The 112457-nt window shown below is 51.9% G+C and carries 124 protein-coding genes and 1 riboswitch (1 of these 125 running past the window's edge); of the genes, 32 read left to right on the forward strand and 92 right to left on the reverse strand.

Translation table 11 applies throughout. The features are described 5' to 3' along the window. Nucleotides 1–519 precede the first annotated feature (519 nt). The 15 genes from ACTHPM_RS18600 to ACTHPM_RS18670 form a co-directional block, all read right to left on the reverse strand. Entirely contained in the window at nt 520–1737 is a 1218-nt protein-coding gene (locus ACTHPM_RS18600; protein WP_440397283.1) for a TraB/GumN family protein, read from the reverse strand. Between the two features lie 146 nt (nt 1738–1883). Then, nucleotides 1884–3176, reverse strand: a complete 1293-nt coding sequence (locus ACTHPM_RS18605; protein ID WP_440397282.1) for an ABC transporter permease — start codon at nt 3174–3176, stop codon at nt 1884–1886. Continuing rightward, entirely contained in the window at nt 3169–4071 is a 903-nt protein-coding gene (locus ACTHPM_RS18610; protein WP_440397281.1) for an ABC transporter ATP-binding protein, read from the reverse strand. The genes ACTHPM_RS18605 and ACTHPM_RS18610 overlap by 8 nt, the downstream gene beginning before the upstream one ends. Nucleotides 4072–4073: 2 nt before the next feature. Further along, complete coding sequence (locus tag ACTHPM_RS18615) at nt 4074–4988, reverse strand: ABC transporter ATP-binding protein (protein ID WP_440397280.1); 915 nt, start codon at nt 4986–4988, stop codon at nt 4074–4076. Continuing rightward, nucleotides 4989–5399, reverse strand: a complete 411-nt coding sequence (locus tag ACTHPM_RS18620; protein WP_440421630.1) for a GntR family transcriptional regulator — start codon at nt 5397–5399, stop codon at nt 4989–4991. It lies immediately after the preceding gene. An 83-nt stretch (nt 5400–5482) separates the two neighbouring features. Next, nucleotides 5483–6202 (reverse strand): hypothetical protein, encoded by a 720-nt coding sequence (locus ACTHPM_RS18625; protein WP_440397278.1) that lies wholly within the window; start codon nt 6200–6202, stop codon nt 5483–5485. 233 nt (nt 6203–6435) lie between these two features. Beyond that, nucleotides 6436–7272: a DUF4850 domain-containing protein gene (locus tag ACTHPM_RS18630; protein WP_440397277.1), complete on the reverse strand. Its 837-nt coding sequence runs from the start codon at nt 7270–7272 to the stop codon at nt 6436–6438. Nucleotides 7273–7640: 368 nt separating this feature from the next. Then, complete coding sequence (locus ACTHPM_RS18635) at nt 7641–8105, reverse strand: DUF420 domain-containing protein (protein WP_440397276.1); 465 nt, start codon at nt 8103–8105, stop codon at nt 7641–7643. 30 nt (nt 8106–8135) lie between these two features. Continuing rightward, nucleotides 8136–9047, reverse strand: a complete 912-nt coding sequence (gene ctaG, locus ACTHPM_RS18640) for a cytochrome c oxidase assembly factor CtaG (RefSeq protein ID WP_440397275.1) — start codon at nt 9045–9047, stop codon at nt 8136–8138. 99 nt (nt 9048–9146) lie between these two features. Next, nucleotides 9147–9470 carry a cytochrome C oxidase subunit IV family protein gene (locus ACTHPM_RS18645; RefSeq protein ID WP_440397274.1) on the reverse strand — a complete coding sequence of 108 codons (324 nt, stop codon included), beginning with the start codon at nt 9468–9470 and terminating at the stop codon, nt 9147–9149. 3 nt (nt 9471–9473) lie between these two features. Next, complete coding sequence (locus ACTHPM_RS18650) at nt 9474–10100, reverse strand: cytochrome (ubi)quinol oxidase subunit III (RefSeq protein ID WP_440397273.1); 627 nt, start codon at nt 10098–10100, stop codon at nt 9474–9476. Further along, a complete protein-coding gene (gene ctaD, locus ACTHPM_RS18655) occupies nt 10097–11947 on the reverse strand; it encodes a cytochrome c oxidase subunit I (protein ID WP_440397305.1) in 1851 nt (616 codons plus the stop codon). Before ctaD ends, ACTHPM_RS18650 begins: the two co-directional genes overlap by 4 nt. A 79-nt stretch (nt 11948–12026) precedes the next feature. Then, nucleotides 12027–13070: a cytochrome c oxidase subunit II gene (gene coxB, locus ACTHPM_RS18660; RefSeq protein ID WP_440397272.1), complete on the reverse strand. Its 1044-nt coding sequence runs from the start codon at nt 13068–13070 to the stop codon at nt 12027–12029. Nucleotides 13071–13450: 380 nt separating this feature from the next. Next, on the reverse strand, nt 13451–14200 hold the full coding sequence (gene map / locus ACTHPM_RS18665) for a type I methionyl aminopeptidase (RefSeq protein WP_440397271.1): 750 nt from the start codon (nt 14198–14200) through the stop codon (nt 13451–13453). A 190-nt stretch (nt 14201–14390) separates the two neighbouring features. After that, on the reverse strand, nt 14391–14579 hold the full coding sequence (locus ACTHPM_RS18670) for a hypothetical protein (protein WP_036651115.1): 189 nt from the start codon (nt 14577–14579) through the stop codon (nt 14391–14393). Between the two features lie 361 nt (nt 14580–14940). Here ACTHPM_RS18670 and ACTHPM_RS18675 point away from each other — a divergent pair, with 361 nt between their 5' ends. The 4 genes from ACTHPM_RS18675 to ACTHPM_RS18690 all read left to right on the forward strand — a co-directional run bounded on the left by ACTHPM_RS18675 (nt 14941) and on the right by ACTHPM_RS18690 (nt 17851). Beyond that, nucleotides 14941–15963, forward strand: coding sequence for a serine hydrolase domain-containing protein (locus ACTHPM_RS18675; RefSeq protein ID WP_440397270.1), 1023 nt, complete (start codon nt 14941–14943; stop codon nt 15961–15963). Between the two features lie 107 nt (nt 15964–16070). Next, on the forward strand, nt 16071–16355 hold the full coding sequence (locus ACTHPM_RS18680; RefSeq protein WP_440397269.1) for a transposase: 285 nt from the start codon (nt 16071–16073) through the stop codon (nt 16353–16355). 160 nt (nt 16356–16515) lie between these two features. Next, nucleotides 16516–16857 (forward strand): DUF4870 domain-containing protein, encoded by a 342-nt coding sequence (locus ACTHPM_RS18685; protein WP_440397268.1) that lies wholly within the window; start codon nt 16516–16518, stop codon nt 16855–16857. Between the two features lie 97 nt (nt 16858–16954). Further along, complete coding sequence (locus ACTHPM_RS18690; protein ID WP_440397267.1) at nt 16955–17851, forward strand: diacylglycerol/lipid kinase family protein; 897 nt, start codon at nt 16955–16957, stop codon at nt 17849–17851. A gap of 92 nt (nt 17852–17943) precedes the next feature. On the opposite strand, the gene ACTHPM_RS18695 is transcribed toward ACTHPM_RS18690, so the two are convergent. Both ACTHPM_RS18695 and ACTHPM_RS18700 read right to left on the reverse strand, forming a co-directional pair. Continuing rightward, nucleotides 17944–19275: a nucleobase:cation symporter-2 family protein gene (locus ACTHPM_RS18695; RefSeq protein WP_440397304.1), complete on the reverse strand. Its 1332-nt coding sequence runs from the start codon at nt 19273–19275 to the stop codon at nt 17944–17946. 110 nt (nt 19276–19385) lie between these two features. Next, nucleotides 19386–19958: a xanthine phosphoribosyltransferase gene (locus tag ACTHPM_RS18700; protein WP_440397266.1), complete on the reverse strand. Its 573-nt coding sequence runs from the start codon at nt 19956–19958 to the stop codon at nt 19386–19388. Nucleotides 19959–20100: 142 nt separating this feature from the next. Further along, nucleotides 20101–20201, reverse strand: a riboswitch (purine riboswitch). Between the two features lie 162 nt (nt 20202–20363). Between ACTHPM_RS18700 and mscL the strand changes: the two genes are divergently transcribed. Next, complete coding sequence (gene mscL, locus ACTHPM_RS18705) at nt 20364–20864, forward strand: large conductance mechanosensitive channel protein MscL (RefSeq protein WP_440397265.1); 501 nt, start codon at nt 20364–20366, stop codon at nt 20862–20864. A 42-nt stretch (nt 20865–20906) separates the two neighbouring features. Here mscL and ACTHPM_RS18710 read toward each other — a convergent pair whose 3' ends face one another. Next, entirely contained in the window at nt 20907–21212 is a 306-nt protein-coding gene (locus tag ACTHPM_RS18710) for a hypothetical protein (protein ID WP_440397264.1), read from the reverse strand. 135 nt (nt 21213–21347) lie between these two features. On the opposite strand from ACTHPM_RS18710, the gene ACTHPM_RS18715 reads away from it, so the two are divergent. After that, nucleotides 21348–21983, forward strand: coding sequence for an NUDIX hydrolase (locus ACTHPM_RS18715; protein WP_440397263.1), 636 nt, complete (start codon nt 21348–21350; stop codon nt 21981–21983). A 42-nt stretch (nt 21984–22025) separates the two neighbouring features. Here the strand turns inward: ACTHPM_RS18715 and ACTHPM_RS18720 are convergent, their stop codons facing one another. Beyond that, a complete protein-coding gene (locus ACTHPM_RS18720; protein WP_440397262.1) occupies nt 22026–22868 on the reverse strand; it encodes a TrmB family transcriptional regulator in 843 nt (280 codons plus the stop codon). A 216-nt stretch (nt 22869–23084) separates the two neighbouring features. Beyond that, nucleotides 23085–23900: a zinc ribbon domain-containing protein gene (locus ACTHPM_RS18725; protein WP_440397261.1), complete on the reverse strand. Its 816-nt coding sequence runs from the start codon at nt 23898–23900 to the stop codon at nt 23085–23087. Nucleotides 23901–24230: 330 nt separating this feature from the next. Between ACTHPM_RS18725 and ACTHPM_RS18730 the strand changes: the two genes are divergently transcribed. The 3 genes from ACTHPM_RS18730 (at nt 24231) to ACTHPM_RS18740 (ending at nt 27779) form a co-directional block, all read left to right on the forward strand. Beyond that, a complete protein-coding gene (locus tag ACTHPM_RS18730; RefSeq protein ID WP_440397260.1) occupies nt 24231–26351 on the forward strand; it encodes an ATP-dependent helicase in 2121 nt (706 codons plus the stop codon). A 91-nt stretch (nt 26352–26442) separates the two neighbouring features. Then, the gene (locus tag ACTHPM_RS18735) at nt 26443–26811 is read left to right on the forward strand and encodes a hypothetical protein (protein WP_440397259.1); all 369 of its coding nucleotides are present in this window, start codon (nt 26443–26445) and stop codon (nt 26809–26811) included. A 350-nt stretch (nt 26812–27161) separates the two neighbouring features. Further along, the gene (locus ACTHPM_RS18740; protein ID WP_440397303.1) at nt 27162–27779 is read left to right on the forward strand and encodes a GTP pyrophosphokinase; all 618 of its coding nucleotides are present in this window, start codon (nt 27162–27164) and stop codon (nt 27777–27779) included. A 147-nt stretch (nt 27780–27926) separates the two neighbouring features. Here ACTHPM_RS18740 and ACTHPM_RS18745 read toward each other — a convergent pair whose 3' ends face one another. From ACTHPM_RS18745 to ACTHPM_RS18775, 7 genes are all read right to left on the reverse strand, one after another. Then, nucleotides 27927–28775, reverse strand: coding sequence for a M15 family metallopeptidase (locus tag ACTHPM_RS18745; protein ID WP_440397302.1), 849 nt, complete (start codon nt 28773–28775; stop codon nt 27927–27929). A gap of 108 nt (nt 28776–28883) precedes the next feature. After that, nucleotides 28884–29615, reverse strand: coding sequence for a hypothetical protein (locus tag ACTHPM_RS18750; protein WP_440397258.1), 732 nt, complete (start codon nt 29613–29615; stop codon nt 28884–28886). Nucleotides 29616–29654: 39 nt separating this feature from the next. Then, nucleotides 29655–32741 carry a DEAD/DEAH box helicase gene (locus ACTHPM_RS18755; RefSeq protein ID WP_440397257.1) on the reverse strand — a complete coding sequence of 1029 codons (3087 nt, stop codon included), beginning with the start codon at nt 32739–32741 and terminating at the stop codon, nt 29655–29657. A gap of 297 nt (nt 32742–33038) precedes the next feature. Next, nucleotides 33039–35495 (reverse strand): glycoside hydrolase family 31 protein, encoded by a 2457-nt coding sequence (locus tag ACTHPM_RS18760; protein ID WP_440397256.1) that lies wholly within the window; start codon nt 35493–35495, stop codon nt 33039–33041. A 93-nt stretch (nt 35496–35588) separates the two neighbouring features. After that, nucleotides 35589–36881, reverse strand: a complete 1293-nt coding sequence (locus tag ACTHPM_RS18765; RefSeq protein ID WP_440397255.1) for an ABC transporter substrate-binding protein — start codon at nt 36879–36881, stop codon at nt 35589–35591. 184 nt (nt 36882–37065) lie between these two features. Continuing rightward, nucleotides 37066–37902 carry a carbohydrate ABC transporter permease gene (locus ACTHPM_RS18770; RefSeq protein ID WP_440397254.1) on the reverse strand — a complete coding sequence of 279 codons (837 nt, stop codon included), beginning with the start codon at nt 37900–37902 and terminating at the stop codon, nt 37066–37068. Beyond that, on the reverse strand, nt 37902–38783 hold the full coding sequence (locus ACTHPM_RS18775) for a carbohydrate ABC transporter permease (protein WP_440397253.1): 882 nt from the start codon (nt 38781–38783) through the stop codon (nt 37902–37904). Before ACTHPM_RS18775 ends, ACTHPM_RS18770 begins: the two co-directional genes overlap by 1 nt. Nucleotides 38784–38934: 151 nt before the next feature. Here ACTHPM_RS18775 and ACTHPM_RS18780 point away from each other — a divergent pair, with 151 nt between their 5' ends. Together ACTHPM_RS18780 and ACTHPM_RS18785 are read left to right on the forward strand one after the other, a co-directional pair. Then, nucleotides 38935–40743, forward strand: coding sequence for a cache domain-containing sensor histidine kinase (locus tag ACTHPM_RS18780; RefSeq protein ID WP_440397301.1), 1809 nt, complete (start codon nt 38935–38937; stop codon nt 40741–40743). Further along, on the forward strand, nt 40740–42356 hold the full coding sequence (locus tag ACTHPM_RS18785; protein ID WP_440397252.1) for a response regulator transcription factor: 1617 nt from the start codon (nt 40740–40742) through the stop codon (nt 42354–42356). Before ACTHPM_RS18780 ends, ACTHPM_RS18785 begins: the two co-directional genes overlap by 4 nt. A 45-nt stretch (nt 42357–42401) precedes the next feature. On the opposite strand, the gene ACTHPM_RS18790 is transcribed toward ACTHPM_RS18785, so the two are convergent. The 3 genes from ACTHPM_RS18790 to ACTHPM_RS18800 form a co-directional block, all read right to left on the reverse strand. Beyond that, nucleotides 42402–43682: an ABC transporter substrate-binding protein gene (locus ACTHPM_RS18790; protein WP_440397251.1), complete on the reverse strand. Its 1281-nt coding sequence runs from the start codon at nt 43680–43682 to the stop codon at nt 42402–42404. Between the two features lie 108 nt (nt 43683–43790). Further along, the gene (locus ACTHPM_RS18795; protein ID WP_440397250.1) at nt 43791–44624 is read right to left on the reverse strand and encodes a carbohydrate ABC transporter permease; all 834 of its coding nucleotides are present in this window, start codon (nt 44622–44624) and stop codon (nt 43791–43793) included. Continuing rightward, entirely contained in the window at nt 44624–45505 is an 882-nt protein-coding gene (locus tag ACTHPM_RS18800) for a carbohydrate ABC transporter permease (protein ID WP_440397249.1), read from the reverse strand. Before ACTHPM_RS18800 ends, ACTHPM_RS18795 begins: the two co-directional genes overlap by 1 nt. Nucleotides 45506–45676: 171 nt before the next feature. Here ACTHPM_RS18800 and ACTHPM_RS18805 point away from each other — a divergent pair, with 171 nt between their 5' ends. Continuing rightward, nucleotides 45677–46438 (forward strand): tryptophan-rich sensory protein, encoded by a 762-nt coding sequence (locus tag ACTHPM_RS18805; RefSeq protein WP_440397248.1) that lies wholly within the window; start codon nt 45677–45679, stop codon nt 46436–46438. Between the two features lie 587 nt (nt 46439–47025). On the opposite strand, the gene ACTHPM_RS18810 is transcribed toward ACTHPM_RS18805, so the two are convergent. The 4 genes from ACTHPM_RS18810 to ACTHPM_RS18825 all read right to left on the reverse strand — a co-directional run bounded on the left by ACTHPM_RS18810 (nt 47026) and on the right by ACTHPM_RS18825 (nt 50006). Further along, entirely contained in the window at nt 47026–47406 is a 381-nt protein-coding gene (locus tag ACTHPM_RS18810) for a RidA family protein (protein WP_440397247.1), read from the reverse strand. A 60-nt stretch (nt 47407–47466) separates the two neighbouring features. Beyond that, the gene (locus tag ACTHPM_RS18815; protein ID WP_440397300.1) at nt 47467–48153 is read right to left on the reverse strand and encodes an oxidoreductase; all 687 of its coding nucleotides are present in this window, start codon (nt 48151–48153) and stop codon (nt 47467–47469) included. A gap of 75 nt (nt 48154–48228) precedes the next feature. After that, the gene (locus tag ACTHPM_RS18820) at nt 48229–49644 is read right to left on the reverse strand and encodes an ATP-binding protein (RefSeq protein WP_440397246.1); all 1416 of its coding nucleotides are present in this window, start codon (nt 49642–49644) and stop codon (nt 48229–48231) included. Nucleotides 49645–49802: 158 nt separating this feature from the next. After that, entirely contained in the window at nt 49803–50006 is a 204-nt protein-coding gene (locus ACTHPM_RS18825; RefSeq protein WP_440397245.1) for a CsbD family protein, read from the reverse strand. Nucleotides 50007–50193: 187 nt separating this feature from the next. Here ACTHPM_RS18825 and ACTHPM_RS18830 point away from each other — a divergent pair, with 187 nt between their 5' ends. The 11 genes from ACTHPM_RS18830 to ACTHPM_RS18880 all read left to right on the forward strand — a co-directional run bounded on the left by ACTHPM_RS18830 (nt 50194) and on the right by ACTHPM_RS18880 (nt 61340). Beyond that, complete coding sequence (locus ACTHPM_RS18830; RefSeq protein WP_440421631.1) at nt 50194–50853, forward strand: TetR/AcrR family transcriptional regulator; 660 nt, start codon at nt 50194–50196, stop codon at nt 50851–50853. Nucleotides 50854–50903: 50 nt separating this feature from the next. After that, on the forward strand, nt 50904–52250 hold the full coding sequence (locus ACTHPM_RS18835; protein ID WP_440397243.1) for an MATE family efflux transporter: 1347 nt from the start codon (nt 50904–50906) through the stop codon (nt 52248–52250). A 191-nt stretch (nt 52251–52441) separates the two neighbouring features. Next, nucleotides 52442–52849 carry a GntR family transcriptional regulator gene (locus tag ACTHPM_RS18840; RefSeq protein WP_440397242.1) on the forward strand — a complete coding sequence of 136 codons (408 nt, stop codon included), beginning with the start codon at nt 52442–52444 and terminating at the stop codon, nt 52847–52849. Beyond that, nucleotides 52846–53559: an ABC transporter ATP-binding protein gene (locus ACTHPM_RS18845; protein ID WP_440397241.1), complete on the forward strand. Its 714-nt coding sequence runs from the start codon at nt 52846–52848 to the stop codon at nt 53557–53559. Before ACTHPM_RS18840 ends, ACTHPM_RS18845 begins: the two co-directional genes overlap by 4 nt. Further along, nucleotides 53559–54335 carry an ABC transporter permease subunit gene (locus ACTHPM_RS18850; RefSeq protein WP_440397240.1) on the forward strand — a complete coding sequence of 259 codons (777 nt, stop codon included), beginning with the start codon at nt 53559–53561 and terminating at the stop codon, nt 54333–54335. Before ACTHPM_RS18845 ends, ACTHPM_RS18850 begins: the two co-directional genes overlap by 1 nt. Before the next feature lie 12 nt (nt 54336–54347). Continuing rightward, nucleotides 54348–55322: an ABC transporter ATP-binding protein gene (locus ACTHPM_RS18855; protein ID WP_440397239.1), complete on the forward strand. Its 975-nt coding sequence runs from the start codon at nt 54348–54350 to the stop codon at nt 55320–55322. A gap of 40 nt (nt 55323–55362) precedes the next feature. Beyond that, nucleotides 55363–56502: an ABC transporter permease gene (locus ACTHPM_RS18860; protein ID WP_440397238.1), complete on the forward strand. Its 1140-nt coding sequence runs from the start codon at nt 55363–55365 to the stop codon at nt 56500–56502. A 399-nt stretch (nt 56503–56901) separates the two neighbouring features. Continuing rightward, nucleotides 56902–57798, forward strand: coding sequence for an FMN-binding protein (locus ACTHPM_RS18865; RefSeq protein WP_440397237.1), 897 nt, complete (start codon nt 56902–56904; stop codon nt 57796–57798). Between the two features lie 75 nt (nt 57799–57873). Beyond that, the gene (locus ACTHPM_RS18870) at nt 57874–59751 is read left to right on the forward strand and encodes an FAD-dependent oxidoreductase (protein ID WP_440397236.1); all 1878 of its coding nucleotides are present in this window, start codon (nt 57874–57876) and stop codon (nt 59749–59751) included. A gap of 96 nt (nt 59752–59847) precedes the next feature. Then, nucleotides 59848–60291 (forward strand): hypothetical protein, encoded by a 444-nt coding sequence (locus tag ACTHPM_RS18875; protein ID WP_440397235.1) that lies wholly within the window; start codon nt 59848–59850, stop codon nt 60289–60291. A 62-nt stretch (nt 60292–60353) separates the two neighbouring features. Continuing rightward, the gene (locus tag ACTHPM_RS18880) at nt 60354–61340 is read left to right on the forward strand and encodes a polyprenyl synthetase family protein (protein ID WP_440397234.1); all 987 of its coding nucleotides are present in this window, start codon (nt 60354–60356) and stop codon (nt 61338–61340) included. A 71-nt stretch (nt 61341–61411) separates the two neighbouring features. On the opposite strand, the gene ACTHPM_RS18885 is transcribed toward ACTHPM_RS18880, so the two are convergent. The 10 genes from ACTHPM_RS18885 to ACTHPM_RS18930 form a co-directional block, all read right to left on the reverse strand. Further along, nucleotides 61412–61711: a hypothetical protein gene (locus ACTHPM_RS18885; protein ID WP_440397233.1), complete on the reverse strand. Its 300-nt coding sequence runs from the start codon at nt 61709–61711 to the stop codon at nt 61412–61414. A gap of 80 nt (nt 61712–61791) precedes the next feature. Further along, nucleotides 61792–62670: a UbiA-like polyprenyltransferase gene (locus tag ACTHPM_RS18890; protein WP_440397232.1), complete on the reverse strand. Its 879-nt coding sequence runs from the start codon at nt 62668–62670 to the stop codon at nt 61792–61794. Nucleotides 62671–62676: 6 nt separating this feature from the next. Continuing rightward, complete coding sequence (locus ACTHPM_RS18895; RefSeq protein ID WP_440397231.1) at nt 62677–64011, reverse strand: aspartate aminotransferase family protein; 1335 nt, start codon at nt 64009–64011, stop codon at nt 62677–62679. Nucleotides 64012–64045: 34 nt separating this feature from the next. Then, nucleotides 64046–65992 carry a peptidase U32 family protein gene (locus ACTHPM_RS18900; protein ID WP_440397230.1) on the reverse strand — a complete coding sequence of 649 codons (1947 nt, stop codon included), beginning with the start codon at nt 65990–65992 and terminating at the stop codon, nt 64046–64048. Nucleotides 65993–66019: 27 nt separating this feature from the next. After that, nucleotides 66020–66817, reverse strand: coding sequence for an energy-coupling factor transporter transmembrane component T family protein (locus tag ACTHPM_RS18905; RefSeq protein ID WP_440397229.1), 798 nt, complete (start codon nt 66815–66817; stop codon nt 66020–66022). Next, the gene (locus tag ACTHPM_RS18910) at nt 66799–67695 is read right to left on the reverse strand and encodes an ATP-binding cassette domain-containing protein (protein WP_440397228.1); all 897 of its coding nucleotides are present in this window, start codon (nt 67693–67695) and stop codon (nt 66799–66801) included. The genes ACTHPM_RS18905 and ACTHPM_RS18910 overlap by 19 nt, the downstream gene beginning before the upstream one ends. Continuing rightward, the gene (locus ACTHPM_RS18915; RefSeq protein WP_440397227.1) at nt 67671–68630 is read right to left on the reverse strand and encodes an ATP-binding cassette domain-containing protein; all 960 of its coding nucleotides are present in this window, start codon (nt 68628–68630) and stop codon (nt 67671–67673) included. The genes ACTHPM_RS18910 and ACTHPM_RS18915 overlap by 25 nt, the downstream gene beginning before the upstream one ends. A 31-nt stretch (nt 68631–68661) precedes the next feature. Then, entirely contained in the window at nt 68662–69210 is a 549-nt protein-coding gene (locus tag ACTHPM_RS18920; RefSeq protein ID WP_440397226.1) for a Gx transporter family protein, read from the reverse strand. Beyond that, entirely contained in the window at nt 69197–69595 is a 399-nt protein-coding gene (locus tag ACTHPM_RS18925; protein WP_440397225.1) for a NusG domain II-containing protein, read from the reverse strand. The genes ACTHPM_RS18920 and ACTHPM_RS18925 overlap by 14 nt, the downstream gene beginning before the upstream one ends. 303 nt (nt 69596–69898) lie before the next feature. Further along, the gene (locus ACTHPM_RS18930; RefSeq protein WP_440397224.1) at nt 69899–71440 is read right to left on the reverse strand and encodes an HD domain-containing phosphohydrolase; all 1542 of its coding nucleotides are present in this window, start codon (nt 71438–71440) and stop codon (nt 69899–69901) included. A 655-nt stretch (nt 71441–72095) separates the two neighbouring features. Between ACTHPM_RS18930 and ACTHPM_RS18935 the strand changes: the two genes are divergently transcribed. Further along, the gene (locus ACTHPM_RS18935; RefSeq protein ID WP_440397223.1) at nt 72096–72434 is read left to right on the forward strand and encodes a L,D-transpeptidase; all 339 of its coding nucleotides are present in this window, start codon (nt 72096–72098) and stop codon (nt 72432–72434) included. 63 nt (nt 72435–72497) lie between these two features. On the opposite strand, the gene ACTHPM_RS18940 is transcribed toward ACTHPM_RS18935, so the two are convergent. Further along, entirely contained in the window at nt 72498–73220 is a 723-nt protein-coding gene (locus ACTHPM_RS18940) for a glycoside hydrolase family 73 protein (protein WP_440397222.1), read from the reverse strand. A gap of 166 nt (nt 73221–73386) precedes the next feature. Between ACTHPM_RS18940 and ACTHPM_RS18945 the strand changes: the two genes are divergently transcribed. Then, on the forward strand, nt 73387–73944 hold the full coding sequence (locus tag ACTHPM_RS18945; RefSeq protein ID WP_440397221.1) for a GNAT family N-acetyltransferase: 558 nt from the start codon (nt 73387–73389) through the stop codon (nt 73942–73944). 74 nt (nt 73945–74018) lie between these two features. On the opposite strand, the gene ACTHPM_RS18950 is transcribed toward ACTHPM_RS18945, so the two are convergent. The 5 genes from ACTHPM_RS18950 to ACTHPM_RS18970 form a co-directional block, all read right to left on the reverse strand. Then, complete coding sequence (locus ACTHPM_RS18950) at nt 74019–75476, reverse strand: SulP family inorganic anion transporter (RefSeq protein WP_440397220.1); 1458 nt, start codon at nt 75474–75476, stop codon at nt 74019–74021. Nucleotides 75477–76055: 579 nt separating this feature from the next. Further along, the gene (locus ACTHPM_RS18955; protein WP_440397218.1) at nt 76056–76931 is read right to left on the reverse strand and encodes a DUF4097 family beta strand repeat-containing protein; all 876 of its coding nucleotides are present in this window, start codon (nt 76929–76931) and stop codon (nt 76056–76058) included. Between the two features lie 135 nt (nt 76932–77066). Next, on the reverse strand, nt 77067–77342 hold the full coding sequence (locus ACTHPM_RS18960; RefSeq protein ID WP_440397217.1) for a YolD-like family protein: 276 nt from the start codon (nt 77340–77342) through the stop codon (nt 77067–77069). A 181-nt stretch (nt 77343–77523) separates the two neighbouring features. Beyond that, complete coding sequence (locus tag ACTHPM_RS18965; RefSeq protein WP_440397216.1) at nt 77524–77736, reverse strand: hypothetical protein; 213 nt, start codon at nt 77734–77736, stop codon at nt 77524–77526. 250 nt (nt 77737–77986) lie between these two features. Next, complete coding sequence (locus ACTHPM_RS18970; RefSeq protein WP_440397215.1) at nt 77987–78841, reverse strand: manganese catalase family protein; 855 nt, start codon at nt 78839–78841, stop codon at nt 77987–77989. A 203-nt stretch (nt 78842–79044) separates the two neighbouring features. Here ACTHPM_RS18970 and ACTHPM_RS18975 point away from each other — a divergent pair, with 203 nt between their 5' ends. After that, nucleotides 79045–79557: a DUF3231 family protein gene (locus tag ACTHPM_RS18975; RefSeq protein ID WP_440397214.1), complete on the forward strand. Its 513-nt coding sequence runs from the start codon at nt 79045–79047 to the stop codon at nt 79555–79557. 245 nt (nt 79558–79802) lie between these two features. On the opposite strand, the gene ACTHPM_RS18980 is transcribed toward ACTHPM_RS18975, so the two are convergent. Continuing rightward, entirely contained in the window at nt 79803–80561 is a 759-nt protein-coding gene (locus ACTHPM_RS18980) for a collagen-like protein (RefSeq protein ID WP_440397213.1), read from the reverse strand. 599 nt (nt 80562–81160) lie between these two features. On the opposite strand from ACTHPM_RS18980, the gene ACTHPM_RS18985 reads away from it, so the two are divergent. Next, on the forward strand, nt 81161–81565 hold the full coding sequence (locus tag ACTHPM_RS18985; RefSeq protein ID WP_440397212.1) for a hypothetical protein: 405 nt from the start codon (nt 81161–81163) through the stop codon (nt 81563–81565). 62 nt (nt 81566–81627) lie between these two features. Then, nucleotides 81628–82158, forward strand: a complete 531-nt coding sequence (locus ACTHPM_RS18990) for a PH domain-containing protein (RefSeq protein WP_440397211.1) — start codon at nt 81628–81630, stop codon at nt 82156–82158. Nucleotides 82159–82344: 186 nt separating this feature from the next. Here ACTHPM_RS18990 and ACTHPM_RS18995 read toward each other — a convergent pair whose 3' ends face one another. Genes ACTHPM_RS18995 through ACTHPM_RS19005 form a run of 3 tightly spaced genes read right to left on the reverse strand, consistent with a single transcriptional unit; the run spans nt 82345 to nt 83956 of the window. Next, nucleotides 82345–82623 (reverse strand): holin, encoded by a 279-nt coding sequence (locus ACTHPM_RS18995; RefSeq protein WP_440397210.1) that lies wholly within the window; start codon nt 82621–82623, stop codon nt 82345–82347. Between the two features lie 15 nt (nt 82624–82638). Continuing rightward, nucleotides 82639–83550, reverse strand: coding sequence for a peptidoglycan recognition protein family protein (locus ACTHPM_RS19000; protein WP_440397209.1), 912 nt, complete (start codon nt 83548–83550; stop codon nt 82639–82641). After that, nucleotides 83537–83956 carry a phage holin family protein gene (locus tag ACTHPM_RS19005; protein ID WP_440397208.1) on the reverse strand — a complete coding sequence of 140 codons (420 nt, stop codon included), beginning with the start codon at nt 83954–83956 and terminating at the stop codon, nt 83537–83539. The genes ACTHPM_RS19000 and ACTHPM_RS19005 overlap by 14 nt, the downstream gene beginning before the upstream one ends. A 305-nt stretch (nt 83957–84261) precedes the next feature. Between ACTHPM_RS19005 and ACTHPM_RS19010 the strand changes: the two genes are divergently transcribed. Then, on the forward strand, nt 84262–84783 hold the full coding sequence (locus ACTHPM_RS19010) for a hypothetical protein (RefSeq protein ID WP_440397207.1): 522 nt from the start codon (nt 84262–84264) through the stop codon (nt 84781–84783). Nucleotides 84784–84826: 43 nt separating this feature from the next. On the opposite strand, the gene ACTHPM_RS19015 is transcribed toward ACTHPM_RS19010, so the two are convergent. From ACTHPM_RS19015 to ACTHPM_RS19130, 24 genes are read right to left on the reverse strand one after another with little or no spacing between them, the layout of a single operon-like run. Further along, nucleotides 84827–85057 carry a hypothetical protein gene (locus tag ACTHPM_RS19015; protein ID WP_440397206.1) on the reverse strand — a complete coding sequence of 77 codons (231 nt, stop codon included), beginning with the start codon at nt 85055–85057 and terminating at the stop codon, nt 84827–84829. 4 nt (nt 85058–85061) lie between these two features. Beyond that, entirely contained in the window at nt 85062–86183 is a 1122-nt protein-coding gene (locus ACTHPM_RS19020; protein ID WP_440397205.1) for a phage tail protein, read from the reverse strand. A gap of 10 nt (nt 86184–86193) precedes the next feature. Next, nucleotides 86194–86835 (reverse strand): hypothetical protein, encoded by a 642-nt coding sequence (locus ACTHPM_RS19025; RefSeq protein WP_440397204.1) that lies wholly within the window; start codon nt 86833–86835, stop codon nt 86194–86196. Next, complete coding sequence (locus ACTHPM_RS19030) at nt 86828–88006, reverse strand: baseplate J/gp47 family protein (RefSeq protein WP_440397203.1); 1179 nt, start codon at nt 88004–88006, stop codon at nt 86828–86830. The genes ACTHPM_RS19025 and ACTHPM_RS19030 overlap by 8 nt, the downstream gene beginning before the upstream one ends. Continuing rightward, complete coding sequence (locus ACTHPM_RS19035; protein WP_440397202.1) at nt 87996–88358, reverse strand: DUF2634 domain-containing protein; 363 nt, start codon at nt 88356–88358, stop codon at nt 87996–87998. The genes ACTHPM_RS19030 and ACTHPM_RS19035 overlap by 11 nt, the downstream gene beginning before the upstream one ends. Next, entirely contained in the window at nt 88340–88735 is a 396-nt protein-coding gene (locus tag ACTHPM_RS19040; protein ID WP_440397201.1) for a Gp138 family membrane-puncturing spike protein, read from the reverse strand. The genes ACTHPM_RS19035 and ACTHPM_RS19040 overlap by 19 nt, the downstream gene beginning before the upstream one ends. Continuing rightward, nucleotides 88732–89526 (reverse strand): phage protein, encoded by a 795-nt coding sequence (locus ACTHPM_RS19045; RefSeq protein ID WP_440421633.1) that lies wholly within the window; start codon nt 89524–89526, stop codon nt 88732–88734. The genes ACTHPM_RS19040 and ACTHPM_RS19045 overlap by 4 nt, the downstream gene beginning before the upstream one ends. Next, a complete protein-coding gene (locus ACTHPM_RS19050) occupies nt 89513–89839 on the reverse strand; it encodes a phage baseplate plug family protein (RefSeq protein ID WP_440397199.1) in 327 nt (108 codons plus the stop codon). Before ACTHPM_RS19050 ends, ACTHPM_RS19045 begins: the two co-directional genes overlap by 14 nt. 12 nt (nt 89840–89851) lie before the next feature. Continuing rightward, nucleotides 89852–90397 carry a phage baseplate protein gene (locus ACTHPM_RS19055; RefSeq protein ID WP_440397198.1) on the reverse strand — a complete coding sequence of 182 codons (546 nt, stop codon included), beginning with the start codon at nt 90395–90397 and terminating at the stop codon, nt 89852–89854. Next, nucleotides 90397–92577, reverse strand: coding sequence for a phage tail tape measure protein (locus ACTHPM_RS19060; RefSeq protein ID WP_440421635.1), 2181 nt, complete (start codon nt 92575–92577; stop codon nt 90397–90399). The genes ACTHPM_RS19055 and ACTHPM_RS19060 overlap by 1 nt, the downstream gene beginning before the upstream one ends. 45 nt (nt 92578–92622) lie before the next feature. Continuing rightward, the gene (locus ACTHPM_RS19065; RefSeq protein WP_440397196.1) at nt 92623–92820 is read right to left on the reverse strand and encodes a hypothetical protein; all 198 of its coding nucleotides are present in this window, start codon (nt 92818–92820) and stop codon (nt 92623–92625) included. Beyond that, a complete protein-coding gene (locus ACTHPM_RS19070) occupies nt 92786–93094 on the reverse strand; it encodes a hypothetical protein (protein WP_440397195.1) in 309 nt (102 codons plus the stop codon). The genes ACTHPM_RS19065 and ACTHPM_RS19070 overlap by 35 nt, the downstream gene beginning before the upstream one ends. A 34-nt stretch (nt 93095–93128) precedes the next feature. Then, nucleotides 93129–93515: a phage structural protein gene (locus ACTHPM_RS19075; RefSeq protein WP_440397194.1), complete on the reverse strand. Its 387-nt coding sequence runs from the start codon at nt 93513–93515 to the stop codon at nt 93129–93131. 15 nt (nt 93516–93530) lie between these two features. Then, nucleotides 93531–94529 carry a DUF3383 family protein gene (locus ACTHPM_RS19080; RefSeq protein WP_440397193.1) on the reverse strand — a complete coding sequence of 333 codons (999 nt, stop codon included), beginning with the start codon at nt 94527–94529 and terminating at the stop codon, nt 93531–93533. A gap of 5 nt (nt 94530–94534) precedes the next feature. After that, entirely contained in the window at nt 94535–95011 is a 477-nt protein-coding gene (locus tag ACTHPM_RS19085) for a phage neck terminator protein (protein WP_440397192.1), read from the reverse strand. Beyond that, on the reverse strand, nt 94995–95348 hold the full coding sequence (locus tag ACTHPM_RS19090; protein WP_440397191.1) for a hypothetical protein: 354 nt from the start codon (nt 95346–95348) through the stop codon (nt 94995–94997). The genes ACTHPM_RS19085 and ACTHPM_RS19090 overlap by 17 nt, the downstream gene beginning before the upstream one ends. A 5-nt stretch (nt 95349–95353) precedes the next feature. Then, nucleotides 95354–95830: a hypothetical protein gene (locus ACTHPM_RS19095; RefSeq protein ID WP_440397190.1), complete on the reverse strand. Its 477-nt coding sequence runs from the start codon at nt 95828–95830 to the stop codon at nt 95354–95356. Further along, nucleotides 95831–96373: a phage gp6-like head-tail connector protein gene (locus tag ACTHPM_RS19100; protein ID WP_440421637.1), complete on the reverse strand. Its 543-nt coding sequence runs from the start codon at nt 96371–96373 to the stop codon at nt 95831–95833. Then, the gene (locus ACTHPM_RS19105) at nt 96373–96756 is read right to left on the reverse strand and encodes a collagen-like triple helix repeat-containing protein (RefSeq protein ID WP_440397188.1); all 384 of its coding nucleotides are present in this window, start codon (nt 96754–96756) and stop codon (nt 96373–96375) included. The genes ACTHPM_RS19100 and ACTHPM_RS19105 overlap by 1 nt, the downstream gene beginning before the upstream one ends. Before the next feature lie 36 nt (nt 96757–96792). Next, on the reverse strand, nt 96793–97959 hold the full coding sequence (locus ACTHPM_RS19110) for a phage major capsid protein (RefSeq protein WP_440397187.1): 1167 nt from the start codon (nt 97957–97959) through the stop codon (nt 96793–96795). 44 nt (nt 97960–98003) lie between these two features. Further along, on the reverse strand, nt 98004–98606 hold the full coding sequence (locus ACTHPM_RS19115) for an HK97 family phage prohead protease (RefSeq protein ID WP_440397186.1): 603 nt from the start codon (nt 98604–98606) through the stop codon (nt 98004–98006). Then, nucleotides 98607–99881: a phage portal protein gene (locus ACTHPM_RS19120; protein ID WP_440397185.1), complete on the reverse strand. Its 1275-nt coding sequence runs from the start codon at nt 99879–99881 to the stop codon at nt 98607–98609. A gap of 22 nt (nt 99882–99903) precedes the next feature. Continuing rightward, on the reverse strand, nt 99904–101685 hold the full coding sequence (locus tag ACTHPM_RS19125) for a terminase large subunit (protein WP_440397184.1): 1782 nt from the start codon (nt 101683–101685) through the stop codon (nt 99904–99906). After that, nucleotides 101678–102163, reverse strand: coding sequence for a phage terminase small subunit P27 family (locus tag ACTHPM_RS19130; protein ID WP_440397183.1), 486 nt, complete (start codon nt 102161–102163; stop codon nt 101678–101680). Before ACTHPM_RS19130 ends, ACTHPM_RS19125 begins: the two co-directional genes overlap by 8 nt. 158 nt (nt 102164–102321) lie before the next feature. Here ACTHPM_RS19130 and ACTHPM_RS19135 point away from each other — a divergent pair, with 158 nt between their 5' ends. Continuing rightward, on the forward strand, nt 102322–103017 hold the full coding sequence (locus ACTHPM_RS19135) for a hypothetical protein (RefSeq protein WP_440397182.1): 696 nt from the start codon (nt 102322–102324) through the stop codon (nt 103015–103017). A 22-nt stretch (nt 103018–103039) separates the two neighbouring features. Here ACTHPM_RS19135 and ACTHPM_RS19140 read toward each other — a convergent pair whose 3' ends face one another. The 14 genes from ACTHPM_RS19140 to ACTHPM_RS19205 all read right to left on the reverse strand — a co-directional run bounded on the left by ACTHPM_RS19140 (nt 103040) and on the right by ACTHPM_RS19205 (nt 111740). Beyond that, a complete protein-coding gene (locus ACTHPM_RS19140) occupies nt 103040–103225 on the reverse strand; it encodes an HNH endonuclease signature motif containing protein (RefSeq protein WP_440397181.1) in 186 nt (61 codons plus the stop codon). A gap of 328 nt (nt 103226–103553) precedes the next feature. Next, on the reverse strand, nt 103554–104102 hold the full coding sequence (locus ACTHPM_RS19145) for a site-specific integrase (protein WP_440397180.1): 549 nt from the start codon (nt 104100–104102) through the stop codon (nt 103554–103556). Nucleotides 104103–104579: 477 nt separating this feature from the next. Continuing rightward, the gene (locus ACTHPM_RS19150) at nt 104580–104972 is read right to left on the reverse strand and encodes a hypothetical protein (RefSeq protein WP_440397179.1); all 393 of its coding nucleotides are present in this window, start codon (nt 104970–104972) and stop codon (nt 104580–104582) included. Nucleotides 104973–105099: 127 nt separating this feature from the next. Next, a complete protein-coding gene (locus ACTHPM_RS19155; protein WP_440397178.1) occupies nt 105100–105294 on the reverse strand; it encodes a hypothetical protein in 195 nt (64 codons plus the stop codon). Nucleotides 105295–105578: 284 nt separating this feature from the next. Further along, complete coding sequence (locus ACTHPM_RS19160; protein ID WP_440397177.1) at nt 105579–106526, reverse strand: DUF3102 domain-containing protein; 948 nt, start codon at nt 106524–106526, stop codon at nt 105579–105581. After that, a complete protein-coding gene (locus tag ACTHPM_RS19165) occupies nt 106523–108058 on the reverse strand; it encodes a PcfJ domain-containing protein (protein ID WP_440397176.1) in 1536 nt (511 codons plus the stop codon). The genes ACTHPM_RS19160 and ACTHPM_RS19165 overlap by 4 nt, the downstream gene beginning before the upstream one ends. Before the next feature lie 10 nt (nt 108059–108068). Continuing rightward, nucleotides 108069–108419: a hypothetical protein gene (locus ACTHPM_RS19170; protein WP_440397175.1), complete on the reverse strand. Its 351-nt coding sequence runs from the start codon at nt 108417–108419 to the stop codon at nt 108069–108071. 20 nt (nt 108420–108439) lie between these two features. After that, nucleotides 108440–108631, reverse strand: coding sequence for a hypothetical protein (locus ACTHPM_RS19175; RefSeq protein ID WP_440397174.1), 192 nt, complete (start codon nt 108629–108631; stop codon nt 108440–108442). Nucleotides 108632–108992: 361 nt separating this feature from the next. After that, nucleotides 108993–109898 carry a DnaD domain-containing protein gene (locus ACTHPM_RS19180; RefSeq protein WP_440397173.1) on the reverse strand — a complete coding sequence of 302 codons (906 nt, stop codon included), beginning with the start codon at nt 109896–109898 and terminating at the stop codon, nt 108993–108995. Nucleotides 109899–109959: 61 nt separating this feature from the next. Further along, nucleotides 109960–110181 (reverse strand): hypothetical protein, encoded by a 222-nt coding sequence (locus tag ACTHPM_RS19185; protein ID WP_440397172.1) that lies wholly within the window; start codon nt 110179–110181, stop codon nt 109960–109962. Between the two features lie 109 nt (nt 110182–110290). After that, nucleotides 110291–110554, reverse strand: coding sequence for a hypothetical protein (locus tag ACTHPM_RS19190; protein WP_440397171.1), 264 nt, complete (start codon nt 110552–110554; stop codon nt 110291–110293). A gap of 13 nt (nt 110555–110567) precedes the next feature. Beyond that, nucleotides 110568–111074: a helix-turn-helix transcriptional regulator gene (locus ACTHPM_RS19195; protein ID WP_440397170.1), complete on the reverse strand. Its 507-nt coding sequence runs from the start codon at nt 111072–111074 to the stop codon at nt 110568–110570. A gap of 176 nt (nt 111075–111250) precedes the next feature. After that, nucleotides 111251–111460 (reverse strand): hypothetical protein, encoded by a 210-nt coding sequence (locus ACTHPM_RS19200; RefSeq protein WP_440397169.1) that lies wholly within the window; start codon nt 111458–111460, stop codon nt 111251–111253. Between the two features lie 40 nt (nt 111461–111500). Continuing rightward, nucleotides 111501–111740 (reverse strand): helix-turn-helix transcriptional regulator, encoded by a 240-nt coding sequence (locus ACTHPM_RS19205; RefSeq protein WP_440397168.1) that lies wholly within the window; start codon nt 111738–111740, stop codon nt 111501–111503. 165 nt (nt 111741–111905) lie between these two features. On the opposite strand from ACTHPM_RS19205, the gene ACTHPM_RS19210 reads away from it, so the two are divergent. After that, the gene (locus ACTHPM_RS19210; protein WP_440397167.1) at nt 111906–112301 is read left to right on the forward strand and encodes a helix-turn-helix domain-containing protein; all 396 of its coding nucleotides are present in this window, start codon (nt 111906–111908) and stop codon (nt 112299–112301) included. Nucleotides 112302–112375: 74 nt separating this feature from the next. Next, nucleotides 112376–112457, forward strand: partial view of an ImmA/IrrE family metallo-endopeptidase gene (locus ACTHPM_RS19215; RefSeq protein ID WP_440397166.1) — the 5' end (the start) only. Its footprint extends 785 nt past the window's final position; the window shows 82 of its 867 coding nt (coding positions 1–82); the start codon lies at nt 112376–112378; the stop codon falls past the right edge of the window.

Raw genomic sequence — 112457 nt, forward strand, 5'->3', positions numbered from 1 at the left:
TGGGTCAAACTCGGCTGAGTCGATCATTTTCAATCTTCATCTTCGAAAGAGCGATTCGCTCATTTTGAAACTGACGAGATTACTTAAAATCTCTTTTATGCTCCGCAAATCATTCAGCCAGAACGCTTGAACCAATTTGCTTCGCGATCGGCTTTGCAAGCAAAGCCTTTTCTCACTCGTTGTTCAGTTTTCAAAGATCAAATTCTTTTTCGTCACCGCCAAAGTGTTTCATCGGCGACAACTTTTATAGTATATCATCTTTCGACAATTTCCGCAAGAACTTTTTTGAAGTTCTTTTCTCTCACCTTGCGTACCCGTCGACCGGCGAAACATATTGTTTGTGGCCGGACTAATAATATAACCTTTTGGAGCGATCATTTCAAGTTGTAATTATTACCAACATGGAATTGCTGATAACCAGTTGTCCCTCTAAGGATATTGCAGATCGTTTCATACAAAGAAGAAGGTCCCCCCTCCTTTTGGATTAGGTACCTTCTTGCCATTTCCGTGTATGCTTTGTCACTTTCGAACGACGTTGTATCCTTTATCCTCAAGCAGCTTGATGATGCCATGCTCGCCCAGGTAGTGGGCAGAACCAACTACGATGAAGTATTCTTCTTTTTTTCCGTTTTTCAGATATCCATCGATTTTATCCGCCATTCCGATATTACGGTCCATCAGCATGGCCTTATTATACTCCGCATCGCCGGACATACTGTTCGTCAACTCTAGCAGCGCTTTGTCATCGCCTTGTTTCCACATATCCGCCATGTCATTCACCGTATCATCCAGAACATCGAAGTTGTCCAATGCTGCGTTCAGGTTTTTTTCCTGCAGTTCTTTGGAAAAGCCGTTGAACATGCTCAGTTGGGATTCGTAGGATTCCAACTCTACCACCGGGATTTTGCGTTCGATTGCTTTTTGGATAAAATACAAATCGATCCCCGCAGCCCCCTCATATCCGGCATTCATGGCTTTCAGGCTGCTGATCGTCGATTCCGCGACCCAGGGCTTGAAAGCATCCAAGGCGTTCGGCTGCAGGCCGCTTTGCTGCATAATCTTGCCCAGCTTGGCGTACGTTTCACCAGATATGTGATCCTTCAGCGTTGTCCCATCCTGGTACATGCCCATATCCATAACCAATTGTTGCTGTGCCTCGTCGGCTGATTTGCTTAAATCAATTTCGACGCCGAGATAGTCGGCCTCTCCAAACGCTTCTTCAAACTCAGGACGGAGCGGGTAGAAGCTATCATCCGCAATATGCATGGAACCTACCAGGTATACCGTATTCCCGTTGCTCTCCACTTCCCACATGAACCCGCGGCCGCCGCTCTTCGCGGTTTCGGCTGCCTTTGAAACGAGCAGTATTGTGCGCGTACCGGCATCCCAGCGAACTTCATAACCGGCAGCATCCCCTACAACACGAATGGGCGCGTAGGTCACGCCTTGAATGCGTTTGAGCTTGCTTCTCAGCGTGATCGTTTTGCCATCCACGACCGCATGGATCGTACTATCTGCCGCATCCATCAGCTTCGCGTCCATTGCCTGGAGCGTCGTTCTCAGCGGAACATACGTCGTGCCTTGATCGATGACCGGGGCGCCTCCGGCAGCATATTCAACGAGATGATCGTTGACCTTAACGGCAGGCTGCTGCGGAGCAGCCATAGCAGGCGCTGCGGTAGCCATCATTCCTGCCGAAATCGTGATCGATAAGAGCATTCGTTTCCAATTCTTCATGTTTATCCCCCCTGTTGTCCTCTGCTATATGTATGGTTGGCCTAATCATGGCATGAGCTCGGTACTATGGCACCCGTGCTCATGCCTCTGTTTTTTTGTTTGAATGCTGTGATTGTTTTGTTTATTTCTCTTTCTCTGTACGTAACCTAGATTTTGTACGCCTTCATCGCCTTGCGAAGCTCCTTGAACGATGGGCGCTTGCCGTACATCAGGACGCCCGTGCGGTAGATCTTCGCGGACAGCCAGCCAAACACCAGAATCGCCAGGATCAGAAGGGCAAGGGAAACAAGGATCTGCCATACCGGCACCTCGCCCATACCGATGCGCACCAGCATCGAGGTTGGAGCCGTGAACGGAATAAAGCTGGTCACCTTGATCAGCATGCTTTCCGGCGTGCTGATGCTGAAAATGCCGATGTAGAAGGTTGCGAGTCCGAGCATCGTAATCGGCATAACTGCCTGCCCGAGCTCCTCCGTGCGGCTCACAATGGAGCCGACAGCGGCGTAGAGCACCGCGAACAGAAAGTAACCGAAGATATAGAACAGCAATCCGTATACCAGAACAGAGAGATTAATGTCCGACAGGCTGAGATGGAACTCCTCCAGCATGCCCACGTTGTTTGGCAGCATTACGTTCGCGGCAACGACGGCGCCGAAAACGGCGATCTGGGTAATGCCCACCAGGAAAATCCCGATGATTTTGCCGAACATCTGGTTGAGTGGCGATACGCTGGTGATCAGAATTTCCATGATGCGCGAGCTTTTCTCGGCAGTGACCTCTGCGGCAATCATGTTGCCTGTCATCATATTGGAAGTGAAGAACAGAATCATCAGGAAATATACGATCACATAGTTCATGATTTTCTGGTTGTTGTTCTTTTCCATATCCCCGCCAGCATTCTTGGCATCGTCGGAGATATCGAGCGAGCTCAGCATAACCGGCTTATTCAGTGCGGCGATCTGCTCAGCGGTCAGGGAGTCCTTTGTGATTATCGTCGTTTTGACGTTTTGCAGCGCTCCCTGTAGATAGGTGTTCAGACTTTGACTGATGTCCCCCTCGCCTGCATAGGTGACCTTCGGAAACGACTTATCGGCCGGATCATCTTCGAATTTCAGGTATCCTTCCAATTTGCCGTCTTTGACGTCTTTCTTCAGCTGATCTTCCGTGCTTCCTTCATATGGGACAAACGCGTAATCCTTGTCTCCCCCTGCCGCTGCGTATCTCTCAAGCTCTGCAGCCGTCTCCTGCTGGCTTGTGTACAGAAGCCCGATTTGCGTTGCCTTGCCGTCATCCCCGCCGCTGAACTTTTTGATCATATAAGGCACGTTCATGCCGATCGTAATGAGGATGGCCAGGATTAGGGTTGTAATCAGAAAGGACTTCGTTTTGACTTTATTTTTAAATGTGAATCCGATAATGGTTCCCAAATTGTTATTCATTGGACTCCCCCACCTCTTGAATGAAGATTTGGTTCAGCGTCGGCTCCTTGATTTCGAAGCGTTCGACTGTCGTTTCCGCCATCGCGTGCTGCAGGATCATCTGGGCCGTATCCGGCGTGCCGATGTGAATATGGTAGCCCCGGTCCACGCGCTCCACCGACTTGACTCCCGGAATGGAATCCAGGCGGTCCACCTGACCTTGCGTGTACAGAATGACTTCCTCGCGAGGGTAGCGGCTTTTGATTTCCTTGATATCGCCTTGCACGACCGTATTAGACCGGTGAAGGATCGTAATTCGGCGGCACAGCTCTTCGACATGCTCCATGCGGTGGGTTGAGAACAGGATGCTCGTTCCGTTGTCACGAAGCTCTTTAACCGTCATCTTCAGCAGCTCCACGTTGACCGGATCAAGACCGCTGAAAGCCTCATCCAAAATCAAAATTTGCGGCTTGTGCACGATTGCGGCGATAAAGCCCATTTTCTGCTGATTCCCCTTGGACAGCTCCTCGATCCGTTTATCGTAATACTCCGGCACCTCGAAGCGGTCAAGCCAGTAGCGCAGGCTTTTGTCTGCATCCTGTTTGGACATGCCGCGCAGGCGGGCCAGGTACACGATTTGTTCGCTGACCTTGATCTTCGGGTATAACCCGCGCTCCTCCGGAAGATAGCCCATAACGCTCGTCAATTCATTGCTGTACGGCTTGCCGTGATAACGGATTTCGCCTCCGTCCGGATAAATGAGACCAAGGACCATCCGCATCGTGGTCGTCTTGCCGGCTCCGTTCGCTCCCAAGAGCCCGTAAATCTCGCCCTGCTCGACCTCCAGCGAAATGTTGTTTACCGCCGTCTTCTCCCCGTACTGCTTGAACACATGATTGAGCTGCAACGATACCATGATTACTCCCCTCTCCCCGTCTGCGTTCCCGCAGGCAGATGGCCCTTTAGCCATAGGCTTAATATTTCATCAAGCTCGAGCGTCCTTGTCTTCAAAACCGGTATGCCCGAGTCCTGCAAAATCCGTTCTGTCGCTTGGCACTGCGTTGTTATCATCCGTATGACGCCCTGAAAATCCTGCTGGACCTGGATAATCCCCGGCAAATCCTCGGCGAGGTCTGTGCTGCCGTTCACCCAAACTTCCTTCCAATTATCCATCAGGCTGTCCTTCTCCGCCATGCCGTGCAGCTTGCCGTGATGCAGGAGCAGCACGTAGTCCGCCAGTCTCTTCACCTCATCCACGATGTGCGTGGACAGGAGGATGGTGGCCTCGCCCGATTCCATGTAGCTTCTAAGCTCATCAATCATCAGCTTCCATGCGAAGGGGTCAAGCCCCGAGGAGGGTTCATCAAGCAGCAACAGTGTCGGACGCGGCGCCAGGGCTGCCGAAATCTCGTATTTGCGCCGCTCTCCCTTGGACATTTTCTTCAGCTTGATGTTGCGGGGAACCTTGAATTTCCCCAGCAGCTCTTCAAAATACATCTGATCCCACGCGGGATACCACTGTGCCCGAAACTCCGCCGCTTCCTCTGCGGTCAAGTTATCTTCTTCGCTGCTGGATTTCTCGGATACGAACCCGATCTGCTGCCGGATCGGCTGCGGTATCTGCTTCTCGTAGCTCTCGCCGAACCAGGAAATGGTGCCCCGGTCGGGAAAGACAATTTTCAGCATCATATGCATGAGCGTGCTTTTGCCCGATCCGTTTTCCCCGATGAGTCCGACCACGTACCCTTTAGGCAGCTTCAAATCGATGGGACCAATCAGCTTCTGCCGCATTTTCTTCTCGACACCCTTCATTTCAATGGCTGCCTGTTCCATCTATCCTTCACCTTCTCCCTTCGCCGGATGATATTTCTGATTCAATATCGTTAAGAACAGCTCTTTCAGCTCTTCTTCCTCACATTTGACCGAAATGCCGACATCGACGGCTGAGCTCAGTGCCTCTTCTACCGCTTCCCGTCTGAATACTTCGCGCTGCGAATTCCCAACCTTGGCGACAAACGTTCCGGTCCCCTGCTTCGTCCGCAGCAGTCCTTCGCTCTCCAGGTCCTGGTAAACCCGGCGAACGGTAATCACGCTGCAGTTCAATCCTCCGGCAAATTCCCTGATGGATGGCAATAGGGTTCCCTCCTTGATTTGTCCGCTGATAATCAGCGATCTTAATTGGGATTCGATCTGATGGTAAAGCGGTTCAGCGCTGTTTTCATTCAGTTGTATAGGAATCCACACCTTTCGCACCTCACCCCTTGCTTCTTTGACCCATGCCGCTTACTGCAGCACAGCTGCCTATCGCATGTATGTATCGCAGTCTGTTACACCAGATCCCTGATTTGGAGGTTTCTGAGCGTGATTTTGGTGAACATCGTCAGGCTCACTGCCGCCGCTGCCAGCATCATCCACATCAGGGGAGACAGCAGCTTCCATTGAGTCGCTTGTTCTATTGAGTAGTTCAGCAGGTTCCCGCCGCATACTTTGATGATGACCGCTGCCACAACCGCTGCCGCGAGCAGGATGAACGTCGATCTGAAGTATGCCTTCCCGTGCTTCGAAAATTCAAAATACATGTACGCCCCGGACATCATCATTCCGTATCCGATCCAAGTGAGCGCCAGCGCAAGATAACCTGCAATGGACAATTCGCTCCGCAGTGGACCGGCAGTCCAATACATCAGACCGAAGAAGACGAAGCCGTTCATGAGAAAGGCCAGGAAAATCTGTATCAGCCGGTAGATAATCACCACATGGTCCGAAATCGGCAGCGCCCGGAAATAGGCCAGCATTTGCGTATAAGAATCTTCGCTCAAGTACTTAAACGATCTTCGGCAAAAGTAGAAGCCCAGCATCGGAAGCAGCAGCAGAAACAATCCGTCGAGCACCGGGTTCGTGTATCCCGGAGATTCTGTTCGTCCTCTCATGGCCATGCCGAACGTGAACGCCATGTAAGCCGCATAGACAAACGTCCATATAAAATATTTCTTCTCGCCTTTCAGATCTTTGACGATCATCGACCAAGCCTTCTTCGCATTTTCCAAACGGCTCTCCCCCGCTCACTCTTCATTATCTGTCAGGTGTGTATATACACCTCATCGGTGTGCTTACTGTGTATATCTTTATACACAGTATATAGGGTGAATATCAAACGCGCAATAGGTTAAGCCGAATTATTTTGGAAAATTTTTGAATGTCTATGATTTGTGCACAAAAAAAGACCCGCAGCCCTTTAGAGGGCTATGGGTCTTATCTACCAGTTGAACGGCAGCATAGGTTAATAGAAAAAGGCCGATGGGTATTTGGAATAAAATCCAAGCATGGACTGCAGCATTTGTGCTTGTTCTTCCGGCGCCTCGATCTCCAGCATCGTGAATTGGGTGTTTGTCTCCTCAACGAGCCGGTACGCCATTCCTTCGGTTTTGTACCTCTCATTCGTCTTCTGCAGTGTGTACCGCAACAAGTGCCCGCTTAACTCCGACCTGCTGATAAACGCTGGAGGTTCAGCGATGAATCCCTTTTCGTCCGCCCATTTCTCCATGTTCGGAAAATAACTCCCGATCCGCTGGATCGCGCATCCCATGCAAGAGCCAATGTCCAGATAAGTCATGCGAATCTTCGGATTCAACGGATCCTGCAGGATGATTTTGACCGAACCGTCCATTCCCGTATCGGCGCTTGCCACTTCCCAATTTCGCGGTGCCAGAAGAAGATAGCCATAGCTGCTGCCTTCATTCAGAAAGTATGCTCCCCATCTCGTCAACTCCGAAGGATGAAGAGAGACACCTTTCAGCACAGGAAGTTCCTTATGGGGGAGATTCGTAGGAATGTCCTCGCCGTAAAATTTGCCCGAGATGCAGTACAGCGGAATTTGATGCATGCCATCACCGGATGATGACTCCAGCTTCAGCACGCCGCATTGCACGGAGGACTGCTTGCTGGCCTCGGGATCGCCCCCGCTTGCATGAGGCATTGAATCAGACGTTCCGGACATTGGCGATGCCGGGGCCTGAGGATGCTTTACTGATTCGTGTTGTTGATCTGCCGACATCTTTTCGGGGTTCGATAACGAGGTGGTGAACAGTAATGCCAAAATGGCTGCAGCAGCCAGCATATACCGTCCTCCCCTCCGCCCCCCATGTTTCAAAAAGCGGATACGTTTCATGTGGATCCCGGACCTTTTCAGTGATTTTGAGGTTCACCCTTATAAACTCTAAACGTGATTAGGAGCCGTAATGTTACCGTTTATTTTTGGCTTTCCTTATTTAATACCCACATTCTAGGTCCAGGAACATACAAATCACGACAAAATGCTATTTTTTCGATCCACTCCTTATTTAAATGATTCGGTGGTCTTATGAACATCCGCCCAGATACTAATATGAAGCGAAAGCAGCAAAAAGACCTTTTCCCTATGCCTGCTTGCAGACACCGGAAAAGGCCTCCTATGCTCGCCGAAATGGCGAATAAATGATGATTATCTTATGCTCCCAGAATTACATCCCAGACCGGCTTTGTATGACCGCCAGGATACAAGATGTAGAGCAGCACATATACCGCTACGCCGGTCACGGCCGTAACGAACCAGATCGTGGCTGTTACTCTTCCCCACTTCCGGTGCTTCGAGAATTTCTCCTTGAAACCGAGCACCAGCGTGGTTATTCCAAATACGGCCGCAATCGTTGCCAGCGTAATATGGAAAATCAGGAAGATCTGATAATACACCTTCATTTCATCGGATCCGCCCCACGATGTATTGCCCACGAAGGCTGTTCGGGAGACGTAAATAATGAAGAACAGCAGCGCGGCGATCGCACCGCAAATCATGACTTTTTTGTGGGCATCCCGTTTGCCCTGAATGATGAGCACCCACCCGATTGCCACCAGAATCGCACTGATGACAATAAAAGATGTGCTGACCGTTGGCATCAGCATATATAAATCCATGAAAATCCTCCTTACCTCGGTTACATCAGCTTATGCTTGGTTCAATGAACCTTCGCCGAATTCGGCTGGCGCTATATCGTCATCTTCTTTATTCTCAGTCTTATACCATTGGAAAAATACCCTTCCGAGCATGGATGCGAAAATAAATTCCTGAATGAACTTCATCACGATTCCGCCAACCTGCTGATCTACCTTCGTGCTCATGATGTTGAAAAAAGTGGGTCCGCCAAAAGCCTGCAGCAGCTTCGATGGATCTCCGGATACGCAGTATCCCATCGCTTGGGCCCAGATATTCGGATCGCTGTAAGTCGCGTACATCGGCTCTGTCGAGAAAATAATCAGACCGCAGGCCGGTGTCAGCAGGACCATGTTCAGAAAGATAAAGCCGATCTTCGCGAGTCCGGAAGCTCTGTTCTTCTCGGGCAGCGGATTGATCAGGGTCCACCACATCAGAATGGCCGCGATGAACAGCACCAGATAATACAATCGGTGCAGTGCGAAATGCAGCATCACATAATCATGTACGGCCGGGAAGTGATAGAAAGAGAATAATCCGTTGAACACGACCGCCGCAACGACAGGCTTGGCAAAAAAGCCAAGCTTCTTGAACGGATTCACTCTCAGTATCGCTCGCCACAACCATGCGGGAATTCCCATCATCAGAAGCGGCGGCGCTACCAGATAAGATAGTGCCATCGTGGTCATATGAAACGTAAACATCATGTGTCCGAGCAGACTGATCGGCCCGCCTTGAGCAAGGTACAGAATAAACATACCGCAGACGAAGCTGATCTTTTTGCTTAGAGACACCGGTTCAGCGCCCGCAAACCTCTCACTCAGCGGCCCGATAACAACAAAATACGCAGCCGTTACGATCAGCATAAATGCGAGAAATAACGGACTGAACAAAGCGCTAAAGCTAAAATATTCTAACCCCAGCATGTTAAAACCTCCTCCCAGGCAGACTCATATCTGTCGAAATTGTGACATCTCTGCTTCATTTAAAAAAAGAGGGGGCAATCGCCCGCCTCTTTGTCTATTTTACCACCAAACCCAGTACAACGCGGTGACAATCGCTGTACCTGCTACGAAGAATCCGCCGATCATGAAAATGATTGGCATCATATGACCCCGATCCTTCAAGTGCATCCAGTAACCCATTTGCACCAGAACTTGAAGGACGGCCATCACGAGGAGGAACAAGACCGTAAACGCCGTGTTCACTCCTCCTGCAATAACAGCGGCGAAAGCGATGGCTGTCAGAATGATGGAGAAAATGAATACTACAATATGCTTTTGAGGTCCCTCATGACGTTGGCTGTGCTTCACCGCGTCACGAGTCGCCCGATGATCTGCAGAAGTCATGCCTTAGCCCACCTTTCCGAGCAGGTAAACAACCGTGAAGATGAATACCCACACGACGTCGATAAAGTGCCAATACATTGCCGACACATAAACCTTAGGCGCCGTTACAACCGTCAATCCCTTTTTGAACAGCTGTCCAATCAGGACAGAAATCCAGAGTACGCCGAACGCAACGTGGGCACCGTGGAAACCAACCAACGTATAGAACGCCGAACTGAATGCGCTGGTTGTCATGCCGAATTTATCTGCCGTTACATATTCATAGAACTCGTAAATTTCGAGGCCAAGGAAGCCAAGGCCCAGAATAACCGTAATGATTAACCATACGCGAAGCTTGGCGACGTTATGACGGTGCATCGCCTGTACGGCGAACACGCTGGTCAAGCTGCTGACGAGCAGGATCAAAGTCGCAATGGCTGTCGTCGTAAACGAGAACAACTCGCTTGCAGTCGGCCCTTCATTCGTCTGATTGCGAAGCGCAAGAAAAGTCGCGAACAGGGTACCGAACAGCACGGCCTCTCCACCAAGGAAGAGCCAGAAGCTGAGCACTTTATTGCGGCCTTCCAACGTCGCTTTTTCCGGTTCGTGCGGCAATGCGCCGTCTACCGTTTCTGCATGCGTTGTACTCATGCTTTTACCCCCTCTTCATCGAGCTCTTCCACTTCGATGTGCCAGCCGTGATCGTCATACAGGGAACGCAGCAGCATGGAACCGAAAGTGATCAACAAACCGATAATGACGACAATCCAGTTATTGAAGATCAGGCTCATAAAGGAATTCGAGAAATCCTCTTTACTGAACATGAATCCAAGACCGGCAATGAAAATCCCCACAGACATTACGAAAGGAAGAATCGTTGGCGAAGGCATATGAATCGGTCCGAGCGGTTCTGCCGGAGTCATGCCTTTGTTGCCAGCCATTTTCTCTTTCCACAAAGCGTCGATACCGCGAACAAGCGGAATCTGCTTGAAGTTGTACTCCGGAGGAGGGGATGGAATCGCCCATTCCAGTGTACGTCCGTCTCCCCATGGATCATCCGGCAAGCCTTTAGGCTTGAAGGCTGTAGCAATCGCATTGATCAGGAAGAACAGAATACCGATACCCATCATAATCGCGCCGATAGTACTTACCATATTCAGCGTATCGAAGCCTTGGTTAGGCAGGTACGTAAATACGCGGCGCTGCATGCCCATCAGACCAAGGAAATGCTGTACGAAGAAGGTCAGATGGAAACCGATGATAAAGAACCAGAAAGACAATTTGCCAAGCGTTTCGTTCAGCATGCGGCCGAACATCTTAGGCCACCAGTAATGCAGGCCTGCGAGCAAACCGGATACGAGGCCACCCACGATAACGTAGTGGAAGTGAGCTACAACGAAATAGGTATCATGGAACTGGAAGTCGGCAGGAGCCGATGCCAGCATAACCCCTGTCACGCCACCCATAACGAAGGTAGGGATGAATCCGATCGCAAACAGGTTCGGGCTTGTAAAGCGGATCTGTCCGCCCCACATGGTGAACAGCCAGTTAAAGATTTTGATACCCGTAGGTACCGCGATCAACATCGTAGCAATCGAGAACAGTGCGTTTGCAACCGGGCCAAGACCCGTTGTAAACATGTGGTGAGCCCACACCATGAAGCCCAGGAAGGCAATCAGAATGGTTGCGAACACCATGGAACTGTAACCGAAAAGACGCTTGCGTGCGAATGTCGGTATAACCTCGGAAATCACGCCGAATGCCGGCAGGATGAGGATATATACTTCAGGGTGGCCAAATATCCAGAAGATATGCTGCCAAAGAACGGAGTTACCGCCGTTGGCGACTTCGAAGAAGTTGGCTCCCAAAATACGGTCAAACGAAAGCAGTACCAGACCAACTGTGATGGCCGGGAATGCGAACAGAATCATCGCGGACGTAATGAAAGATGTCCATGTGAACATCGGCATTCTCATGAAGGACATGCCCGGAGCGCGCATCGTGATGATCGTCGCCAGGAAGTTAATGCCCCCGATCAGCGTACCGAGACCGGCTATCTGTAAGCCGACGGTGTAAAAATCGACACCGTGCGTCGTACTGTAAGTATTTGTCGAAAGCGGGGTATATGACGTCCAGCCCGCATCCGGTGCACCGCCCATAATCCAGCTCAGATTCAGCAGGACTCCGCCGAACAGGAACGTCCAGAATCCGAGCGAGTTCAGAAACGGAAACGCAACGTCGCGCGCACCGATTTGGAGCGGAATGACCGCGTTCATCAGTGCGAAGATCACAGGCATGACGCCCAGGAAGATCATCGTCGTACCGTGCATTGTAATCAGTTCGTTAAAGGTTTGGGCTGATACGAAATCGTTCATCGGCTTGATCAGCTGCAAGCGGATCAATACCGCTTCAATACCGCCGATCCCAAAGAACAAACCGCCAGCCAGTAAGTAAAGTATGGCTATTTTCTTATGGTCGACTGTTGTAAGCCAATCCATTAAGCCCTTATGGCGCTTGACACTATGAGCATGAGCCAAGGTTGGTACCCCCTCTTATAAAAATCTTGCTGCTTAACGTTTAGTAATCCAGTTTGTAGTTCGCCAAGTAGTCGGCAATGCCATCGATTTGTTCATCTGTCAGACCCAAATCTTTTGGAGCTGGCATTTTGTTGCCCGGTTTCACGGCTTGCGGATCGTTAAGCCATTCTTTCATGTTTTCTTTAACCGGTTTGCCTCCGTCTTGACCTTCGTTCAGCAAGATACCGGCAACCGATTCACGGGAACCGATGCCTGTAAGATTCGGAGCTACTGGGCCACCTTGGTCGCCTACAGCATGGCAAGACAAGCAGGACTTCTTGAACGTTTCGGCCAAGGCTTGATCTTTAGGCAGAACAGCCGGTGCTTTCATGGCTGCTACCCATTTGTCGAACGAATCCGGGCTTACAGCTTTCACCTTGAATTCCATCAAACCGTGCGAAGGGCCGCAAAGCTCGGCGCATTTACCGCGGTAAACTCCCTCTTTATCGGTTTTGAAGCTGAAACGGTTGATCGTTCCATCCGGGTTCGTGTCCATTTTACCGGACAGGGAAGGTACCCAGAAAGAGTGAAGCACGTCGGCTGTCTTCAGCTCGAAGGCAATGTTCTTGCCTGTCGGGAAGACGAGCTCCTGAGCGGTTTTCACGCCGTACTGCGGATAGTCGAACTCCCACCAGTATTGGTGCGAAGTCACTTTCACCTGTACGGAACCCTTTTCATTATAGTGGTCGTCACCGAACGCAAAAATCTTTTGAACCGTAGGCACGGCCAGAATGAATACCAGAATAAGCGGAATTACAGTCCAGATAATCTCCAGCTTGAAGTTGCCTTCCACTTGCTCAGGCACATCGGTTTGTCCCTTTTTCCTGCGGAACTTAATCAAAACGTATACCGCAATTGCAAATACGACGATCAAGACCACGATCATAATCGTGATTGAGAGCTTCATCAAATCGTACTGTCCTTCCGCCACAGGCCCCTGTGGACGTAATGCCGACAAGTCCTCGCGGCCGCACCCGGCTAAAAGCAGAGAAAATACTGCGAGCAAGGGAAGGAGTCGCTTTACAGCCTGCCACCGTTTCATCATTGATCTACCCCACTTTGTACATTTTCACAGGCACCGCCAAAGAGACTCTTGGGCGGCCTGTCACCTGTGCTATAACGGATGAATTGCTACTGTCAATTAAAACAATCACCTATTTAATATAAGTTTAAGGTACTATTTTGTCAATGTTTCTGACCTAGTTCACAAATTGTTCGAAAAGTGCTGAAAGTCGCGCCACACAAGCGTTTGCAATCGTTTCCACCCTGCCTGCATGCCCCTGACTGCCCCTCCGTTTGGAACCTTCGCAATCCCTTTTCGTATACCCACATTTCCTCCCTTTCATTCATATTTCCCCTTTTTCCAGCCTTTGAATCGTCACCAATCCGTCAATTTTCAACAAAAAAAGGAGCCACGCAGGGCTCCTAACCGGTGATTAACAGCGGTCCTTCCGCCGTGATCGCGACGGTATGCTCAAACTGGACTCCGCAGGTGCCGTCCGCCGTCTGGATGCTCCATCCGTCATCGTTCCACAATACGGCGCCGGTCGAACCCAGCGTGAATATCGGTTCTACGGTAATGACCATGCCTTCGGTCAGCCGGACTCCGTCCCCCGGCCTTCCGTGGTTCGGCACGTCGGGAGGTTCATGAAGCTGTCTGCCGATGCCGTGGCCGACCAGTGGCTTCACCACGCCGTAGCGTCCTTTGCGAGCCGCCCTTTCGATCGCATGCCCGATATCTCCGGTTGTATGGCCTACCCTGGCCTGGTCGATGCCGGCATACAGCGCCTGTTCGGTTTTGACCAGCAGTTTCTGAAGCGGCCGGCTGAGCTTCCCGATCCCATAACTCCAACCGGAATCCGCGAGCCAGCCATCCTTGTTGACGACGATATCGATGGTTACCACATCCCCTTCCGCCAGAGGCACGTCGTTTGGAAACCCATGGCAGACGGTATCATTGACGGAAGCGCAGGTGGCAAACGGAAACCCGCGGTATCCCTTTTGTTCCGGCGTGGCGCCTTGCTTCGCCAGATAATCCTCAACGAATGCATCGATGGCAAGCGTGGTCATGCCCGGGCCGATCAGCCGGGCGATTTCCCGGTGACAGCTTGACAGAATGCGCCCCGCTTCCTGCATGTATCCGATCTCTTCCCTGCTTTTCAAGCTTATTTCCATGCTGCTGCTCCTCTCGCTTCTCGCGTATTGCCCTTCCGACGGGGAATGGTACACTATATGCGAAACGGAACCCGTACATCAGCATTCCACAACAAAAAAACCGCAGTCCCGCGAAAACGACTCGCGGGGTACGGTTTTATCATATGTCTTTCATTATTGTATTGGCCAGGCTGGGCTTGCACTGAAGTGATTATGAAACGGAAGAATTCATTCTTCCCAATTCATGCTCTACAACCGAGGTTAACTCTTCTTCGTACCCTCCCATAATATGGTATTTCCGGACATATTCCTTCACGAATTTCTTAGGATCTTTTGGCCGGAATATCCGTGTCATTTCCCGCAGACTTTCTTTTACTTCGTTGTGACCTTTAGTTGCCATGATAGTTCCCTCCCAAAACACTTGAATGGATTGCTCCAATTAAGAGAATGCCGAAAAGACCGTACCTGACATGAAGAAGTAGTCGTTTGCAGTTAGTTATTTAGGTTTGGGCTGAACGCTCCCGGCTGCCGTATAAGGTACTGGAAAATAACATACCCCAAGGCGGTAAGACTGAATCACTCCCTTCATTGTATCATATTCCGCTGTTGAAAACAGCTTTCCAGAAAAATGAATAGATTAAGTTTATTTACATTGAAAATTTTAACGTTCCTATCTTTGATCATCGGTCGATTGGGTTAAGTTAATGATAACGATGAACGACTTTCTGTTCATGAACCGCTCCAGAAGAGGAGGACCGATCATGGAAAACCAAGGCATGACGCTGCTTCAATCCCCTTCATACCGGACACCCCCGTTCTCCTATCAACACCCGGATAAAGCCGGCTGCAGTTTGCGGCTGCTGGACGAGGCCGATGTAAAGATCCGGAGCTCCTTCCCGAAAATGCGAAGCTTTCTCGTGGCCCGCCGGGGCAAGCTGATTTACGAAAAATACTACGGCGGTCACGGCAGCGGCTCGCTTAACGATTTAAGATCCGCTACCAAAAGCATTACGTCCATCCTCACCGGAATCGCCTTGGACCGAGGCCTTCTGCCGGGTCCGGATGAATCACTTATCGGAATTCTCGGTCGTTACACTGGCAAGCGGCCTCATCCTTCGTTAGACGCATCGCTGACCCTGCGGAGACTGTGGACCATGACCACGGGATTCGCCTGGCAAACAGGCAAGAAGCTCGGGGAGCCGCTGATCCACCGTTTTCACCGCAGCAGGAGCTGGGCATCGTTTGCCCTTTCCCTGCCCGTGCTGCCGGAGATGGTCGATCAGTTCCAATACCGCAGCACGGATACGCATCTGCTGTCCGTTGTTCTATCGGAATGCACCGGACAAGATGCATTTGCCTTTGCGAGGGAAAATTTGTTTGGTCCGCTCGGCATCGAACATGCAGCCTGGTCCTCCAGCCCGGAAGGTCACAGCATGGGCCATGTCGGGCTGTACCTCACATCCCGGGATATGGCCAAGCTAGGTGTCTGCTGTCTGGACCACGGACGCTGGCAGGGCAGGGGCATCATTCCCGGGGATTGGCTAAGCCAAGCACTGCAGCCGCAGGTGGAGGGATATCCGGCTTTCGGCGATTACGGGTTCGGCTTCTGGACGGGGAAAATGAACGGTCAGGTCTTCAGCTGTGCCCACGGCCACGGCGGACAGCAGATCTATCTGTTCCCCGAATCCGAAACGGTGGTCGTGTTCACCGCGGACAGCAAGGTGAGCCGCTGGAAGAATCCCCGCCCGCTGCTGCAGCAGCTGATCCTTGACGCATTGGATTAAGGCTTCGGACTTTCGGATAAATCAAAGCCGGCCAGGGAACATTAATAAGGCAGTCTTACGTCATTCGCGTCATTGTTCCAGACAACGCCATGGAGGAGGACTTTGGAATGAACAATAAAAACAAAGCGATGCTGCCCGTTTCCCGTGAAGAAGTCGAGGTGGACGGCGTGTACACCAACGAATGGGGCCGTGAAGAGGTTCTGCACAGAGGACAGGATTTCCCTGCCGATCCGATGCTTGGCACGACCGAATGGCAGCTTAGCGAATTCATTTACGATAACCATCACGAAGGCCGAACCGACCCCCGCCTGGTTCCGAAAGAGAACGACACCGATAAGATCGGCAAGATTACGCATCCACGCAGGCAGCAGCAGGGCGGAGACGCTTCGTAAAGCTTATTATCGGTATTCTATGCAAAAAAGCATCCTAAAGAGCAGGCAGCGGACCAATCCGTCGGCAAGCTTCTTGATGGATGCTTTTTTGTTTCACATAACTTGTCTCAGCCGGACATATGTATACAACAATCCGAAGTAAGACAAGGAGTGGTCATCGATGTCCCCTTTTTTCAAATCCTCTACAGGCCTGCCGGAAAATATTGCCGCAACCCTCTGTTACCTGTTCGCCTTCGTCGGCGGCATTGTATTTCTCGCGCTTGAGAAACGAAGCCGCTTCGTCCTCTTTCACGCCCTGCAGTCCGTATTCGCCTTCGGCGCCGTCATGATCGCGCATGTGCTTTGCGGTTTCATTCCCCTGATCGGCCCGCTGATTGCCGGACTGCTATCGATCCTGACGCTGGCCATGTGGATCATGCTGCTCTTCACCTCCTTGCAAGGAAAATGGCTGAAGCTTCCCTGGATCGGCGATTTGGCGGAGAAACAGCTCCGGCATCTGTAAACAAAGGCATATGTCCATTATTTCAGGGTTCCCTTTTGACGACAGAATTCTTACAATAAAGGCAAAGGGTTTCTTTGAATGACATGGGGGAAAACACATGTATCTGTTCGTCGTCAACAAACGGTCCGGCAACGGCCACGGCTACCGGACCTGGCTTAAAATCAAGGATGCTCTCGATGCAAGGGCGGTCCATTACCGCCACCTGTTTACCGATAGCGCGGGGCAGGCGGCCGATCTGATCGCCGCTGCTCTCTCCGAACCGGAGTTTTGGAAGGGCGTGGCTGTCATCGGCGGAGACGGCACGATCCACAGCGTGCTGCCTGTTCTCAAAAACTTCAATATTCCGCTGGCCGTCATACCGGCCGGTTCCGGCAACGACACCGCCCGCGGCTTCGGCATTCCGCATGATCCGCTGTCGGCGCTGGAGCTGATGCTCGCCGGGCAAACCCGGGCGGCCGACCTGATCGTCACGTCCGGTGGATTAACCCTGACGGCTCTTGCCATCGGATTTGATGCCCAGGTGGCGGAGAATGTGAACACCAGCCTTTATAAAAAGATATGCAACTTCTTCCGGGTAGGAAGGGTTGCTTATATCGTCGGCATTCTGCATACGCTCCTGACCTTCAAGCCGTGCAGCCTTACAGTTAAATGCGACGGCATGACGACCACCTACGAAAAAGCCTGGCTTACCGCCATCTCCAACGTCAAGAGCTATGGCGGCGGACTGCATATTTGTCCCGAGGCCCATCCCGGCGACGGCGAGCTGGATATCTGTATCGTCCACGGATGCTCCCGTCTGCAGCTGCTTCGCCTGTTCCCGACCGTGCTGAGCGGTAAGCATGTCCATCTCCCATTCGTGGAGTTCAAGCGAGGCAAGGAGATATCCATCCAGTTCGAGCAGCAGCGGCTCGCGCTTGGCGACGGCGAGAACATGTCTACCGGCCCGTTCGATATTTGCGTCGAGCCCAGTGCGCTTCAGGTCTATGCCGTATAGCCGTACCAAAATGCACTCATATCACAGACCGGAATGCGTGACGAAATTCTGTATCCACGCCGGCCTTATATAAAAAAGAAGGGCAAGCCCGCTTACGCGGCTTGTCCTTCTTTGATTGCTGTATCCCCTGTATTCGGGAGCCTTCCTCCCTTAAGTCCGTTGAACAACAGATTAAGCACGATGGCCGTCACGCTGCCGGCCACGATTCCGTTATCCACGAGAATGCGGGCCCAATCCGGGAGGTGCTTGAACAGATCCGGGCTTACGCTTACGCCAAGCCCCATGCCTACCGAGCAGGCGATGATGAACAAATTCTCAAATTTGTTCAAGTCCACTTGTCCCCCCAGCATCCGAATGCCGGAGGATACCACCATACCGAACAAGGCCACCATCGCCCCGCCGAGCACCGAGGTTGGGACGAGCTGGGTTAACGCCGCGATTTTCGGCACGAAGCCAATGACAATCAGGATGCCCCCCGCCACGAAGATCACGTCTCTCGTTTTTACGCGGCTCATTTGCACGAGTCCGACATTCTGCGAGTACGTCGTATAAGGGAAGGAGTTGAACAACCCGCCGAGCACGATCGCGAGGCCCTCGGCGCGGTAGCCCTTCGCAAGATCCTTGGAGGAAACCTCTTTATCGACGATTTTGCCTAAAGCCATGAAGACGCCGGTCGATTCCGCGATGCTGACGATCGCGACGAGAATCATCGTCAGGATAGATGAAGCATGGAACGTCGGCGTTCCGAAATAAAAAGGTCTTACCGCGTGGAACCAGCTTGCTTCCTTCAGCGGCGTCATGTCGACATGCCCGGCTGCCGCTGCCACGAGCGTTCCGATAATCAGCCCGATCAGAACCGAGATCGAACGGATAAAGCCCTTGGCAAAACGGTTCATGATGATGATGAATGCCAGCACCCCAAAGCCGAGACCGAGATTCAGCAGGCTTCCGAATTCACCTGCTGCCTTTGCTCCGTCACCGCCGCCCAAGTCGTTGAGGGCGACCGGAATCAGCGTAACTCCGATCACCGTCACGACGGAGCCCGTCACCACCGGCGGGAACAGGGCAATTAACTTTCCGAACAATCCCGAGAATAAGACCACGAACAGGCCGGAGGCGATGATCGCGCCATAAATGGCCGATACGCCGTCCTTCAGCCCGATGGCAATCATCGGGGATACGGCCTGGAATGCGCAGCCGAGCATTACGGGAAGCCCGATGCCGAAGAAGCGGTTGCCCCAGACCTGCAATATCGTCGCAAGGCCGCAGGCCATCAAGTCGATGGCAATGAGATATGTCAGCTGCTCCGTTGTAAAGTCGAGCGCTCCTCCCACGATCAGCGGCACGATCACTGCGCCCGCGTACATGGCCAGCACATGCTGAATGCCAAGTGAGAAGGTTTTGAAAGGGTTTCGGTTGTTCATAAAAGCATTGCGCTGCGCTTGATGGTTCCGTTCCACGGAAAGATTCCTCCCAAGAAGTTGGTTTTTATGAAGATGAAACTCTAAAATTCTCTGCTGTTAACCTGTACATCTTACTCGGCAAACGTAACCGTTCCGTTATCAAGGGCGGCGATTCTGACCAGCGACTCGACCCGGTATCCGGCTTCCTGCAGCAGGCGGCTGCCCGGCTGGAATGCCTTTTCGATCACGATGCCGATGCCGGCCACTTCTGCTCCGGCCTGCTCCACGATGCGGGCAAGCCCGAAAGCTGCTTCGCCGTTCGCCAAAAAGTCGTCAATGATCAGAACACGCTCCCCCGGCTGAATGAACTTGCGGGAGACCGTAATTTCGTTCGTTTCCTGTTTCGTAAAGGAAAATACCTTCTCAACGAAAATATCCTCGCGCAGCGTCAACGACTTGTGCTTGCGGGCAAAAATCAGCGGCACTTCAAGCTCCAAAGCCGTCATAATGCCGGGCGCGATGCCGGAGGATTCTATCGTCAATACGCGGTCGATCGACTGGTCTGCGAATAGGCGTTTGAATTCCTTCCCCACTTCCTTCATCAGGAACGGATCCATCTGATGATTCAGGAATGAATCGACCTTGAGTACCTGGTTGCTGAGCACGATTCCTTCGTTCAATACTTTTTGCTGTAGAAGCTGCATTCCTTTTCCCCCTTAAAATCTCCCTGCTTCGATCCTTAATAAACACGAAAAAAGCCCGTCTCTTCCGGCCGCTGCCTTGCAGGCAGTGACCCGGACACAGCGCGGACTCACGGAAACAACTCAAAGACGTCGGGATGCGTACCCGACCGTTCGTTATTCCCGTAGTCCGATCATTTCCGGTGACCGGGTAGAGACATGCAGGCCCATTCCTGCACATATACGAGAAGCTGTATGAAAGTTTTCACAACGTATAGACAATGCATGAAGTATAACGCAAAACCGGGTTAAAAAGAAAGAGGTATTTGATGGAGGTCTGAAAACGGGGCGCCGGAAATCCGTGGAAAAATGCTGAATTGTGCTTCAATCTCGTTTATACTTGAATCAATTTATATAACAGGTAGAATCATGAAAGCAATCAGGAGGGAAATTATATTGAAGGGTTTTATTCATGAATTCAAGGAGTTCGCCGTTCGCGGCAACGTCATCGATCTGGCTGTCGGCGTCATTATCGGCGGAGCTTTCGGCAAAATCGTAACGTCCATTGTCAACGACATCATCATGCCACCGATCGGGGTTCTGCTGGGGGGCGTCGATTTCAAGGATATTATCATTCCGCTGAAGCGCGGCGGCAAAGAAGTCCATACGCTGGCGGAAGCCCAGAAGGCGGGCGAACCGGTCATTGCTATCGGCCAATTCATCAACGTCGTTCTCGACTTTCTTATCGTGGCCTTCTGTATCTTCATGCTGGTGAAAGGCATCAACTGGATTAAAAGCAGAGAGCATGACAAGCCGGAGCCGGAAAAGACGACCAAGGAATGTCCCTACTGCAAGTCTGAGATTCCGGCGGCAGCCACCCGCTGCGCCCACTGCACCTCCGTGCTCGATACGGAACCGGAGTCTGCCTGAATCCAATCCGCTGCCTGGTGTATCCGCGGGGTAAGCCCGCGGTCACAGCCCGGGCGGTCTTTGCGGCATCAAACTGCCGATAAGATTCTTCAGGTCATGGTCCTCCGTATACTTCTCTTCTCCCGTATCCAGCTCCGTTACCCGAATGTATTCATAATCCGCTCCCGCCGTCACTGGCGTGAACAGCAGGCGGTCCGGGTCGGTCAAGGCGACCTCGTATTTCATGTCCTTAAACATATCGAGCAGCTGAGCGGTATCCGGCTTTTTCCCTTTTTCGATAAACAAAAGCCCGCGCAGACGCTTGATCTCCTGCCTGTACTTCACTTCGAAACGAACGATGCATTCCATGCTTCATCTCTCTCTTTCATCATAATATTTATTGTTAATTTTGATTTCCGCCTTCCGCTTCTCTCTTGCCATCCGATCTTCGCTGCGGGATAATGATGGATGATTTCAACATGCCAGGGAGGTGCTTTTGACGCCATGAGTCAGGAATTATTTGATATATATGATGAACACGACCAGAAAATCGGTACCGCGGCGCGCGATGAGGTCCATGCCAAGGGCTATCTCCATCATTCTTTTCACTGCTGGATTGCCAGCGATACGCCGGAAGGACGCAAAATTCTGTTTCAAAAACGCCAGGACAGCAAGGACACATTCCCTGGGCTTTACGATATTACAGCTGCAGGCCACCTCAGCGCCGGCGAAACCGTCGAGGACGCCGTCCGCGAGGTCGAAGAAGAACTTGGCATCCCGGTCCACCTGGACCAATTGACTTCGCTCGGCACCATTGACTATTTCGCGACCGGCACCGCCGGAGGCAAGTCCTTCATCGACCGGGAGAAATGCTTCGTCTTCGGCTATCTCCTGAATCTCCCGCTTACAGCTTACCGCCTGCAGCAGGAGGAAGTCGCCGGTCTGTACGAGGCGGATTTGGACGCCGTCATCGCCTTATTCGAAGGCGCTGTTGGCACCATTTCGGCATCAGGCATCCTCGCCGTAGGCGAAGACGGGAATGACCCGCAAATTTTCAATACCACCTTAAGCTTACAACAATTCGTGCCTCATAAACGTGATGATTATCTCCGCGTGTTCAAATCCCTGAAGATGTTGTAGCAAAATTGGAAGAAAAGGATTCAGGTACAGCAAAAGGGCGCCCTAGGCGTCCTTTTGCTGATCATCCTGCTCTTGTTCTTCTACCGGCTCCGCGCCGTCCGGACCTACGTATTTGCGGTAAATCCGCTCATACCGGGGGCCGTAGCGTTCCGCAAGCTCCGTTCCGATGTCCTGCTCAAGCTCGAACAGGACCATTTCCTGCGTAAAATGGTGAAGCAAAAGCTCCACCATCACCGGATGCTCGGTGACGAGTCCCTGCGTCGTGCAGTCTTCGCCGCGCATGCCGAGCATGCACCAGCGGCGGTCGATGACGAATGAGAATCGCCGCCCAGGTCTCGGCGCCCCCTCCTCCTGGCCGAGTGACGGCCAGGGAACGAGGCGGGTGACAGCCTCATCCGTGCCCAGGCAGGACCACAGCAGCTTAACACCGCGCTGCTCCGCTTCCTCCAAGCCGTTCCGCACGAGCGAGGCTTCCTCGCGCCATACGTCAACGACGATTTCATGCTCGGCCCGCTCCAGCTCGCGCGTCAGCGTCTCCATCACGTTGCGGTCCCCTTCAACGCTGTAAAACGGCTGCTGATCCTGTTCGACGCGCGGCATTGTCGTCTCGATAAAGGACAGCGACTCCTTTACCTGTCCCGATATCATCTGCGTCAATTCCTCCGGCTTCAGCATGCTGTAACGTACAGGTTCCCCGGCGCTGCGCCGCAAAAATCCATGCTGTGACAGGCGCTGCAGGGCTGCATACACATTTGACCGCGATACGCCGAGCCCCTTCGCTACCTCATAACCGGAGGACGGACCCCTGCCGGCCAGCTCGACCATAATTTTTGCTTCCATCTCCGTAAAACCCAAGTTTCGCAGATGCTGTAGCAATTGTTCCATCTTTTTTGTCCTCCCAAGATGCCGAAACCCTTGTCTTCCTCTTGTATCCGGATGGCTATGATCCCCGTATGCATAAGTGCAGAATCCATGGTTACTTCATATGCTTTATGATTTAGATCGGTTTCCTCGGAAAGCATTCAGCCGAACGCTTCGATCCTTCTGAATGTTCCGCCTGCTCCGCCTTCGTATAACGTATTATCAGCTCACACTTTATGCTTAAATCTGCTCGGCCCCGCAGCGCGGACACCATTTGGACCCCTTAGGCAGATCTGCACGGCAGATTTGGCATTTCACCGTATCCCGCGGCGTCTCCACTGCAGGTTTTTCGGCGGCTCCGTCATTGTTCTCTTTCCAATAACGGATCCGGCGGTCCAGCTCCAGCTGGCGCTCGCGCTCCCGTTCCAGCTCTTCGGCCTGACGCAGTTCGCGTTCATCCGTGTAGACCTCATCTTCTTCAGGCTCGTCCCAGCTCTTGTCCGGCGCATAATCATACTCATAATCCCGCTCGGCGGAAGCCCCGGCTTCCTCACGGTCGTAGGCGCGGACATCGTCATAATCTTCAAAGTCGTCCCCTCGGGGAGCGGGCTCCTTATAAATCTTGGTTTCGCCGTAGTCTTCGCTCTCAAAAACGGCAGCCGCTGCGGCTGCGCGAGACTCGCTGCGTTTGTCCGGCTTCGGTTCCTCTTTCAGGTTGCGGCCGCAGGCCGGGCAAAAGTTCGCATCCAGCTCCACCGTACGTCCGCACTTGCAAAGCTTCTCGTTCTTCAGTTCGGCGATGCGCTGGCGAATGTCATCAATTTCCTCCTGCAGGCTGTCGCATGCCTTCGAGTGCTTGATCATTTCCCGCTCCGCCCGGGTCAGATCCTCCGCTTTGTATCCCTCATAGAACGCCCGCCCCATTTCCATGAAATGAAGCTCCATTTCCTTCTCTACCTCGTCGATCTGCCCATTCAGCTTGCCGATCTCGACAGCACCTTGCGCCTTCTCTGTCGCACGGTTTGCCCCATCTTTGATTCGTTGCAAGATATTCATCGATTTTCTCCTCCATTTGTTCCAAGATCATCCCATGTAAGAATCAATTCAGGTATATAGATATATACCGAAATGGATCCAGATTGTTTTTATCGTTGAAAGTATTGCTCCCTTGCGAGGAATGAAATCCTCCTGTTACAAAGATACCACGCCCGCGCCTTCACTGTGAAATGTGCCCAACCTTCCGCTGCAGCCTTCTCGATTGACATCATCTCGGGGTATAATGGACTGCATGCGTTTTTGGGTGGTTATATCATACCAAATTTATAGGGCACTTGTGAAAAAAACAATCCCTTCGCTCATTTACAGACTTCAAAGGAGGATGCAGCCATGAATCCTATACCGCTGACCCTCACCAGCATACCTGCACTTGTACCGGTTACTTCCAAGCCTCCGAAGGCAGCTCACGCTCCTGCCCTCACCAGCCGGGAGCTGGTGAAGGATCAGGCTTCGGACGCCTTTTTCTTTCGGGAGCTCGAACGCCACGGCATCCTGCTGAACGCGCCGCAGATCAAGGCGGTCCGCCACGGTGAAGGCCCCATGCTGATTCTTGCCGGCGCCGGCTGCGGCAAAACGACCGTGCTGGCAGCACGAACCGCATACCTGATCACCGTCCGCCGCGTTCCGGCCTCGAACATTCTGCTTGTCACCTTTACGAGCAAGGCTGCCCGGGAAATCAAGGAGCGGATCGGCCGGATGCCGGGTGTCAGTCCCGCAGCAGCCCAGTCAGTAGAAGCGAGGACCTTCCATTCCTTCGCGCTTATGCTGCTTCGCAGAGACGGCTACAAGGAACAGATCATGGGGGAATCAAATGCGCAGCACACCATCATGAAAATGGTTTTGCGCAGGCTCGATCCATCGCAAACCTATCAGCCAGAAACGCTGTTGGCGGCATTATCCGCGTGGAAAATGCAGGGCCGCGGCGTCGATGAGCTTCCGGGCAAAACCGCCGAAGAGGCCTCGGTCAAACGCATTCTTGAAGCGTACGAGGCCTGGAAGCAGGAGCGCCGTCTATGGGATTTTGACGATATCCTGCTGCAGCTGCGCCGCCGGATGGAGGACCGCCTCTTCCTGAAGCGCCTGCAGAACCGCTATACCTGGCTGATGGTGGACGAGTTTCAGGATACGAATACCGTGCAATACGAGCTGGTGCAGTATCTGGCGGCGGCCCACCGGAACCTCTCCGTCGTCGGCGATGACGACCAGACGATATACACGTTTAACGGCGCGCGCCAGGAGTCCATACTGGAGTTCGATAAGCTCTATCCGGAAAGCAGGATCGTCACGCTGGATATTAATTACCGCAGCGACAGCCGCATCCTCGGACTGGGCAGCGCCATTGTCCGCCATAACCGCTTTCGGCGCGAGAAGGCCTTGAAGGCTGCCGGTCCTGAAGGGCACATGCCGCATTATGCGCAGCCGTCACACCCGGAGGAGGAAGCCGCGTGGGTGGTCAGCCATATCATTCAGCAGGTCAACATGCACAACGCTTCCTACAAGGATATCGCGATTCTGCATCGTACCTCGGGCAGCAGCCGCGCCGTGCTGGAGCAGCTGCTCTTGCGCGGCATCCCGTTCGTGCAGTACGGCTCTGCTTCGGTGTTCTACGACCAGACCTTGATCAAGCCCTTGATGGACCATCTGCGGCTGAGCTTGAATCCCCGCCGAATGGAAGCCCTCCCGGGCGTCCTCGGCGCGCTGTACGTGCCGAGGGAGGAAGGCATCGCTTATATCTCGGCCCAGGAAAAGCAGGTCCGCAAGAAATACCCGCTGATTCACCTCACGCGCTGGGAAAGACTGCAGCCTTTCCAGCAGGAGGCAGTGAAGGAGCGGATCAAGCTGATCAAATCGCTTCAAACGATGAAGCCCGCCTATGCCCTCCAGGAAATGCGCCGGCTGTTCTACGACAAGTACATTCAGGCAGGCGATCCGCTCGTCTACACGCAGTACAAGGAAATGGTCCTCGATTCATTGGAAGAGCTGGAAAGCGCCGCTTCCCGCTTCGACACGGTCGAGGAGTTTGTCACCTATGCGGATGAGCTGTCTCTGCGGCATGCCCAGATGGAACTTCTCAAAGACCGGCAAGACGGGGATGCCGTGCAGCTGATGACGATCCACCGGGCCAAAGGGCTCGAATTTCCTTACGTATATTGGATCGGTGCAAGCGAGGGCATCCTTCCGCATAAGACGGCCTTGAAAGAAAAGCCGCCGGAAGAAATGAAGGCAGCGTCTCCATCCGTTTCCGACCGCAGCATCAACGAGGCTGCGCTCGAAGAAGAGCGCCGATTGGCATATGTGGCGGTAACGCGGGCCAAAGAGCGCCTGTACATCAGCTCGCCTGCTTACTACCACGGCAAGCCGGCTGCTCCCTCCCGTTTTTTGCTGGAAGCTTATGGGATCAAACCCGCACCAGCTGATTCAAAAAAGACGGGTTCGTGTAAAAAAAAGTAAAGCCGTTTATGCCATAAACGTTCCCCTTTGCGATTTAGGAAGCATCTGCGAAGAGCGATACACCGGCATAGATGAGGGAGGGATCTTTCTTATGGAAAACAATAAGAGACGCTATTATATTTCTGTAACGCATAACGTGATTCAGGATGTGCCCAACGATTCCGCCGAATTTGAAATGATGCTGACGGACGAGCAGGTCGCGACGCTCAAGGATCAGATGGACGCACTGATCAAAGACGATGAATATACCTTTAAAAGAGCCTTTGTCCCGTACAAATCCGCGGATCATGACGATGCCACCGAAGAGTTCGACGAGAAGCTGATCGGTCTTTACGCCTATCTGTACGAGATTGGAGACGAAAAAACAAGGCAGCTGATTGAACAGATGAACATTCTTCCGAAGCTGCATCAAACGGACTATCACGATGAAGGTTACGACGGTTCCCCTTTGAACAAATAACCGCGGATGCCCGGACCTGAATCGAAGACAACGCAAGCCCCTGCAAGCACACAAGACTCCCAGGCGGAGCTTTAAAGATGCGGCCGGGGCTTTTTTTGTATCCTATTTTTTATGTAAGGTTTTGCCTAATCTCCTTCTTTTCAGGTACAATAAAGTTGCCACCGGAGCAATGGAGCCGGTCGCTTGCAGATCGTTTTTTTTCCAAAATAAAAGCAGATATAGGAGAACAACCATTGAAAGAAGAATCGAATCATCAGCTTGTTACAGGTTCTGTCACGTTAAAGGATTTGCAGAAGCTCGATATCGAGAACAATTTGCTGAATCAGTTCAATGAGTGGAAAAAGCTTCCGATGCTTTATCAGCTTGCCCTGGAAGAGCTCCAGAATAAAGTTAAACTCATCAAGACGGAGCTGAAACTTCAGGATGGTTACAGTCCGATTGAACATATCAAGGTCCGGATCAAGGAACCCAAAAGCATCATCCATAAGCTGGAACGCAAAGGCTTTGATTTTACGCTCGACAACATTCTGACCCACATTCATGATATTGCGGGAATGCGTATTGTCTGTGCCTTTGTGCAGGACATTTATCGGCTTCTCGATCATTTTTCGCACCGCGACGACATCCGCGTCATTGAAGTCAGAGACTACATCGCGAACCCTAAGCCGAACGGCTATCAAAGCCTGCACGTCATCGTGGCGGTACCGCTGATTCTGTTCGAGGGCACGCGCTGGATGAAGGTTGAAATTCAAATGCGCACCCTTGCCATGGATTTCTGGGCCAGCATGGAGCATATTATCTACTATAAATACGACAAGAAGGTTCCGAGCCACGTCGTCGGGGAACTTAAGGAAGCCTCCGAGGCCGCCGACAAGCTGGATCATCAGATGCTGCGCCTGCGCGAGGAGATTCTGGCCCAGTCCGGAGAATACGTCGCGGATGAATTGGAACATATTCATGAGGACTAGAGCATCTCGTTTATGTAAATAAGACTTCAACGTTCTGATATCTTCAAAAAAGGACGGAGCAGGCATGCATGCCTGTCCGTCCTTTGCTTTTCGCGGGAAAAATTCGAATGTTCAACCATCCATCTTCGGGTGAAACAAAGCTGCGATTTACAGCTTGATGTTGGCTTCGTCGAAATACTCCTCAAGCGTCATGCCGCTCTTATACACATCCTGAGCCAGGTCTGTTCCGATATAGCGGATATGCCACGGCTCGTAGACATAGCCTGTAATATCTTCGCGGTCCTTAAGATAACGAATCACAAAACCATAATCGGCCGCATGCTCTGCTAGCCACTTGCCTTCCGTAGAGTCCCCGAAATTCTCCTCCAGCCCATTGTTCACGCTCGGACTGGAAACGTCGATCGTCAGGCCTGTCTGATGCTCGCTCATGCCCGGCACGGCAACCACGCGCGAAGTATACTCTTCGCCTTTGGTCCGCACGCTGTTGTCGTAGATGGACTTCTGGCGATTATAGGATCGATAACCGGACACGGCCCGCAGCTCTATGCCGTCTTGCTCCGCCCCGGCAAACAGCTTTTCAAGCGCCTCCGCTGCTTCTTTGCGCATGTGGCGCTTTTCATGCGGCCCGTCAAAGGAAAACGGAACGTTCGGCTCGACCAGATCCCCGGGCTCATACCCATCCGGAAAGCTGCGCTGCTTGTTCACGATAACCGTCATGGACTCCGGATTCGTCACGATCTTCTTGCCGTCCACTTCTTTGATGGTGGCCTGAAGCGCGCTCTCGCTGCGTTTGGCCATTACGGGATCGGCCGGAACCTGTCCTTCCTTCTCGCTGCCGCCTGCTCCCTGCAGAGCTTGTCCCTGCTCTTGTCCTGAGCCACCGGTCTGATCACAGCCGCTCAGTACGGCGGCCGGAATCACGATCGCCGTCAACAGGAGGCATGCGAATAAACCTTTTTTCCAAGCTTGCTTGCTCATATCGATTCTCCTTACTATCCCTTTTCTGTCCTATGTCCATTGTACTTGATTCCATCCAGGGCGGCAAAAAACGTCGAAAACCTGAGAAACAGATCTTCGACGCTCTTCGCCGGTAAAACCCCGGATTCATTTGCCACGCAGACTTTCCCGCGCTTTTTCAGCCGCTTCGGCCGTAATTTGCTGAATGACCTGCTGTACGGCCTTCACTCTGGGCAGCAGTTCCTTCCAGTCGTCCACCTCCGGGCCTTCGTTCCCCGCAGAGTCCAGATGAACGGCTACGTCCCGGTATGCAGCACCGGGTTCATGCAGCTTGCCCTGTTCCGCTGCTTCTGCCAGCCATTCCCCGGATGAGGGGCCGGACTTGCCCTTCTCCTCCAGCTTGCTCAGCGCCTCCCCGTCCGGAGATTCGGCTACTGGAGGAACCGCTGCCGCCCACTGGCCAAAAACGGCGTCCAGCAGCGACTCTCGGGTGATTCCCGCCAGCGCAAGCGCAAGCAGCGGCTCGGCTTGAAGCTTGTGCTCCACCCTCTCCATCACGGCATCCACATGGCGGCATCCCTGCTCACCGCAGCCGCATACCGCCTTGGCAGGCGCGGGGACGCATTTCGATGCAATATCCTCATCAAACCATGACGGCTTGCGATGGTTCAGCAGGGCATACAGCTCCATGGGATGATCGCTGAGCCGCTCCAGGATGGCCGTCCTTTCATCTACAGAGAGCTGGTTGCTTGGAATATCCACCTTCCAGCCCGGGTCCGCATCGCCGGCTGGGCCGCCGCTTTTCCCGTTTCCGGCTTCCATCGCATGAATCCAGCCGGGTACAATACTCAGCTCGAATGCTTCTTTATTCTTTGTCATCCGTACCCCTCCCGGTCTGCTGTCTTTAAAGCCCTGCAGTTACATCCAGTCCTCTCCCTGAAGCGTGATCAGCTCCCGGAGCTCATGATCCGACATTTCGGTAAGCCAGGTTTCGCCGGAGCCGACGACCTGCTCGGACAGCGCTTTTTTGTGTTCGATCAGCTCGTCGATTCTTTCCTCCAGCGTACCTTGGCAGATCAATTTGTGCACCTGCACGTTCTTGCTCTGTCCGATCCGGAACACACGGTCCGTGGCCTGGTTCTCTACCGCCGGATTCCACCAGCGGTCATAGTGCAGCACGTGGTTCGCCCGTGTCAGGTTCAGGCCGACACCGCCGGCTTTGAGGGAAAGGACGAAGAAACGCGAGCCTTCTCCCTCTTGAAAAGCTCCCACCATCTGATCCCGTTCCTGCTTGGACACGCCGCCGTGCAAAAAGGATGGCTTGACCCCGTACCGCTGCTCAAGCCTCGATACGATAATATGCCCCATCGCAACATATTGGGTGAAAATAAGCGCGGATTCCCCCGACTCATTAATATTGTCGAGCAAATCGTAGAGACGTTCCATTTTGCCTGAAGACTCGGCCTTGGAGCCCTTGGCCTCTTCCCTGCCGAGCAGCTGCGGAGAATCGCAAATCTGCTTCAGCTTGGTAAGCGAAGACAACACCAGCCCTTTCCGGGCAATGCCGGTCTCTTTGCCGATTTGCTCCATAACCTGCTCGACGACGGACTGATACATCGCCCCCTGAACGGGCGTGAGCGTGCAGTAGGATTTGATCTCCAGCTTCTCCGGCAGATCCTTGCGGATGTCCGGGTCGCTCTTCAAACGCCGCAGCATGAACGGGGCCACGAGCTTGTGAAGCTCCTGCAGCTTGCCGCTCCCGGCGTCGCTTGCTGTATAACGCTGCCTGAACGACGCCGCGGTGCCGAGATAACCCGGATTCAAAAAGTGGAAAATCGACCACAGCTCCCCGAGGCGGTTCTCGACCGGCGTTCCCGTCATCGCGATGCGGTGGGGTGCGGACAGCTTCATGACGCTTTGGGCCTGCTTGGTACGATGGTTCTTAATATACTGCGCCTCATCCAGCACCACGGAGGTCCAGGCCATGGCCGCCAAATCCGGTCCATCCCGTCCCGCCAGATGGTAGGTGGTCAAGACGATATCATGCCTTGCGGCTTCCTTCAGAAAGTCTTCGCCATGCTGGCGTCTGTTACCGTGGTGAATATATAAATTCAGATCGGGTCCAAACCGCTGCAGCTCGCGCTGCCAGTTGCCTAATAGCGAAGTCGGACACACGATCAACACAGGACTTTGATCTTTGCGGTGCTGCTCCAGCAGGCAGGTGATCACCTGGATCGTCTTGCCGAGACCCATGTCATCGGCAAGGCATACGCCGAAGCCCATATCCCTCATCGCGGACAGCCATTGGTAGCCTCGTTCCTGATAGGGACGAAGCACGCCATGCAGCGAAGCAGGCACCGATCGTACCGGAACCTTCCGCGGCCCCTCTTCTCCCAATAAAGACTGGAGATATCCGGCCGTCTCGAGCCCCAGCACCGGAATGCCCTTCCACAGCCGCTCTGCGCCTTCTTCCGCCGATAAGTGCAGCCATTCGGACAGATCCATCTCGCCTTGCTCATGACGTTTCAGGTAACGCAGCACCTGGCGGATTTCCTTCAGGTCCAGCTCGATCCATTCGCCGCGGAATTGCACGTACGGCAGCGTGGATTCCGCCAGCTCTGCCAGCTCCTCACGCGTCAGCGTCATTCCTTCGAGCGCCGCCTCCACATGGAACGATACCAGCTGTTCCATCCCGATCACCGGCAGGCCCGGCTTACTGTCATCGGTTTGCATTTTCAGGGACAAGCCAACCTTCCGGCGCCCCTTCCGGCTCCACCGGGAAGGCATCTGGACCGTCATGCCGGCTTTGTTCAGCCGCGGAACCGAGTTTCTCACGAAAGCGACCATCTCGGCCGAATTCAGCTCCAGGCTTTGCGGGGCGGGGACGCAAAGCGCCTCCGCAATTTCGGGTGATAGCGCAGCCGCTTCCCCCAGCAGGCTCAACATTTGCTCCTGCACGTTCGTATAGGTTTTGCCGCGGCGGTGAATATCGCGCTCCCGGTATCCCCAGATCGCGGCGATCGGCAGCCAGGCGCCAAACTCATCCTGAAACTCCGCCCAAAAAGTGACGCGCCAGCCCTCCTGCTCCTCGGTATGGTTCGGAGCAAGGCGCAGACCCAGCTTAAGCTGTCCCATGCGCGAACGCTCTTCGTTCTCAGGGCTTGCGGGTATCTCCGTTGCTCCGACGGATGCCACTTCCTCGCCGAGAGCAACGATTTCCTCCGCGGTTCCCTGCACGGCAATCGTCCGGCTCGCGGTCAGCAGGCTGTTCCACCACAGCTCCGTCAGCGGCGATGAGCCCCGGCGGTAATCCGCCTGATGGCGCGACAGCTTGCCCTCATGCAGCCGCACGATGGTCTGCACATGCGAATGGATCATCGCGCTCAGGAAGGAATGCAGCACGGCCGCGCCCGCCTCCTGCCTGGTCAGCGGCTCGGTGCCCAGCAGCGCAGGCACGCCAAGCGCTATCGGCGGCATGGCAGATGCCAGCAGCCGGAAACGCTCGATATCCTGCGGCTCTCTCAGCTTCGGCTTCCAGGTGCCCGTCAGCGCCAGTACGCCGGCACGCCGCCGGGTACCTCCCGCCGACACGGCAGACGTGCCCGGGGCAATCTGGCCGCGCTGGATCAGCTCAAGTGCAAAGCGCGCCGCTTTGGTCCAATATCCCATCTCCGCCCCCGGCTGTATGCCGAGGCTTGCGCAGGCCTGCTCATCGCAGGCGATCAGCATCGAGAAAGCGTCGGCAGGCGTCAGTGCAAGCCCCTCCAGGGTTCTGCCCATGAGCTGCCGCCGCTCGCCGCGCCGCGCCGGACGCTGGCCCGCAGAAGGCGAAGGATAACGAAGCTCCGCCAGACGTAGCGCCGCTTGCGCGAATGGCTTCGAGCCGTCAGCCATCACCAGCGATCTGACGACCTTACTCCACGCATCCACCCGCGGTTCGGACATTTCCCCCGAAAAACAAAAAAACACATCACCTAGCCATACGCCATAAAGCGGTTGATTCATGGTTGTCTCCTGTCGTTTCCGTAATTACACATATACTTTCATCTTATACGAAAACCATCCAATTTAAAAACCAGAATCGTCTTTTTTATATAAAATATGTTAAATATTAGACAGCCGACGTCATCATCCGGCACATCGGACCGTATCCTGAAAGGACAGTATTCGCCGGCATGCCGCTATTTTTCCGCCCAGGCAGCTCCCCGTTTCAAGTGTCTGAAGGATGCGAACAGCAAAACGCCCGCAGTCCCGGCGATCCGGTGATGCGGGCATTCTTCTGAGCTGTGCTTAAGCGGCAGGCTATTCGCAGGCTGTGATCATCCAGCTCGCACCGGCTGAACGATCCTCCGTCTGAATAATCATGTCGCCGCTTTGTGGATCCTGATACCAGCCTTCCGCATCCTTCAGGAGCTGTTCCTCTGACACGGCATTCAGTCCCCGCACGCCACTCACGGTAACGCGGAGGCGGTGAAGCTTGAACATCAGCAGCTTGCGGCTGGCCTCATAGTTCCTGCTTTCGTAAGCATAGGACAGCTCCAGCGCGTTCTCGTGTCCATCTAAGCTAACCTTGAGGCTGGAGAACGACTGATCGCGATAATCGAAGCTAATTCCGTCATCCTCATAGAGACGGTAAGCGGAAGCAAACCCCTCGCGGGCTTCGGCGCCGTATATATGGAACGTCAGCGTGTCTTCATCAATTTCCTCACCGGCATGCTGCATCAGCGGCCCCTCGGGCAGGATGGATCCGGCCTTCATGTACATCGGCATGATATCGATCGGGCTTTCCGCCAGGATATGGCGTCCTCCCTCATGGGTTTCGCCCGTCCAATAATCGATCCATTCGCCTGCCGGAAGATATACTGCTCTATGATCCGTATCGGGCCGGTAAACGGGTGCCACAAGCACCGAATCCCCGAGCAGGAACTGGTCGCATAGGTTTGCGACCTTGGTGTCCTCGGGATATTCAAGCACAAGCGGGCGAATCACCGGCAGCCCGGTCGATGCCGCCTCATGGAACAGATTGTACAAATGCGGCATCCAGCGGTAGCGAAGGCCGATATAATCCCGAAGTATGCCCTCCGTCGCGGGGCCGAACGACCATGGCTCCTGGCGGATCGTATCGATGGAGGAGTGATTGCGGCAGTACGGGAAAAAGACGCCCATCTGCGTCCAGCGCACCAGCAGCTCCCCGGAGGTATGATGGGCAAAGCCGCCGATATCCGGCCCGGAGAAAGACAGCCCCGACAGGCCCATATTCAGCACCATCGGCATGGCCAGCGCCATATGCTCCCAGAAGCTGCGGTTGTCTCCCGTCCATACGGCGGCATATCGCTGAATCCCGGCATATCCCGCCCGGGTCAGCACGAAGGGACGGCGGTTATCCATATGCCGCTCCATCCCTTCCACCGTCGCCTTGGACATGAGCAGGCCGTACGCATTATGAAGCTCCTCATGCGTCTTCATGTCGCCGTTATTGCGGTGGATGACGTCCAGATCCATTGTCTTGCTTTCATTGAAGACGGCAGGCTCGTTCATGTCGTTCCAGATCCCCTCGATGCCAAGCTTCGTATAGAAGGCATGCTGGTCGCCCCACCATGTGGAGGTGCGATCATCGGTAAAGTCCGGAAACGCGCTCGTGCCGGGCCATACTTCGCCAAAGTAGATGTCTCCCTCCAGCTTCTTGCAGAAATGCTCCTGCTGTACGCCTTCGCGGTACACGCGGTAATTCGGGTCCTTCTTGACTCCGGGGTCGACGATCGGCACGATGCGGATTCCGAGCTCCCGCAGTTCCTTCAGCATGGCCTCCGGATCGGGAAACCGGACGGGATCGAACGTAAATACCCGGTATTCGTCCATATAGTGGATGTCCAGATAGATGACGTCGCACGGAATGCCCTTCTCGCGGAAGGTCCGGGCAAGCTGCAGCACTTCCTGCTGATCCATGTAGCTGTAGCGCGATTGATGGTAGCCCAGAGCCCATTTCGGAGGCAGCTGAATATGTCCCGTCAAGGCGGTATAGCGCATGACCACATCCTTCATGCTTGGACCAGCGATAAAATACAGGTCGTACGCACCGGTTTTGCAGCTCATCGTATAGGAGGTCCCTTGGGACCGCATGTCCACCTCCGTCAGTCCGGGATTATCCAGAAACAGGCCATAGCTTTTGCCTCCGCTCATATGAATCAGAAAAGGAATGGATTGATACAGCGCCTCGATTTCCGGCATATGCGGCGCGTACACGTCCGTATTCCAATTCGTGTACCGTTCACCCCGTTTATCCAGGAAGCTGGACTTTTCGCCGAGTCCATAGAAATGGGAGTCCGCCGGCATCTCATAGACCGCACGGGCACCTCCCCGCGGATCGAAGGAAATGCTGGTCTGGCGGGATACGACGCAGCCGTTCAAATCGCGCACCGTGATCATGAACGTATGCTTCTCAAGCTCCACCTCCATAATAGAGGAACGGAAAACCAGTGAGCCTTTGGTTTCCTCCATTCGTATTCCACTCTCGGACTTCAGCCGGAATGCCGGGTCAATCGCAACCGTCTGCGACAGGTCTGCATCGCTGCCGACAAAGAACCGGATTCTGAAAATCCCCGGAGCAGCAAACAGGAGCGCCGCCCCTCCCCGCTCCGTACGGCATATCCATATGTCCCCGCGACGCTCTGTCCCGATATATGCGCCTAGCCCCTTCCATGCCTCCGATGCTGCCGCCGCTTCATGCTTGTCCGGCCGGATTGCTTCGCTGCCTTCCATGATGCCATTTCCCCCTTTATGATCGAAAGAGGCCCCTTTGTTAAGTTCAAAGGGAGCCTCTTTTTCAATTCTATGCGTACTCGTAACAACAGATTATTTCTTCAGGTTATCCCATGTTTTTTGGAAATCTGCAAGGAGCTGGTCTTTATCGGATTTGCCTGCGATGTAGCTCTGCATGCTGGAGCCGAATTCATTCCATGCGCCTTCAGGGAATCTCGCGAACTGCCAGCTCAGAAGCTTGTCCTCTTTGCTGTACTTCAGCACCTCAGCGCCAAGCGCTCCCAGATCCTGTTCCGTTGCATTGATGCTCTTGAATGCAGGGATGAACTTAAATTCTTTCGTAATATAATTTTTACCTTGATCGGAAGTCACGAGCCAGTTCAGGAATTCCTTCGCATCGTCCTTCACTTTGGAGTTCTTGTTCACGACCCAGTTGTTCGGCACGCCGACAAGCAGCTTATCGTTCTCTTCCGCGTTGTCATTGATCGGCATTGGCAGGATGCCAATGTTCATGTTCGGTGTGATGCCGTCGATTTGAACCTGCGTCCAGTTCCCTTGCTGCGTCATTGCCGCCTCACCTTTTGCGAACATCGTCATTTCGGTATTGTAGTCGGTCGTCAGCGGGTTTTTCTGGCCGTATTTCAGCGTCAGGTCGAACAGCTTCATGAATTCATCCATTTGCTTGTTGCCTGCGAATTTGGTCGTCCCTTGATTCAGACCCTCGATGTAGGCACTTGGATCTTCTTGATGCGCGAATGGCACGTTCAGCGTGTGCTGTCCCAGAATCCATCCTTCCTGATAGCCGTTCACGAATGGCGTAATGCCGGCGTCCTGCAGCTTTTTGGCGGCTGCATCGAGCTCGGTCAGCGTCTTCGGAACCTCGGTGATGCCCGCTTTTTTGAAGAGATCCTTGTTGTACACGAATCCGTAGCCTTCAAGGTTCATCGGCATACCATAGACTTTACCGTCTTTCGAGATTTGATCCTTGGATACGTCAACCATGTCGCTTACCCATTTTTCGCCCGAAAGGTCTTCGACTTTATCTGCCCAGGTGTTCAGATCGGTATATCCGCCGACGTTGAAAATGTCTGGCTCTTCGCCGGACGCGAATTTCGCTTTCAGGGCCGCGCCGTAGTCCGAGCCGCCTCCAACCGTTTGAATGTCGAGCTTCACGCCGGGATGGCTGGACTCGTAATCGGCTTTCAGCTTGTTGAGGGCTTCGGCGATCTCTACTTTGAATTGGAAAATGTGAATCGTTTTGGTGCCGCCTTTACCGCTGTCTCCGCTTGCACTGTCTGTATCTTTGTCTGTTTTGGAGCCGCAGCCGGCAAGCACAACGGAAAGTGCGAGCATGGAAGCCAGCGTAATTTTGGAACGTTTTTTCATGAATGAATCCTCCCTTTTTCTCTTTCACATCATTAAATATTAAGGTCATTCGTTTGGACAACCAAATCTGTAATCGCTTACTCTTTCATTATAAAGAGGCGCTTGCGCCGGGAGCACTTACGATATTGACGAAACAGGGAGACGGGATTGACCTGTCGGTCTGCCGTCCCTGTTTCAGATGGAATCAGCCTTTGACGGCGCCCTGCGTAATGCCTTCTACGATATATTTTTGCATTGCGAGGAAGAAAATGATAACCGGCAGAATGCCAAGCACCAGAGCCGGCAGCGCCAGGTCCCACTGCTTCGTGAACTGTCCGAAGAACGCGAAGGTCGCGATTGGGATCGTCCGCAGGTCCGCGCTTTGCAGCACCAGGGACGGAAGCAGGTAGTCATTCCAGATCCACAGCGTGTTCAGAATGATAACGGTCACGAACATCGGTTTCATCAGCGGCAGCACGATGCGGAAGAAGGTGCCGTAAATGCTGGTGCCGTCCACGCGTGCCGCTTCTTCGATCTCAAGCGGAATGCTCTTCACGAAGCCATGGAACAGGAACACGCTGAGCGGAACGCCGAAGCCGAGGTAGGCGACGATGAGTCCCGGAATGCTGTTCATCAGGTTCAGGCTGCTCATGACCTTCACGAGCGGAATCATGATCGACTGGAACGGAATAACCATCGCGGCCACGAAGACTGCAAACAGAAACTTGTTAAAGCGGCTGTTGTGGCGCACCATACGGTATGCGGACATCGCGCTGAACAAAGCGAGCAGGATGTTCGAGATGACCGTGACGATCAGCGAGTTCCCGAATGCTTTCGGGAAGTTCGTAATATCCCAGGCTCTTGCATAGTTATGCCATTCGAAGCTTTTCGGCCAGCTGGCCGAATTGCTCAGCAGATCGCTGAACGTTTTGACGGAGTTCACGAACAGGAAGTAGAACGGAATCAGGAAGACGAGCGCCAGCAGCACCATGATGATCTCGGTTGCCAGCGTGCCGAAGCGGTACTTTTTCGATACTTCCATCAGGATTCGACCTCCTTGCTTTTCGTTAGTTTAACCTGCAGACTTGTAATGATAGCGACAACCACGAAGAACACGATCGCCTTGGCGGTGCCCAGTCCGTAACGGTTGTTCTGGAAGGCCTCGTTGTAAATGTTCAGCGCCACCGATTCCGTCGAACGGAACGGTCCGCCTTTGGTCAGGGACAGGTTCAGGTCGAACATTTTGAAGGACCAGGAAATGGCAAGGAACAGGCAGACCGTCACAGCAGGCATGACGAGCGGTACGATGACCGATTTCAGGATCTGCATTTTGCTCGCGCCGTCGATTTCGGCCGCTTCGATGATGTCCTTCGGAATGTTGTTGATCGACGAAATATAGATGACCATCAGATATCCGGCCGTCTGCCAGACGAAGACGATGATGATGCCCCAGAATCCGGTCGTCGCGTCACCGAGCCAAGGCAGGTTGAAGAAATGCCAGCCGGTTGCGTCCCCGAGCGCCGAGAAGCCTTTGATGAAAATGAACTGCCAGATAAATCCGAGCAGCAGTCCGCCGATGACGTTCGGCATGAAGAACACCGTGCGCAGCACGTTCCGGCTCTTGAGCGGCTTGGTCAAGAAATAGGCAAGGAAAAATCCGAGGAGATTGGTTAAAATAATGCCAACCACCGTAAATCTTACCGTAAACCAAAAAGCCTTCCCAAAATCGGGATCTTTCGTTAATATTTGTTTGAAATTGTCGATGCCGACCCAGGTTACCTGGCCGGATACCCCATTCCAGTTGGTAAAGGAATAATAGAGGCCCAGCAGGAACGGAATCACAATAATTATGGCAAAAAAGATTGTGGATGGACCCACAAATACCAGCTGCTGGAGCAGCCCGGATGATTTTTTGCTTTTCATCCCGATCTCCCCTTTTCGAAAGTTTCGATACTGTTCGTAGCTTCAGTATGCGGGAAACCGATATCGAAAAACACGGAGGATCGTGAACCGTTAGGGGGAAAATATTGATATGCCGAAAAAGGGTAATTATGTTCATGAAGGCGACAAACCGATGAAGTTCCGCAGCATCCGTTCGCGGCTGATCCAGTTCATGCTGCTGGCCACGACGATTCCGCTGCTGCTCTCCATCAGCATTACGTACATCCATACAAAGGAAACGATTAAGGAGCAGGCACTCGAAGAGAACAAGCATCTGATTTTTCAAGGAAAGACGAATTTAAACAACTATCTCGACAACATTAACAAAGCCTCGCTCGTGGTCTATACGGACACCAATTTTCTGAGGAACCTGCGCAAAATACCCGATGACTACCGGGCCGTCGCCGAGGTGTATACGCTGCTGCAGAACATTCAGAACACGGTGAACGGAATTGAGCGGATCTACCTGCATGCGAGCCAGTCGGGCCAGTCCACGCTTGTGACGCCTGCGACCTTTCCGAAGAGGGAGTACCGTTCCGCGCCGTATGTGAGCACGAAGCCTTACGACAAATACACGACATCCGTGGAGCCGACACATGAAAGCCATGATTATGGTTTCCCCCCCTCGCCTACCTCTTATTCCAAGCGCGAGGTGTTCACGTTCCACCGGACGATCACCAACATCCCTTCGGAGAAAGTACTCGGCGTGATGGCGATCGACGTCAGGCTGGATGCGGTTGCCGCCATCTCCGAACAGCTGTTTAATAAAGACCAGGAGCAGCTCCTTGTCGTCGACCAGAATGGCATCATCATCTATTCCGGCAGGGACGAGCAAATCGGCGAGCCACTGACGGACAAGGCCGTTCTGGAGCAGATTCGCCAACATCAGAGCAGCGGCTCCTTCGAAAACGGCGGTGCGATGCATGTATTCGAGAAAATGCAAACCCCCTATGCGGATTGGACGATCATTAAACGGATTCCGAACGCCACCCTGTACGGACGTGCGACGCAGCTGACCCAGATCAATACGGCCATCGCCGTGATCGCCCTGCTCATCATCGTGTTCGGAACGCTGTTCATCTCCGTGCGCATTACCGAGCCGATCAAGCGTCTGACGAGCTATATGAACCGGATCCAGTCCGGACAGCTGAACGTCGATATCGACTGGAACAGCCGCGACGAAACGGGCATCATGTTCGCGCGGTTCCGGCAGATGATGGATACGATCAACAACCTGATTTTGCGGGAATACCGCCTGGAGCTGGCCAACAAGACCAACCAGTTGAAGGCGCTGCAGGCGCAGATCAACCCGCATTTTCTGTACAATACACTGCAATCGATCGGAACGCTGGCGCTGCAAAATAACGTGCCGCGGATTTATGCCCTGCTCTCTTCGCTCGCCAAGATCATGCGGTACAGCATGAACAATAACGATGCGAGGGTGACACTGAAAGAAGAGGCTGAGCACGTGAGGCTCTACCTCGATCTGCAGAAGGAGCGGTTCAGCGATCAGCTTGAATTCAGCATACAGCTTGAGCCAGACACGCTCCATGTTCCGATGCCGAAAATGATTCTGCAGCCGCTCGTCGAGAATTATTTTAAGCATGGGCTCCATACCCGCTCCGAGCAGGGCCGGCTGGAGATCGCAAGCCGCATGAAGCCGCATGGCGTGCTCCAGATCGTGATCGAGAACAATGGGGAATCCATTCCGCCCGAGGTGCTGAAAGAGCTGAAATGGCAGCTGGAACGTAAGCAAAGCGGCGGGGTTCAAGCCGAATGGACGGATGAGGACGGCATCGGGCTGCATAATGTGCTGATGCGCCTAAGGCTGTATACGGAGCATGAATCCGCGCTTCATATCGACAACATCAAACCGCAGGGCGTTCGAATTACCGTTGAAATTCACACCGAAGCGAAGCATACAGAGGAGAATGACGAATGACAAAAGTATTGATTGCGGACGATGAAAAGCATGTAAGGGAAGCCATCAAACTGCTGGCGGATTGGGAGGGACACGGCATTACGACGATCCTTGAGGCCAGCGACGGGCAATCTGCCGTAGAGCTCATCCTCGAGGAATCGCCACAGATCGTGCTGACCGATATGCGCATGCCGCGCATGGACGGAACCAAGCTGCTGGAGTGGGTCAAAAGCAACCGGCCTGCCGTAAAGACGATCGTCATCAGCGGATACGACGATTTCGATCTGGTGCGGCATGCCATCCGGAGCGGCGGGCTGGATTATATCCTGAAGCCCGTAGACCCGGATGCGCTGAATGAGGCACTGGGCAAGGCCGTAGAGGCCATCCGTCTGGAAACGCTCCAGGATTCCCTCAGCACACGCAAGAATATGGAGCTGAACCGGATGAAGCCGCATTACGCCGACAAGCTGCTGACCGACCTGATCAGCAGCCATGGCGGCAAGGAGGAGCTTGCCCGTCAGCTGAGGGAAGAATTCAGCCTGCCCGATGCCATCGGCAGCTGCTGCGCCGCTGTCATCAGCACCGCCCAGCTCGACCCGGACCTGCTGGACAAGTTCCAGCACATGCGTCAGCTGCTGTATTTCACGCTCACCAACATTTGCAATGAAGTACTGCTGTCGGGACAAAAAGGCATCGCCTTTCACCATCTCGGCAACCCCGAAGAAATTGTGCTGCTGATCTGGGATGAGACGATGCCTTTGCAGGCGACGCTTGAGGAAATCCGAAGCGGGATCGACCTGACGCTGCACCGCCAGATTCACATAGGCGCAGGCCCGCGCCAGCCTTTCCCTGCGGGGGTGTCCGGCTCGTATCAGCAGGCGCATGAGGCGTTATGGCAGCGGAATGCAGGCGAGCTGACGGGCTGGCTTCACGTCGGCACCCCGAAGCCGCAGAAGCCGCTGCGGCTGGCCACGTATGAGGAACGCTTCCGCATGGCGGCGCTCAGCGGCAGCATGGAGCAGATCGGCAGTGCCGTCGACAGCTGGATGGATGAGGTCCGGAAGCTCGGAAACGTTACGCCGGAAGAGCTTATGCAGTGGAACGCCGAGTGGGACTGGATGCTGAAGCAGTGGATGGACAGAAGCTCCGATTCCTCAAATCCCGGACCGGACAAGGATGCGCTGCTGGAGCTGCCCCGCTCGCTTCCGATGGATCCGCAGGGCAAAATCTCCTATCCGCTGTGGAAAAGCCAGTATGAAGGCAGGCTGACGGCGGCAAGCCGGATTCTGACGCAGCAGCACTCCCGGGAAAACCATATTATTCACGACATTGCCCGTTATCTTGAGCATCATTACGCCGAGGACATCTCGCTGCAGGATATGGCTGCGCGCTTCTTTCTCAGCCGGGAGTATATCTCCCGCCGCTTCAAGCAGGAATTCGGCGTCAACATATCGGATTTCCTGGCAGGCGTGCGCATCGAAAAAGCGAAGCTGCTCCTGCTTAATCCCCAGCTTCGCATCTCGCAGGTCGCCGAAATGGTCGGGTACCAGGATGAAAAGTATTTCAGCAAAGTATTCAAAAAACAGGAAGGCCGCACCCCCAATGAATACCGGAAGGAGCGGTCTTCCCGCTAACGGATTTGGTTCTGAATGAGAGCCCGGGGTCGTCAGAGCTTATCGTTATCTGACACTCAAGTTGTCCCAGTTTTGCTGGAACTGCTCGAACATCCCTTTCTTGTCGACTTTGCCGCCAATGTAGGCCTGGATCGCTGCCGCGAACTCGGGCGACATGCCGTTCGGGAAACGGAACCAGTTCCAGGTCAGCGTTTTGCCGGCATCCGTATATTTTTGTACCTCCATTCCAAGCTGCCCCAGCTCTTCATCCGTGCCTTTGATGCTCTTAAAAGCCGGGATAAACTTGAATTTGCCGGTGATATAGCTTTTGCCGATATCAGAGGTCACCATCCAATCCAAAAACTCCTTGGCTTCTTCTTTTACCGGGGAGTTTTTGTTCACTACCCAGTTATTCGGAACGCCAACGTACAGCTTGTCCCCGAGCGCAGGATCATCGTTAATCGGCATCGGCAAAATGCCAAGGTTCAGCTTCGGATTGATCCCGTCGATCTGCACCTGCGTCCAGTTGCCTTGCTGCATCATGGCTGCATCGCCGCTCGCAAACATCGTGACCTGCGTGTTGTAATCGGTTGTCAGCGGGTTCGGGTTACCGTATTTGAGCGTCAGATCAAGCAGATTGGACCATTCGGAAACGACTTTGTCCGAAGCGAATTCCACGCTATGTTCATTCAACCCCTTGATGAAGGCCCCCGGGTCCTTTTGTCCGGCAAACGCGAGGTTGATGTTGTGGTTGCCGAGCACGAAATTCTCCTGGTAGCCGTTCGCGAACGGCGTAATGCCCGCTGCCTTCAGCTTCTCCGCCGCCGCTTCCAGCTCGCTCAGCGTGACCGGGCGCTCCGTAATGCCCGCCTTTTTGAACAGGTCCTTGTTATAAATAAAGCCGTAGCCCTCCAGGTTCATCGGCTGCCCATACAGCTTGCCGTCCTTGGTCATCGGCTCTTTGGCAATATCTTTCACGTCCTTCACCCAAGGCTCGCCGGAGAGATCCTCCAGATATTCCTGCCACATGCCGAGCTCATTATAGCCGCCGATGTTGAAGATGTCGGGCTCCTCCGAAGCCGCGAATTTGGCCCGGAGCGATGCACCGTAATCGCTGCCCCCGCCCACCGTCTGAATGTCGAGCTTCACGCCCGGGTGGGTCTTTTCGTATTCCGCCCTCAGCTTCTCCAATGCATCCGCAATCTCCACCTTGAACTGGAAAATATGAACGGTTTTCGTACCGCCGCCGTTTCCGCTGCCGCAGCCCGCCAAAAGGGCAATCAGCGCCACTATGGCACTCACGCGGGCCCAGGCGGCGCCGTAGCCGGATTGCTTGGCTTTTTTCATGGCGCGTCTCCTCCTTTGCACGCATCCCGGATTCGTCCGGGTTATGATTTGTTTTTGGGTTTGTGTTCGATCAGGTCATGTATGGCTGGCTGGATCACGGATGAGAAATCACCCTTTAACCGAGCCTTGGGAGATGCCTTCGATAATGTATTTTTGCATCAATAAAAAGAAGATGACGATTGGCGTAATGCCCAGCACGAGGGCGGGAAGCGCCAAGTCCCACTGCTTCGTGAACTGCCCGAAGAAGGAATAGGTCGCGATCGGAATCGTCTGCAGGTCGGGATTCTGCAAAATCAGGTAAGGCATCAAATAATCGTTCCAGATCCACAGCGCATTCAAAATAATGACCGTTACGACCATCGGCTGCATCAAGGGCAGCACGATTTTGAAGAAAATGCCGTAGGTCGAGCAGCCGTCCACCCGTCCTGCCTCCTCAATCTCCCTCGGAACCGTTTTGACGAATCCGTGGAACAGGAATACCGACAGCGGAGCCCCGAAACCGAGATAACAAATGATCAGCCCGGTCCGCGAATCCATCAGCCCGATCGTACTGACGACCTTCACGAGCGGGATCATGATGGATTGGAACGGAATCACCATCGCGGCGACGAAAGCGCCGAACAGCAGCCGGTTAAACAGCGTATTCCGGCGCACCATCCGGTACGCGGCCATGGAGCTGATGAGGGCAAGCAGCACGTTGCTGACGACGGCGACCACGAGCGAATTCCAGAACACCTTCGGAAATGCAGTCAGCTTCCATGCCTCCGCATAGTTCCCCCACAGGAAGCTCTTCGGCCAGCCGGCCGCATTCGTCAGGATGTCGCCGAAGGACTTGACCGAATTCACGAGCAGAAAATAAAACGGAACCAGAAAGATGAGCGCGATGATGATCATGACTGCTTCAGCGGCAAGCCACTTGCCGCGGCGTCTTGTCGTTTCCATTAAATCTCCACCTCCCTGCTCTTCGTGGCGCGCACCTGGATCATCGAGATGATGGCCACGATGATGAAGAAAATGATCGCCTTTGCCGAGCCCATGCCGAAGCGGCTGATATTGAAGGCTTCATTGTAAATGTTCAGCGCGACCGATTCCGTCGCTTTGAACGGGCCGCCTTTGGTGAGCGACAGGTTCAGGTCAAACAGCTTGAAGGACCAGGATATCGCAAGGAATAAGCATACCGTCACGGCAGGCATAACGAGCGGCACCATGACTTTGCGGAGCACCTGCCCTTTGGATGCCCCGTCGATCTGGGCGGCCTCAATGAGATTCTTCGGCACGTTGTTCAGCGAGGATATGTAAATCACCATCAGGTAACCGGCATTCTGCCAGACGAACACAATCACAACAGCCCAAAAGGCGGTAGATTCGGTCCCCAGCCAAGGAAGATTAAAGAAAGAGAAGCCTGTTGCCTGTCCCAAGGCTGCAAACCCTTTCACGAAAATGAACTGCCAAATGAAGCCGAGCAGCAGTCCGCCAATGACATGCGGTACGAAAAACACGGTACGCAGCGCATTGCGGGTAAATATGGGCCGCGTCAGCAGATATGCAAGCGTGAAGCCGAGAATATTCGTCAGCACGACGCCCAGCACGGTAAATTTCACCGTGAACCAAAAGGATTGCAGGAACTGCGGATCGGAGCTGAAAATATGAACGTAATTGCGCAGGCCCACCCATCCCGCATGCCGGGACACGCCGTTCCAATTCGTGAAGGAATAATAGACTCCCAGTAAAAACGGGAGGATGACGATAACGATGAAAACCAGGGCGGATGGCCCGACGAAAACCAGCTGCTGCAGCAGCTGAGAGGTCTTTTTGGATTTCAAGCTGCTCACTCCTCGAAAGGTCAATTTTCCCTAATATTACCTGCATTCCGGGAAAATGAATCGGAAGAGCTTTTGTTCTACCGCCAGGTTTCTGGGTATATCTTTAAGGATAAGCTGTTCATGAAGCTGTTCATGAAAGACTGAGAAGATCCGTTTGGGAGGCTGATGATTTTGCTGAAGAGCAATCCGTACAAATGGTGGAACCTGCTGGGTTTCATCGCTGTCATCATCGTAAACGCGCTTGCGAATACCAACGTATTAAACGGAATGAAAACCGGGGAAATATCGGACAAATACCCGACGCTGATTACGCCGGCAGGCTATGCGTTCTCGATCTGGTCGCTGATTTATCTGCTGCTGCTCGGGTTCATCATTTACCAGTTCCGGAGAACGACGGAATCCCGCGAATCGGTGCAGCGCATCGGCCCGTGGTTCGTGCTGAGCTGCCTGTTCAACGTCACCTGGCTGCTGCTCTGGCAGTATCTATACATTGAACTGTCGGTGGTTGCGATGGTGCTGCTGTTGCTGTCGCTGATCATGATTTATGTGCGCACGCGCCGGATCCATTATCCGACGCCGGGCGAGATGTGGTTCGTAAAGCTGCCGTTCAGCCTCTATCTTGGCTGGATCAGCGTCGCCACAATCGTCAATGTCGGCGTTGCACTCGAGAAGAACGATTGGGACGGCTTTGGTCTGAGCGATCCGACCTGGGCGGTCATCATGCTGCTTGTTGGCGCAGTGCTCGCGATTCTGGTGAGCTTTCCTTACCGGGACAGCATTTATCCACTGGTCTTCGTGTGGGCTTATGTCGCGATCGGCGTCAAGCAGAGGGATGTAGCGGAGAACGTGTTTGTGGCGGCGTTTATCCTGGCTGCGATATTGTTCATTTATGCGATTTATTTGTTTTTTGCGCGGAATCGGGATCGGGACTAAAGGTGCTTAGTGGCGTGGCTTTAGTGAAATATAATGAGCTTTAGCGGACGCTCCGGGAATCGAATTACGCCCGCAAAATCATTGATGGCTTTCTGGGGGCGCTCCGCAAACGAATCGTTCCTACAATCGCTGTTGCCCCTTCATTTCATGAATTTATAATCGAAGGAAGAAATGAAGGGACAAAGGCGACCGCTTCGCTTTTTCGGAATCGATTCGTCCGCTCCGCTGCTGCGTGCGTAGTGTGACTTTTAACAACATGAAAAATCTCTTACGATGAAACAAGCACGTTCGATCACTTTGCCTCAGGCCACCCTGCTCCTACTGAACTCCAATCATTTACACTGTTAATATTCTCGATCAGTAACATCGCGCCCTCCACTCCCTCCATCTTCATCTGGGAGCACTCAATCGCCCGTTCGTTACATGGCATTTATGCATTGAATATCTACCCATGCAACTGCCGCTCAGCTTATGCACAACAAAAAGCACCGCCGGATCACTGATCCTGGCGGTGCTTTAAGCTTCATAACACGCAAGAAAGGACAGGCTGGCACGCCTGTCCTTTCTTATGTCAATCCGTATGTGCTTTATTTCAACGACGCGATCGTTTCGATCTCCACGAGTCCGTCCTTCGGCAGGCGTGCGACCTCTACGGCGCTGCGCGCCGGGTACGGCTCGGAGAAATACGAAGCGTAAATTTCATTCACGGCCGCAAAGTCGTTCATATCCTTCAGGAACACGGTCGTCTTCACGACCTGCTCCAGGCTGCTGCCTGCGGCTTCCAGGATGGCTTTGACATTGCTCAGCGCAAGACGCGCCTGCTCCTGCACGCCGCTGCCGAATTCTCCGGTTTCCGGATTCAGGCCAAGCTGCCCGGATGTGAACACCAAGTCTCCGATTTGGACCGCCTGGCTGTAAGGTCCGATCGCTCCTGGTGCAGATGTGGTGGAAATAACTTTTTTACTCATCTTTCTCTTCACCCTTTCAGATTAGAATTTCCTGACGAAATTCGGAATTCCGTTGGAAGTTCACTGTATGTATGATTCTGTCGCGCTCATGCCGAGCGCATGAATGACGTCGTTCGGATACACATGAATGCCAGCGGTACCCGTAATTGCGATGCTTACCATGGCCCGTGCAAGGGTTGCGGCAGGCAATGCACGGTATTTGGACGCGCTGCCGCGCATGATCGGATCCAGCCGCGTCATGAAGAATGCGCCTGCCCTCTCCACGAACCGGAAGTCGCTTCGCTTTCCGAGCAGCAGGGATGGACGGAACAAATGAACGCCCGGAAGCCCCACAGAGGACAATACCTGCTCAGCTTCCCCCTTAACCCGGTTATAAAATATGCGGGAAGAAGGATCCGCGCCCATAGCCGTAACGGCAAGAAACTGCTTTACTCCCTGCTGCCTGGCTATTTTTGCGGCACGCAGGGGGTATTCCAGATCCACCTTGCGAAATTTCACTTGAGATCCCGCCTTCCGAATCGTTGTACCCAAACAGCAAAACACGTCCCGAACACCGGCAAAAACCTTCGCGTTCTCTTCCAGCTCTTCCAAGTCAGCGATCGTCTCCTGCAGCTTCGGATGCTGGAAACCCAGCGGACGTCTCGATAGCACCCGCACCTCGCTGTATGCTTCGCTGCGCAGAAGCTCCTGAACCACTTCTCCGCCGACAAGGCCCGTTGCACCTAGCACCAGTGCCTGCATTCCGATCTTCCACCCCCTGCCTTTATGAACCCGTTTGTCCCATTTTAACGGGTACCGCCTGTACGATCAACCACTCCGGCGTTAATTATTTTCCTCCTGCACCAGGGGCAGATGCAGCGAGAAGCGGCTGCCTTTTCCTTCTTCACTTTCCAGCTCGATGTATCCCCCAAGGAGCTTCGACAAGTCGCGGCTGATGGAAAGGCCGAGGCCTGTCCCCCCGTACCGGCGGCTGATCGAACCGTCCGCCTGTTTGAAGGCTTCAAAGATATATTCCTGTTTCTCTTTCGGAATGCCGATCCCGGTATCAATGACGTCAAACACGATCCAATCCTCTTTCGCTTCGGCGCTTCCGAGCAGTTCCAGCCGGATATCCAGCTTCACGGTGCCCTCATGGGTAAACTTGAATGCGTTCGAAAGCAGGTTTAGCAGGATCTGCTGAACCCGGTTCGGGTCGGTATGCAGCGTCTGGGGAAGACGCTCATCCAATCTAGTGACGAAGTCGATGTTTCCCCGCTCGGCCTCATGCTCAAAATGCACGGCGAGCAGATGGGGAATCTCGCTTATATTCATGTCTTCTTTGACGATTTCGAGCTGGCCGGCTTCCACCTTGGACAGATCGAGAATATCATTGATAATGGTGAGAAGCTCTCGTCCCGACTTGAAAATGATGCTTCCGTACTCGGCCATTTCCTCCTTGGTGCGTTCATCATCCTCCTCGCTGATCAGCTGCGCGAAGTTGATGATGCTGTTGAGCGGCGTCCGCAGCTCATGGGACATATTCGCCAGAAATTCCGTCTTATACTGGGAGGACCTCGCAAGCTCCCGCGCCCGCTCCTCAAGCACGATTTTGGCCTTATGAAGTTCCTCGGCCTGGGCTGAGAGGAGCACGTTGCTGTGCTTGATCTGCACGATCCGGTTGCGCTCCAGCTGAAAATCCCGCAAAATCAGCGAGAACATCAGGCTGAGCACTATACTGAGCGGCAGCGCAACCGGCATGATGTCCGTAAAATAATCCTTCGCCGGTATGACGCCGAGAAACGCGATATCCAGGGTATTCAGCACGTTAAGGACGATGATTGTGATGCATCCCTGCGTCATGAGCCCGAAGCTTTTCCGGTTCATCCATACGTGAAGCAGCGCGGCCACTCCCCCCAGAATGCATAGATTCAGGAAGCCCGCGATTGCGGCATCGTTCACACCGAACAACAGCCTGGACAGTCCGATGCTGACACCGATAATCACCAGCGTCAGCGGCTCTGCATAGGCGACCGTCGCGATGATCAAAGGAATGATGCGAAGATCGAAAATGACGTTCTCGCTCAGGTTATATCCGAACAGCATGCTCAGCCAGCCGCAAAATATAATCAGCAGCACCGAGCTTATGTATTTGACGGAGGAGGATGTACGGCTGAGCGCATATTTATATATCAAATTCGCCAGGTAAGCAACCGTGACGAGCAGAGCCGTATTGCCAAGAAAAATTTTGGAGAACTCCATGTACTCACTCCTGAACATTATGCATTGCACACTATCTCCTATCATATCACGATGATGCCAGTTAATGAGGCTTTTCATACAAATAAAGGTCAAAAAAGCCACCTGAAAACTCAGGTGGCTTCGAGATGGCTTAAACGCCTATATGCTTAACCTAAATATTAGTCCATATGAGAACGGGACCAATTATGATATTCCTTTTCGGCGGCATCCTTCGTATGGCCGTAACGCTCCTGCAGCTTGCCTACGAGCTTGTCTTTTTCACCGTCGATCTTGTCCAGATCATCATCCGTAAGCTCGCCCCACTGCTTCTTCGCTTCGCCTTTCAACTGGTTCCATTTTCCTTTGAATACGTTGTTATCCATTATGATCAGCTCCTTACGTTTGATGGGTATCGGCACGGCGCGTTTGCGCTGCCCGGTACATGAATATTACCCGTTCATGTGAGGGCTGAATCCCGCATCCCCTGGTATAAACATCCAGTCCTGTATCCTGGAAAAGCCCGCGGCCCCTTCTCGCAGGGGATTGAAATTTAATCAATCAGGAATTATAATGAAGGAGGATTATTTTAGAACGAACGTTCAGTATAAACTTGAGGTGATCATCATTTTAAATAAAAAGCAGCTTTCCAGCCAGCAGACGAAGCAAAAGGTAGCCGAAGCCGCACGAACGCTTTTCGGCCAGAAGGGGTACGCCTCCACTTCGATTGAAGACATCGTATCGGCCACGCAGATCAGCAAGGGCAATATTTATTACCATTTCAAAAATAAAGAGGGCCTTTTTCTCTACCTCCTCGAGGAATGGACCCTGGAGTGGGCGGAGCAGTTTCAGGCCAAAAAAGCCCGATATCATACGGTCAAGGAGCAAATCATCGCGCTGGTGGAGCATTTCGTCGTGGATGGCTTCCATCACCCGCTGACCCGGGCTACCAATGAATTTTATGCTACCGAGCTCATTACTTCCCCAAATCAGGACAAGATTGAAGAAATGATGCACATGTACCTCCGCAATTACGAAGAACTGCTGGCGGAGGGCATGGCAAGCGGTGAATTCAAGCCGGATGATGCCCGTCTCCTGAGCATTATTCTGGAGGGCATGCTGGCAGGCATCGAATTTTCCACCAACAAGCTTGAATTAGACGAGGCGCTGAACCTCTACCGGAAGGCAATCCATGTGTTTTTGTACGGCATCGCCGAAACAAACCGTTCATAACCTGAATATTTCATCTGCTTAACGCCCCTTTCGGGGCTATGGAGGACACCATGAGTCAAGAAAAAGCAATGCTCCCTTCCATGGAGACGGACTCCGTAGGAAAGGTGTTTGTACGCTACTTAATACCGTCCTTGGTCGGCATGCTGATGATGTCGATCAACGTAGTCGCGGACGGCATTTTCGTCGGCCACCGGCTCGGCGCTCTTGCGCTTGCCGGCATCAATATCGCATCCCCTGTATTCTCCGTGTTTTTCGCCATGTCGTTATGGCTTGGCATCGGCGGCGCAACGCTGTATTCGCAAGCCAAGGGCGCCCGAAACATGAAGCAGGCCCAACAAATTTTCACCCACTCGCTGATCCTCATTTTCGTATTGACCCTGCTGGTGGCCGTGACAGCCTACCTGGCTCGCGTCCCTCTGGCCTACGCGCTCGGCGCAAACGAAGATACGCTGCCCTACGCGCTGGAGTACATGACCGTGCTGCTGACTTACGGCTTTATCATTACGATCCAGAATGCATTCAGCCTGTTCGTCCGCAATGACGGCAACCCGAACCTGTCCATGATTTCGATGGTCGTATCCGCCGTGCTGAATATCATTTTGAACTATATTTTCTTATACGTATTCGATATGACCGTCAAAGGCTCGGCGCTGGCAACCGTCGCCGCCACGCTCGTCGGGGCGGTCGTTCTGTTCGCCCACTTTCTGCGTAAGGAGCGCTCCCTGGCCTTCGTGAGGCCGTATTTCTCATGGAGGCTGGCAATCCGGACGTTGACGATCGGCTTCCCCAGCTTTATTTCCGAGGTCGGCTTATCGGTATTCACGATCGGGTACAATGTCGCAATGGTGCGCTGGGCCGGCACCGCAGGCATAGCCGCTTTCTCGGTCCTGAACTACGCCCACAATGTCATGCTGATGCTGTTCCTCGGGATGGGCTCGGCCATTCAGCCGCTGATCAGCTATTACCGCGGAGCGAAGCTTCGCATGCGCGAAGTGAAGACGATCCGGATCGCCGCCTTGACGGCATTCTTTTCGGGTATAGTGGTCTTCCTGTTCGGACTTTTGTTCGCAGGCAGCATCGTATCCTTGTTCGGCGATTTCTCGCAAGAGGTCCGCACGCTGGCTATCAGCGGCATCCGGCTGTTCTTTGCCGCATATATGTTCATGGGCATCAACTTCGTCATGATGACGTATTTCCAGGCATCGGAACAAGTCAAAGTTGCCGTCTGGATCACCCTCTCCCGGGAAATCATTCTGATGGTCCTGTTCCTGTTGACGCTCCCCCGTCTGATCGGTACCAACGGGGTCTGGCTGTCGATCCCGCTCTCCGAGTGCGTCGTTGCCGCCTGCATATTCATCTATGTCAAACGGAAAAACCGCTCCCTGCCTGCGTTTTGATAACACCCGCGCAAGGCATGGAGCCGAAATAACCGCCAAGCCTGCCCGTCTCCTTTAAGGAGCGGCGGGCTTTTTCGTTTTTCACGGAGTCGGCCAGAAATTTTTGAAACAGCCTATTGTATTAAGTGTATTAGGTGATATAATACACTTAAATCACTAATCGTACTTCCGGTACGGTAGGAGGAGCGTCTATGGAAGAACAGCAGGTTGGCTCGCTGCATTTTCACATTGACTTCAGTCAACCTTTATACGAGCAGATACTTGATCAAGCCAGAAGCGCCATTGCAAAAGGAGAGATCGCTTTGGGAGATAAAATGCCATCGGTTAGAGAACTTGCGCAGGAGCTGCGGATCAATCCGAACACGGTCATGCGTGCCTATCAGGAGCTGGAGCGGGACGGACTAACGGAGAAGCGCCGGGGACAGGGAACATACGTCACCTCCTCCCCCGAGCATGTGGCTTCGTTCCGGACGGCGCTCGCGGCCCGGTATATCGACAGCTTCATGGAACAGATGGAAAGCCTCGGTCTTGCATGGGATGATATCGAAACTTACATTCGCCAGAAAAGGAACGCGGAGCAAGGAGGAAGCGATTTATGACCCCAAATATCGTTGAGTGCCATCAAATTACGAAGCATTACGGCAAGAAGAAAGCGCTGGACCAGTTCGAGATTGCCATTCCCTCGGGCAGGATCACAGGCATTCTGGGTCCGAACGGCTGCGGAAAGTCAACGTTCTTCCGGATGCTGACCGGCTTGGTCAGACCGGATGCCGGACGCATCGAAGTGCTGGGCAAAGCGCCGGGCTGGCAGATCAACCAGGACATCGCCTACCTCCCCGACCGTGCCCGATGGTACCCGAACCACACCGCGCGGGCGGCGCTGGAATGGGGAAATAGCTTCCTGCCCGGCTTTTCCATGGAAAGAGCAATCCAGCTGGCGGACTACATGGACATTGACCTCGACGCCAAAGTCGGCGGCATGAGCCGCGGACAGGAGGCCCGGATCATGCTGATTCTCTGCCTTGCGCGGGATGTGCGGATGATCGTGCTCGACGAGCCTTTTACCGGCATCGACGTCATTTCAAGAGAGGCGATCGTCGCCAGCCTCATCGATTATTTGGAGGAAAGCGAGCAGTCGGTCCTGATCAGCACTCATGACATTCAAGAGGTCGAAGGCTTGTTCGACTACACGGTCATGATGAAGGAAGGCCGCGCGATCTGGACCGGTAGCACCGAGGATTTAAGGTCGGAATACGGCTCGCTGCGCGACGTTTTCCGCACAATGTACATGAAGGAGTGGAACAAGTGATGGACTCTGCTGTTTTCAGGAATCTGGTCCGGCATGAACTCAAAGGCAAAGGGAGCTGGCGCAAGCAAAACCGCGCGCGCATGTCTCGGAAATGGTGGCTCACCTATTGTCTTGTCATTCTCACTGCCGTCATCGGCTTCATGACTTATTTTGCCATCCATGACCAACTGGAGATCAACTCCATCTGGTACGTGACGCTGGGTTTTCCGTATATGGTCTTCTTCTGGGGCTACGGCTCCGTGAAACGGGAATGGGAAAATGACACCTACGGCTGGTGGCTGACCATGCCTTATCCGCGTGCCAAGCTGATCACAGCCAAGTGGCTGGGCATCTGGCTGAAGCTTTTGATCGGCATTGTCATCACCTTTGCCGTCGTCTCTGCGTATGTTCTTCTTCTGTCGCTGGTGCTTCCATCCTACTCACTCTCAGATGTCGGCTCCTTCATGATTGCGGGCATCGATTGGCTCGCGCTGGTCGCAGGGTTCAGCCCGCTCATCATCGCGCTCGGCATCCTGATTTCTGTCGTTCAGAGCAGCTCGCTCCGCCCGATTTCTCCGGTGCTGTGGATTGTGTTTATGGGCGGATTAGGCTTGATATTTCAGCTTCCGGACTCCTTTATATCGGAGAATATGATTCAGCAGGGAACGGAGCAAATGAAAGTCGAATGGTTTCCTTACCCATGGGAGCTGCCCATTGCCATGGGAATCAGCTGGATTTTGACCTATGCCGTGCTTACATTTACAGCGTATCTGCTTGAGAATAAATTGGAACTTTAGGAGGAATATCGAATGGTTCAAGTCATGATCGGGGCCGAGCCCCTCCCTGATTTAAATTCAGATAACAACGAATATATGCTAGAAGTGAACGGACTTAAAAAGGCCTATGCCAAAAAACAGGCGCTGGAGAACGTGACCTTCTCACTTCGCCCCGGCACCTCCTTCGGCTTTCTTGGTCCCAACGGTGCGGGAAAATCGACGACCATGAAGATATTGACCGGCATCGTAAAGGCGGACGGCGGCTCCGCCCGGCTGTTCGGGAAGGACCTGACCCGGGAGCCGGATGCCGTATCCCGGTTTATCGGCTACGTGCCGCAGGAGATTACCCTGTACGAGAAGCTGAGCGCGTACGACAACCTTCTGTTTTTCGGCGAAGCGTACGGCGTCAGCGGTAAAGAGCTCAAGCAGCGGATTGACCAGGTGCTGGCAAGAACCGGGCTGCTGGAGCGCTCCAAGGATATCGTCAGCACCTTCTCCGGCGGCATGAAGCGGAGAATCAACATCGCCGCTGCCCTGCTCCACCGCCCCAAGCTGCTCATTCTGGATGAGCCGACCGTCGGGATTGATCCGCAGTCGCGCAATCATATCTTTGAAATGATCCGGGAGCTGAACCGCGAAGGCGTGACGATCATTTATTCCACCCACTATATGGAGGAAGTTGAAGCGCTTTGCGATGAAGTCGCCATTATGGATCAGGGTTCGATCAAGGCGATGGGGCCGCTCGGAGAGGTGCTGGAACGGTACGGCAGCAATGCGATTTACCTTGAGGTGCCCGGGCTTGCGGAGCTGCCCCGAGACCCCGATGTCAACTCCTATCGCAAGGAAGGCTCCGGCTGGTTGCTGGAAACCGCCAGCTCTGCGGCCGTCATGCAGCGTCTGCTTCACCTGGCCGCGCAGCACCGCTGGGACGTTAAGCAGCTCGAGGTCGTCCGCCCTTCGCTCGAAAGCGTGTTCCTGAAGGTAACCGGAACGGCGCTGCGTGATTAGAAGAACAACATAACCGTGAAATTAAAAGGAGGTTCAGACCATGAAAGCGATGATTATCAAAGAGCTTCGGCTCATCAGCAAGGACCGGCGCAGCTTCCTCTTCCTGCTCTTCATGCCTATCATATTTATTGTCATGTTCGGTTCCATTTTCAATCAGGGTGACGGCGCCTCCATCACGCTGCGAACGGTGGATCAGGATCAGTCTCCGGCTTCGAAGGCGCTGATCGAACAGATGAAGGGCATTATGGACGTGAAGCAGCTTCCCGGCGACAACTTGAACGAGCAGCTTGATAAAATCAAACAGGGGCAGTTTTCCGCCATGCTGGTTATTCCGAGCGGCTTCGAGCAGTCCATGAAGGAAGGCAAGGCCGCGGATATCAAGCTGTACCAGGATCCGGCCGCCCAGACGGAAACCGCGCCGATCCAGGCCATCCTCGGCAGCATATCGGCAAACTACCGCGAGCAGAAGCTAACGGACCTGCTGATGGGTCAGGGCAATTCCAAGGCGCAGGCGGATGCGGCTCTTGCTTCCCCCATCCATATTGAGAATGTATCTACAACTTCCGACCACTTGAACATGATTGACCAGGTCGTGCCGGGCATGACCGTCATGTTCGTGTTCTTCATTATGATCACGATGGCCCGCCGTTTCTTTGAGGAAAAGAAAACCGGCCTCTTGTCCCGTATTCGTACCACGCGCATCAAGCCTCTGCACTACCTGATCGGCATGTGGTTCCCGTTCGTGCTGACCGTGATATGCCAGTGCGCGATCCTCTTCGCCTTCGGACATTTTGTTTACGACCTGAAGCTCGGGGATATCGCCGCCTTGTCCGCCGTCGTGCTCAGTCTCAGCATTGCCGGCACAGGCATTGGACTCGGCCTCTCCTTTCTCGTTCCCGGCGAGGGCGCCGCGATGGTCGTTACGCAAATCATTTCGATGGGCGGAGCGATGCTCGGTGGCCTGTGGGTACCGTCCTACCTCCTGCCCCAAAGCGTACAGACGATCGGACATTTCCTTCCGCAGTTCTGGGCGCAGCATTCCCTGCTCGATATTATTGTCCACGGCGCGCATATCGGCGATATTTGGAGCTCGGCGCTCATCCTGCTGGCCTTCGGTCTGGCCGGGCTGACGATCGCCTTGATCCGCCTTCCCGGCTTCCTTCGTTCGGCAGCCAATTAGTCTTTTACACAATAAACAGTGCTCATCTGTAGCCTGAATCGGATCTGCCAGAAATGATCCGGCTCAGGCTTTTTTCGTTCACACAGCAGCGCTCTTTTCGCATACAATGGACGGATAGGAGATTAATTTTAAACTCGCTCACGCTTGTGATTACTTTCACATAATTGCGTTGTATACCTATGCTACAATGCCATCGACAAGAGAATTTGGAATATCAACATGATTAATAATATAAATTGAACAAAAGAATGGATAGGCGCTTCGCCAGTGTGCTTCAGGTCATGTACCACGATTTCATTCCATCGGAGATTGCCTATAGAATGCGCATAAGCGCACATTGATTATGGTTTTAACATTTTTTCATAGATATTATCAAATGAACATTGGAGGTCATTAGACATGAACAAAAGATGGTCTATTCTATTATCCGGCGCCCTGATGGCGGGCCTGCTCGCCGGCTGCGGCGGCGACAAGGAAGCCGCAACCGAAACCACCGACCCTGCACCGGCTGCAACGGACACCAAAGAAGCAGCAACTCCCCCTGCTGACGGCGGCAGCTACAAGGACGGCACGTATTTTGCCGAAGGCACCATGGATGAAAAGAGCGGCTGGCAGCCTTACGTCGTCCTCTCCGTCGAAAGCGGCAAAATCACCAAGGCCGACTGGAACTATGTCAGCGCCAAAGGCGGACCCGACAAGAAAACGCTCGACAAAGCAGGCAAATACGGCATGAAAGCCGGCGGCGGGTCATCGGAATGGTATGAGCAAGCCGAAAAGGCCGAGCAGTACCTGATTGAAAAGCAGGATCCCGCAGCGATTACGGTCACTGCTGAAGGCAAAACCGATGCCGTTTCCGGCGTATCCATTCATGTGAAAGATTTCACCACATTATCCGAGCAAGCCCTGTCCGCAGGACCTGCAGCACCCGGTTCTTATAAAGACGGCTCCTATCATGTGGAAGGCGACGCGTTCGACAAGGAAAGCGGCTGGAAGCCTACGGTCGATATCACGGTAGCGAATGGCAAAATCATTTACGCCTACTTCAGCGGCGTCAACGCCAAGGGCGAAGACAAGCAGACTGTTTCCAAGGAAGGCAAATACGGCATGAAAGCCGGCGGAGCCCAAGCCGAATGGCATGAAGAGGCGATTAAAGCACAGGATTATCTGATCGAGAAACAGGATCCGGCAGCGATTACGCTCAAAGATGACGGAACGACCGATGCCATCTCCGGCGTCAGCATTCACATCAAGGACTACGTGACTCTGGCCCAAAAAGCGCTCGATGGAGCGAAGTAATCCAGGCCGGGCAAGCGCTCGATGCTGCAAAGCGAAGCCGGGGTCAGAACATAAGTCAAACGAGGTGAGCATTCCATGAAAAGAATCGTTTTGCTGGGCGGCGGTTACGGCGGTGTCCTCACGGCCAAGAAGCTGGCGAAAAAATTCAAGAAAGACGGCAATGTCGAGATTACGCTGATTGACCGCAATCCCTATCATACATTGCTGACAGAGCTTCACGAGGTGGCGGCCAACCGCACGCCCGAGGATGCGGTCAAAATCGAGCTGAAGAAAATATTCGAGGGGCAAAAGGTTCAGGTCGTTATGGACGAAATCCGCCATATCGATTTCACGGCCCAAACGCTGGAATCCCGCAAAGGCAAATACAATTACGATTATCTGGTCATCGGCACAGGCTGTAAGCCTACCTTCTTCGGCATTCCCGGCGCAGCGGAGAACAGCTTCACGCTCTGGTCTTACGAGGATGCGGTCCGGCTGAAAGAGCAGATCCGCAACATGTTCGGAGAAGCCGCCAAGGAAACCGATCCGGCGGTGCGCAAAAACAAGCTCTCCTTTGTCGTGGTAGGCGCCGGCTTTACCGGCGTGGAGCTGGTCGGAGAAATGGCCGAATTCCGCGACGAGCTGTGCAAGGAATTTTTCATTGATCCGCAGGAGGTCCGTCTGGTCGTCGCCGATATGGCTCCGAAAATCCTGCCGATCCTGCCCGATAAGCTGATCGCAAAGTCGGAGAAGCGGCTTGCGAAGATGCGCGTCGAGGTCATTACGAACGCCAAAATCACACGCGTCGATTCCCAGGCCGTCATCATGGGCGATCAGCGGATTCCGGCACATACCATTGTCTGGACTGCCGGTGTGGAAGGATCCGAGCTGGTGGGCTCGCTTGACGTGCAGCAGCAGGGCCGCAAACGGATCGTCACGAACGACAAGCTGCAAAGCGTGGATCACGACAATGTGTACGTGGTGGGCGATAACATATTTTACATTCCGGAAGGCGAAGAGCGGCCGGTACCACAAATGGTGGAGAACGCCGAGCAAGCAGCGCCAATCATTGCCCATAACATCCATGCAGATGTCACGAATCAGGCGAAAAAGTCATATAAGCCGGGCTTTCACGGCACAATGGTCTGCATTGGCAGCCATTACGGCGTAGCCAACGTCGGCCTGCCGAACCGCATGTTCATGCTGAGCGGCTTCATGGCCCTGTTCGCCAAGCATTTTATCAACATGTTCTACCTGTTCACGGTCGCAGGCTTCAATAAAGTGTGGTCGTACATGATGCATGAGTTCTTTCATGTGCATAACCGCCGCAGCTTCGTCGGAGGACATTTTTCCAAGCGCTCGCCGAATTTCTGGCTGCTGCCGCTGCGGCTCTATGTCGGTTATATGTGGCTGTCGGAGGGACTCGAGAAGCTGTGGAAAATCATTGACAATCCATCACGCATCTTCCTGATTCCACCATCTCCGAATGCCGCAGATGCCACCTCGGCCGCCAGTCAGGCCGTGGACGCGGTAGCCAAGACGGTTGACGCTCAAGCAGCCGCATCGGCCGTGACGACCGCCAAGGATGCCGTCGAAGCCCTTCCGGTACCGCAGTTCATTACAAGCATCATGAACGGCTTCATGGATATCTTCTTTTATCAATCGAACGGAGATTATACGGTGCTTGCCAAGGTGTTCCAGACGGGCATGGTCCTCGCCGAAATCACCTTCGGCATCCTGCTGATCATCGGATTGTTCACCGCTCTCTCTTCGGTCGCCACCATTGCCATGGGCCTCATGATCTGGTGCTCCGGGATGGCGCCTTACGAGATGCTCTGGTACCTTACGGCTGGCGTCGCATTAATCGGAGGATCGGGCAGCATATTCGGACTGGACTACTACGTCCTTCCTTGGTTGAAAAAACACTGGAAACGAATTCCGTTAGTCCGGCGCTGGTATCTGTATACCGATTGACGCCGACATACGGATCTCACAGGGATGGAGTAATGTGCAGCAGCGCGCACGTTGCTCCATCTTCGTTTTAAACGATTTTATCAGGGGGTGCTTGAAATGACCGAACTTACCGAAAAAGCCCTGCAGCTGCTTAACCATGCCTGCGCACCTGAAGCTATGGCCGTGCTGGACGCGGATCCATTAGAACTCCGGGCGGCTGCTTCCTTGCTGGAACGATATGCGGTTCCCCGTTCCCGAGGCGCCAAGCTGTTGGCTTTGATGATTCTATTGGAGCTGGCACGCAAGCGGCATGACGGCCTTACTTTCGCCGATGAGCGGCTCACTGGGCGAATACTGGACGGAGACTACTTTCAGAGCCTTTACGTCCAGTTGGCCGTCCAATTCGAAGAGCTGGACCTGGTGCGTTACCTCGCTCCGCTTCTCAAGCGGCATTATGTCCGCCTAGCCTTGGGCGAAGCTGGCGGCGAGCCGCTCCTAGCCAGCCTGGAGGGATATTTGCGGGCCGAACAAGCGGCGGCCCGCAAGGAACGCGCCATCTAACTGCAGGATGATCGTCCGTACGAATACGTAAAGACTAAGATGAGGACTTGGAGGAATGAGACATGAAGCCTTCCCTGCCTGAAACCCTTCAGATCGATATCCATCGCATCAACCGCGAAATCGAGCATATCGTCAAATACGACAAGGACGTCCCCCGCACCTCGGTGCTGGCGCGCAGCGTCCTTCAGCTGATCCGCTCCGGCGGCAAGCGGCTGCGGCCCGTGCTGGTCATTGCCGGCAGCCGCTTTGGCTGCGCACCGACCGGCCGCCGCCAGTATCAGCTTGCGGCGGCCGCGGAGTTCATCCATGCTGCCTCCCTGATCCATGACGATATCATCGACCGCTCGGACCTGCGGCGGGGCGCCCCCTCCCTGCATACGCAGACCGGCGTGTCCGCGGCAATCCATATCGGGAACTACATGTCGGCAAGGGTCTTGGAGCTGCTCTCCGGATATACGGATGACCATGACCGTTTCGTCCACGACCTTTCCTCCTTGGCTACAGCCCAGCTCTGTCTCGGGGAATATGAGCAGCTGCGGCATGCGTATGATTATGATCTGACCATGGAGCAGTATCTCGAAAAGACGCGCTGCAAAACCGCACAGCTCATGGCCACCTGCCTGCGCACGGGTGCGCTGTCCGCGGATGCGCGGCCCGAAACGGCCGAGCGTCTCTACCGTTTCGGCGAAGCGCTCGGCATGGCTTTTCAGATCGAGGACGATATCCTGGATTTCACCGCGACGGCGGAAGCGCTCGGCAAGCCGGCCGGCAGCGATCTCATCCGGGGGCAGGTGACTCTCCCCGTTCTGTATGCGCTCGAGGATCGTGATCTCGCGCCCCGGATTCGCGCCATTCAGCCGGACTCCCCGGCGGAGGCGGTGGCATATGTACTGGAGCGCATCCGCAGCGGGGACGCGCTCGAAAGATCCGAGCAGATGCGCAGGCAATATTTGCAGAGCGCCATGCAGGCGGTGGAGCCGCTGCGCGGTCATCCGGCCTACGGACAGCTGGAGGTGCTTCACCGGTATTTCGGTGGAAAATCGGCATAAGTAGCTTGCATCCCTGGTCTCTATTTGCAAACAGGCATCATAAAAAGCCCTCTATTGTAGAGGGCTTTTTATTATAGCGCCGCAATCCACAATGCGGCTCCGGCATAACCGAGCAAAATCAGGGTTTTGCTCCCAGTCAGCGCGGGCTTTTGCGAAGCCCGGTAGAATCTGCGCTGCGCCAGAAATTTACGGTGTACGACATACAAGATGGCAAGATCCGCCGTCAAAACGAGCAGCATTTCGAACAGCCTCAGCTGCCCGCTTTGAAATAACGAACGCTGCATAGCGCCCAGAGCCATCAAACCAAGCATCAGGAATACGATGCTCCGCACCGCTTCCAGCATCCAGGCCGCGGCCTTCCCGAGACTCATTCTCCCACCTCCCGTTCGCTAATGGTTTCCCCGCCTACAGTTTAACAAATGTTTCCACCTTTGTGTAATCGAGCGAACCATCAAATAAGAAAGAAATCCAGGAGAGTGCAGAACAGAATGACCATGCTGATGACCTGGTTCAGATTATACGAAGCCAGCTTCATCAGGCGCGCATTTCCCGGGCGGATAATCCCGTGCTCCGTCATCAATAGCAAGGCGGCGATGCCAAGCCCCATCAGATAAATCCAGCCCAGCTGCTGCGTAAAATAAAGCGACAGGAGCAGCAGCATCATAATGAGATGCATCGCTTTGGACATCCGCAGCGCTTGGGTCAGCCCGAAAAAGCTGGGCATGGACCAGAGGCCGTGGGAACGGTCGAACTCGATATCCTGCGTGCCGTAGATGACGTCAAAGCCGGCGATCCACAGCATCACGACTGTCCCGAGCACGAACGGCGTGAACGCGAAAGCGCCGGTAACGGCAAACCACGCCCCGATCGGCGCGGAGGCAATCACGAAGCCGAGATACAGATGGCTCAGCCAGGTAAAGCGCTTTGCATAGGAATAGGATGTGATCAGCAGGATCGCTACTGGCGACAGCACCATGCACAGCGGATTCAGCATCGAGGCGGCGAAGATGAAGATCGCGTAGTTCACCAAGACGAAGACGCCCACCTCCCGCGTCCCGAGCAGCTGCCGGGGCAAATGCCGGTGGGCCGTGCGGGGATTGGCGGCATCGAAACGCCTGTCGGCGAGCCGGTTAAAGGCGTTCGCCCCGTTCCTCGCGCCAACGAGGGCGATAAGCCCCCACAGCATGACATGCCATGATGGCCAGCCGCCTGCGGCCCATACCATCGAAATGACGGCAAACGGCAGCGAGAAAAGCGTATGCGAGAACATGACCAGCTCGCTGAACTGCCGTGTCTTATGCAGTACCTTCTGAACGCCTGCAGCCTGCATGTTTCCTCACTTCCCCTCTTCCGTGACGGAATGCTGCTCCAGGGGCTTCGTCCCGTCGTGAATGGATGTGAGCACCTGATCGAGTGCATCCAGCATCAGGCGAATATCCTCGCCCGTCACGACCAGAGGCGGCTGGAAAGCAAGCACATTGCGGTGAACGCCGTTTTTGCCGATGATAAAACCGCGGTCCTTCATTTCCTCCAGCACCCGGTCCACCAGCTGCGCGCTTTCTTCCGGCGAACCGCCGGATAATTCGGCGCCCACCATCAATCCGCGGCCGCGGACATCGCATATCATGGGCTCATGACGTTCCTTCAGCCGGATCAGGCCGGACTTTAGCGTCTCGCCCAGCAGCTTGGAGCGGCTGACGAGACCTGCATCGCGGATGTAGTCGAGGACGGCAAGCGCAGTCACGGCTGACACCGGATTGCCTCCGAAGGTTGAAGCCGACGGCTGGTTCATCGAAGCGGCGATGGCATCCGTCGCAGAGAATGCCGCTACGGGAACCCCGTTGCCCAGTGCCTTGGCCATCGTCATGATGTCCGGGACGACGCCGAAATGCTCCATGGCGAACATCCGCCCCGTCCGACCGAAGCCGGTCTGGATTTCGTCCGCGATCAGCAGGATGCCGCAGCGGTCGAGACGCTCCCGGACCTTGCGGAAATATCCTGCGGGCGGAATGTTCATTCCCCCGTTGCCCTGGATCGGTTCGACGATCATCGCCGCGATTTCATGCCCCCGTTCAGCCAGCACCCGGTCCAGCGCCTCCAGAGAGCGCCGCTCAGCCTCTTCAGGCGCATACCCCGGCTCGAACGGCCGCGGAATAAATGCGGTGCTGCCTTCCAGGAACGGATCGGACCGCCACATCGCAAGCCCCGTCACTTCCATCGTCAGGTGACTGCGTCCGTGAAGGCCTTGCTCAAGCGCCATGAAATGCTTGCGTCCGGTATGCCTCCGCGCCAGCAGCAGCGCGCCTTCATTGGCCTCCGAGCCGCTGTTCACGAAGAACGTCCGCCCCAAATCCCCCGGCAGCAGTTCAGCAAGGCGCTCCGCAAGCAGGGCATTCGGCTCCGTCAAATAAATCGTCGATGTATGCTGCAGCCGCTTCAGCTGCTCTGCGGTTGCCTCGGCGATCACGGGATTGCAGTGGCCGCATGCCACGACCGAGACGCCTGCAAAAAAGTCGGTATACCGCCGGCCAGCGGCATCGAACAAATACTGCATCACGCCGCGCACGATCAGTGGCGGCCGTTTGTAAAAATGCTGCGTGCACGGATAAAAGTACTGCCGGCGAAGCTCCTCCACGCTTGGCGCATCCAGTGATTTTAAAATTTCCGACATCGTTGTCTCCCCCTCCATGCTTGATCGGTTCCTGTCAATTGAACTGCAGCGACCCGAGCGTATAGCCGGCAAACACCGGACGGAGTTCCATAGCACCCGCTCCGTCTGCCTCCGTTCCACGAACCAAGGCCTGACGATAAGCCTGAATCACCATTCGCAGTTCATGCACGGAATAAGGCGCTCCCTCAATCCGGAAGCAGCATACGCCTGCTCCGATCAGCTCAGGCACCAGCGGGAGAAGGTTCAGTTCCTTGCTGAGCAGCAGATGATTGCGCCCATGCTGGTCCCGGTATACCGGATTCTCGCCTTTATCGGTCATCAGCACCAGAATATCGTTACGCACGTAGCGGTTATCTTCCTCTCCGACCGCCTCCATCAGCTCCGTATTCTCGTAAAGGTCATGCTCCATGTACATGACGGTCGGGGAACCATGCACGGTCATCTCCAGCGGCACGCGGGCGTGCATCAGCAGTTCGCTTAAGTGTCCGGCCGTCATTTCCGGCGATACGGTTACTCTGTCCATCCCTTGATCACCATAAAAATCGGCCGCCAGATGGTTGTAAATATTCAGGCTTACATCCCCGATCATCGGGTAGCCGAACTTGCGAAAGGCATGCACCGCCCCGAGATTCGTCACGAGCAGTCCGTCCAGATTCAGTCTTTGGTCGCCTAGCAGCTGCGCATACTGCTCGAAATGCAGCTCGGTCATCATCCGCGGCAATCCGAGGTATATGCGGGAACGGCCTTTTGCGGCGCACAGCGCTTCGATATCCGCCTTCGTGAACGGCAGATCAGGAAGGAATACATCGCCGGAGAGATATACATCGTCCACGCCTTCCTCCACCGCCATCCAAGCCTGCGCCATGTTGTTCACCCTGACGGACAGCCGCGCACCAGCTTGCTGCCGCAGAGGGGCTGAGTCCTTCTCCGCCACGCCTGACAGACAGCCTCGCACTTCGGATATTCGCTGATCGTTCATCTCCTTCTCCGGCGTCGGGGTACTGAACACGCGGCCCGTGCTGTAGAACTTGCCTGTTCCTTCGTAGCGCCGGTTGATGTTCGCGAGGCCCGGTTTGCCGAAGGCATAAGCGGTGGAGAAGTCGCGTTTTCTATTTTCATATAAAAACTGGGCGTTCTGTCTCCGGTCAAATCCGACGGGGTCGTCGATATAACGGTCGATGGCATCCGCATAGCTGTTCACGAGCATCAGGACAAAGGAGGCATCCCGCATCCGCCCTTCGATTTTGAAGGAGCAAATTCCCGATTCAATCAGCTCCGGAATATGCTCATACATGTACATGTCCTTGACGGCCAGCGGATACTCGGCAGGATAGACGCTGCCGTCCTTCTTCACGCGGTAATCCCAGCGGCACGGCTTCATACACTTGCCCCGGCTGCTGCTCATTCCGAACACGTAGGAGCTGTAATGGCAGTTCGCCCCGTGCGCGACGCACATGTCGCCATGGATGAAATACTCGAGCTCCATCCCGCTTATCGCTTGAATATACCGTGCCGTCTGCAGGTCCATCTCCCTGGAGGTCACCACGCGGGTAACGCCGAGCTCCTGCAGGGCATTGACCATTTCCAGATTATGCACGTTCATCATGACCGAGGCATGAAGCGGAATCTTCAGCTCCATCTCCTTCACCAAAGCCAGCACGGCAAAATCCTGGACGATCAATGCGTCCACGCCGGCCTGTTCCAGAAATTGCAAGTACTCCCTCGCCCCCTCGATCTCCGCTTCACTCAGCAGATTGTTCACGGTCACATAGACCCTTTTCCCAATCGAATGCGCGATGCTCACAGCCTCCGTGATTTCCTCCAGCGTAAAGTTGTAGCCTTTGCGCATCAGGCGCATGTTAAAGGCCGGCCCTCCCAAATACACCGCATCGCACGGCGCCTGAATCACTTCCTTGAAAATTTCGAACGTACCCACGGGCGCCAGCAGCTCAATCTCTTTTTGTCCAAACCAGCGTGACACAGCGATCCCCTCCACCATCTCTTTTTATTAAAATCCAACCCATACCACTTCCAGGCAGATCAACACGAACACGACGACAAAGCATGTATCCTTATAGCTCCAGCGCAAAGGGCGGTACTGCGTTCGGGGTGCGCCGAGCCGGTAGCCCCTTGATTCCATCGAGGCGGTCAAATCCTCCGCCCGCCGGAATCCCGAGACGGTAACCGGCACCAGCAGCGCCGTAAGCATCCGCGCCTTCTCCTTCCACGGCAGCTCTTTCAGGTCCGCTCCCCTGGAGGCCTGGGCCTTCATGATAGTCTGCGCCTCATCCAGAATGGCCGGAATGAACCGCAGGGCAATACCGGTCATCAGGGACAGGCGCTCCGGGGAGATTCCGAGCCGCACGAACGGCCGAAGCATCCCTTCAAGACCTTGGTTCAGCTGGCCGGGCGACGTCGTAAACGTCAGCAGCGCCGTGAAGGACACGAGCAGCGCCATGCGCAGGACCGCATGTACGCCGGCCTCCAGCCCGGCCGAATCCAGATGCCAGGAGCCCACGGCAAGCAGCACGCTGCCGCCTTTGACGGCCAGGCACTGCACAATGAGGATGAACAGCATCAGAACGCGCAGCGGCTTTGCCGCCTTCAGATACGTCCCGAGCGGAATGCGGGTCAGAACCATGATAACGATCGAGAAGACAGCCAGGCTCAGCAGTGCAGGCCAGGACCTTGCTGCAACAACCGCGGCGGCATAGAGCAGCATGGCCGTCAGCTTGGCTCTCGGGTCCAGGCGGTGAATACGGGATCCGGTATCGATCAGCCGGCCGATCAGCAGCTTTTCGCGCATAGGCTGAGCTCCTTCCCGGCATCCGCCTGCACGAGCTGCGCGATCCGCTCCGCCAGGGAGGCGGCGCTGAGGCAGGGCTCCTCGGCCTGAAGCCCGTAAGCCGCTTCAAGCTCGCGCCAGCAGCGGATGGGAAGCGGCACCGACAAGCCGTAATCCGGCAGCTTCGCGGCCGCATCCACCAGTCCGCGCGCCGTCCCTTCGAAGACGGCGCAGCCCTCATGCACGATGACCCAGCGGTCCGCATAGGGCAGCAGCTCATCGATCCGGTGCGTGACGATAATGACCGTCTTGCCTTCCTCCCTGCACAGCCGGTGCAGCAGCAGAATCAGCTCCGTCCGGCTGACCTGATCCAGCGTCGCCCCCGGCTCATCCAGCACGAGGATGTCCGGATCCATCGCCAGCACCGAGGCGATCGCCGCTTTGCGCCGCTGTCCTCCGCTCAGTTGCAGCGGATGTCGGCTGAGCAGTGACTCCTCAAGCCCCATCGCTTCAAGCGCTTTTCGCGCGGACGCGGCAGCTTCCTCAGGCGTCGCTCCGAAGTTCAGAGGGCCGAAGACCAGGTCCTCCTCGAGCGTCCTGGCAAACAGCTGCTGCTCCGGGAACTGAAAGACGAGTCCCACCCGTTTGCGCAGCGGCGCCAGCTTGGGCGGCTTTTCCCCGGCGCTTAGCCTCACGTCCAGCACCTTCACGCTCCCCTCCGTCGGGAGCAGGATGCCGTTCAGCAGCTGAAGCAGCGTCGATTTGCCCGATCCGGATGAACCGGCGATGCCGGTCAAGGCGCCTTCGGCCAGATCAAGATCCACATTGTGAAGCGCCGTCTGGCGGAGCGGACTCCGCGCATCGTACGTATAGCTCACATGCTCCAATTGAATGCCCATTTCCGCATCACCTCCGTGACCGGGTCCGCCGCAGCGCCGGCCGAATCTTTATCCGGCACAGGCGGCACGCCCCGTTTCTCAAGCTCCTGAGCGAGCTGAAGCCGAAACGGCAATTCCATCCGGCACCGCCGGAGCAGATCGGCGCTTCGGAACAGCTCCTGCGGCGCCACATCCGCGGCCAATCGGCCGCCTTCCATCACCAGCACCCGCTGCGAAGCCGCGATTTCCTCCGCGTCATGCGTGATGGACAGTAGCGTATACCGCTCCTCGCGGTGCATCTCCCGCAGCAGCTCCAGCATGTCGCTTCTCGCCTTCTCATCGAGCATGGAGGAAGCTTCGTCAAGTATGATCAGCTCCGGTTCCATGGCCAGGATGGCAGCCAGTGCCGCGCGCTGCTTTTGACCTCCGGACAGCTCCTGCGGATGACGGGGAAGAAGTCCGCCGATGCCAAGACGCACGGCATAACGGCTGATTCTGCTTCCGATCTCTTCTGCGCTTAGGCATAATCCCTCCAAGCCGAATGCCATGTCCTCCTCTACCGTCGCGCCAATGAACTGATTGTCGGGGTTCTGAAATACCATTCCCACCTTTTGCCGGATGACTCCGAGCGTTCCTGCTTCCAGCCGGATGCCGCCGATCGCAATGCAGCCGCCGCAGGCGCGGAGCAGCCCGTTCATCAGCCGGATGAGCGTCGATTTCCCGCAGCCGTTCGCGCCAACCAACGTCACCCACTCGCCCCTGCCGATGGCAAGGGACACGTCCCTGATATCCTCATGCTGACCGTCGTAGGCAAACGACACATGGTCCAGCAGCACCATGTCCGTCTCCGCATCCATTCCCGCAGCCGCATGCTCCTTCATCACGGAGGCAGCGGAGTTCACCTGATTTCCCGCTGCAGGCTTGCCATTTGTCGGCTTCGTCTTCACTCTGTCCATGACCGGTTCCCCCTTGCCCTAACGGCAATTTTCAGCTCTTCTGGAATGCATTGAACAAGGCCAGCCGTGATAATGACGGGACCAGATACTTGACGGCGATCCCGACCAGGATGCCCGTTGCAATGCCGCTGATCAGCAGGGCGGGCAAATAATAGAAGATATTCAAGGTCGAAAAGACGATAGAGGCTGCCGCCAGCTGGCCGATATTGTGGGCGATGCCCCCCGCGATGCTGATACCGATCAGGCTGAATTGACGCCGTCCGAGCTTCATAAGCAGTGCCATGACCACAAAGCTGAGCAGTGACCCGAACAGGCTGAACAGCAGGCTGGAAAAGGTTCCAAAAATAAATGCGGTCAGAATTGTCTTAAGCACCACCAGCGTGAGCGCGTCCCTCGCCTTCAGAAAATACAGACAGGTCAGAATCATGATGTTGGCAAGCCCCAGCTTCGCGCCCGGGATCTGGATGTTGACCGGAATCATCGATTCGGCAATGCTGAGCACCACGGCCACTGCGGCAAAAATCGCGATCATCACCGTTTTTTTCAGCACAGCCGAGGCTTCATCATCAGATAACGGCATCGGTTCCCCCTCCTTCCCCGCTTCCGCTTGTACCCTCGATTTCTACGATCACTCTGTGCGGCAGGCAGACGATGGTATCCCCCTGCCTGCTTCGGAAACCGAAGGTCAGACACACTTCATCCGGACAATCAGCTTCCGCCATCTCAATGCCGTAATCGTGAACTTTCAGCAGGTTATAGCCGCGGTCGGTGCGGATTTCGATCGTCTGCTCTTCTTTAGTCAGCTTAACGGTCCGGTACACCTCGCCCTCCACCTTGATGACAGCTGTTTTTGTATTATTGTGATTTTTTTCACTTATTTGACCGCCTTGAACCCATCTTGGCACCATCACCAGCAGAGCGGCAGCCAATATCCCGGAAACAAGCAGCAGGTCTCCACGTTTCATAGCCCGCAACTCCCTTAGTTTTTAAAGTTTCAAATCTTAGATGCCCCCATTATAGCTGTGTTCTCCCCAAGCTTCAATGAGCGAAGTCGATGAAAATCATTATTTGTTACGAATTTCACAAAATGATCACCACCCTGTTAGCGACTCCATCCATGCCTGCTGCTCCCTCTGATGCCATGTCCGGCATGTCGGAAGATCACATGCATTAATCCAACCTTTAACTCAGGTCATCCCTCCAATATACCGAAAAAGCGTCCGCCGTTTCCGGCGGACGCTTTCCTTCTTGAAGGACCATGCTTTCGTTCATGCTCCGTGTTTCGGGATGGAGGGCTGCTGCTTGCGCATATGCTCAACGAATACCTTCGCAAACACCGGGTCCCATTGGGTTCCTCTCCCCTCATCCAGAATCAGGAGGGCAACCTGCGATGCCATGCCTTTGCGGTAAGGTCGGTCGGACGTCATTGCGTCATACGCATCGGCGACGGCGATAATCCGCCCCAATACCGGTATATCTTCCCCGGCAAGACCGTCCGGATACCCCTTCCCGTCGTACCGCTCATGGTGTGAGCGCACGCCGGGCAGCAGCACAGCCATCGCATCCTTCGGCTCGATTTGAAGAAGAATATTCTCTCCAAGGCCCGGATGGAGCTTGATCTGATCGAACTCCTCGTCTGTCAGCCTGCCTTCCTTCAGCAGCACGGTGTCGCGAACACCGATTTTGCCGATATCATGCAGGAGCGCCGATTTGCGGATGATCATAAGGTCATCCGGCGACATCCCGCACAGCCTTCCGATCAGCTCCGAATACTCAGCGACCCGGAGCGAATGTCCGGCCGTATAAGGATCGCGGGCATCCAGGGCTACAGCGAGCGTCACGAAATAGCTGTCCAGCATTGCCTGACTTTGCGCCTCGCGCGTGTGCAGGGCATCAACCATCATGTTGAATCCGGCGACAAGCTTCGAAAATTCATCCGAATAAATGTTATGAACCTTGGTCATTCGCCCTTCCTTGACGTCGTTCATCGCATCATAAAGCTTGGAGATCGGACGCTCGACGTCCTGCGTGATGAGCCGTGCTCCCGTGTAGGCAAAAGCGATGTCGATCAACAGGATAAGACTGGCCCATCCCCAATAATTCTGAAACATGGCGCTGTCCATACTCTTTAGGCGGATTTGCGCTGCCAGGCTGAACAACAGCAGCGGCGAAATTCCCATCAGCATTCCGCTGATCAGAAACTTCGGACGGATCGACAGAAATACATGACCACCTGCATCCAGTTCCACCCCGAATCTCTCTGCTGCCTGCATTTTCAGTTCCATCAGCAGCGGACGGATGGCAGCGCCGGTCAGGAAGAAATCATACATGGCATGCATGCCAGCAATCAAAAACGCTCCCATAGCCGCCACTGCCAAATAAAATGCAGGGAAGTTCAGCAGCCCACGCTCCAGCATCCAGGCCGTAATCAATACCGCCGGAACGGAAAGGCCAAGCAAATGCGGCACAAGAATACGGTATACGGACAGCATCGGCAGCCGATGCGTCTGAATATAGGCTTGCCTTAGGATCGCCAAGTCGGCGCCCGGCGTAAGAAGCCCCTGCCGAATGGGCCGCAGATGCCGCGAGAAGACAATCAGCTCCATTACGACCATAATCACGAGTGAAGTCAGCAGAATGAATACAAGACGTGTATACTCGTCGGGAGGTACGTCCAGTGTCGTCAAGACGATCGTGCTCCCTACCACCAGGACGGCCAGCAAGGATCCAATCAAATAATTACGCACCAACTTGTTCAGAAATGACCGGTACAGCTTCTTTGCCCCCGGACAGGCTGATTCGGTATTCATACAACAGAGCCTTCCTTTTTCTTCAGTTCATTAATATGGTGCAATACTACTATAAATATCGGCCGAAAGGCGGAAAATTGTGACAATAATATCATGAAACGTTTCGTTTTTTGCGTTTTTATATGCACTTTGTCCTCTTCACGGTTCATTCACTTGCCATTTTGTTACATCTATGATATTATTAGATATTGTAAGTTCAATTTAACCCCTTTTTCGTTCCTCGCAAGAAGAATAACCCTTCGTGACCACGAAGTTTTAAATTCCTATTTTGAATAACCCAAACGAAGTATGAGTTTATGTAAAGACGAGATTCTGATTCACACTGGCGCGGTCATCGGAGCCGCAAGGACAAAAGAGAGGCAGGGCTTTTGTTGTTTTAGAAATGTCATTATTCTGTTTACCAACACACAACAAGAACCAGGAACCGGCTGCAGCCGCTCATCAGGCTGTCAGGGGTTAAATAGTTGGCGTCATGCTGCGCCAGACCAAATTACGTTAAACCAATAGACCCCCGGGCGAACTGCGACAAGCAGTTTTCCCGGGGGTTGTCCATTTACAGGCCTTCTCTCCGCCAATCTACTTTTCATCAATTCGTTGTATTCAGAGATACGTTCTTCGCATGATTGACATACTCTGAACATGAGGAGTGATGCAAATGCCCGATTACCGGATTATCGTCGACCTTTCCGACCGTAAGCTGTATCTACTGGACGGAGATACGGTCACCAAAGCCTATCCTGTCGGCATCGGCAAAATGCTGACCAGTACGCCGACGGGAGAATTCCGGATCATTAACAAACAGGAGAATCCGGGAGGACCCTTCGGAGTGCTCTGGATGGGCCTTTCCAAACCGCATTACGGCATTCACGGAACCAATGACCCCGATTCGATCGGACACGAGGTTTCTCATGGCTGCATCCGGATGCATAACGAAGATGTGCTCGACCTTTCGCCTTACGTTCCGGTAGGAACCCGGGTCACCATCCGGGAGTAAAACGAACAATCCCTGACGGATCGCGGTCCGCAGGGATTATTGTCGTCCGGTCATCATCGGTTCTTACTTAGAACCGTCGGACGGATTCACCCGTATGCCGTTCTCATACCGATACTGGATTACGAGCTGGCGCCAATAATCATAACTTCCCTTATCATCGGAAATAAACGGCTTGTAGAACTCGTAGGCATCCTTTGCCCAAACAGGGCAGGGCATGTTCAACAGGCCCTCCTGCTGCTTCATCCACTCGGCCTGTCTCATTACGGTCGCCTGCAGCGCTTCGAAGGCCGCCTTCTCTTCCTTGGTCATCGCTTCCCCCTCCTCCGGCTTGGCATCGTATTGATATAAGCCATATTGGTCCATGATTAGAATGAGTTTATCCGCATAGCGGGGGTCCGTTGCATAACCGGCCTTAGCCACGACCCTTGCAGCTGTTTTCCCGTCCGCATGCAGCGCTCCCGCATACCGGGCATCCCCGGCGACTCCCTTCACGATTAGGCGGGAATGATCCTGAATCGACTCTGCCCAGCTGTGATACATACGAAAATACGCATAAATTTGAACCATGGCTCCCCTTACATACTCCGAGGTTTGCATCCGAATGCTGCCGGCCGGACCTTCTCCCTTGATTCCGAACAGGTTGTTCGCTTTCACCGCAAGTCCGCTTCCGCCCCACGAGGACTCAAGGGCTGCCTGGGCGATCGTAAGCGAGGCCGGAACCCCGGTCTTTTGCTGGTCCGCTGCTGCCAGCGGGGCGATCCGGGCAATAAAATCCGCTTTTCTCATCCTCCTTCACCCCCTTTCCCTCCTCCTTCTATACAATGCCGGTCAACGGGGGGCGGCCTGTACGGGCGCGCTTTTCTTGACAGAAAAAGATGAGCCCGGATCTTGGCATTGCGTCTTGTCCTCTCCGTTTCTACAATAGAAGCATATGAAGACGGAGGGTGAATCGATGAATAGGAATACCACAAGATGCAGCATCTTAATAGAGGAAATACAGCCAGGCATCCGCGCCTTTCAAGCGAAACCGGAGGACAAGGAGGCGGTGCAAGCCCTGATGGTCCAGGCCGCGGCCTGGCTGCAGAGCAAGGGGTCCAAACAATGGCATGAACTGCTTGCAGGCGAGGACCGCCATGGAGTAGCCTTTGCTATCGAGCGCGGTGATGTGTTCATCTTCAAGCAGGACGAGACCCTCGCCGGAATGGTTATCTTGCAGCAGCATGCAAGCGAATGGGACCGTCAATTATGGGGGGATCAAGATCACGAGCCGGCCGTTTATTTGCACAGACTTGCCATTAACCGAGACTTCGGCGGCAGACATCTCGGAGATTCGATCCTGCAGTGGGCTGAGCAGGGCGTCCGTTTTCCCGGCAAGGACCGCGTCCGACTCGACTGCATCGCCTCCGTACCCGCACTTAACCGCCTCTATAGCGGAGCCGGTTTTGAATATAGAGGCCAATCGGACACTGGCTTTAATCTGTACGAGAAGATGCAGTCTTCTGTAAAGTAAGTTTGTGTGCACGTTTGAAACAGACGAAAAAGGCGGCTTCCGTTAGAACCGGAAACTGCCTTTTGGCATGTGACCTATGAATGGGATGAATCTATGGTAAGTCCGATTTTATCCATGATCCGCTGGCTTTCGGAATTAACGCCCCGTACGGAAACGCGTTTTCCCAATGCCTCGTACTTATCGATCACTTTCGACAATGCGTTCGTGGCTGATTGATCCCACAGATGCGAGCGGCTGAAATCGATAGCAATTTGCTCCGGATCATTCTGATAATCGAACAGCTGGACGAAATGCGACATCGTACCGAAGAATAGCTGTCCTTCGATAACGTATACCTTGATCCCTTTGTCACCGAGGCCGGCAGAAGCACGAATCCGTGACATTTTCCAGCCGAAGCGGAGCGCGCTCAGAATGACGCCCGTCATAACGCCCAGCGCCAAATTCGAGGTGGCTACGACGATCGCTACCGTGATGACCATCACAACCGTATCGCCGAACGGTACCTTATGCAGCGTCCTCAGGGAATGCCAGTCAAAGGTGCCGACCGAAACCATGACCATGACGCCCACTAGTGCAGCCATCGGTATGACCCTCACTACGCTGCCCAGCACGATAATCAGAAACAGCAGGAACACGCCCGCCACGAAAGTCGAAAGCCGGGACCGGCCGCCTGATTTAACATTGATCACGGTCTGTCCAATCATCGCGCAGCCTGCCATCCCGCCAAAAAAGCCCGTGATGATGTTGGCGATGCCCTGGCCTTTGATCTCGCGGTTCTTATTGCTGCTTGTATCCGTCAGCTCGTCCACCAGATTGGCCGTCAGCAGCGATTCCGTCATGCCTACCACCGCCAAAGCCAACGCATACGGAAGTACGGTCAGAAGCAGATGGAACGATAACGAGACGGACGGAACGTGGAAGGAAGGCAGCGTTTGGGTAATGGCCCCCATATCTCCCACCGTCTTGACATCAGCATGCGTCAGCACCGACACGATCGTCATGATGATGATCGCAACCAGAGCCGAAGGCAGCGCCTTGGTGAGCAGCGGGAACAAATAGATAATCAGCAGCGTACCGGCAACCAGCAGGTACATGACCCACGTCGCATCAACGAAGTTCGGAAGCTGCGCCATGAAAATGACGATGGCCAGCGAGTTGACGAAGCCTACAATGACCGGCTGCGGCACGAAACTGATGAATCTCCCGAATTTCAGGGCACCCATGATCCACTGCAGAATCCCCGTCAATACGGTCGTCGCGAACAGATATTCAATCCCGTACTTCGCGACGATCGGTCCCATCAGTGAGGCCATGGCCCCCGTCGCCGCCGAAATCATCCCCGGACGGCCCCCGAAGAACGAAATCGAAACTGCGATCAGAAACGATGCGTAAAGGCCCACCATCGGGTCCACCCCCGCCATCAGGGAAAAGGCGATCGCCTCCGGAATAAGCGCGAAGGCAACGGTCAAGCCCGATAATATATCTCTTCTGACATTGCTAAAAAAGCCTTGTTTGATCCAATTTAAAAACAAAGAAACAACCCCTTTGATGATGTTTTGCCTGCTAAATATCCGCTCGTCTTTCTTTGACTGTCATGCCTTGCTCATGGCTCCCCACTCTCAGGTTTGCCGGGTCCGATTTTTCACTTTTTACATTATAAGCATGAATGGGGCAATTCCCAAACACTATGTAAGCGGTTAAAGGGCCGATTTATGCTCTTTTTCTATTGGATCCTTCTCCTTCTTTACTATTATGAGATGAAGGCGCGGCATAGAGCATGCTCCGGCGAACGGGAGAGCACAAAAGATGAACGGCCCGGATTCCCGCAGGAAATGAGCGTTTCTCCCGCTGTTTCTATCACGAAACTTCCTGAACCTTCTGAATATATTAGTAGAAACGAAGATGGTATAACACATTTTCGTTTCTCCGCCAACCTCAGGCTTCACCCAAACTTCCCCCTTGCTCGGCAAAAAGCTTGCGGCCCGCTCATCCGCAGGCTTTTTGCGTTCCATCCCCAAAACATCTAAAAAAAGCCCCCGTACCTCATCAGGTACGAGAGCTCCTTATCGATCCATTAATATATCCGCCGCCAACTTCGCTCATTGTATGCCTTACTCAATGGAAATCGCCCCGACCGAAGACGAGAGTGTGATCAGCGGACCTCCTCCGTTGATGTCGCTGCTGCCTTTGGGAGCCCCTGAGACGATGCCTAGCTCACTATCCAGCTTCAGCGTGCAAGCAAGGGTATCTGAGAGACTCGCATGGATGCTTCCTACTTTGGTCTTGGCTTTAAGCGTACTGTCCTTCCCCATATCGCCGATGGCCAGCTGAACGCTGCCCGCCTCCGATTCGATACTGGAGCTGCCTTGAATATGGGCGCCCGTAACCACGATTTCGCCTACCTGGTTACTCACCGCATATATTCCGCTGAGGTTCGTCATCGTAATGCCGCCTACGTCATTTCTGATTTCAAACCCCGTGATCGATGCGGGAACCTGTATCTCGTAATCGATCATCATTTCGGAGTAACCGTATTTGGACTGCGCCCAGTCCCATATATTCTCCTCAGGGCTGCCCTTCGGATTCGTCACGACCTCCAATTTGCCGTTGCCAGCCACCAAAGAGGTCTCCGCCTGTTCCACGATGTTCTGATACGATTTCTCGTTCATAAACCAGATCGTCGTCTTCACCGAAGCCGTATTCCCGGTCGTCAGCCCTACCTTAATGCTTCCTACCTTATGATCCACCTGCAGCACGGTTTCGGATCCGAGCTCGCGTTCAGCGGACAGTTCGATATGTTCGCCGCTATTCTTCAGACGCTCCCCGATGTCATTCACGGTTCCCACGACCGAGCTTCCCGCAGCAGCCGCAATCTCATGGGCGTCCTGCCTGACCTTCTGCGCAGCGTCATTCACTGCATCACAGCCTGCAAGAAGCAGGGCCGATAGCACAGCCCCGCCTGCAAGCCACTTATAAACATTCCGCATTCCCATACCTCCATCAGTCACTGGTTATGTATGGTATTCATTATACGGAATTAAACCGGCACTGCACCCAGCCGAAGTCCAGAGGGCGCCCTGGACCTTAGTCGAGGGAACAGATGTGGACGGCAACGAAATATCCTATGAAACAGAAGTCCGCACCGAGCGGATGTCCTCGAACCGGATCCACTGCCAGTCGTCTTCCTCGCGCAGTTTGATTTCCCTCAAATATGTATTAATCACCGTTACGAACCCTCTCAACTGGTTGGTTCCCTGCGCCGTAACCACCGTCAGGCTTACCTTCACATGCTTTTCAAGTGACCTGGAAAGCTTGCGCTCCATGTGCGGCCAGTCTTCCTTCTCCAGCAGCGCAGCGGCCGTTCCAGGTTCATTCCCTGTTGAATCTGATGCGGACATAGGGGATAGATGCCGTCTTGTCATAATGATCATCTCCCGTTGTATTTTTTTAGAGAACAAGTGTTCTTATTATACTTCGGATGCAACTTCCTTGGCAATGTGAAAAAAGCCCTGAAAAGGAAATGCGCATTTCCTTCCAAAGCTGTTGGATCAATCAGGGCCATTCGGATCTTTCCATGCCTCAACTGCGATCCGGAATCTGTTTTTCGCTATTTTTGTTAAACCCGGGCTCATACACGCTAAAAAAGGAAATGCTCGAGGTTTTGATGTGATGCTCGCTGAGATCAACCCAATCCTCGCTTTTCAGCCTTGAGATCACCCCAGGAATATCGTCCGATATGATATTGAGGGATTCTCCGCCGACAAAATGAATCGTAATGGTACTGTCGCTCATCGCTTTCACCTCCAGAACAAACGGCTTGCCAAATTCAATTCATGGCATGTAAAACTCATGTGCCAAACGAATTACGGCGTCTATCAGGGAAGTATTCCCTATTCCCCTATTCGTTATTTACACGGATTGGATGGGCTGCAATCGGCAGAAACGGCAGATGGCATAAAAGCCACGGGAAAGGAGTTCCTCGCGGCTTTTGATACAACCTATTCGCACACCCGGGAAGGCTTGCTTTAAAGCTCTTTTCCGATCAATTGTTCAAATCGTACAAGCCCGGGCTGTGTTCGTTAGCGAGCTCTGGCATCATTGGCACAGGGAATCCTTCCGGAGGCTGCGTAACCCGTAATTCCCCACCGTTTCGGCTAGGCGTTTGTCCGCTGAAGATTTCCCCGATGCGGGTGTCATCCAAACGGAAATTGAACTGCGCATTGTGAAAGCCCATATCGACATACTTCTGGCACTCCGGATACTTATTGATATCATAATTCGGAACCGGGAACAGCTTGCCCCAATCCACACCAAGCGTTTCCAGCGCTTTCGCGAATGCGTTCTGGTGTGCATTATCGCGCACGATCAGGAAGGCGAGCGTTTCGCGGAACGTTTTGTTCGTGCTCATCTCGTAAATTCTCGACTTTTGGAGAACGCCAGTGGATTCCAGGACCAGGTTGTCGAGCAGGTTGCTTACCAGGTTGCCGTGGTCATACACATAGTTGCCCATCCATGGATTGCCTGCGGCATCAACCGGGAGCGAGCTTTGAGCCCCCATAATAAAGTGGTGCGGATTGGCATGCTTAATTGCTTCGTCAAGAGGAGCCCCATCAGCGCCCGAGTTGCCAGCGCCTTCTGCTCCCGAGCCGGTAAGCAGTTGGTTAATGGTGTGCTGCACCAGTTCTACGTGACTGATTTCCTCCAAAAAAACACCGCGGAGCAGGTCCCGGTATTGGATCGCTTTCCCGCGAAAATTGTTGCTTTGGAAAAAAAACTGCATCATCGTACGCATTTCGCCGAAGCGTCCTCCCAGCGTTTCCTGGATGACTTTTGCAGCCTCGGGATCAGGCTTGTCCGGGACGATCAAATTGATCAGGTCCTCTTTATAAAAATACATGTATTTCCCTCCTGCTTCCTGAATGTAGTGTCCTATCCAGTGTGCGCTGGACCATCGACATCCATGCCTCAGAATAGGCCTTGCAATATTTCCCTCTCTGTATCATCAGGCTGGGCAGTCCACGCGTTTCAGGGATACATGAAAATTCAGCTTCCCGTACATAATGATCCCTGTGCGTAAAAAAGCTTAAAGGAGAGAATAAAATGGGTATTTTGAGTGGTAATCCCAAGGATAATCCCATGCATTACGGGGAAATTTTCGGCGTATGGACGGCTTCCGTGGCGGCAAAAGGGGCGTTGTCCTGCTATCAGGCTTACCTGAACCATGCCGGGGACAAGGAGTTAAAAAAGATTCTTGGCGATCTGATCGACCAAGCAAAGCTGGAAATGAAGGAACTCGACACGCTGCTGACGGATAACGGAATCACCCCCGCTCCTGCGCTTCCAGAGCGCCCCGAAGTGAAACTCGAGGACATCCCTGCGGGAGCCCGGTTTACCGATCCGGAGATCGCAGCCAAAGTCGCAGCCGATACGTCACTCGGGCTCGTCGCCTGCAGCCAGATGATGGGGCAGTCGATCCGGGAAGATATCGGTGCACTTTTTGCAAAATACCATGCCACGATGGCTGCCATAGGACTTCGCATCCTGCAGATGAACAAGGAAAAGGGCTGGCTGATCCCGCCTCCACTGCAGATCAAAAGACCGGAGGAGAAGTAGAAATCAAGGGACATCCATTTCTGTAGCGTATTTTACTAACGGTAACCAACAAAAATCGCGGTCTCCTAATTCGGAGAACCGCGATTTTGTATGGATGCCGGTGAAGGGAATTTAACCCCCGGCCTACGCAACCGTTGCCGGGTTTTCGGAATCCCGCCAAATGCCAGGAAATCCCCTTCATTGGTAACAGAGTGATTTCGTGTGCATATACTACTAAAAATTTTGGAGTCCAGCCGATAGGTTGCTTAGGCTGAGGCCAATTTTTCAATAACGATTGAAGCGCTGACCGTAGGCGTTCCCCCGCCTATGCTGGCCTGCAATGTTTGAGTGCCCATATTATCGATTCGGTTCAAAGTCAAGGTGCCTCCTGCAGTTAACAGCGCGACGACCTGCCCCTGATAAGGGTTATTGCCTGCACCTGAGCCGTAGTTGCTGCAAGGGACCAGTGTGGCAGGCAGCGGTCCGGCGGCATCCGGATCGAAGAACAGGCCGAATGCGCTGTTTCCGGCAGTCGGAAACACTTCCCAACTGATGTTATAGAAACCGGTCTCCAGGATATTGACGGTGGAAGGGCTGGTGAAGGAAGTTGCCGTTCCGATGATGTCAGAGGAATTGAAGGTGACGGAGCCGCCTTGGCCTCCAGGAGCAGGGGCTGGGGCAACGGTTTGATCGACCGTGCTGCATAAGAACGCAAATGAGGCGATGCCTCCGGCAGGGCCTGCAGGACCTTGTGGACCGGGTACGCCTTGCGGACCAGGTACGCCTTGAGGACCTATAGGACCTTGGAGTCCAGGCAGACCTTGTGCTCCAGGAAGACCTTGTATTCCGGGGAGCCCCTGTGGACCTGCAGGACCTTGCGGTCCTTGCGGACCAGCCGGCGCCGTTACGTTGATTTTCGGGGGAGGACAGTTTACTTTTACGATTTTTTTAATGACGCGGTGTTTTTTATTTTTATGATGGTGAACAACAATCTTACGTCTGCAGCACTTTTTTGAACAATGCAATGATATGCACCTCCTGTAGATTTGTCTACAGCATACGGGTCTACATACCATTTGGCATGGACTGATAACTATCGTTTGCTAGACTGACGGCTATCTTTAACTAAAACAGGCATCTGTGGGGATGGAATTAGATTCAATTCAACCGAGACTTAGGTCCAGAACTGCCATCTTAATCAACTAAAGGTTAGTAGAATGTTAGAAGTTCGGCTCATCCAACAAAAAAGACGCGGTACCGGAAATCCGGAATACCGCGCCCTGTAATTGCTGGATCGTTTGTAAGGCTTTTAAAGGATGCTGGTGAAGGGAATTGAACCCCCGGCCTACGCATTACGAGTGCGAAACCATACGGCCTCGCAAGGTCTTATACGGGTTTAGAAGGTTGTTAGATAAGGCGTTTTCGTTTTTTAAGGTCTTATAAGGTTTTAAGGATATTTGCATACCGTTAGAAGTTTCGTTAGAAGATTTGTTAGAAGGTAGCTCTGCCGTTTTTACAAGGCAGGGCTATTTCTTAATCGGAGATAATAAACCTTACCCATTGAATAATTTTACTTTAGGAGCATATAATAAAAACAAATGTTCGTATTTTTGAGGTGGACACTATGCGGATCGCAATAACAACAGCGGATGAAATACTGGTCAAGCGATACATACTCTTACCACTTATTTTAACGGCCTACGAAAGAGACTTACATATCATCACGGACTCAGGTTTATTTAAATCGCCCGACATATACGCGGAGTTGATTGAGATTGGATTAAAGGCGGTCACAGAGGATTTGTCGAGTGTGCGGCTGGCCTTTTCAAAGCGTGGAATTAAAGTATACGAAGAGACCCACCTCAAAGACGGCATTCGGGCAGAGTTTTTGTGCCGGGGGTATCACGGTAATATGTTTCTGTCCTGGTCACTGATCGGGGCAGAAGGCGCCGTATTAATGCGCAAATACTTGGGATTGGATATATCGAGGTTTGGAAAGGTTACTGTTCCTGAACGGTTTCGTAGTTGATTTCCATAGAATTATCCCCCATCAACTGATAAAATGATCTTTAAAAAGGTGGTGCTTATTAGATGCCTAATTATGAGGAAATAAAAGCTCAAATAGAAGCTTTGGAGATAGGAAATACCCTTTCAAAGAAATCTGAAGTAAAGGAATTGCCAAAGATATTACTAGAGGGCGAAAATATAATCGCTGTAGCAAAAGGCAGATACAACAAGCAATCAGGAATTATTGTTGTTACAAGCTCACGAATCATTCTGATGTTCAAAATTTTGTTCAGCTCCAAAACTGAAGAATTTCATTTTAATCAAATTACATCCATAGAGCATGAGAAGGTTCCGCCATTAGGTTTAGGTAAAATCAAGGTGCTGGCAATGGGCAATGAAGCAGTCATTGATAATATGGATTATAAAGAATCGGATAAAATGGCAGGGATGATCCGTGGAACTATGGCACAATCTAAGGCTCCTTCAGCCCCTGTTCAATCCCAATCTGACGATGCCTTTGCAAAACTGGAGAAGTTGAAGAAATTGCATGAAAATAAAGTGATTTCGGATGCCGAATTCGAATCTAAAAAGAATGAGATATTATCGACTATTTAAACTAGAAAAGACCCTACCGGCGTTTGCTGGCAGGGTCTTTTGCATTGCGGTGCTACCGCTAATGTACCTTGAATGATAACTGATTTGGGACATTTTGTAAACTTAATTTTAAGAAGCCTGTCTGTAAAATTCCCAAGCGCTTGAGAATTCGTAAAATTTAAAGTGCGTAGCCAGCAGGGCCATCAGTTACTCCTTGGTATGTCCATCCCGTCTACTAAAGGCCAATTCAAACAGCCCCGTGGCAGACAAGCCAGCAATACAGCCAGCCCATAGCCTCAATACCAAATCCAAATCCGTAAATGGATATGCAGCTGCACCGATCAGGGCACCAAGCACTAACCCCACAGCCGGTACAATGTTAGCTGGCATACTAATCGTCTTTTTGACGAGTTGCACAGCAGCCAAGACAAACACGGCCAGGACAGACGCGAAGGTAAGTACACTTGTTAACACTTCATTTTGCACATATATTCCCCTCTCTTATTCGGCCGGAATCCCTGCTGCTCGCCGCAGGTGATTGGCTAAGTTATTAAAATGCTGCATGCTCTCTGGTTTACACGCTACCCGGGCCTTGTACCAGGCCGGAGACAACCAACGGAAAATAATTTCCTGCGCATTGGATTTGTACAGCTTCCCGGCGGGCAAGGCTGGCACACCATCCACCACGGGAAGACCGGCAGCAACTCGGAGGTTATTTGCAAGATTATGAAAATGCGTCATTGCGGCGGCGTCAGCTGCTTTTTGCGATGCGTACCAAGCTGGAGATACATACAGATCAATCAATTCGTTCGCGGCAGATGCAGGCATATAAACGATCTGTGGAGGTTGCGGCGTTACCTGCATTTCAGCGGCAATGTCGTAAATCAAGTTCTTCAACGTTTTCCCACCCGTTGCTAAGGCTTGGTCGATGTCCGATTTTCGGGACGGATCAAGCTGTTTATGGCTTGGAATGTGGGTCAGAGGATTAATATGGAACTTGTCGCAGCAGAAAGCCATGTACCACACAAAGCGCTTATACGCCTCGGCAAAGTTGATCTTACCGCCAAAGCACAGTTCAACTCCCAAGGCGATATCGTTAGCGTCATCTCCATATCGGTCATTGTCGGTAGTCACGTTGTAAAGGACATGCCATGCCTTTTCGGCTGGATCCGGCCCGGTACCGGTTGGAATGATCTCCAATATCTTTTTGTCATCAATAAATACCTGTGCAGATGCTGACCGGTCCTTGAGATTTTGAAAGTATGTGAAATGGTTGTCCGCCGAAGCGCCTGGGTTGCCTGTATCGTGAGCAACCAAAAAGCCCGGCGTACCGGAAGTTAACCGGGTGCCGGGCCGAACGTTTTGCCGTTTGTTGATGTAACGGCGTTCGATCGTATATTTATTGCGATCCATCTTTATTTGCTCCTTTCCCTCCTGCTTTTTCTTGCAGCACCAGAACCGCATTTGTTAGCACCGGTGGCAGCGGTACCCCCATCTTCCCTGCGTTCTCGATAATGGACAAAAGCTCATTCGCAATATAAAAGAAGATAACGGCATCCCTGAGGTAGTGCATATCCCCTAGAACACCGTCGATCACATGCGCGACTGTCACAAACATAAATATCCCGACTTTCTTCGCAATGCCGATATAGCCTTTCATACTTCGCAGTTCGCCCCGGATCCACGCAGCGATAAAGCCAGTTAAAAAGTCGATTACAACCAAGACCAAGAGTGCGGTCATCATCCCGTTCCACCCCCCATACAAAAAGCCGGTTACGACTCCAAGAATTGCTGCAGCTCCCCCGAACTTTTCTTCCATGCCCCTTCCCCCTCTTTCTCTTTGTATAAAAGATGCCCCCGGACCACTCCCGAGGGCAAAATAAAAACGCCTATTGGCGCTTGTGGTGCTGCGTATTATGGTCCAAATGCGCAAAAATGAACTGCTCTTATCCTACAATGAATGACTCACCTAGCCCCTTATCACCACACCCTGTGCCTGTCTAAATTAGTGCAATAATCACTTTTTCAACGGCATTTCAAATTTTTATAATTAAACAAGTCAAATGCTGACTAACTGGGTAATACACTTACTGTATTGATATTAAACAAGGAGATGAATACATAATGAAGAAAATGATTATCGGTCTTACTCTCGGCATGCTGATTGGCTCTACATCTGTGGCACTTGCTGCCCCAAGCACAGTACAAGCGACATGGGGAAAGTTTAAAATTATGGTTAATGGTGCAATGCATCTCTCACCTCCAAGCCAATTGGTTTATAAAGGGACGACTTACCTTCCAGTACGTGATACCGCTGATCTGTTGGGGTATACAACAAAGTACATCCCTCAAACTAAAACAATTTCGTTTATTTCGAGATCAGAAATGAAAGACGACTGGATGACCTTCTACGATTTTCAAGCCGTGAATAAACTCACAGTACAAACTCAAAAGGATCTTGAGAATGCCTACGAAGTTAAAGACGGTGAAGAGGTTATGTTCAAATTGAACGCTTCGACCTTAAAAGACGGCGACAATACTGTTATTGCAGACTATAAAGGCAATCAAATTCGTGCAAAAAAAGTACTCGGAGCAATATACCTTAACGAACCGGATCTAAAGTCTGCTGGATATAGAATTAACTAGTCATCATATAAAAGCACACTCGCCATAAGCAGTGTGCTTTTTATTATAATAATTCATTAAACCCTTTCTCATTATTCGGATCACTGTCACGGATCGCCTGTTTTACGTCCCTACCGGCGTCCAAAGCAGCTTGAATCACATCTCCGAACATCTCAATAAATTTATCTACCGGAGTATAGATGCCATAATACTGTATTCCATTTCCCCATACGATGCACTCTCCGAGGATATTCATCGTTCCTGTCGTATAATTCTTTCTAATCCATTCAATCATTTTTTCACCCCATTATTAGTAAATTAACACCAGATATAGCAACTGCGGAATTGTTATATATAGGAACAGTCATGACTGAGCTTAGGGCGTTAAATTGTAAAACCATCGAGTCTCCGAATCTTTTGCTACTAGACCCAACACCACCGTTAGCCAATGAATTCACTATAACTTGAATAGACCCACTTAATTCCAGCGCTGCCATAACTGGGACGAAACTCAAAGGGGCGTTATAAAAACTGTTTGCCGGAATACTGATGTTGTTAATTCGTACTTTTTTATCAGGAGCAGCACCTACGATAAATGCCGGATAAATACCCGATAAAAAGTTTTGCGCCGACTCGCTCGGTGTTATGGTTGTCGTCGTCCTTTCAGCAAGTGTCCCAGTTATAACCTCACCAGTTTCGTTTGTTGCTGTCTTTCCTGCTCTCAAATCCCCGGCGGTAGCATTGCCTTCTGCCCCACTACCGCTATCTGCCAAAAAATCCGATCCAACTTTACGAAATGTATATGGCTTTCCTACTTGAAGTTTACCCGCTGCATATGCAACGCCTTTTTGGTCCTTAAGTGCAATGGCTGCGAGAGAACCGATCTTAAGCGTGGGATTCACACCATTAGCAACGTGCGGTACGATTGTAATGCCGAAACCCTCCGATATAGTTCCTGGAGCTGGGTCAAGCGTAACGGTATAAGCAGTCGCAGTTCCGGCTGTAGTCGCGTAGGCTGGCTGCCGCACATAATCCGCCAAATGCGCAGTAAGGCTCGTCTGTACGTTCCCTGCCGCAGTAACGCCCGCACTGCCCCGATCATATGCGGCCTTCGCCGCTTTTTCTGTCGATGCCACGTTCTCCCGCGTTCCATCCGTTGCGTTGGATAGCTGCGTAATCCCCTTTTGCGTCAGGGAGGCGTCTGGAACCTCAACCTTCACACCAGCAATCTGTTCCGAGACCCATTCTTTTTCTGCTGCCTTCTCCCGGATCTCCTTCAAAACTCTCCAGGTCCTATTCCAAACCCAGTTCCACCAGCCAGCAGGCGGCTTATCTTCGACGTCCCATCCGGCTTGCTTCTTGGAATCCGGTGGCTCGATGCCTTCAGCCTGCCATTCTGGCATTTTCTCGGTAAAAGCCATGTTATCCCTCCTATATTGGTAATGCGTAATCGTGACCCGGTACGTAAACCTCTCCAAGCGTGCCGCCTGTCGTCATATCCGGATCGGCCAGCCCGGTCGGTCCGGTCTCCAATGCTCCGTATTTTGACGATAGTTGGAATGTCCCGGCCAACTCGATTTGAGCGACCCGGACCCCAGCGGCCACCGTTTTTTGAATGATCTGGCCGAACTGCATCGGTGACATACCGACTTCGTTCAGGCGCTTAATCGGAACACGAATCAGGGACAATGCTGCTGGTTCCGGTTCCAATGGATCGTTATATTTCGGCTGGATCCTGATATCCTTGTAATCGCAGTTCAGTGCAAGCGCCAGGACCCGAATAATTGTGTTAATGTCCGTCTGGGAAAGGTTGCGCGCGATCTTCGAATACAACAAGACGCGGTATACCTCATCGGTAGCCGCGCCGCGTGGCTGTGCGATATTTTGACCAATCATATCCAGAGTCGTGCCCTTCGCCCTGTCGATGCTGCGCCAATCCCGAATTGTTTCCAATGTATCCCCAATCTCTTTGAACTGCCCATATAAGATCCCGATAAGCTTGCCGATATTGGAATTCGGATCCTTATTGAATACATCCATGAACCGACCCAGCATGTCTTTCATGCTAAACATGGCTTAACACCTCAATATGGCCCGCTGTAGTTTGAGCGACCTGGTACGGGGCAATCTGTACGTTTTGACCTAGCATGGTTTCGACGCTGCTTCCAACGGTAAGGGCCACATCCTCTACCCCATCCACCGAATAAACTGCACTTATCAGCCGGGTATAAACGACTGAGCCACCCATAGACAGACCGTTGTAATAACTGCCGGCCGCATCTTCGCCACCAATATACCTAATGATTGCATTCCGGATTAATTCGTCGCCATTGGCTGGATACCGATCGTTTTTGATAACCTCGATATTCGCGAATATAGGCACCTCTTCGGCATGGCTGAACTTTATGATGTGTGGATATCCTCCCAGGTCCAAGACCTCTTTGCTGATGTCTCCATATGTTTCGATGCCGCCAGACTGCTTGGTGAAAATTGTTTCGGCAACTTCTTGATCATCACCGCCTAGAACATAAACCTGGATTGATTTCGGCGGCCGTCCATCTGTATCAGGCTGCATCGTGTTATTTTCAATCACGGCAGCTGCTCGGACCTTATCAAGTCTAAGCAAGGCCCCCCGGATCGCATCGACGGAAGCCGAGCCTCCACCAGCCACCGATAATTCATACCGGGACCGAAATTCCGGGTCCGTTTCCTTTTCGCGGCCCCCTGTGATTCGTTCCGGATTTGTAACGGCCGTCACATCAGGGTTAGGATTAACAATCACCGTAATCATACCGGCCGCAATATTGCCGGACTGACCGGGCTCCAATGCCTCGACCTTAACCGAAGCTTTTCCATCCGGCCCAAATGTGAAGTCTTCCAGCGCTTCATAAATGATTCCCGTTTCGGTACCCACTCTGAAACCTGCTGTTTCGGTATGGGCCGGAGTGCCGGTTAGGATCACGTAACCCGCAGCGTATTGGTCCAAAACCCGAGTAATCCCAACATTCGGGCCAAGGCGATCCAAGTTATTGCCTGTTGCCGTCGGAATGTAGCCACTGTTGTAGACGTCCTCCGCCAAACCCCAAAGTTTAGCCATAAACCAGGCGAAAAGACGCAGCAGGATGCCCAGGAACGACCTTTCAGAAGTGTTTACCTTCTCACCAAATACTTCCTTTGCCTTGTCCTCGGCTTCCGCAAAGAGGTCTTCAAACCGTTTACGCTGAAAGCCTTTTTCAGTAAGCACCTATGCTCACCTCCCTCTGAATCAATTCGCCGGTTACCGCCGTAGCTTTAAAGGCAATTTCCTGTATTCGTGATCTTTTATCCTGCCTGAAAATTACCTCATCAACCCTTGAAATTCGTTCATCCTGCAGGAGGCAGCGCCTGATTTCATCTCTCATTTGCTCTTGATTAAGGTTCTTTCCGAGGAACAATCCAAAATCAATGCCCATTTCAGGATTAAGGAACCATTCGCCAAGGTTTGTCCCTAACGCAATCTCACCGCATTGAGCCAGTTCTATTTCACCTTCGATCATGACCAAATCTCCAGAGCTGTCAAAGACCAAATCGCCGTTCTCTAACTTGAAAGACTGCATCCAAGCACCCCCAATATGACCGCGTCATTAACGTCATGCATTCGTGACGTGCTGGCTGATGCCACCGCGCCGCCAAGCGCATTTTTGATTTCCCGATCCGCACAGACGACAAAAACAATATCACCTTGCTTCAGGTCCGGTTTGTATACTTGCGGCTCACCGCCGTTGACAACGAACCGATGTGCAAGGATTTGGGCGCCCTGGATCATGGCAGGTGCATCGGCAGTTGTTTTAATCAAGGGCTGCACGTCAGCTGCACACTTACTGGAATCATAGGAGACGACCTGGCAAAGGAATCCCACATGCAAATCGCTGAAGATTTTGTCATAGAAGCCATTTAATATAGCCGACATGCTGCCCGCCGGGTCCGTCCTCATAAAATCGCCTCCACTTCTGTTATGAAGTCACCTGTACGGCTGAATGTATGGGAGCCGCCGCGAACATGCACCCGGCCTGTGAACTGCGAATATGCAAGGTCAATGACCGATGCCGTTGTTACCCGGTGCTGCAGCTGCATTTTGACGTTGAATCCCTTGGTTGTCCCATCTTCAAAACGTCCCGGTGTTCCGATTAAACCTGTTTCCTTGTTTACCTTGAATACCGAATCCCCACCGCGTCGCAGATTACGGATATATAGCTTGTTTTTGTTAATGTAACAGGAGGTGCCGCAGTCTTTGCAGACCTTTGTAATGATCTCCGTTACCTGCCCCTTAGCTGTATAGCCGTCCTGGTATCGGTAATCCTGGTTCAGCTCCATTTGAGCAATCGGAAGACCGATGTACCCGGCCATTTGCTTAATGATTTGGCTTGCCAGCGTTCCCTTGGCAAAGGCTATCTCCTTCACCTCACGCTTGGAAAGGTCCTCACTGTCCAGGACATTGATGAACGTAATTTTGTCCACGCCTTCCCAGGTAGTCGATACCTTAGAGATGTAGCCATGCAGCAGCAGGCCGACATCCCCTTTATATCCAGCGTTCAGCATCAGGACTTCACCGCGTTTGATGTTGTTTATCGTCTTGTCGGACAGGTTCCAAATTTTGATTTCCGATTCATTCGGCAAGGGATCACTATCAAAAGGCACCTTGCCTTCAATGTTGTAAAACTCACTCGGAAACTTCATATTTGCTGTCATGACTTCGATGACCCGGCCAAAGTTATTCATCCTCATCACCTTCAATTACAAACAAAAAGACGCTCTCATTAAGCGTCTGCCAGTTTACATCGCTTTGCTGTTCGGATTCGTCCAGCGGTACAATCGGCACCTTCGGGAATCGGTTATCCTGCACATCGTAAAACAACGGCATGCCATAGATAAGCTTTTCGCCAACGGCCAGAATCTCACCATTACGCTCCAGGTTAACGGTAAAAAAATCAAATTCCTCGTTGTAGTGGACCTCGAAGGTGAACATCTCGTCCGCCAAAGAGATATCAAAACGATAAGGAATAAGATCCTTTTCTATTTCAATGAATTCATAATCCATTCTCCCACCTACTTACCCCGCCCATGGGCTTCCTTTTTTGAATTTCACCTTTTTAACGGGTTCCTTCTTGCTCGATGTTTTCTTGGTTGATTTCTTCTTATCTTTCGTTTTCTTGTCCTTGGATTTTGTCGACTTATTGGATTTGGTTTGCTTCACACCGCTATTAACGATCTTGGCCGCCTGAGCCTTTACGGGTACAGGCAGCTTATTGATGTACGAAGACTGGGCTATTCGAACCTCGGTCAGCGTGAACGTAAAGGTGAATCCGTCTGCCGTTTGGTAAGAGCGATCGGTGGACAGTCCGCTGATCAATCCACTAAACGACATTCGGCCAATGTACTTTACAATCTTGCCGGTGTCGGATGCATTGACCAGATAATCATGAATTTCTGCCGCATCTTCCCCGGAAACCTCACCATTCAAGGTAAGGGTCCGTGCTTTACGTTGCACATGATCCGTCATATCGATATCTTTTTCCACCGGTTGGCTTGTGATATCGACATCAAAACTTGATGGCTCTTTATCAACCCAGATGTATTTTCCGTCAATCGTTGCCATTACTGCACCACCTCCGGCGCTTGCAAGCCCATTCTGCGGAATACTTGTTCAAGTATCGCCTGCACTCTGCGGTCAACTTCATCACCTACGGATGCAGCAACATTGGCATCACTGGCATCTGCCCGCAGATCGATGCTTACTTTAATGTCCATAGCTCCCGCCGACTGACCAGAAGCAACTCTGGCTGGTTGAAGTGCTTTTGCTGGCGCTGTGCTTGGAGCTGTAATGATTTCATCAGCTAGCCCGGCGGAAGCAGCAGAAACCCGGTCCTGAGTCCCGTCGATACCTTGCGCCAAGCCTTCACCAGTGTAAAAACCCAGTTCCATCATGACTCTGGATGGCGAGTGGATGCCCAGGATGCTTTTCACCTTGTCGGTAATGCTGTTACCGATCTCTTTCACCTTGTCCACTACGGCATTCGCCATAGAGCCAATACCGTTCACCATGCCCTCAATGATGTTTTTACCGATGTCGAAAAGGTTGATCCCCTGCAGAAATCCAGTGACTTGTGTCCAAATGGATTTGATCTTGTTAAAGATATTCATGACTGAATTCGAAACGCTGTTCGTCATTCCAGTCCAAATGGATTTAATGAAGTTGCCGATCCCGGTGAAAACCGATATCGTGAATGCCTTGATTTGGTCCCAATATTTAATGATCAAGGCCACCGCCCAAACGACAGGTCCGCCAAGAACGATTAGTATTGTGGCCCCCCAGGTACGGAAGAACTCGACAATGCTATTGAAGATATTGACTACCCACGCTTTGAAGGCATTCCAAACATTTACAAGCCATGTACTGATGGCTCCCCAGTTTTTAAAGACCAGTATAACCCCAGCGATAGCTGCGGCAACCAATGCAGCGATGGCTATAATCGGGAGCCATGGAGCTATCATAGCCCACCCGGCTGTTGCGGCAGCCCACATAGAAGGGATTAAGCTGATTAAAATTACAGTAGCAAATCCAGCCAATGCGGGGCCAACAACATCTATATTGTCTGTTAAAAAACTAAGCACATCTGTCGCCTTTTCAATGCCATTAGCCAATCCATCAACCAAAGCCCCGGCGACCTGCTGCAATTGCGGCCCAGCCTGCTCAAGCCACTCCGAAAATTGAGTGAGATAAGGAAGTAACTTCTTGCCAATTGGTATAAGTAGATTTGTTTCTAACTGCCTCCCTATTCGCGCTGCCGCCTCACCAGGGGTGTTAAACTTAATTTGGTTTAACTCCCCCATTGAATCCTTGGTCATATCAAATTGGTTTTGAACGGAGCCCATAGCTGTAATTACATCCTTTTGCAGATCCTCAAATTGCGTACCGAACAAACCAGTAGCAACTGTATTCTGTTCCACTGGATCGGCAATATCGCTAATCATTTGGATAATCTGCTGGAATGACTTCTGAGCTTTTGGGCCACCTTCGGCAAAGGTATGCATCATCTTTTCAGCATTAAGACCAAGCATTTCGTAAGCTTGAATGGCGTTATTGTCTCCGGCATCTTTCGAACGGATATTGAATTCTTTAACGGCATCTGCGACCTTATCCAGGTTAAATGCTCCCTCAGCTGCACCTGCAGCCAAGGTATCAAACATCTGATCTGCATTAAATCCCAGCGATTTGAACTGAAGCGAATACTCATTCAAGGTATCCAGCAGTTCCCCGGAGAAATCTAGTCCTTTTTGTTTACCTTGAGCGATCAGATTAAATGCCTGATCTGAGGTGATGCCGAAATTCTTCATCACAGTATCTGCTGCGCGAACCGATTCAGACACTTCATACCCGAATGCATCCCGCAGCAGTAAGGCATTTCTGGTGGTGTTCTCCAAGTCTTTGCCTTGTTGCCTTGTGATTTGGCTTGTTTCAGCAATAGCACTCCCCAAATCCTGCCATGACTCCCCGAAATTTTGGTTATAAAGTTCCGTGGCTATCGCTTTTGTTGCCTCCATCTGTTCATTCGTCGCACCCGTTGCCATCTGCACATGGGACATGGATTTTTCAAAATTCGCAGCTGCTTCGGTTGCGGCCACAGCAAATCCGCCTAACGCAATGGCCCCCGCAGCACCAAAGGCTATGACCTTCTTTTGCAGACTATCCACTTGGTTTTGAGCATTCCTAAGTGCGCTTGTGCCGATTTTAAAACCCACGGCAAACATTAAATTGCCTATGATGCCACCGGCCATAATATCTCTCACCTCACAATACAAAAAGAGCGCCGTTTAGGGCGCTCATTCTTTGCTTTTGCCTTTGTTCATTTCACGTTTTTGTTGCTTGATATGAATGTCCAAAGCTGCGTTCGCTTCGGCAATATCATCATCATCCATTTGAAATAAGTCGGAATAGGAGATGTTCATATCAGACAGCAACAACCGCCATTGCTGCCAGCGTTCATTAGCTCTCCGATGGGCCTCCTTCTTGCTGATCATTGCCGTCACCACCCTGTTTATCCTGTCCGGTTACGAAGGAATATGCGGCGTTGATCACCTCTGAAAATTCGCTATAATCCGTGAAGTCATCAATATTGAGTTTTGGAACCACAACAACGGACTTCAGGATTTCTTCTGCAAGCCGTTCTTCCAACACAACACCATGCTTATTCTTGCTGGCGTCATTGATTTTGGAGATGGTCCGCACTCCTGGGTGCTGGAAAGTGTACTCCTTACCGGATTTGGATGTGTAATTTTTTTGTTTGAAGTTCATAGAAATTTATCTCCTTTAATTTTGGGATTTTGGATTAGATAATGGTGTGGTCAAGCATTTGAATTTCATATTCCCGGTCCTCGGCTTCGTTGCCATAGGTCCGTGCTGCTGGCTTTTTAACGAACGCTCGGGTGGAGGTAATGCTTTCTTTCGGGTCTCCGTTGTAAATCACGGACACGGGAACTTCCTCGCCAGTCACGGCCAACTTGTCCAGATAGGCCACCTGCGGACTGGAAGACAGCAGAGTAAGCGTCAAAGTAGCCAAGGGATTATTTACTTTACTTGTAATGACATCGCCCTGAGCGCCGACCTTGGCCGTCTTGCTGTCTTCGTCCTTCTCCCACTCGGCCAAATCCTCGGAAAACCCGGTAATAAATACACTGCCAACCGTGACGGTAAGGTCCATTGGATCGTATTGCATGGTTATTTAGCCTCCTTACAGCTTAATTACGCCTTTGATTTTGGTTTTATGGATCGCCCCGGCCAGCTCAAAAGTAAACGTGCCGCCGTTGTATTCACGCTTTTCGCGGTCCAGCGGATCGACTTGGGAACGGGTTTTAAATGCAGTGCTGTAGATCGGCAGGCCGTCATCATCATGGGCAATCATGCCGTTGTTATCAGCCATCTTCAGGACTGTTTTTACTTCGGCCTCAATTTGAGCAATGCCGTTGTTGTCAAAGCTTACCTTGTCGCTGCGGTTAAACAACTTCTGAACCTTGTTCGTGATCTGCTGTGTGATGTAATCCTGCGATTGGATGATGTCGATATACTCACCGGAAATGGTTTTGCCTTCGCTGGTTATTGGATCCCCTGCCCTCACGATGTACGTATTGCCGTTCATGCCTTCAAGCTGTGAAAGCTCCGAATTGGTAAGCTCCAGCGGAACTATCCCGTTCAACTTTTTGAATTTCCACGTCAAGCTACCCGGAGGCGCTGAACCTGCCCGGCCCACCCATGCAGCCTCTGGATAGTTGTCAGGATTCTTGTGATAAAGCACAGCCGTTCTTTTGTACTTATTGGCAAAGATTTTCCCCAAGTCATCAAGGCTACTGGTGCTAGCCAGGAAAAGCCGGGAGTCATCTGCTTCGACTGCATCCGCAATAGCCGTAATGTTGGCAAGGGTGCTGCTCGTCGATAACAGGTAATAAAAGTCCTTTGCGAACACGGTCGGCAGGAAGTCCGCCATGACGTCACCCGTCTTGGACAGCATTACCGCAATGGATTCCGGCGAATTATCGCCCTGATTAAACAAAGCAAATGCTGCCTTGTAAACCTCTGAGCTAGTCGCGTGGTCTTCTTTAACTGCTTCCAGGTCCCGATAGACCTTGTAATCTTGCCCGGCTGCGCTTGTGCCGAGAATTAACGGTTTACCCATACCGACAATCGGCGTCGGCCGTTGAATCTCGATGATGACTTGCACATCACTATTACTCAATTCGTTCAACTCCTTTTGATATTCGCTTTTTCAATTGGTATAACTGCTTGTTCCGTTGTGTCCGTGGTCCGCAGCTCGACATCAAAGCCCATCCGGCGCTCCCATTCCGGACCAATATTGATATCCCGGTTTTCAACATTTCCGATCGATGTGACAATCACATCCATATCCTTCAGAGCTTCGCGGCCGTCCGTCTTAAACCAGTCTCGCACTCGCATGGCGTTAAGGGTGCTTGTCACGTTATCATCTGCATACGACAAAAAAGAGACGGTGAAATTGACCGTCTCCTGCAGCAGCTGCTTGCCGTTATGTTGAGATACCATAATCCGCCCGCTGGAAGGCTCCTCGTTGGGAAAAAGGTTATATGCCAGGAATGCCGTTTTAGGCATGTCTGCGCCGCCGTTCATGTTGATCACGTCCAACTTCAGCAGCACCTTCAGCCCCTGCACCCAAACCTTGCGGATATCATTGTACGGGATCATTGGCGATCACCTTTTTCAAGATGTATTTGTTCACGTCACTGTAATCCCGGGGTTCGGGAGCATCGACAGTGTACTGGATGCCTTGGTATTCAATCAGGTCCCCGGATTGGTGCTCTGATACCGTGTATAAGGCTCGGTCTTCGGCTGTGTAGCGTCCGCCCTCGACCTGCTGTAACTTGGCATCTACGGGCTGAATATGGCCGAAATGGGTTATCCTCTCCGTCTGAGACGGCACAGGGTCCCCGTAATCATCGTACTTTTCCGTTTTACCGAGCCGGACCAAGGTGTATGGCCGGTTATATTTCCGCAGCATGCCTGCGAACTGGAATGTCCTCATGCCTATCACCTCTTTCGCACCACAATAAACGTGAGAGAGTCACGAAGTTTCTTTTCCTGAGCCACGAGGATTTTATTGTTACCTTTCTTCCTCGCATAGATCGGATTGAGTGGCGGCTGCCGGATCTTGTCAAAGTTCTGGGTCAGTTTTTGCAGCCCCGTTTGGCCAACGTTTTGCAGCAGTCCTTGGGCAGTTTCGTTTTTCAGAACAATTTCGTTAATTCCGGACTTTACCAGCTTCGAGATAGCAGCCTGTGCCTTTCGTTTACCTCCACCAATCGGAGCCCGCGCTGGGATGCCGGCTTTGACTGAACCGAATTCGTGAATAGCTGCAATCATAGCCGTTTCAGCGTCCCCTTGGACCCCGATATGCACTTCATGCTTGGTCAATTCTTCAAGCTTTTTGAGGATTCCCGGCAAGTACGTCGTCTCCGTGACCTCTACGTTCGCTCGTCTAGTGCGTCTTCTGGTTGCTCTTGGCATTTAAACCCACCGTCCTATATACGGTGAAATTAAAGCATCCACGGCTGTTGGTAAACGCCCCTCTTCCGGCGAATCTGAATACGTAACGCTGATGTCTCCTACTCGCTCAGATTTGATAGCCGGATCTCGAAGCCCATGCTGCGCCAAAAGCAGGCAGGCGAGTTCTAAGGGCTCCGGCAGCGTTCGCGGATCTTCCTCCGTTGCATCCCCAGGAAGGACATACCCGGCAATATAGGAGACGTCAATATTGTTCTCCCCGGAAGGCCAACCAGCTGACCGGAATATGCGACCATCCTCCAGCACCTCATATTCCCAACCGCTTGGGAATTCAACGCTGTGTACTGGGTAATTCCGTAAGTTGATATATTTTGACCTCGGGTCCCCGCTTACACGTTCTGAGTAGCATTGCTTTTTGAATTGACGCTTGCAACGGTTCTCAATAACAGAAGATGCCGACGCAATTTGCAGCGTCAGCATCTCATCCCCGAAAACATCCGCCTGCAGGCCAAGCAATCCTTTCAAGCGGTCCAAGGTGGTCAGCACTATTTTCCGCCCCCTTGTGCTGCTTCAAGAGCAGCTACGCGGGACAGCAATGCATTCCATTCTTCTTCCGTCGGAAAACCCGGCTCTCCCTTTGCTCCGGTTGCGCCTTTGGCTCCTGCTTCTCCTTTCTCCCCTTTGGGTCCCGCTTCACCGGCCTTACCCATAAGAGAGAGAAGCCATTCTTCCTCGGTCCCATCATAACCGTGTTTTACAGCAAGTTCATAGGCGGATAGGCCCGCTGGACCTTCCGGTCCAGCTCCTTCGCCATTCAGAACGAGTTCTTTCCCGTTCATCGTGATTTTGCCCTCTCCTTCCAGGGCGAGGACACCTTGAATTACCCAGCGCTCCCCGCCGGGCTCCTTATAGTTCTTTGTAGAATACATGTCTTACCTCCATTTCAGGGGCTTTGCCCCTAGAATCTATGAGATGGTAACTTGACCGTATACAACTGCATCCAGATCAAAACCACGCACGTCCTCACGCTGAATGGCGCGAACGTCGGTCGAGTTGCGGGCGAAAGACTTACCGCCGACATTTGTTGAAGCAATGGAATATTGCTGACGATCAAACAGAACAATTGCCTCTTTCAAGTCGCCGATGATCATAGGAGCCAACTTTGTATCAGTACCCGTTGTTGGCAACCAACGATTCGCCAACACCACAATCGTTTTACCTTTAAGCATCTTTTGACTCGGGTTCGCTGGATCAGGCTGCAGCAAATCCCGGCCATCGCTATCCTTTTGGGTATCCAGCCAATGAAATCCATCCTGGTTCGTCAAGATGATAGCCCCCAGGCTAATGCTTGGGTCTAAATCCACATTCAAGACCTTCTTCACATCATCCAGGCCGGATAGCTTTACCTTCGCTTTCGTATTGAGCAGTGACAGAATCAATTGGTTGCGAGTGACCACTGATTTTTTGGCAATCCAATTCGAAATGTAAGACATCAAGTTTTGGTCCGTATCATTCAGTAAGCTGTTGCTGATTGGCATAATTCCGCCGCGATCCTTGATGTCAAATTTCACAGGTGAAAACTTCGGGTTGTCCATATCATCCAGGTCAGTCAACTCCGTGATTTCCACGAATGGTGTGATATCGGCATTCTTTTCGATTACACGCGACCCGCTCCGACTAGAAACCGGTTCGACCGTCACGTATGTTTCCAATGAAATGAACTGCCGTTTACGCTCGTGAATCATGGTGTTGATGTCCTGCGGAACGATCAAACCACCGTCCTCATCGGAACCTCCCTGCATACCACGGGTTTCTTCAATTGTGCTTTCTTCGATCAACGTACGTTCTTCAGCGTTGAGCGTCTTATTGCGCAATGTTTTCAAGAAGGCGCTGCGGTATTGTACAGCTTTGTCAGGATCTTCTGCCCGTTTTTCCGGTTCAACAACTGGGGTTGTGGCTCCAGGTGTGTCCGTATCACGAATTTCGGCCAGCAAATCAATTTGACTTCGGAGCTCCTTCGCTGCATCCTTCGCCGCTCTTGCCTCGTCAAGCTTGCCTTCAGCAGCAAAGCTGCGGGCCTCTTCCAATTTTGCCGCCAGTCTTTGGCGCAATTCGCGTTCCTTTTCGTCCATAGTGAACCTCCATCAATGATTTATTTGAATATTAAAAAGACCTGTCAGCCGATAGCCAACAAGTCCAGTTCCAACAATAATTTTTCTTTTTCCAGCTTCCGCTGCTCCTTCGTAGTGATGCCCAGCTGCTCGATGCTCCGCTGATTGACTTCACTATCTTCATAGGCAGGGAAGGGCGTCGGCGATACTTCGAAAAGGTTAACATCAAGGAGCGTGCGCTCATAGACGTCCTCATCAGGGAGATACTGCCATGAATCGGAACGTACATAGAAACCAAAGCTTACACCGTCCACATCACCACGTTGGATGGATTCCATGGCGTCATTCCCCCAAGTGTTATTAGGCAAATCAAGCTCGAAGGCTAACCCTTCTTCGTCCTCCCAAAGCCGCAGCGTTCCACTTTTAGTTGATCCAAGAACAAAATCACTGCGATGATTCCAAAACGCCTTGATTGTGTTTTCTTTCAGGCTGCGGGCAAAGGCGCCTTTGGCTACACGTTCGTAAAATTCACCCCAAATAAGCTGACTGCGACGATTGAACTTTACGGCATAACCGACGACCGATCGTGTTGTTGATTCTCCTTCATTACCTGTACTTCGGATCTCAATTTTTTCGGCAGGAATAAAACGTTTGATCAAATCATCCATTTACTCACCTCCCTTCTCGGATTTAAGACCGGCTTTCAGCGCCTGGTATTGATCCATTTTTTCGAGACTGACATAGTTCAGACTGACAAAATGCCGGTCGCCCATCTCCCCGATGTTATCCCGCTCCTCCAACTCACGGACCTCATTGATTGAGTAGATGCCCATCGCAATCATTTCCTTGTAATAAGCGGCCCGGCTTGTGCTGTCGCCGCGAAGCTCTCCGGCCACATTGAATTTTGTGTAATAACGTCGCCGTTCCAACTCCGTGAACAGCTTATAGTCACATTCTTGTTCCCAGTTCGTCATGATCGGCTGCAGAGTGCTTTTTACGTATTCGAGGGATTGGTTCTCCATGTTGGAAAACTTCACGTCCGTTAAGCCCAGCTTGTAACCGGGAACTTTATAAATTTTGGCGACTTCAGCAATACCGAATTTGCTCGTTTCGATGAATTGAGCATCATTTAGCGGCATCCCCAGGTTCTGGTATTCCATCCCTGCATCCAGGATAGCGATACGATGTGCGTTGTTAAGTCCTGAATTTGCCTTTTGCCATTCATCCCGCGCTTTTTCTTTGGCGGGTTTATCCAAGGTTGCGCCTGCCGGAAGCTTTAAGATGCCTCGGGTCGCGGTCCCGTTGGAATAAAACGAACCGAGAAACTTTCGTTGTGATTGCTGAACGCCTAGTTCCTCACGAATGACGGATATGGGTGTGATCCCTTTAAGCCCACTCTTACTTATGGCCTTAAAATGAAGCACGTCCCCATGTTTGATCTTTCGCAGCTCACCGCTCGGCAGCGTCGTGACATACCATACTTCCCCGGTGACGTTATCCATATGGACATCCGTCCTTGAAGGGTCGAGCGGCCACAGCGCTTTTGGTCTACCGTTGTTTGGACCACTGGTTTCCCATTCGATATTAGCGTATCCATTGCCCCATACCGTTGCATGGACTTGCATCAGCTCCTTGAATGTGTAGGCGCTCATATATGGATTGGCACGCACGCCTAAAAGGCGAGTCACAGGATGAGAGTCATCCTTTTCGATTCCTTTCCCCCTCTGCCTGAACACCTGCAGCGGCAGCTTGCCGATGTCCCCACCTAAGATGGAAGCACATGTGTAGACGTTGCTGTTCAGCAGCGCCATATCATTCGTAATCCGCTCACCACTGGCCGTGTTGGAGACTCCAAATAGGTCCAGAAGCCATTGCTTAGGATTCAAAAACGAATCCTCATCGGATCGCCGCTCCCGCCAACGACGGAAGACGTTTGTTTTCATAGATTTATCACCCCCTTCCCGTTTAGAACGAGAAGTCATCGTCCATAATATGGGCGTTCAAATCAATCCGGCCGTCACCAACCATCGCCCGAACAAGGGCATTAATGACCGCTGCGATTAAGTCGATCCGCTGGCTGTCATCTTTGTGCTTTTTGCTGAGTTTGATATTTCCGTTATTGTCGATAATCTCAACGGCATTGGATAAGCACCATGTTAGAAGTGGGCTTCCATCATGAACGACAAGACCTTTCAGGAGAAGCTCACGGAAAAACTTTGTCGGCTCGGAAAGTGTCTGCACGCCTTGACGGATTTCCACTCGTTCATAGCCCTGCTGTTCCAGCTGCTGAGTGAAATGGGTAGCATTATAGGGATCGTAACAGACCTCCTGTACGAACCATTGATGTTCCCGCTCCATTTTCTCCATGTAGGATTGGATAAAGCTGTAGTCCACAACTTCACCAGGAGTCAGCGTGCACCATCCTTCATCTGCCCAATGGCGATAAGGCACCCGGTCACTGTGTTCGTGTTGTTTCGCTCGCTCAGCTGGCATGAACCCATGAGCAGTTACCGCAAAGCGACCCTCCGGCAGTCGGAAGACGTAACCAACGGCCGTTAAATCCGTGGTTTTAGATAAATCCAACCCGCTCCACGTCTCGTAACCTTTGACCAATTCAAAAAAGTCCGCTCGCGGCATCGCAAGGGACTTCCATTTGTTCATATGATTCGTGGACATGTACTTGTTTTCGCTATCCTTTTGCCATTGGTTCACTCGTTTAGTGAGCCATTCACGAATTTTATCAGGGTTACCGGCTCCAAAAGCTTCATCGTGTTCTGCTTGAATCTGACGGCGTAGTTCCTGAGCGTATTCATTGTCTTCCTGCAGGACGGGATTAGGCTTTCCCCATGTTTGTGGGTTATGAGGATCGTCGCCCGGATCCAATTCTCGAATCATCGCGAAGTAGCTTTCCTGCATAGGCACTTCGCCTCGTAGCATTTTGCATAAAAAATCGTATTCTTTTTTACATGGACTATTCTCAGCATCCTTGCCCGCCGTGCTGATAATTTGCATAAGCGACTGTAGCCGCTTCCCGAAACCTGAATAGGATACGTCCAGGATTTCGGATGTCGGGTGGGCGTGGTATTCATCGATGACAACCAAGCAAGGAGCGCCTGAGTCTTTATTCTTGGTGTCCTTGCTCAACGGTTTAAGCAAGCCACCGCGTGAAGCGTGTTCAATGTATCCGCGGCGAATACGAAGCCGTTTCGATATCGCCGGACTGTTCATGCCCATTTCCCGAGCATCGCCCCACACGCGCTTGGCCTGCCCTTTATCGACCGCCGCACAATCCACTTCCGGGCTATGCTCATATTTTCTCAACTCGGGTTGACCTGGAGGATAAATACAATCCGCGCACATCCCATACAGGGCCAGTCCACTCATTTCCGTCGATTTTACATTGCCTCGGGCTCGAAGATGGAACGCTTTTCGGAATCTGCGCTGTCCCGTATCCATGTGGACCCAACCGTAGACAACGCCCATATCAAATTTTTGAAAGGGCAGGAGCTCGATCATTTGTCCACTGAACACACCGCGAACGTGACGACAGCAGCGTTCAAACCATTCAAACACCCGATCAGCCCGACTTTCATCGAAAACATACGGAAAATCCGGCGTTGCTTGACGTTTCAGGTCATCCAGGTGACGCTGGCAGGCTAAACGTTCCAACTCGCAGCTAGGCCGGATGCCGAGCACAATTTCAGCAGCGTATTGATTCGTTGGATGAAGGTCTTCCCAATTAATCAAAGAGTTCTGCATCTGGATCCGGGTCTGTGTCTGCCTGACGCTTTGCAAGGCGGGCCCGAGATTCCGCATTCAGGCCAAGCTTGTTCGAATACGCCAGAGCAATGTTGGCGTAGCGCTGTGACATTTGAACGTAAGCATTAGGTACTTTTACACCGGACTTGTTGGTTTCCGTGTAACCATGTTCATCAATAAGCCGGTTCGCCTCCTGTACCTTCGATACTGCGTCACAATAAATCCCAAGTACATCCTCATCCACTTTGTCGAGCACGCCGAACTCTTCCATGTCCTTGACCGTCTTTCTCCAAATCTTTCGGGCGGGATCATCCAGCCATTCGGGAATTCGAAGTTTGAGCTTTTTCTTTCGCTCGAATTTTTTGGATGCTTCCTCCCGAGCTTCAACTTCTTTTTTGGTCCAGTTTTTCCCGCCGCCTTTTTTTCCGACTCGCATATGATTGAAATCAATGACTGGGTTTGCCAATTCTCAAACCTCCTTTCCCCATTTTCGCCACGGGGACTTTTTTTTGCATTTGAGGGGGCCGCGGTCTACTCCAGTTCTTGTAAATTTTTTAAGTGACCGGGGGGCCATAATTGTATTAAAATATTATAGGTAAAATTTACTATGAAAGGAGGTGTACCATGGAACTAGATAACCACGATTTTTACGAATCCCTTAGCAAAAAAGGGATTACACACCTTTATCACGCCAATACAGTAGTTACTTCTTGTACTTTTATTCAAGAAGGCGGTTTGCTATCGAGAGGTGCTGTAGAAGCCAGGGGACTTGTCCAAACCCCTCAATCTTCTGATGATGACGATAAGCGATTTAATGTATGGAACGATATATTTGTGGATAGCGTTGATCTACATGAGCGCTTTGGACGTCAGAATCACTATGGACCAGTACTCTTTAAGCTTAGTCTCGAATTACTTAAAGACAGTAATCTTCCGCCTGTATGGGTAACAAGAGATAACCCGATATACTGGAAATCCCACTTTGACGACGAAGACAAGTATTTTTCCAGTTTTGATGAGTTCGATGAGTCGTATTCCCTCGGAAACTATCGAGAAATGATTACTCTGAGAGATACGATGGATATCCTCCCTTTTGATCCATATCTTGAGGAAATAATCATCGATAATCCGAAATACATTCGAAATGGCAAGAATTATGGAAGACATGCAAAGTTAGCAATAAGAACAGCACTTATGAATAGCGGATACGACTATAGCCATGTAACTGTGTCAACTCGAAAGTGCGGGTCTTGCTACTGTGAAAGAAATTACTGGAATGACATTTCTGATAGCATCATGCAGACCAAATTTTTGCTATAAAGCCGCCGTTATGGTGGCTTTTTTAATTCCCAAACCCTCCATCTTCCCGTGCTGTCTTGGAGTCATGACACTGCTTACACAATGCTTGCCAATTGCCGCGGTCCCAGAATAGTTTTTGATCTCCTTTATGCGGTATGATGTGATCCACTACTGACGAAGCAGTCACCCGATCGTTCTTGTAACACTCCACACATAACGGGTTCTCCATAAGGAAAGCTGCACGCTCACGCCTCCATAATCGCCCGTACCCACGCTTTGCGGACGAACCTCGATTACGGTCATACCCTCTTGCTAGAGGCGCATGCATGGAGCAGTAACCTTCCCTCGTTAACTCTCCGCATCCAGGCTTCTTGCACGGTTTATTCGGACGCAAACTCACCCGATCCCACCCTTTTGATTGTCCAATTTATGGCAGAATGAATTACTCATATTACAGGTTTTGTTAAACTCAGATCATGCTTAAAAACCCACGCATAGCCTGGGCTTCTCTTGTCTGCTCGATTTGAATTTAACATATGCCAGATATGAGTAACTGGCTATCTTCGATGCTTTTTTAAAGCCATGTCCATGGTATCTTGAGCCATGCCGATATATCGTAGTGTTTCTTGAGGTGAAGAGTGATTGAAGTAGATCATCAGCAGCGCTATATCTTTAGCGGTAGTCTGATTATAGAAAATATAGCCGAAAGTCTTTCTCAGACTATGGCATGCGATTTCCGACAATCCAAACTCTTCCCCTATAGATCGGACGATCTTGTATGCCATTTCCCTAGTAATCGGACGGTTTGTACCTTCTCTACTCTTAATCAGGAATTCATTGGGCGGCTTCCCGGCAATGTATTGGGCGAGCTTCTTCTTCAGCTCAGAGGTTATCAGTATTCGTTTCTGCTTGCCCGTTTTTTTCTCGCGGATTGAAATGTGTGTGCCGGTTACGTCTCTGACTCTCAATCTAAGAATATCGCTTATTCGCAACCCTGTATCTATGCCGATGAGGAACATGATAAAGTTTCGGTAATTGGTCCCCTCCAGATAATCCATAATGTCCTGAAGGATCTCCATATCACGAATCGGCTGAACCGTGTTCATTTCTTATCACCGACTTTAGGCATGGAACCCTTCTCGCATAAGTCCCCTGGCTTTAAGCAAAACTGAGCGGACGCCTCCCACTTACCCCAAACACATCCCCTGCATTGAAGAGGCTGCCTCACCATTGGTTTGTTCTGCTTCATTTCACACCTCATTCCATAAAAAAGGCCACCCGGTTTCCCAGATGGCGACAAATAGGTTATGAAGAAAACTTCCACAGGCCTTAACAGGATTCGAACCTGTCCAAACCATGAAGGCCATAATAAAATTTGCGGTGCTCTTAACCGCCTCCCCACAGTCCACGCCCTTGACGATCAACGTCTAAGGTCACATGATATGACCCACAGCATGGCCGAGCGCCTACAGCGATAAGGGGCAAGTAGGCATGTACCCAGGTAATGATTACCTGTACCTACTGTATCCCCGTACCGCCGTCAGAACGCCGTCATGGTACCGTCGGATTACCCTCAGTTTTTTTCAGAGGATTCCCCACAATTTAAGACTATCGGCCACCGCCGAGATTCCCTTATCAATGTAACGATCTACAGTGCTTTCGCTCATGCTGCCTCTATAAAAGATTACCGTATCCTTGTAACGTCTTAATTTAAAGAACCTGTGCTCCACGATTCGTTTTACTTCTGTATCTTGAATCAAATTGAAGGCCAGCTCGATATTCTCGATCTCTTCCTTCTTTGTTTCGTAGACCTTCCTCATTTGATCTGGCAGATTAGCCTTTTGGGAAAATGCCATTACCATCTGCTTGTTCTTCATATATTCTTCGAGCAATTTACGCGTTTTCAACTTGTCAATTTCGGTTATCGACGGCCAGAGTTCCCCTTGCTCTTCCGTTCTTTCTGCTGCCAACAGCATTCCCCTCATTCCCCTCATTATTTGGTATAATAATGAAAGGAATATATTGCCTTAATCCGCCGCCGCGACGACCAATCAACTGCGGCGGATTCTTTTTATTTACGGCTTATTCCGTTCGTAATGTGCATTACCAGTTCCGACCACTCCTTACGGCTTCCTTATGTCTTTCCAAAGCGTCCAGCGCTTCTTTAACATCACCTTCGTACCGTGTGCCTTCTGCTAACTCAGTGAGCAATTCAACAATATGCTCCTGTTTCTGTTCCAACGATCTCGCTGTTTGTACAGCACATGAAATGCGAGCAATTCTTTCTCGCTTGGTCACTTGCGCGCCACCTTTCAACTGCACAGTTTATGTCTACTGCGCCTTATATCCATACACCCACGCGAATCCTCTACCCTTTCGCCCAGGATCTTCGATCAGGTAAGACAACCCTTTCCTTACGTATTCATCTGGCTTGATGCGAACCTGGCCGTACCTGGTTCTTATTGCTTGATGCGTTGCAATCTCGGCTCGTGGACAAACGACAAGGTTTAGGCGCTCGATTCGGCAACCGGATCGGATCAGCGGACCAAGCGCACTTTCAATCATTTGCACTGCCAAGGGGTTCATTTGACTCTTTCTCCCATTCGTTCAAGCAATCCAGCCGCAGCCTTACGATACTTCTCGTGCTCCTCCGGTACATTAGTTTTGATCTCATGCAGGACGGATAGGAGATTGCCAAAGTTACTTGTGACAGCCTCGAAATATACCGAAAACTTTGCCAAAGCCTCATTGTCACTACGCTTTACCTTCTCACGCAGCTGAGTCAGTTCTTTCTCAATCTCTTCTGGTACCTTTTCAATAATTTCCTTGGCTGGTATATCGATTGGTTTTGACTTTAGCTGCTTCTCCAATTCCTTCAATTTTTTGGCCGAGTCAACCAAATCAGCCTGCGCTTTGTTTAATTCCTCCTGGAGTTCGGCAGCCCGTTCATCATTTCCAGATGCGGTTGCTGCTTCCATTTCGGCCTTATACCGTTCGGCCAGCTCGTAATTCATTGCATTTTGTTGCTGCATCTCAGCAAGACTCGACTCTGTTTTTTCTCTCTCTAATTTTTCTCGCTCCACCTTCTCGTTCGCTTCCTTCAACTCTTTTTCAAGTTTTTGCTTATCCTTAATCAACTTCTGAAGCTCGCGAGTGGATAGGTCTTCCACGTTATTCTCCTTAACGAATTGTTCGCGTTCTTCCGCTGGCACTCCCAGAAGCGCCACGGCTTGTGTATAGGACAAACTGCCAAGCGATTGGGAATCTGCCTCTGCCCCGAACAATGAAATCTGGTTCGATCCGTATTGGTCAAATATTTTCATTAGGTTGTTAGCCGTACTTTGAGAATAGTCTACAGATTCCTGGAGCCATTTCCCCCATTCACCGTGAGGAAGCATTGATTTGGCTTCGACGAGTCGGCGGCCAATCTCGATACTGTTGTTAAGGATCAGTGTCTTCGTTTGGTCCTTGATTGCATTAATTTCAATCGCTATAACATCAGCTGTTCGGGTGGATAATTGTGTTGTCATACAGCTATCCCTACTTTCACTTTTGTCTTCTTAGGCATTAACTTTCGAACAGTGAACACATTTACCAGCTTTTCTATCTCCGGTGTCATATCACAGTTCTCAAACCCGAGACATTGAACGACCTTCCCACCGCTTACCTCCAACGTATAGAATGATGTATCCGGTTCATTCAACTTTCGAATTACGAATAGATCAACTTTTCCTTCGGCATACCGTTTAGAGTATCCACCGACACAATGACTTAAGTTCTTACCTTCTTCAAACAACTCAATTGAAGAACGAGCCGGTCTTATCAAATATCCATTCCATTCAAATCTGAACTTATCTAGTTCGGGTAAACGCCGTTCTATTTTTTCATTCAGTGATTTGTCCTTTTTAATTTTTATCCGACGTGTAAGCTTTAAGTGTGCTTCATGCAAATCGTTCGGGAACAGGTTATGTTCTTCTTTTATACTGATTCCAAGTTCAGCACATTGACCACGATAGTCGCGCCAATCTGTTAAAACTCTAGTGGCCTTGGTGTAATGACCTTTTTTCATTTGTTTCAGCAGGTATTTGATGATCTTTTCTTCAGGACCAAAGGTCAATGCGATCTTGTAAAAGTCCTGATAACCGGTATCTTCAATATCTGCTAGAATGTGAGCTTCCGTTATATTGATTGGAAGACCTTTCTTTTTGGCTTTCTGGAAATAACGCAGATGAAGAGGTTTATATATTAGTCCCGAACATTTAGCCTCTTTTATCTCTTGTTTGGTAAGCCGAAGCACTTGAGGCAAAGTTTTCCCCTTCCAGTTAACAGCTCCATAAGTTTTGTTTTTGTATAATTTCGCCCATACCATTTCATGCATTCCTGACTTGGTCAGATACTCTACGCATGGGTAACGAGCCGCTAAGTCAAAAAATTCAACCATATCTGATACATAATTCACATTTTTATATTTCGTATATTGTTCCCAGGTTGAATATTGAAACGGAGTTCCTTTTACTGCACGGCGAATATTTGAATCGGATCTAAATCTCTCCCAATGCTTATAGGAGCTATAATATCGATCGAAAGCCGAACTTGTCACAGGTTTCAGCTCTCCACTCCAACTATTGGCATAATAGGCGCCGCCTGGCTCAAATAAGTATTCAGAGCTACAATGAAATTTGGTTTCGACATTCTTAAAATCGCCACTATAATCACGGATTACCGATATGAATCTTGCGGTTATAGCATTCGGATTCACTTTTGATTTTTCGTACCAGACAAACACTCCATAATCCACCATGTATTTTCTGCTGATTCCGGCTCCACGAACTTTACAATCAGATTTACAGTGCGGGCATTTCGCCGTTGTCACCTGCTTATGCTTTAATCGTTCTACTGTTCTGTGCTGCTTTTTGCAGTATGTGCAGTATGCGAATTGTACCCCTGCCGCCGTCTTAACAAAGAGATACCTACTAGATTTAAGAACAGTTTCATTCACAAATCGAACAATAGACTTGCTGATCTTAGTAGAGAAATGTTTGGAAAACTCTTCGCGATCCATCTTAATCACCTCACAAAAAATCATCGAGTTTTACGTCAAAGCTAGGAGTTGCTAGAGCATCTGGCTGTCCTGGACTGTCGTACAAAGCAATCTTTGACTCATCAACTCCGAAATATTTCAGAACAATCGCAAATCCTTCTGCATCGGTCAACATCGCCATGCCATTAACCTGCTTTTTTTGGGCTACCTTTTTCATAGCTTCCAAACTCTTTGCTATCGTTTTATCAGTGTCAAGAATCCTTTCGACACTGGTCGGATTAGCTTGAATATGATTGATTAGGAACTCCCCTATCACCTTGATGTATGGGTTCGTCTTGTTTTTTTCAATTTCAGTTTGCAGCTTAGTGATTGCCTCTTGCATCCGTTTCACCCCTTATAATTTTATGATTGCAAGGCCGCTGACTCTTGGCGGCACCATTTCCCAATACGACTCCCAAACTCTTGAATACCGCCCTCAACCTCTTCCTGATCCATATCAGCAAATTCGGAGTCGAGCTCCTGCCGAGTAGGAATATGTCCGGTCTCCAAAGTCCGGGACTTCAAAAATTCGAAGACGGTCCATCTATTCCCCATCATATAAACCTCCATTCTCAATCAGCTCGACTTCTCAAAGCTTCTCACGCCATCGCCACGGCAAAAGCTCAATATCCTGGCTTCATCGGCTGTAATTTTGCTATGGTCTATATCCTCGGTAAACCGCGCCCAATAGGGCATATACCGAAATTGACTTTTTTCAGCTGCGTTGTATACGTAAGCTGCAGGGCTCTCACGGTATTGCACAGGACATCCGACCTCTTTGCATCGAGTGTATGGGAGGAGAATGTCTGCCACGGGAGCAGGTCTTGTCCACTTGCCATCCCATACCAATTCCCCATCGATCTCGGCCTGAAAGGGGATTAAGCAGGGCTTACCACTATCCTGGGCCTGTACCTTGTTAAGCCAAAGCTTTCGCATGCTGGGATCGCCCACCTTTGCTTTCCTGCATTTTCTGTGCCTCTTGAAGCATTTTGTGATATTCTTCGTCAGATACGTCATTCGGCGGCTCAGAATCAGTAGCAATGGGAATTACAGGTTTTTGATTTCCTCGTGTTGTCAGCCCCTTTTTCTGCGGCTCTTTCGTCCAAGGATCGTCAACACCTTCCGATTGCCAGTTTTTAAGAATGCCGACTACGTAGCTAATTTTCCGTTTACCAGCTACAACCGCCTTCTTCAAAGCTTCACATACCCAACGCTCTCCGTATGTTCCAACCAAATCATTAAGCTGGTCTGCAATTACTGGGCTGATTGTGCCGAAGCCTTCACTTTGAAACATCCGGTACGGATTCAATTCGACAACGACCGCACCGCTGTCACTAGGTTCGGTTTTGGTTATGTTCTGTTCGGTATGGTTGGGTTCGGTATGGTTAGGTTGTGTTGTGTTGGGTAGCCCCGTGACACTCGAATCCGTCACAATGTCGTCACGCGTGACATTGGCGTGACCGTCGGAGTCTTCCACCTTTTTGGCGCGTGACCGTCTCTTCCTTTCCTTATTTTGCTCACGCTTTTCCACGAGACGTCCCGCATAGTCGTACCAGTCATGAATAATATCGTCGTGGTCAACGAATTTAGAGTCCCTCAGCGCGGAATACAGTTTTCCGGGAACACCGTCCCATTCGCATGCATCTTCAATGTCGGCGGAATCATACTTGGATAAGTCGCCATCTTGGGAGTAATCCATTGCCCACCACCAAAACAAATGCAAATGACCGATAGCAGTCGGGAGTGATACTCCCAGCAGCCTGGCTAAACGTTTTGTCTTGGGATGCCTTGCTAGTTCTTGGTGGCTTTCAATCCATGCCATGTGTTTATCACCACCTGCATTTTTTGTGGTATTATAAGAAATGAGATATTTTCAAAACCGATCACGCTGGCAGGCGTGGTCTCTTTTTTTGTATATCCGGTTCGAATGACTCTTTGACCTCAGCCGGATCGCACTTCAACAGTTTGATCTTTAGCGATTTGACTTCATCGATTATTGCCGGTGTATCCGTATCACCATCAAGCAACCTGGAATATAAATGACAGAGCCTTTTCCGCAATCTGCGGCGCATCATATCACGCTGCGCAAATACATCTCTCTTCACGCAAACCCCTCCTTTCTAAATGTGATGCGGTCAGCCGCATCTCTCGACGCCGAACAGGAGAATGGTTAGAATACTGTCCGATGCCGGGAGACAGGGCCGACAGGCCTTGTCATACTGTCTTGCTTTTCTGCCGATTGTGGAATAAAGTAAGCGCCAAGAGAATGTTTATACTAGTTTTCAACCAAAGCGCTCGGCCCGCCCGCCGGGCGTTTTGCATTTCTACTTTTGCAAAAGATATCATTCCGCACAGATAAGCCTCTGCTTCTTCAAACTTATCGGGTAGCATCACTTCAGGATGCTTTCTGATCCACTTCAGGTTATGTACTGCGTCCCGGCCTGCCTGTAAGGCATCCACCGCTAAACGTTCCTGCATCACTCCGCACACCTCAATTCAAATATTTTTTGGATTTCAGTTCAGCTCGATGCTCTTTCCAGATACCGACATAGCTAAATGCGTAATCTTTACAGAGAACTGCAACGTTATGGGTTAATGCTGTGATAGCTTCCACACATTCAAAGATCGCTGACCTTATGGCCGCCCGATCAGCTGTCGTTAATTGATCGGGACGCTTCATTATGGGAGCCGTCTTCATTGCAGCCAATGCCTCCTCTGCTTCTTCCATGGATTTAAGATGTGTTGCTGCCCTGTGCAGATCGGCATTATCCAGCCATGGAACACTAGCGCCGCCAGTGATTTCTTCCTGTGCTGCTAAGTAAAGACGCGGCTCGTCGAATGTACTGACCGCCTGACGTATCAAGCTGTTGGGTGCTTGCCGTTTTCCGTTTTCGACTTTCGCCACGGACGAACGGTCAATGAGGACTCGATCAGCAAACTCCTCTTGGGTCATGCCTGCCTGCTTTCGGTAATCGTGTAAAACATCTCCGATTGACATTCCAATTCCACCTCTCCTGGTATCATCACAATTCAGGGAGCAAAGTGGACAATTTGGCTCATAAACCTCATAGATTTGTGGCGCAATATTCAGTTATGATTTATTTGAGCAAAACAAATCCCCTTATTCCCCTCCGCCGCCTGCAGCTGGTACCGCTCTGGCGGCTGTCTTCTTTTTTAGTTGCCAGATGCAACCCTGTATCTTTGGCGGAACCAATCCAGAAAGTCGCCCCAGATCAGACGTTTCTGTCTTTCACCACCAAGATCATATAGAGGACAACCCCGTTCATTGACAATGTCATATGCCTTCTGTTTATCAATTTTCAAACGTTTGGCTAACTCAGGAATGGTTATAACATCCGTTTCTGAAAAGACTGGTTTATCCACCACGTTTATTACCTCCCTTAGAAAACTAATCGAGATATTCTTATACACTCTCTTTAACGCTATTAGTATAAGAATCTTGTACATACAGACCCGAAAAAAGTTTATTTATATCTTTGTTCAAGATTCTTGATATCTTAAATGCGTCGCTAAGAGAAGGACTTGAATATCCATTCTCCCAATTACTAACTGTTGCTTTCGAGTAGCCTAGTAATACAGCTAACTCTTCTTGAGTTAAGCCTTTATCTTTACGCGCGCCTGCCAAATCCAGATTCTTTTTCAAGCTCATCACCTTCTTTTATTGTATAAGTTTCTTGTACTTATAGCCTGATTATAGAGTATAAGATTCTTGTAGTCAACAATAAATAATAATTATCTTGTACTTTTGTTTTATATTTCTCTTTTTGATGTACAATTAGTTTGTACTTTTGGATTAGGGGGAATAGCATTGTTTCGTCCCGATAGACTTATTAGATTAAGAAAGAATAAAGGACTAACCCAGGAAGACCTAGGTAATAAAATCAATTCAACAAAAGGGACGATCAGTAACTATGAGAACGGTCACAGCACCCCACCCAGTGAAGCCCTAGTTCTGATAGCTAATGCGCTAAACACGACGACTGACTATTTACTCGGTCGAACTAATGAGGCACACCCAGACATATCAGACTCATCTAAAGAACAAGCTGAGTTTGAAGAATTTATTAATGATCCAGAACACGGAATTTTTTTCAAGGATTATCTTAAGGCTCCGGCCGAACGCCGGGAGGAAATGCGACTGATTTTCAAGATCTTACAAGAAAAAGAAAAGGGCCGTAAGCCAGAAGATCGTCAAGGTGAGTAAACAATCAAGCCAGTAATGGCTTTTCTTTTTATCCGAAAAACAGAACATACATTCTTACTCTGGAGGAATTCACCATGTATGAACATTATCGCAGGACTGAACTGGAACAATTCGTAGAGCATTTATACAATACAACCGGGATTATTGAGCCACAAC

The sequence above is a fragment of the Paenibacillus sp. SAFN-054 genome (genome assembly GCF_051966755.1).
GTDB lineage: Bacteria > Bacillota > Bacilli > Paenibacillales > Paenibacillaceae > Paenibacillus_AQ.

What these genes read in the sequence shown, in the direction of transcription:
- ACTHPM_RS18830 (WP_440421631.1), top strand. Translation starts at nt 50,194, where the DNA reads ATGAAGGAGGATTATTTTAGAACGAACGTTCAGTATAAACTTGAGGTG.
- ACTHPM_RS18675 (WP_440397270.1), top strand. Translation starts at nt 14,941, where the DNA reads ATGGAAAACCAAGGCATGACGCTGCTTCAATCCCCTTCATACCGGACA.
- ACTHPM_RS18750 (WP_440397258.1), bottom strand. Translation starts at nt 29,615, where the DNA reads ATGACAAAGAATAAAGAAGCATTCGAGCTGAGTATTGTACCCGGCTGG.
- ACTHPM_RS19190 (WP_440397171.1), bottom strand. Translation starts at nt 110,554, where the DNA reads ATGCAGGAACGTTTAGCGGTGGATGCCTTACAGGCAGGCCGGGACGCA.
- ACTHPM_RS18940 (WP_440397222.1), bottom strand. Translation starts at nt 73,220, where the DNA reads ATGAGAAAAGCGGATTTTATTGCCCGGATCGCCCCGCTGGCAGCAGCG.
- ACTHPM_RS18890 (WP_440397232.1), bottom strand. Translation starts at nt 62,670, where the DNA reads ATGCAGGCTGCAGGCGTTCAGAAGGTACTGCATAAGACACGGCAGTTC.
- ACTHPM_RS18955 (WP_440397218.1), bottom strand. Translation starts at nt 76,931, where the DNA reads ATGCGGAATGTTTATAAGTGGCTTGCAGGCGGGGCTGTGCTATCGGCC.
- ACTHPM_RS18970 (WP_440397215.1), bottom strand. Translation starts at nt 78,841, where the DNA reads ATGTATTTTTATAAAGAGGACCTGATCAATTTGATCGTCCCGGACAAG.
- ACTHPM_RS18850 (WP_440397240.1), top strand. Translation starts at nt 53,559, where the DNA reads ATGGACTCTGCTGTTTTCAGGAATCTGGTCCGGCATGAACTCAAAGGC.
- ACTHPM_RS19070 (WP_440397195.1), bottom strand. Translation starts at nt 93,094, where the DNA reads ATGAACTTCAAACAAAAAAATTACACATCCAAATCCGGTAAGGAGTAC.
- ACTHPM_RS18930 (WP_440397224.1), bottom strand. Translation starts at nt 71,440, where the DNA reads ATGAATACCGAATCAGCCTGTCCGGGGGCAAAGAAGCTGTACCGGTCA.
- ACTHPM_RS18910 (WP_440397228.1), bottom strand. Translation starts at nt 67,695, where the DNA reads ATGGGCATTCAATTGGAGCATGTGAGCTATACGTACGATGCGCGGAGT.
- map (WP_440397271.1), bottom strand. Translation starts at nt 14,200, where the DNA reads ATGGAAATAAGCTTGAAAAGCAGGGAAGAGATCGGATACATGCAGGAA.
- ACTHPM_RS18985 (WP_440397212.1), top strand. Translation starts at nt 81,161, where the DNA reads ATGCGGATCGCAATAACAACAGCGGATGAAATACTGGTCAAGCGATAC.
- ACTHPM_RS18935 (WP_440397223.1), top strand. Translation starts at nt 72,096, where the DNA reads ATGCCCGATTACCGGATTATCGTCGACCTTTCCGACCGTAAGCTGTAT.
- ACTHPM_RS19150 (WP_440397179.1), bottom strand. Translation starts at nt 104,972, where the DNA reads ATGCTGTTGGCAGCAGAAAGAACGGAAGAGCAAGGGGAACTCTGGCCG.
- ACTHPM_RS18795 (WP_440397250.1), bottom strand. Translation starts at nt 44,624, where the DNA reads ATGGAAACGACAAGACGCCGCGGCAAGTGGCTTGCCGCTGAAGCAGTC.
- ACTHPM_RS19115 (WP_440397186.1), bottom strand. Translation starts at nt 98,606, where the DNA reads ATGGATGATTTGATCAAACGTTTTATTCCTGCCGAAAAAATTGAGATC.
- ACTHPM_RS19170 (WP_440397175.1), bottom strand. Translation starts at nt 108,419, where the DNA reads ATGCAAGAGGCAATCACTAAGCTGCAAACTGAAATTGAAAAAAACAAG.
- ACTHPM_RS18780 (WP_440397301.1), top strand. Translation starts at nt 38,935, where the DNA reads ATGAAGTTCCGCAGCATCCGTTCGCGGCTGATCCAGTTCATGCTGCTG.
- ACTHPM_RS19035 (WP_440397202.1), bottom strand. Translation starts at nt 88,358, where the DNA reads ATGCAGTCTTTCAAGTTAGAGAACGGCGATTTGGTCTTTGACAGCTCT.
- ACTHPM_RS18945 (WP_440397221.1), top strand. Translation starts at nt 73,387, where the DNA reads ATGAATAGGAATACCACAAGATGCAGCATCTTAATAGAGGAAATACAG.
- ACTHPM_RS18885 (WP_440397233.1), bottom strand. Translation starts at nt 61,711, where the DNA reads ATGAGTCTCGGGAAGGCCGCGGCCTGGATGCTGGAAGCGGTGCGGAGC.
- ACTHPM_RS19195 (WP_440397170.1), bottom strand. Translation starts at nt 111,074, where the DNA reads ATGTCAATCGGAGATGTTTTACACGATTACCGAAAGCAGGCAGGCATG.
- ACTHPM_RS18700 (WP_440397266.1), bottom strand. Translation starts at nt 19,958, where the DNA reads ATGCAGCTTCTACAGCAAAAAGTATTGAACGAAGGAATCGTGCTCAGC.
- ACTHPM_RS18680 (WP_440397269.1), top strand. Translation starts at nt 16,071, where the DNA reads ATGAACAATAAAAACAAAGCGATGCTGCCCGTTTCCCGTGAAGAAGTC.
- ACTHPM_RS19160 (WP_440397177.1), bottom strand. Translation starts at nt 106,526, where the DNA reads ATGACAACACAATTATCCACCCGAACAGCTGATGTTATAGCGATTGAA.
- ACTHPM_RS19105 (WP_440397188.1), bottom strand. Translation starts at nt 96,756, where the DNA reads ATGTATTCTACAAAGAACTATAAGGAGCCCGGCGGGGAGCGCTGGGTA.
- ACTHPM_RS18600 (WP_440397283.1), bottom strand. Translation starts at nt 1,737, where the DNA reads ATGAAGAATTGGAAACGAATGCTCTTATCGATCACGATTTCGGCAGGA.
- ACTHPM_RS18790 (WP_440397251.1), bottom strand. Translation starts at nt 43,682, where the DNA reads ATGAAAAAAGCCAAGCAATCCGGCTACGGCGCCGCCTGGGCCCGCGTG.
- ACTHPM_RS19025 (WP_440397204.1), bottom strand. Translation starts at nt 86,835, where the DNA reads ATGTTTAGCATGAAAGACATGCTGGGTCGGTTCATGGATGTATTCAAT.
- ACTHPM_RS18860 (WP_440397238.1), top strand. Translation starts at nt 55,363, where the DNA reads ATGAAAGCGATGATTATCAAAGAGCTTCGGCTCATCAGCAAGGACCGG.
- ACTHPM_RS19095 (WP_440397190.1), bottom strand. Translation starts at nt 95,830, where the DNA reads ATGCCAAGAGCAACCAGAAGACGCACTAGACGAGCGAACGTAGAGGTC.
- ACTHPM_RS18905 (WP_440397229.1), bottom strand. Translation starts at nt 66,817, where the DNA reads ATGCGCGAAAAGCTGCTGATCGGCCGGCTGATCGATACCGGATCCCGT.
- ACTHPM_RS18960 (WP_440397217.1), bottom strand. Translation starts at nt 77,342, where the DNA reads ATGTCCGCATCAGATTCAACAGGGAATGAACCTGGAACGGCCGCTGCG.
- ACTHPM_RS18755 (WP_440397257.1), bottom strand. Translation starts at nt 32,741, where the DNA reads ATGAATCAACCGCTTTATGGCGTATGGCTAGGTGATGTGTTTTTTTGT.
- ACTHPM_RS19135 (WP_440397182.1), top strand. Translation starts at nt 102,322, where the DNA reads ATGGAACTAGATAACCACGATTTTTACGAATCCCTTAGCAAAAAAGGG.
- ACTHPM_RS19175 (WP_440397174.1), bottom strand. Translation starts at nt 108,631, where the DNA reads ATGGGGAATAGATGGACCGTCTTCGAATTTTTGAAGTCCCGGACTTTG.
- ACTHPM_RS18770 (WP_440397254.1), bottom strand. Translation starts at nt 37,902, where the DNA reads ATGGAAGTATCGAAAAAGTACCGCTTCGGCACGCTGGCAACCGAGATC.
- ACTHPM_RS18875 (WP_440397235.1), top strand. Translation starts at nt 59,848, where the DNA reads ATGACCGAACTTACCGAAAAAGCCCTGCAGCTGCTTAACCATGCCTGC.
- ACTHPM_RS18880 (WP_440397234.1), top strand. Translation starts at nt 60,354, where the DNA reads ATGAAGCCTTCCCTGCCTGAAACCCTTCAGATCGATATCCATCGCATC.
- ACTHPM_RS18785 (WP_440397252.1), top strand. Translation starts at nt 40,740, where the DNA reads ATGACAAAAGTATTGATTGCGGACGATGAAAAGCATGTAAGGGAAGCC.
- ACTHPM_RS19065 (WP_440397196.1), bottom strand. Translation starts at nt 92,820, where the DNA reads ATGATCAGCAAGAAGGAGGCCCATCGGAGAGCTAATGAACGCTGGCAG.
- ACTHPM_RS18650 (WP_440397273.1), bottom strand. Translation starts at nt 10,100, where the DNA reads ATGAGTACAACGCATGCAGAAACGGTAGACGGCGCATTGCCGCACGAA.
- ACTHPM_RS18605 (WP_440397282.1), bottom strand. Translation starts at nt 3,176, where the DNA reads ATGAATAACAATTTGGGAACCATTATCGGATTCACATTTAAAAATAAA.
- ACTHPM_RS18845 (WP_440397241.1), top strand. Translation starts at nt 52,846, where the DNA reads ATGACCCCAAATATCGTTGAGTGCCATCAAATTACGAAGCATTACGGC.
- ACTHPM_RS18715 (WP_440397263.1), top strand. Translation starts at nt 21,348, where the DNA reads ATGAGTCAGGAATTATTTGATATATATGATGAACACGACCAGAAAATC.
- ACTHPM_RS18895 (WP_440397231.1), bottom strand. Translation starts at nt 64,011, where the DNA reads ATGTCGGAAATTTTAAAATCACTGGATGCGCCAAGCGTGGAGGAGCTT.
- ACTHPM_RS18840 (WP_440397242.1), top strand. Translation starts at nt 52,442, where the DNA reads ATGGAAGAACAGCAGGTTGGCTCGCTGCATTTTCACATTGACTTCAGT.
- coxB (WP_440397272.1), bottom strand. Translation starts at nt 13,070, where the DNA reads ATGATGAAACGGTGGCAGGCTGTAAAGCGACTCCTTCCCTTGCTCGCA.
- ACTHPM_RS18690 (WP_440397267.1), top strand. Translation starts at nt 16,955, where the DNA reads ATGTATCTGTTCGTCGTCAACAAACGGTCCGGCAACGGCCACGGCTAC.
- ACTHPM_RS19005 (WP_440397208.1), bottom strand. Translation starts at nt 83,956, where the DNA reads ATGGAAGAAAAGTTCGGGGGAGCTGCAGCAATTCTTGGAGTCGTAACC.
- ACTHPM_RS18670 (WP_036651115.1), bottom strand. Translation starts at nt 14,579, where the DNA reads ATGGCAACTAAAGGTCACAACGAAGTAAAAGAAAGTCTGCGGGAAATG.
- ACTHPM_RS19040 (WP_440397201.1), bottom strand. Translation starts at nt 88,735, where the DNA reads ATGAGGACGGACCCGGCGGGCAGCATGTCGGCTATATTAAATGGCTTC.
- ACTHPM_RS19015 (WP_440397206.1), bottom strand. Translation starts at nt 85,057, where the DNA reads ATGATTGAATGGATTAGAAAGAATTATACGACAGGAACGATGAATATC.
- ACTHPM_RS19050 (WP_440397199.1), bottom strand. Translation starts at nt 89,839, where the DNA reads ATGGATTATGAATTCATTGAAATAGAAAAGGATCTTATTCCTTATCGT.
- ACTHPM_RS19010 (WP_440397207.1), top strand. Translation starts at nt 84,262, where the DNA reads ATGAAGAAAATGATTATCGGTCTTACTCTCGGCATGCTGATTGGCTCT.
- ACTHPM_RS18855 (WP_440397239.1), top strand. Translation starts at nt 54,348, where the DNA reads ATGGTTCAAGTCATGATCGGGGCCGAGCCCCTCCCTGATTTAAATTCA.
- ACTHPM_RS18870 (WP_440397236.1), top strand. Translation starts at nt 57,874, where the DNA reads ATGAAAAGAATCGTTTTGCTGGGCGGCGGTTACGGCGGTGTCCTCACG.
- ACTHPM_RS18765 (WP_440397255.1), bottom strand. Translation starts at nt 36,881, where the DNA reads ATGAAAAAACGTTCCAAAATTACGCTGGCTTCCATGCTCGCACTTTCC.
- ACTHPM_RS18615 (WP_440397280.1), bottom strand. Translation starts at nt 4,988, where the DNA reads ATGGAACAGGCAGCCATTGAAATGAAGGGTGTCGAGAAGAAAATGCGG.
- ACTHPM_RS18975 (WP_440397214.1), top strand. Translation starts at nt 79,045, where the DNA reads ATGGGTATTTTGAGTGGTAATCCCAAGGATAATCCCATGCATTACGGG.
- ctaG (WP_440397275.1), bottom strand. Translation starts at nt 9,047, where the DNA reads ATGCTGGGGTTAGAATATTTTAGCTTTAGCGCTTTGTTCAGTCCGTTA.
- ACTHPM_RS18820 (WP_440397246.1), bottom strand. Translation starts at nt 49,644, where the DNA reads ATGGAGTTCTCCAAAATTTTTCTTGGCAATACGGCTCTGCTCGTCACG.
- ACTHPM_RS18810 (WP_440397247.1), bottom strand. Translation starts at nt 47,406, where the DNA reads ATGAGTAAAAAAGTTATTTCCACCACATCTGCACCAGGAGCGATCGGA.
- mscL (WP_440397265.1), top strand. Translation starts at nt 20,364, where the DNA reads ATGAAAGCAATCAGGAGGGAAATTATATTGAAGGGTTTTATTCATGAA.
- ACTHPM_RS18730 (WP_440397260.1), top strand. Translation starts at nt 24,231, where the DNA reads ATGAATCCTATACCGCTGACCCTCACCAGCATACCTGCACTTGTACCG.
- ctaD (WP_440397305.1), bottom strand. Translation starts at nt 11,947, where the DNA reads ATGGATTGGCTTACAACAGTCGACCATAAGAAAATAGCCATACTTTAC.
- ACTHPM_RS19120 (WP_440397185.1), bottom strand. Translation starts at nt 99,881, where the DNA reads ATGAAAACAAACGTCTTCCGTCGTTGGCGGGAGCGGCGATCCGATGAG.
- ACTHPM_RS19145 (WP_440397180.1), bottom strand. Translation starts at nt 104,102, where the DNA reads ATGAACACGGTTCAGCCGATTCGTGATATGGAGATCCTTCAGGACATT.
- ACTHPM_RS19110 (WP_440397187.1), bottom strand. Translation starts at nt 97,959, where the DNA reads ATGGACGAAAAGGAACGCGAATTGCGCCAAAGACTGGCGGCAAAATTG.
- ACTHPM_RS19085 (WP_440397192.1), bottom strand. Translation starts at nt 95,011, where the DNA reads ATGATCCCGTACAATGATATCCGCAAGGTTTGGGTGCAGGGGCTGAAG.
- ACTHPM_RS18740 (WP_440397303.1), top strand. Translation starts at nt 27,162, where the DNA reads ATGCTTTATCAGCTTGCCCTGGAAGAGCTCCAGAATAAAGTTAAACTC.
- ACTHPM_RS18695 (WP_440397304.1), bottom strand. Translation starts at nt 19,275, where the DNA reads ATGAACAACCGAAACCCTTTCAAAACCTTCTCACTTGGCATTCAGCAT.
- ACTHPM_RS18685 (WP_440397268.1), top strand. Translation starts at nt 16,516, where the DNA reads ATGTCCCCTTTTTTCAAATCCTCTACAGGCCTGCCGGAAAATATTGCC.
- ACTHPM_RS18735 (WP_440397259.1), top strand. Translation starts at nt 26,443, where the DNA reads ATGGAAAACAATAAGAGACGCTATTATATTTCTGTAACGCATAACGTG.
- ACTHPM_RS18635 (WP_440397276.1), bottom strand. Translation starts at nt 8,105, where the DNA reads ATGGATTTATATATGCTGATGCCAACGGTCAGCACATCTTTTATTGTC.
- ACTHPM_RS18965 (WP_440397216.1), bottom strand. Translation starts at nt 77,736, where the DNA reads ATGAGCGACAGTACCATTACGATTCATTTTGTCGGCGGAGAATCCCTC.
- ACTHPM_RS19000 (WP_440397209.1), bottom strand. Translation starts at nt 83,550, where the DNA reads ATGGATCGCAATAAATATACGATCGAACGCCGTTACATCAACAAACGG.
- ACTHPM_RS18920 (WP_440397226.1), bottom strand. Translation starts at nt 69,210, where the DNA reads ATGCCGTTATCTGATGATGAAGCCTCGGCTGTGCTGAAAAAAACGGTG.
- ACTHPM_RS18925 (WP_440397225.1), bottom strand. Translation starts at nt 69,595, where the DNA reads ATGAAACGTGGAGACCTGCTGCTTGTTTCCGGGATATTGGCTGCCGCT.
- ACTHPM_RS18610 (WP_440397281.1), bottom strand. Translation starts at nt 4,071, where the DNA reads ATGGTATCGTTGCAGCTCAATCATGTGTTCAAGCAGTACGGGGAGAAG.
- ACTHPM_RS18720 (WP_440397262.1), bottom strand. Translation starts at nt 22,868, where the DNA reads ATGGAACAATTGCTACAGCATCTGCGAAACTTGGGTTTTACGGAGATG.
- ACTHPM_RS18710 (WP_440397264.1), bottom strand. Translation starts at nt 21,212, where the DNA reads ATGGAATGCATCGTTCGTTTCGAAGTGAAGTACAGGCAGGAGATCAAG.
- ACTHPM_RS19020 (WP_440397205.1), bottom strand. Translation starts at nt 86,183, where the DNA reads ATGGCTTTTACCGAGAAAATGCCAGAATGGCAGGCTGAAGGCATCGAG.
- ACTHPM_RS18645 (WP_440397274.1), bottom strand. Translation starts at nt 9,470, where the DNA reads ATGACTTCTGCAGATCATCGGGCGACTCGTGACGCGGTGAAGCACAGC.
- ACTHPM_RS19055 (WP_440397198.1), bottom strand. Translation starts at nt 90,397, where the DNA reads ATGGCAACGATTGACGGAAAATACATCTGGGTTGATAAAGAGCCATCA.
- ACTHPM_RS18760 (WP_440397256.1), bottom strand. Translation starts at nt 35,495, where the DNA reads ATGGAAGGCAGCGAAGCAATCCGGCCGGACAAGCATGAAGCGGCGGCA.
- ACTHPM_RS19165 (WP_440397176.1), bottom strand. Translation starts at nt 108,058, where the DNA reads ATGGATCGCGAAGAGTTTTCCAAACATTTCTCTACTAAGATCAGCAAG.
- ACTHPM_RS18775 (WP_440397253.1), bottom strand. Translation starts at nt 38,783, where the DNA reads ATGAAAAGCAAAAAATCATCCGGGCTGCTCCAGCAGCTGGTATTTGTG.
- ACTHPM_RS19140 (WP_440397181.1), bottom strand. Translation starts at nt 103,225, where the DNA reads ATGGAGAACCCGTTATGTGTGGAGTGTTACAAGAACGATCGGGTGACT.
- ACTHPM_RS18915 (WP_440397227.1), bottom strand. Translation starts at nt 68,630, where the DNA reads ATGGACAGAGTGAAGACGAAGCCGACAAATGGCAAGCCTGCAGCGGGA.
- ACTHPM_RS18825 (WP_440397245.1), bottom strand. Translation starts at nt 50,006, where the DNA reads ATGGATAACAACGTATTCAAAGGAAAATGGAACCAGTTGAAAGGCGAA.
- ACTHPM_RS19045 (WP_440421633.1), bottom strand. Translation starts at nt 89,526, where the DNA reads ATGAGGATGAATAACTTTGGCCGGGTCATCGAAGTCATGACAGCAAAT.
- ACTHPM_RS19090 (WP_440397191.1), bottom strand. Translation starts at nt 95,348, where the DNA reads ATGAGGACATTCCAGTTCGCAGGCATGCTGCGGAAATATAACCGGCCA.
- ACTHPM_RS18990 (WP_440397211.1), top strand. Translation starts at nt 81,628, where the DNA reads ATGCCTAATTATGAGGAAATAAAAGCTCAAATAGAAGCTTTGGAGATA.
- ACTHPM_RS18835 (WP_440397243.1), top strand. Translation starts at nt 50,904, where the DNA reads ATGAGTCAAGAAAAAGCAATGCTCCCTTCCATGGAGACGGACTCCGTA.
- ACTHPM_RS19075 (WP_440397194.1), bottom strand. Translation starts at nt 93,515, where the DNA reads ATGCAATACGATCCAATGGACCTTACCGTCACGGTTGGCAGTGTATTT.
- ACTHPM_RS19180 (WP_440397173.1), bottom strand. Translation starts at nt 109,898, where the DNA reads ATGGCATGGATTGAAAGCCACCAAGAACTAGCAAGGCATCCCAAGACA.
- ACTHPM_RS18725 (WP_440397261.1), bottom strand. Translation starts at nt 23,900, where the DNA reads ATGAATATCTTGCAACGAATCAAAGATGGGGCAAACCGTGCGACAGAG.
- ACTHPM_RS19060 (WP_440421635.1), bottom strand. Translation starts at nt 92,577, where the DNA reads ATGGCCGGTGGCATCATAGGCAATTTAATGTTTGCCGTGGGTTTTAAA.
- ACTHPM_RS18865 (WP_440397237.1), top strand. Translation starts at nt 56,902, where the DNA reads ATGAACAAAAGATGGTCTATTCTATTATCCGGCGCCCTGATGGCGGGC.
- ACTHPM_RS18630 (WP_440397277.1), bottom strand. Translation starts at nt 7,272, where the DNA reads ATGCTGGCTGCTGCAGCCATTTTGGCATTACTGTTCACCACCTCGTTA.